The 94984-nt window shown below is 73.8% G+C and carries 85 protein-coding genes and 2 pseudogenes; 38 read left to right on the forward strand and 49 right to left on the reverse strand.

All coding sequences use genetic code 11. The features are described from left to right. The first annotated feature begins 531 nt into the window (after nucleotides 1-531). A complete protein-coding gene (locus ACGF07_RS20920) occupies nucleotides 532-753 on the forward strand; it encodes a hypothetical protein (RefSeq protein WP_350744161.1) in 222 nt (73 codons plus the stop codon). 117 nt (nucleotides 754-870) lie between these two features. On the opposite strand, the gene ACGF07_RS20925 is transcribed toward ACGF07_RS20920, so the two are convergent. Next, the gene (locus ACGF07_RS20925) at nucleotides 871-1134 is read right to left on the reverse strand and encodes a hypothetical protein (protein ID WP_350744160.1); all 264 of its coding nucleotides are present in this window, start codon (nucleotides 1132-1134) and stop codon (nucleotides 871-873) included. Between the two features lie 422 nt (nucleotides 1135-1556). On the opposite strand from ACGF07_RS20925, the gene ACGF07_RS20930 reads away from it, so the two are divergent. The 6 genes from ACGF07_RS20930 (at nucleotide 1557) to ACGF07_RS20955 (ending at nucleotide 6593) form a co-directional block, all read left to right on the forward strand. Continuing rightward, entirely contained in the window at nucleotides 1557-2672 is a 1116-nt protein-coding gene (locus ACGF07_RS20930; protein WP_392900981.1) for an ABC transporter substrate-binding protein, read from the forward strand. 585 nt (nucleotides 2673-3257) lie between these two features. After that, nucleotides 3258-3434 carry a hypothetical protein gene (locus ACGF07_RS20935; protein ID WP_392900983.1) on the forward strand — a complete coding sequence of 59 codons (177 nt, stop codon included), beginning with the start codon at nucleotides 3258-3260 and terminating at the stop codon, nucleotides 3432-3434. A 430-nt stretch (nucleotides 3435-3864) separates the two neighbouring features. After that, nucleotides 3865-4233, forward strand: a complete 369-nt coding sequence (locus ACGF07_RS20940; RefSeq protein ID WP_392900986.1) for a hypothetical protein — start codon at nucleotides 3865-3867, stop codon at nucleotides 4231-4233. Nucleotides 4234-4487: 254 nt separating this feature from the next. Beyond that, nucleotides 4488-5069: a hypothetical protein gene (locus tag ACGF07_RS20945; RefSeq protein ID WP_392900989.1), complete on the forward strand. Its 582-nt coding sequence runs from the start codon at nucleotides 4488-4490 to the stop codon at nucleotides 5067-5069. Nucleotides 5070-5292: 223 nt separating this feature from the next. Further along, entirely contained in the window at nucleotides 5293-6000 is a 708-nt protein-coding gene (locus ACGF07_RS20950) for a hypothetical protein (protein WP_392900992.1), read from the forward strand. A gap of 116 nt (nucleotides 6001-6116) precedes the next feature. Next, complete coding sequence (locus ACGF07_RS20955) at nucleotides 6117-6593, forward strand: hypothetical protein (RefSeq protein ID WP_392900994.1); 477 nt, start codon at nucleotides 6117-6119, stop codon at nucleotides 6591-6593. A 236-nt stretch (nucleotides 6594-6829) separates the two neighbouring features. On the opposite strand, the gene ACGF07_RS20960 is transcribed toward ACGF07_RS20955, so the two are convergent. After that, a protein-coding gene (locus ACGF07_RS20960) for an IS5 family transposase (RefSeq protein WP_392901235.1) occupies nucleotides 6830-7641 on the reverse strand; the annotation gives its coding sequence in 2 pieces (ribosomal slippage) (nucleotides 6830-7290 and nucleotides 7290-7641; 813 coding nt in all). A 385-nt stretch (nucleotides 7642-8026) separates the two neighbouring features. Here ACGF07_RS20960 and ACGF07_RS20965 point away from each other — a divergent pair. Continuing rightward, nucleotides 8027-8425, forward strand: a complete 399-nt coding sequence (locus ACGF07_RS20965; protein WP_392900996.1) for a hypothetical protein — start codon at nucleotides 8027-8029, stop codon at nucleotides 8423-8425. A gap of 266 nt (nucleotides 8426-8691) precedes the next feature. Here the strand turns inward: ACGF07_RS20965 and ACGF07_RS20970 are convergent, their stop codons facing one another. Next, entirely contained in the window at nucleotides 8692-9054 is a 363-nt protein-coding gene (locus tag ACGF07_RS20970; protein WP_392900998.1) for a hypothetical protein, read from the reverse strand. 267 nt (nucleotides 9055-9321) lie between these two features. On the opposite strand from ACGF07_RS20970, the gene ACGF07_RS20975 reads away from it, so the two are divergent. Next, a complete protein-coding gene (locus ACGF07_RS20975) occupies nucleotides 9322-10317 on the forward strand; it encodes an ArsR/SmtB family transcription factor (RefSeq protein WP_392901000.1) in 996 nt (331 codons plus the stop codon). Between the two features lie 520 nt (nucleotides 10318-10837). Beyond that, the gene (locus ACGF07_RS20980) at nucleotides 10838-11827 is read left to right on the forward strand and encodes an aldo/keto reductase (RefSeq protein WP_350739755.1); all 990 of its coding nucleotides are present in this window, start codon (nucleotides 10838-10840) and stop codon (nucleotides 11825-11827) included. 476 nt (nucleotides 11828-12303) lie between these two features. Here the strand turns inward: ACGF07_RS20980 and ACGF07_RS20985 are convergent, their stop codons facing one another. The 3 genes from ACGF07_RS20985 to ACGF07_RS20995 all read right to left on the reverse strand — a co-directional run bounded on the left by ACGF07_RS20985 (nucleotide 12304) and on the right by ACGF07_RS20995 (nucleotide 18656). After that, complete coding sequence (locus ACGF07_RS20985; RefSeq protein ID WP_392901002.1) at nucleotides 12304-14334, reverse strand: HelD family protein; 2031 nt, start codon at nucleotides 14332-14334, stop codon at nucleotides 12304-12306. Between the two features lie 503 nt (nucleotides 14335-14837). Next, complete coding sequence (locus ACGF07_RS20990) at nucleotides 14838-17237, reverse strand: ricin-type beta-trefoil lectin domain protein (protein WP_392901004.1); 2400 nt, start codon at nucleotides 17235-17237, stop codon at nucleotides 14838-14840. A gap of 585 nt (nucleotides 17238-17822) precedes the next feature. Then, nucleotides 17823-18656 carry a ketose-bisphosphate aldolase gene (locus ACGF07_RS20995; RefSeq protein ID WP_392901237.1) on the reverse strand — a complete coding sequence of 278 codons (834 nt, stop codon included), beginning with the start codon at nucleotides 18654-18656 and terminating at the stop codon, nucleotides 17823-17825. 17 nt (nucleotides 18657-18673) lie between these two features. Here ACGF07_RS20995 and ACGF07_RS21000 point away from each other — a divergent pair, with 17 nt between their 5' ends. Continuing rightward, nucleotides 18674-18823 carry a substrate-binding domain-containing protein gene (locus ACGF07_RS21000; protein WP_392901006.1) on the forward strand — a complete coding sequence of 50 codons (150 nt, stop codon included), beginning with the start codon at nucleotides 18674-18676 and terminating at the stop codon, nucleotides 18821-18823. 96 nt (nucleotides 18824-18919) lie between these two features. Here ACGF07_RS21000 and ACGF07_RS21005 read toward each other — a convergent pair whose 3' ends face one another. From ACGF07_RS21005 to ACGF07_RS21015, 3 genes are all read right to left on the reverse strand, one after another. Further along, entirely contained in the window at nucleotides 18920-20263 is a 1344-nt protein-coding gene (locus tag ACGF07_RS21005; RefSeq protein ID WP_392901008.1) for a GH1 family beta-glucosidase, read from the reverse strand. A 206-nt stretch (nucleotides 20264-20469) separates the two neighbouring features. Then, on the reverse strand, nucleotides 20470-21576 hold the full coding sequence (locus tag ACGF07_RS21010) for a serine hydrolase domain-containing protein (RefSeq protein ID WP_392901010.1): 1107 nt from the start codon (nucleotides 21574-21576) through the stop codon (nucleotides 20470-20472). Between the two features lie 242 nt (nucleotides 21577-21818). Then, complete coding sequence (locus ACGF07_RS21015) at nucleotides 21819-22736, reverse strand: alpha/beta hydrolase (RefSeq protein WP_392901012.1); 918 nt, start codon at nucleotides 22734-22736, stop codon at nucleotides 21819-21821. Nucleotides 22737-23121: 385 nt separating this feature from the next. On the opposite strand from ACGF07_RS21015, the gene ACGF07_RS21020 reads away from it, so the two are divergent. Beyond that, nucleotides 23122-23964, forward strand: a complete 843-nt coding sequence (locus ACGF07_RS21020) for an alpha/beta fold hydrolase (protein ID WP_392901014.1) — start codon at nucleotides 23122-23124, stop codon at nucleotides 23962-23964. A gap of 435 nt (nucleotides 23965-24399) precedes the next feature. After that, a complete protein-coding gene (locus ACGF07_RS21025; protein ID WP_392901016.1) occupies nucleotides 24400-24831 on the forward strand; it encodes an Ohr family peroxiredoxin in 432 nt (143 codons plus the stop codon). Nucleotides 24832-24931: 100 nt separating this feature from the next. Here ACGF07_RS21025 and ACGF07_RS21030 read toward each other — a convergent pair whose 3' ends face one another. After that, nucleotides 24932-25483 carry a CGNR zinc finger domain-containing protein gene (locus tag ACGF07_RS21030; RefSeq protein ID WP_392901018.1) on the reverse strand — a complete coding sequence of 184 codons (552 nt, stop codon included), beginning with the start codon at nucleotides 25481-25483 and terminating at the stop codon, nucleotides 24932-24934. A gap of 481 nt (nucleotides 25484-25964) precedes the next feature. On the opposite strand from ACGF07_RS21030, the gene ACGF07_RS21035 reads away from it, so the two are divergent. Next, nucleotides 25965-27026 (forward strand): alpha/beta fold hydrolase, encoded by a 1062-nt coding sequence (locus ACGF07_RS21035; RefSeq protein WP_392901020.1) that lies wholly within the window; start codon nucleotides 25965-25967, stop codon nucleotides 27024-27026. Between the two features lie 279 nt (nucleotides 27027-27305). Here the strand turns inward: ACGF07_RS21035 and ACGF07_RS21040 are convergent, their stop codons facing one another. Beyond that, nucleotides 27306-28943 carry a DUF6351 family protein gene (locus tag ACGF07_RS21040; RefSeq protein ID WP_392901022.1) on the reverse strand — a complete coding sequence of 546 codons (1638 nt, stop codon included), beginning with the start codon at nucleotides 28941-28943 and terminating at the stop codon, nucleotides 27306-27308. A gap of 686 nt (nucleotides 28944-29629) precedes the next feature. Between ACGF07_RS21040 and ACGF07_RS21045 the strand changes: the two genes are divergently transcribed. After that, the gene (locus ACGF07_RS21045) at nucleotides 29630-29821 is read left to right on the forward strand and encodes a hypothetical protein (RefSeq protein WP_392901024.1); all 192 of its coding nucleotides are present in this window, start codon (nucleotides 29630-29632) and stop codon (nucleotides 29819-29821) included. A 174-nt stretch (nucleotides 29822-29995) separates the two neighbouring features. On the opposite strand, the gene ACGF07_RS21050 is transcribed toward ACGF07_RS21045, so the two are convergent. Next, nucleotides 29996-30553 (reverse strand): TetR/AcrR family transcriptional regulator, encoded by a 558-nt coding sequence (locus ACGF07_RS21050; RefSeq protein WP_392901026.1) that lies wholly within the window; start codon nucleotides 30551-30553, stop codon nucleotides 29996-29998. Between the two features lie 121 nt (nucleotides 30554-30674). On the opposite strand from ACGF07_RS21050, the gene ACGF07_RS21055 reads away from it, so the two are divergent. Further along, a complete protein-coding gene (locus tag ACGF07_RS21055) occupies nucleotides 30675-33641 on the forward strand; it encodes an AAA family ATPase (RefSeq protein WP_392901028.1) in 2967 nt (988 codons plus the stop codon). Nucleotides 33642-33775: 134 nt separating this feature from the next. Here the strand turns inward: ACGF07_RS21055 and ACGF07_RS21060 are convergent, their stop codons facing one another. Next, nucleotides 33776-34249, reverse strand: coding sequence for a nuclear transport factor 2 family protein (locus ACGF07_RS21060; RefSeq protein WP_392901030.1), 474 nt, complete (start codon nucleotides 34247-34249; stop codon nucleotides 33776-33778). Nucleotides 34250-34465: 216 nt separating this feature from the next. Beyond that, nucleotides 34466-35164 carry a TetR family transcriptional regulator gene (locus tag ACGF07_RS21065; RefSeq protein ID WP_392901032.1) on the reverse strand — a complete coding sequence of 233 codons (699 nt, stop codon included), beginning with the start codon at nucleotides 35162-35164 and terminating at the stop codon, nucleotides 34466-34468. Between the two features lie 59 nt (nucleotides 35165-35223). On the opposite strand from ACGF07_RS21065, the gene ACGF07_RS21070 reads away from it, so the two are divergent. Beyond that, on the forward strand, nucleotides 35224-36117 hold the full coding sequence (locus ACGF07_RS21070; RefSeq protein ID WP_392901034.1) for an SDR family NAD(P)-dependent oxidoreductase: 894 nt from the start codon (nucleotides 35224-35226) through the stop codon (nucleotides 36115-36117). A 108-nt stretch (nucleotides 36118-36225) separates the two neighbouring features. Here the strand turns inward: ACGF07_RS21070 and ACGF07_RS21075 are convergent, their stop codons facing one another. After that, complete coding sequence (locus ACGF07_RS21075; protein ID WP_392901036.1) at nucleotides 36226-36975, reverse strand: DUF4118 domain-containing protein; 750 nt, start codon at nucleotides 36973-36975, stop codon at nucleotides 36226-36228. Between the two features lie 356 nt (nucleotides 36976-37331). On the opposite strand from ACGF07_RS21075, the gene ACGF07_RS21080 reads away from it, so the two are divergent. Continuing rightward, complete coding sequence (locus ACGF07_RS21080) at nucleotides 37332-38858, forward strand: ArnT family glycosyltransferase (protein ID WP_392901038.1); 1527 nt, start codon at nucleotides 37332-37334, stop codon at nucleotides 38856-38858. A 99-nt stretch (nucleotides 38859-38957) separates the two neighbouring features. On the opposite strand, the gene ACGF07_RS21085 is transcribed toward ACGF07_RS21080, so the two are convergent. After that, nucleotides 38958-39653: an alpha/beta hydrolase gene (locus ACGF07_RS21085; RefSeq protein WP_392901040.1), complete on the reverse strand. Its 696-nt coding sequence runs from the start codon at nucleotides 39651-39653 to the stop codon at nucleotides 38958-38960. 311 nt (nucleotides 39654-39964) lie between these two features. On the opposite strand from ACGF07_RS21085, the gene ACGF07_RS21090 reads away from it, so the two are divergent. Continuing rightward, nucleotides 39965-41140 (forward strand): NAD(P)/FAD-dependent oxidoreductase, encoded by a 1176-nt coding sequence (locus ACGF07_RS21090; protein WP_392901042.1) that lies wholly within the window; start codon nucleotides 39965-39967, stop codon nucleotides 41138-41140. Here the strand turns inward: ACGF07_RS21090 and ACGF07_RS21095 are convergent. The 5 genes from ACGF07_RS21095 to ACGF07_RS21115 all read right to left on the reverse strand — a co-directional run bounded on the left by ACGF07_RS21095 (nucleotide 41076) and on the right by ACGF07_RS21115 (nucleotide 46150). Further along, nucleotides 41076-41534: a VOC family protein gene (locus ACGF07_RS21095; protein WP_392901044.1), complete on the reverse strand. Its 459-nt coding sequence runs from the start codon at nucleotides 41532-41534 to the stop codon at nucleotides 41076-41078. The genes ACGF07_RS21090 and ACGF07_RS21095 overlap by 65 nt on opposite strands. A 97-nt stretch (nucleotides 41535-41631) precedes the next feature. Further along, nucleotides 41632-42090 (reverse strand): hypothetical protein, encoded by a 459-nt coding sequence (locus ACGF07_RS21100; protein ID WP_392901046.1) that lies wholly within the window; start codon nucleotides 42088-42090, stop codon nucleotides 41632-41634. 77 nt (nucleotides 42091-42167) lie between these two features. Continuing rightward, a complete protein-coding gene (locus tag ACGF07_RS21105) occupies nucleotides 42168-42926 on the reverse strand; it encodes a hypothetical protein (RefSeq protein ID WP_392901048.1) in 759 nt (252 codons plus the stop codon). Between the two features lie 2292 nt (nucleotides 42927-45218). Next, entirely contained in the window at nucleotides 45219-45674 is a 456-nt protein-coding gene (locus tag ACGF07_RS21110; RefSeq protein WP_392901050.1) for a hypothetical protein, read from the reverse strand. Continuing rightward, nucleotides 45671-46150: a hypothetical protein gene (locus ACGF07_RS21115; RefSeq protein ID WP_392901052.1), complete on the reverse strand. Its 480-nt coding sequence runs from the start codon at nucleotides 46148-46150 to the stop codon at nucleotides 45671-45673. The genes ACGF07_RS21110 and ACGF07_RS21115 overlap by 4 nt, the downstream gene beginning before the upstream one ends. 63 nt (nucleotides 46151-46213) lie before the next feature. Here ACGF07_RS21115 and ACGF07_RS21120 point away from each other — a divergent pair, with 63 nt between their 5' ends. Continuing rightward, on the forward strand, nucleotides 46214-47167 hold the full coding sequence (locus ACGF07_RS21120) for a helix-turn-helix transcriptional regulator (RefSeq protein ID WP_392901054.1): 954 nt from the start codon (nucleotides 46214-46216) through the stop codon (nucleotides 47165-47167). A gap of 8 nt (nucleotides 47168-47175) precedes the next feature. Here ACGF07_RS21120 and ACGF07_RS21125 read toward each other — a convergent pair whose 3' ends face one another. The 4 genes from ACGF07_RS21125 to ACGF07_RS21140 all read right to left on the reverse strand — a co-directional run bounded on the left by ACGF07_RS21125 (nucleotide 47176) and on the right by ACGF07_RS21140 (nucleotide 51690). Then, nucleotides 47176-48372: an IS110 family transposase gene (locus ACGF07_RS21125; RefSeq protein WP_392901056.1), complete on the reverse strand. Its 1197-nt coding sequence runs from the start codon at nucleotides 48370-48372 to the stop codon at nucleotides 47176-47178. A 336-nt stretch (nucleotides 48373-48708) separates the two neighbouring features. Beyond that, the gene (locus ACGF07_RS21130) at nucleotides 48709-49806 is read right to left on the reverse strand and encodes a hypothetical protein (protein WP_392901058.1); all 1098 of its coding nucleotides are present in this window, start codon (nucleotides 49804-49806) and stop codon (nucleotides 48709-48711) included. A gap of 255 nt (nucleotides 49807-50061) precedes the next feature. Then, nucleotides 50062-50637 (reverse strand): TetR/AcrR family transcriptional regulator, encoded by a 576-nt coding sequence (locus tag ACGF07_RS21135; RefSeq protein ID WP_392901060.1) that lies wholly within the window; start codon nucleotides 50635-50637, stop codon nucleotides 50062-50064. Nucleotides 50638-50787: 150 nt separating this feature from the next. Continuing rightward, entirely contained in the window at nucleotides 50788-51690 is a 903-nt protein-coding gene (locus ACGF07_RS21140; protein ID WP_392901062.1) for an SDR family NAD(P)-dependent oxidoreductase, read from the reverse strand. A gap of 156 nt (nucleotides 51691-51846) precedes the next feature. Here ACGF07_RS21140 and ACGF07_RS21145 point away from each other — a divergent pair, with 156 nt between their 5' ends. Beyond that, complete coding sequence (locus tag ACGF07_RS21145) at nucleotides 51847-52902, forward strand: NAD-dependent epimerase/dehydratase family protein (protein ID WP_392901064.1); 1056 nt, start codon at nucleotides 51847-51849, stop codon at nucleotides 52900-52902. A gap of 30 nt (nucleotides 52903-52932) precedes the next feature. Here ACGF07_RS21145 and ACGF07_RS21150 read toward each other — a convergent pair whose 3' ends face one another. Next, entirely contained in the window at nucleotides 52933-54069 is a 1137-nt protein-coding gene (locus ACGF07_RS21150) for a sensor histidine kinase (RefSeq protein WP_392901066.1), read from the reverse strand. Then, on the reverse strand, nucleotides 54066-54821 hold the full coding sequence (locus ACGF07_RS21155; protein WP_392901068.1) for a response regulator transcription factor: 756 nt from the start codon (nucleotides 54819-54821) through the stop codon (nucleotides 54066-54068). The genes ACGF07_RS21150 and ACGF07_RS21155 overlap by 4 nt, the downstream gene beginning before the upstream one ends. A gap of 205 nt (nucleotides 54822-55026) precedes the next feature. Between ACGF07_RS21155 and ACGF07_RS21160 the strand changes: the two are divergent. From ACGF07_RS21160 to ACGF07_RS21170, 3 genes and pseudogenes are all read left to right on the forward strand, one after another. Next, nucleotides 55027-55705 (forward strand): annotated as a pseudogene (locus ACGF07_RS21160) (glycosyltransferase family 2 protein); the annotation flags it as partial. Further along, nucleotides 55678-56367, forward strand: coding sequence for a DUF2064 domain-containing protein (locus ACGF07_RS21165; RefSeq protein ID WP_392901239.1), 690 nt, complete (start codon nucleotides 55678-55680; stop codon nucleotides 56365-56367). The pseudogene ACGF07_RS21160 and the gene ACGF07_RS21165, both read left to right, overlap by 28 nt. Next, nucleotides 56364-57032, forward strand: coding sequence for an SAM-dependent methyltransferase (locus ACGF07_RS21170; protein WP_392901070.1), 669 nt, complete (start codon nucleotides 56364-56366; stop codon nucleotides 57030-57032). The genes ACGF07_RS21165 and ACGF07_RS21170 overlap by 4 nt, the downstream gene beginning before the upstream one ends. A gap of 24 nt (nucleotides 57033-57056) precedes the next feature. Here ACGF07_RS21170 and ACGF07_RS21175 read toward each other — a convergent pair whose 3' ends face one another. From ACGF07_RS21175 to ACGF07_RS21185, 3 genes are all read right to left on the reverse strand, one after another. Continuing rightward, nucleotides 57057-57683 carry a cytochrome b/b6 domain-containing protein gene (locus ACGF07_RS21175; protein WP_392901072.1) on the reverse strand — a complete coding sequence of 209 codons (627 nt, stop codon included), beginning with the start codon at nucleotides 57681-57683 and terminating at the stop codon, nucleotides 57057-57059. Further along, nucleotides 57667-58380 (reverse strand): molybdopterin-dependent oxidoreductase, encoded by a 714-nt coding sequence (locus tag ACGF07_RS21180; RefSeq protein ID WP_392901074.1) that lies wholly within the window; start codon nucleotides 58378-58380, stop codon nucleotides 57667-57669. Before ACGF07_RS21180 ends, ACGF07_RS21175 begins: the two co-directional genes overlap by 17 nt. A 64-nt stretch (nucleotides 58381-58444) precedes the next feature. After that, nucleotides 58445-59812 (reverse strand): glycosyltransferase 87 family protein, encoded by a 1368-nt coding sequence (locus ACGF07_RS21185; protein WP_392901076.1) that lies wholly within the window; start codon nucleotides 59810-59812, stop codon nucleotides 58445-58447. A 114-nt stretch (nucleotides 59813-59926) separates the two neighbouring features. Here ACGF07_RS21185 and ACGF07_RS21190 point away from each other — a divergent pair, with 114 nt between their 5' ends. From ACGF07_RS21190 to ACGF07_RS21215, 6 genes are all read left to right on the forward strand, one after another. Then, a complete protein-coding gene (locus tag ACGF07_RS21190) occupies nucleotides 59927-61123 on the forward strand; it encodes a molybdopterin-dependent oxidoreductase (protein ID WP_392901078.1) in 1197 nt (398 codons plus the stop codon). Beyond that, complete coding sequence (locus tag ACGF07_RS21195; protein WP_392901080.1) at nucleotides 61120-61563, forward strand: hypothetical protein; 444 nt, start codon at nucleotides 61120-61122, stop codon at nucleotides 61561-61563. Before ACGF07_RS21190 ends, ACGF07_RS21195 begins: the two co-directional genes overlap by 4 nt. Before the next feature lie 127 nt (nucleotides 61564-61690). Beyond that, nucleotides 61691-62476 (forward strand): DUF6585 family protein, encoded by a 786-nt coding sequence (locus ACGF07_RS21200; RefSeq protein ID WP_392901082.1) that lies wholly within the window; start codon nucleotides 61691-61693, stop codon nucleotides 62474-62476. 285 nt (nucleotides 62477-62761) lie between these two features. Continuing rightward, the gene (locus ACGF07_RS21205) at nucleotides 62762-63430 is read left to right on the forward strand and encodes a TetR family transcriptional regulator (RefSeq protein ID WP_392901084.1); all 669 of its coding nucleotides are present in this window, start codon (nucleotides 62762-62764) and stop codon (nucleotides 63428-63430) included. A 123-nt stretch (nucleotides 63431-63553) separates the two neighbouring features. Further along, on the forward strand, nucleotides 63554-63748 hold the full coding sequence (locus ACGF07_RS21210; protein ID WP_350743759.1) for a DUF1918 domain-containing protein: 195 nt from the start codon (nucleotides 63554-63556) through the stop codon (nucleotides 63746-63748). Nucleotides 63749-63777: 29 nt separating this feature from the next. Then, nucleotides 63778-64596, forward strand: a complete 819-nt coding sequence (locus ACGF07_RS21215) for a DedA family protein (RefSeq protein ID WP_392901086.1) — start codon at nucleotides 63778-63780, stop codon at nucleotides 64594-64596. Nucleotide 64597: 1 nt separating this feature from the next. On the opposite strand, the gene ACGF07_RS21220 is transcribed toward ACGF07_RS21215, so the two are convergent. The 6 genes from ACGF07_RS21220 to ACGF07_RS21245 form a co-directional block, all read right to left on the reverse strand. Further along, entirely contained in the window at nucleotides 64598-65338 is a 741-nt protein-coding gene (locus ACGF07_RS21220) for a PIG-L deacetylase family protein (protein WP_392901088.1), read from the reverse strand. Between the two features lie 225 nt (nucleotides 65339-65563). Next, on the reverse strand, nucleotides 65564-66814 hold the full coding sequence (locus tag ACGF07_RS21225) for an MFS transporter (RefSeq protein WP_392901090.1): 1251 nt from the start codon (nucleotides 66812-66814) through the stop codon (nucleotides 65564-65566). 5 nt (nucleotides 66815-66819) lie between these two features. Continuing rightward, the gene (locus ACGF07_RS21230; protein ID WP_392901092.1) at nucleotides 66820-67482 is read right to left on the reverse strand and encodes a GNAT family N-acetyltransferase; all 663 of its coding nucleotides are present in this window, start codon (nucleotides 67480-67482) and stop codon (nucleotides 66820-66822) included. After that, nucleotides 67479-68711 carry a type III PLP-dependent enzyme gene (locus tag ACGF07_RS21235; RefSeq protein ID WP_392901241.1) on the reverse strand — a complete coding sequence of 411 codons (1233 nt, stop codon included), beginning with the start codon at nucleotides 68709-68711 and terminating at the stop codon, nucleotides 67479-67481. Before ACGF07_RS21235 ends, ACGF07_RS21230 begins: the two co-directional genes overlap by 4 nt. Nucleotides 68712-68973: 262 nt before the next feature. Further along, nucleotides 68974-70287, reverse strand: a complete 1314-nt coding sequence (locus ACGF07_RS21240) for a DUF6271 family protein (RefSeq protein WP_392901093.1) — start codon at nucleotides 70285-70287, stop codon at nucleotides 68974-68976. After that, entirely contained in the window at nucleotides 70269-71357 is a 1089-nt protein-coding gene (locus ACGF07_RS21245) for a phytanoyl-CoA dioxygenase family protein (protein WP_392901095.1), read from the reverse strand. Before ACGF07_RS21245 ends, ACGF07_RS21240 begins: the two co-directional genes overlap by 19 nt. A gap of 433 nt (nucleotides 71358-71790) precedes the next feature. On the opposite strand from ACGF07_RS21245, the gene ACGF07_RS21250 reads away from it, so the two are divergent. Next, the gene (locus tag ACGF07_RS21250; RefSeq protein ID WP_392901097.1) at nucleotides 71791-73803 is read left to right on the forward strand and encodes an FUSC family protein; all 2013 of its coding nucleotides are present in this window, start codon (nucleotides 71791-71793) and stop codon (nucleotides 73801-73803) included. 45 nt (nucleotides 73804-73848) lie between these two features. Here ACGF07_RS21250 and ACGF07_RS21255 read toward each other — a convergent pair whose 3' ends face one another. Beyond that, nucleotides 73849-75252, reverse strand: a complete 1404-nt coding sequence (locus tag ACGF07_RS21255; protein ID WP_392901099.1) for an amidase — start codon at nucleotides 75250-75252, stop codon at nucleotides 73849-73851. A gap of 289 nt (nucleotides 75253-75541) precedes the next feature. Here ACGF07_RS21255 and ACGF07_RS21260 point away from each other — a divergent pair, with 289 nt between their 5' ends. Both ACGF07_RS21260 and ACGF07_RS21265 read left to right on the forward strand, forming a co-directional pair. Further along, entirely contained in the window at nucleotides 75542-76948 is a 1407-nt protein-coding gene (locus tag ACGF07_RS21260; RefSeq protein ID WP_392901100.1) for a cytochrome P450, read from the forward strand. 287 nt (nucleotides 76949-77235) lie between these two features. After that, nucleotides 77236-77958, forward strand: a complete 723-nt coding sequence (locus tag ACGF07_RS21265) for a rhomboid-like protein (RefSeq protein WP_392901102.1) — start codon at nucleotides 77236-77238, stop codon at nucleotides 77956-77958. Nucleotides 77959-78057: 99 nt separating this feature from the next. On the opposite strand, the gene ACGF07_RS21270 is transcribed toward ACGF07_RS21265, so the two are convergent. After that, nucleotides 78058-78639 (reverse strand): DUF421 domain-containing protein, encoded by a 582-nt coding sequence (locus ACGF07_RS21270; protein ID WP_392901104.1) that lies wholly within the window; start codon nucleotides 78637-78639, stop codon nucleotides 78058-78060. Between the two features lie 58 nt (nucleotides 78640-78697). After that, a complete protein-coding gene (locus ACGF07_RS21275) occupies nucleotides 78698-79543 on the reverse strand; it encodes a LysR family substrate-binding domain-containing protein (protein ID WP_392901105.1) in 846 nt (281 codons plus the stop codon). 58 nt (nucleotides 79544-79601) lie between these two features. On the opposite strand from ACGF07_RS21275, the gene ACGF07_RS21280 reads away from it, so the two are divergent. The 3 genes from ACGF07_RS21280 to ACGF07_RS21290 all read left to right on the forward strand — a co-directional run bounded on the left by ACGF07_RS21280 (nucleotide 79602) and on the right by ACGF07_RS21290 (nucleotide 82241). Continuing rightward, nucleotides 79602-80021 (forward strand): DUF5997 family protein, encoded by a 420-nt coding sequence (locus ACGF07_RS21280; protein ID WP_392901107.1) that lies wholly within the window; start codon nucleotides 79602-79604, stop codon nucleotides 80019-80021. A 244-nt stretch (nucleotides 80022-80265) separates the two neighbouring features. Then, nucleotides 80266-81216, forward strand: a complete 951-nt coding sequence (locus tag ACGF07_RS21285) for an SDR family oxidoreductase (protein WP_392901109.1) — start codon at nucleotides 80266-80268, stop codon at nucleotides 81214-81216. 290 nt (nucleotides 81217-81506) lie between these two features. Further along, nucleotides 81507-82241, forward strand: a complete 735-nt coding sequence (locus ACGF07_RS21290; protein ID WP_392901111.1) for a hypothetical protein — start codon at nucleotides 81507-81509, stop codon at nucleotides 82239-82241. Between the two features lie 133 nt (nucleotides 82242-82374). Here ACGF07_RS21290 and nadE read toward each other — a convergent pair whose 3' ends face one another. Then, on the reverse strand, nucleotides 82375-83214 hold the full coding sequence (gene nadE / locus ACGF07_RS21295; RefSeq protein WP_350747901.1) for an ammonia-dependent NAD(+) synthetase: 840 nt from the start codon (nucleotides 83212-83214) through the stop codon (nucleotides 82375-82377). A gap of 371 nt (nucleotides 83215-83585) precedes the next feature. Here nadE and ACGF07_RS21300 point away from each other — a divergent pair, with 371 nt between their 5' ends. Then, complete coding sequence (locus ACGF07_RS21300) at nucleotides 83586-84026, forward strand: Lrp/AsnC family transcriptional regulator (RefSeq protein ID WP_392901113.1); 441 nt, start codon at nucleotides 83586-83588, stop codon at nucleotides 84024-84026. 6 nt (nucleotides 84027-84032) lie between these two features. Here ACGF07_RS21300 and ftsH read toward each other — a convergent pair whose 3' ends face one another. The 6 genes from ftsH to ACGF07_RS21330 form a co-directional block, all read right to left on the reverse strand. Beyond that, complete coding sequence (gene ftsH / locus ACGF07_RS21305) at nucleotides 84033-86012, reverse strand: ATP-dependent zinc metalloprotease FtsH (protein ID WP_392901115.1); 1980 nt, start codon at nucleotides 86010-86012, stop codon at nucleotides 84033-84035. 200 nt (nucleotides 86013-86212) lie between these two features. Further along, nucleotides 86213-86839 (reverse strand): disulfide bond formation protein DsbA, encoded by a 627-nt coding sequence (locus ACGF07_RS21310; RefSeq protein ID WP_392901116.1) that lies wholly within the window; start codon nucleotides 86837-86839, stop codon nucleotides 86213-86215. 140 nt (nucleotides 86840-86979) lie between these two features. Then, a complete protein-coding gene (locus tag ACGF07_RS21315) occupies nucleotides 86980-88548 on the reverse strand; it encodes an alpha/beta hydrolase (protein WP_392901118.1) in 1569 nt (522 codons plus the stop codon). A 243-nt stretch (nucleotides 88549-88791) separates the two neighbouring features. Then, nucleotides 88792-89472, reverse strand: a complete 681-nt coding sequence (locus tag ACGF07_RS21320) for a DUF6461 domain-containing protein (RefSeq protein ID WP_392901120.1) — start codon at nucleotides 89470-89472, stop codon at nucleotides 88792-88794. Between the two features lie 355 nt (nucleotides 89473-89827). Then, the gene (locus ACGF07_RS21325) at nucleotides 89828-90652 is read right to left on the reverse strand and encodes a MerR family transcriptional regulator (protein WP_350747887.1); all 825 of its coding nucleotides are present in this window, start codon (nucleotides 90650-90652) and stop codon (nucleotides 89828-89830) included. Between the two features lie 288 nt (nucleotides 90653-90940). Continuing rightward, the gene (locus tag ACGF07_RS21330) at nucleotides 90941-91519 is read right to left on the reverse strand and encodes a winged helix-turn-helix domain-containing protein (RefSeq protein WP_392901122.1); all 579 of its coding nucleotides are present in this window, start codon (nucleotides 91517-91519) and stop codon (nucleotides 90941-90943) included. Nucleotides 91520-91624: 105 nt separating this feature from the next. Between ACGF07_RS21330 and def the strand changes: the two genes are divergently transcribed. Further along, nucleotides 91625-92287, forward strand: coding sequence for a peptide deformylase (gene def, locus ACGF07_RS21335; RefSeq protein WP_392901124.1), 663 nt, complete (start codon nucleotides 91625-91627; stop codon nucleotides 92285-92287). Nucleotides 92288-92507: 220 nt separating this feature from the next. On the opposite strand, the pseudogene ACGF07_RS21340 reads toward def, so the two are convergent. The 3 genes and pseudogenes from ACGF07_RS21340 to ACGF07_RS21350 form a co-directional block, all read right to left on the reverse strand. Next, nucleotides 92508-92669 (reverse strand): annotated as a pseudogene (locus tag ACGF07_RS21340) (oxidoreductase); the annotation flags it as partial. 323 nt (nucleotides 92670-92992) lie between these two features. Continuing rightward, complete coding sequence (locus ACGF07_RS21345; protein ID WP_392901126.1) at nucleotides 92993-93226, reverse strand: hypothetical protein; 234 nt, start codon at nucleotides 93224-93226, stop codon at nucleotides 92993-92995. A 549-nt stretch (nucleotides 93227-93775) separates the two neighbouring features. Next, the gene (locus tag ACGF07_RS21350) at nucleotides 93776-94699 is read right to left on the reverse strand and encodes a pentapeptide repeat-containing protein (RefSeq protein WP_392901128.1); all 924 of its coding nucleotides are present in this window, start codon (nucleotides 94697-94699) and stop codon (nucleotides 93776-93778) included. Nucleotides 94700-94984: the final 285 nt, after the last annotated feature.

Consider the following 94984-nt stretch of genomic DNA (forward strand, 5'->3'; position numbering starts at 1 on the left):
CGGGTGAGCGTCCTGTGGGCGCTCCTGCGCGACAACAGGGTCTTCACCCCCGCTCCGGTCGCGCAGGCGGGTTGACTTCGTCATTGAGACTCCGGTTGCAGGTGGTGACAGCCCGAACGGTGAGTGCACGAGTACGGGCGATGCGTGCCTTGAGCACGCACCTACGGTAACAGAAAAAGCGTGCTCAACGCACGCTAATTCTGACGGTCGCAACGTGACTCACCGCCATGCCACCCTCGGGCTGCCGCCGGCTGGCCCGTACCGCCCGGTCGCCCGCGCACGCCGGAACAGCGCCCGGCTCGATGGCCGGCGGGCCGACCGTGACTTTCCGCGACCCGACGGCCTGTGGAGGGACGGGCAGCGACCCGCGGTCAGGACTTCCGAGGGCGGTAGGCGGAATCGCGACAACACCAAGTGCCCGGCCGGTCCCGTGCAGGACCCTCAGCCGGGCGCCATGCCCGGGGTGCGCACCGCCGAGGGAGCGGGTTTCCTGGCGGGAGAACGCTTCCGACCAGGAAAGGGCGACATGCCATGACGGTGACTGCGGACCTCGACAAGATCCTCGACAAGGCGTACGAGAACCTCACCCTGGAGGAGGTGCTGAAGGCGCCGGTGGCGGCCCTGGCCGGACTGACCGACGCCCACGGCACCGCTCTCGAAGGGTTGAAGATCAAGAGCATCGGCGACCTCGGGCGGAACAAGTACATCCGTGCCGCCGTCGCCATGGCGGACCTCCAGGACCGCGCCCACTGAGCCGACCTGCCCGGCGGACGGTCGCACCCGGGAACGGGCTGTTCGGCGGCGCGCGGGTAACCCCCGGACCCTGCGCGCCGCCTCGTTCAACCCGTCAGCTGTGCTGCTCCTCGAGGCTCAGGGGGCCGTGGCCAGTCTGGGGTCGTTCGCGTAGACCGGGTTCCCCTCGCGTTCGTACTGGGCCAGGGCCAGCCCCATGCAGAAGAACGTCGGCGCCCATTCGCCCACGAAGATCCCCCACCGGTCGGCGCGGTCCAGGCCGGCCGCCTCGGCCTTCACGGAGACCATCCACGAGGCGAACGACAACCCGATCGACGCCACGCCCGCCAGGTAGGCGTGCTCGGACTTCACACCGGCGTCATGCAGCTTCTTGATGATCATCACAACCTCCAACGATTGATGCGGCACTCCGGCCCACGCGGCTGCCCAGCCACCCGCGTCCCACACCAGGGTCCGGCCGCCGGTATCCCACACGAGGACCCGACGGCCGCAGACGAGCACTGCGGCTGCTCACTCTCCGCAGCCCGATCCGACGAACCGATCCGACCAGCGGGGGACACTCACCGCCAGGTCAGCCGCCCACGACGTCGCCGACGACTGACCCTTGCCCTGCACCTGCACCTGCGGCTCCGCGTCCGTCTGCTCGTAGGCGCCCAGGATCCGTTGGGCGCTCCCCCGCCCGAGGAAGGCCCCGTGGCGATTCTCCCGAGACAGGTCCGCACCACCCAGGGCACCCGGGGCCCGCTCGTAGAAGCTGGAAAGATCGCTTGCGCGGCTCCGGGCCCGCGGGGAGACTCCCCCGCATGACTACGCCGCCATCGCCACCCGCCGTCCCTGCGCGCCCTGACGGGTCGTCCGTCCGGATCGGCGCCCTCGCCCCGCTGACGCGGCCCGGCTGGGTCGAGGCGGGCCGGCACCTGCTCGCCGGAATGGACCTGGCCGCCCGCGAGGTCAACGACGCCGGCGGGATCGGTGGGCGGCCGCTCCAACTGCTGGTACGGGACACCGCGGCCGATCCGCAGCGGGCCGAGGCGGCGGTGGACGAGCTGGCGGGTCTGGGCGTGGTGGCACTGGCCGGTGAGTACCACAGCGTCGTCGCCCGGGCCGTCGCCACGAGAGCCGACGCCCTCGGGCTGCCGTACCTGTGCTCCTCGGCCGTCCTCGACGCCCTCACGCAGGCGCCGACGAAGTGGGTCGCGCGGATCTGCCCGGCGCAGTCGCACAGTTGGCGCATCTACGCGGACTTCCTCCTCGGCGCGGGCCACCGGCGGATCGCCCTCGCCACCCAGCCGAGCGTCTACTGGGCCTCCGGGGCCCGTATCCTCCGCGAGCACCTCGCTCCGCACGGCGGCACGGTCGTCGGACTCGACCTGACCGAGCTGTCCCCCGAGGCGGTGTGCGACCGGCTGGCCCGCCACGGCGCGACGGTGCTCCTGCTGCTGGCCGGTGTCCCGGAGCCGGCGGTGTCGGTGGTCAAGGCCGTGCGCGACGACGAGCGCCTCGCCGAGGTGCTGATCGGCGCTCCGGCGGGGCAGCCGGAGTTCGCAGAGTGGGCGGAACTGCTGGGCGGAGCCGGTACGGCCGTCCCGTTCCTGCGCTACCTGCCGGAGCGCCTCGGCCCGCTCGGCACGCGGGTCGGGACGGCGCTGCGCGAACAGCTCGGCCAGGAGCCCTCCTTCGTCGCGTTCGAGGGCTACGACACGGTCACCGTCCTCGCCGACGTCCTGCGATCGCACGGCACGGAGCGGGCGCGCATCGCCGAAGCCTGGACGAGCGTCGACGTGGAGGGCACCCGCGGGCGGATCGGCTTCTCCCGGGTGTCCGGCGTCAGCGTCGCGCAGTGGGCCTGGCCGCCGGTCCAGGTCGTCGACCAGGACCCGGCGAACGCCGGCCGCTTCCGGACCCTCCACTCCGGCTGACCGAGGCGCACCGGCCTCCACCTCTGCGCCGGCCCCGCGACGACCTCCTCCCCCGACGGCTTCCTCCCGTCTGATCGGCAGCGGTCAGGGCGAGGTCGTCGAAGCTGGCCGTGGCCGAGGCGGACGGCAGGTAGCAGTAGGCCGGGGCTCTGGGCGGCGGCGTCGGCCGTGCCCCGACCGCCAGGCGGTCGTCCCGGCGGGGGTGGGCGCGGCCGCAGTCGCAGCCGGCGGGCTGATGACCACGGTCGCGGCGAGGACCAGGCCCGCGGTCGATGCCCGAAGCACGTGCGTTCCCGAGGCTGCCATGTTCCCCTCCAGGCGGGCACGGGGTGCCGGCGTACCGTGACGTACCGGCGTCCACCCGATCTGCTTGATCTGCGTGGTCGCCACCCGCTCTGTCCGTCGGCCTTTGGAACTTCCCGCCAGGCCCGTGAGGCCGGGGACTGCGGCTGCCCGGGCGGCGACCGAGAGCGACGCAGGGACAGCCAGGACCGCTGTGGACGCGCATGCCGGATGGCTGTCCGAGAATGCCGCCGGCCCGGCACACCGTCAACGGCCTGACCAGCACATTCATGCGCGATTCATGTGCCCGCGAGGCCGCTGCGGCGGGTCATCGCCGCGAACGACCGGCATCCACGGCCGCCGTTCCACCCACCACCCCGGCTGCGCAAGCAGGGCACCGGCTGCCCCGGCAGGGAGCTGACCCACCAGATCGCGCACTTGGACGCACTCTCCCGGCACGACGAGATCGTCACCGATTGACCGGCTCCGCAAGCGGTTCGGCGGGAACGACTTCCTGGTTGGCACGTTCAGGCACAGCGGTTCCTGGTACGGCGGCGAGAGCCTCGCCGACCAGGGTCGCATCATCGTCGGGGTACCGGCCGACTACGGTTCCCAAGGAGCGCGACAGCCCGCCGCCTCCCCCGTGACCGCTGGAGCCGGGCCGACCAGGCCGGGCTGGCTGTTCCGGGTTGCTCACCCTGCCCCGGCCGCAAGGAATCCCACTGTGCCGTTCCCCCTTCCACGACCCGCCGCACGCCGTGTCGGAGCCCGACGGCTGGGCGTTGCCGCGATAGCGCTCTGCCTGCCACTGATCCTCGGAGGATGCGTGTCCACGCCCGGTCCCGACGATCCTCTCCCCGTCAAGTCCCGCCAGGACGCCCAGGACTGGGCGAAGCACATGACCGAGTCCATGGCACAGACAGCTGGAGTCACCCTCGACACCGGCAGCGTCGAACCGATCTTCAGCGACTGTGTCGGCAACCGCGATGAGGTCCGACAGGACGGCCGGTACAAGCTGTCGTACGCGGCTTACAGCTCCACCCCGCTCGAACAGCACCCCGAGGCCGTCCGTAAGGTCCGCACGATGCTCGAACAGCAGGGCTTCGCAATCGACGGCTACCGGGAGAGCGCCAACGGCAAGGTGGACGCAGCCCTCGACGCGTCCCAGGCATCGAGCCGGTACCTGGTCACCGTGCAGACCACGAAGGGCGGCCTCCTGGCCTTCAGCGTCAACACCCCTTGCCTGATGCCCCCCACAACGACAGAGACTCCTCACTGAACCACCGCCGGTGCTCAGCGACCGATCAGCGGAATCGGCTGTCGGCTGCCGGCTGCCGGCTGTCGGCCGCGCTGCAAACGAGCACTTCTGAAACGGCGGTGAGGATATGTCATCTCTTTGATCACCGTGCAGTTAGATGACTGATGTCCGCAGTGTGCCGGGTCGGCGAGAGTCGAGGTCGCCGGGTGCTTCCCGGTGGCGGGCGCGGGTGCGTGCCCGCGTGATCGTCGGCATATGGGACGAGGAGTACCGGAATGGCAGTCAGTCAGCGGCCTGCTGGGAAGTGGAGGGCGGCTGCGGTCGCCGGAGCTGCGGCCCTCGCCGTCACGTGCGGCATCGCCGCACCGGCGAGTGCGGCGCCCGCTTCGGCGGACCGCCTGAGCATCGGCGACGTGCAGCTGGGGGAGCCGGCGCACCCTCGGGACCACCCGGGCGGCCGCCCGCTGATCAAGCACTACTGGGTCGCCAAACTCGGGTACTCCGCCGTGGCCGCGCTGAACCAGCGGACCAACTACGCCTGGCAGCGCAACTACAAGGACTGGACGGTTGCCATCGTCGGCAACAACATCCAGGGGAGGGAGGTCACCCTCTACACCAAGATCACCAACCTGATCTACGGTGAAGGCGGCGTCATCGGCGCCCAGACCGCTCCGACGTCTCAGGTGGCGATCGCCCGCAACACCATCGTGGCCCAGGGGAACGTCAACATCATCACCGAGATCGTGAACGTCCACGTCGTCAGCCCCAAGTGGGAGGACGTCTTCAGCGCCGACTGCCGCGCCCAGGAGGACCTCCGCAACGCGGTGAAGGCCCAGCTCGCCTGCACGATGGGCTGAGCCGCGGCGGGCGGCGAACGGCAGTGCCCGCAGCGATGGCGACACCTTCCCCTCAGGGTGCCCGCGCCGCCATCGCTGCCGGCCTGCCCCGCGGCCGCCGGTGCGCCGTCCTGGTCGCCGCTGCACAGCGGCGACCAGAACGGCTCTGGGACTGGGCGCCCCGGCCGTCCTTGACCCTCTCATCGACGCTTGATCGGCGCCGCAGGTCAGGTACCGTGCGGGCATGATCGAGGGTCTTTCTGCCGAGGTTCACGTCCCGGACGAGCTGCTGCTCGCCGGCTACTTCGTCACAGCGCCTGAGCGGCTTGCGGGCTCGGGCATGCCCCGGTCGGAACGGCTGCTCACCGCGTCCGAGTGCTTGAGTGACCGGCTCCCGCAGAGTGACTGCTGGTTCGGTACCGCGCACGAGGCACTGGCGGCCTGCCTCCTGTTCCAAGTGACCGCGGAGGCGCGCCTGTACGCCCTGCTCGTGCCCTCCGAGCACGTCGGCGGCTTCGTCGCCGACATCCGTGCGGCCGGGCTGGACGAGCCGGTGCTGCTCGCCCACCTCGACGGTGGGGGCGTTGGCGAGGCCGCTCGGGAGGTGGCGGAGGACGGCCACGAACGCGGCTGGGAAGTACTCGGATACGACCACGGATTGCTCCACAGCTGGCTCTGCAACGACCTGTACGACGATGCTGTGCTCAGTCTCGGCGTGGGTGTCAACGAACACGGCCTACTGCCGGACCGGGACACCGCTCAACGCGTCGCGGCCTGGGCCAACGCGCGTGACGACACCAAACCGGTCACCTGGTTCCCCGGCGCCCTGATCGAGTGGGGCGCCCCGATCGAGAGCCGCCCCGGCCCCGCCACCACCGAGAACACACCTTCCGCTTCGGAGCCCTGGTGGCGCCGAGTCCTCCAGCTCTGGCCTCCTACCAAGCGGCCCTGAATGCCTGCCACGTGATCCCTACCGGCGGCGAGCTTCCGGGCAGTTGGTCTCGACCGGTGATGGGAAGGCAGGGTCCGCCGGACTGTCCCATCCCAGGCCGTGCAAGGATCCCGACTGTGAAAGGCGAAGGCGCATGGAACACCGGACCGGCGGGCGAGGCGATGATGGCGGGAGACGGTGACTTGCTGTCGCTGCTGCGCCGGGCTGCTGTTCCCGAGCAGCACGGGCGCATGGTGATCACACCCCTCGTCTGCCGGTCGTGCGACTGGGACCGGTTCGAGCTGACAACGGACGAGTACTTCTGCGAGGGCTGCTGCCTGCCGCTCGGCATCGCGGACGGAAACGTCTACGCCGGCGGATCCAGCTGGGAACTCGCGGGCGGCGCTCCTTCACGGTCCTGGCTGACAAGGGCCTTCCGCAAGCCGGCCGACATCACCTGTCCAACCGGGCACGACGTGTTCCAGGCGGCGGCCGCCTTCGCCCTCGCCGAGGACGGCCAGGTCCGCCGCCTGTCGGTCGGCCTGCGCTGCCCGGTCGACGGCGCGCTGCGTCTCCACCTCGACAACGTGCGCGTGGTGCCGAGCGGGACCTGACACCGACCTCGCCTCGGTACGCCTCGGCCGGAGGGGGCACATCGGGCGGTCAAGGTTGCTTGTCAGAGGCCTGGCCGCCGGTGCGCCGCTTCTGGAAGCCGCTGATGCCGCCGGCCAGCCTGTGGGGACGCCAGGCCGTGGTTCGGGGTCTCGGTCGCCGCCATCCGCTCCCCGGCCGGGCAGGCGGTTCCGGCGGCCTCCCCGGGGCCTGCCGCGTGAGCCCCGTCTTAGAGGAGCTAACACAAAGCGCGGACGCGTCGGTAGGTGATCACGCAGCAGGCCAGCTTGAGGAATGCTTCGTGGATGTCGTCGCGTATGTCCCATCGGATGCGGAGGCGTCGGAAGCCGTGGATCCAGGCGTTCGTGCGCTCGACCACCCAGCGGACGGTGCCCAGGCCGGAGCCGTGTGGAACTCCGCGGCGGGCGATGACCGGCTTGATGCCGCGCTTCCACAGCAGGCGGCGGTACTTGTCGTAGTCGTAGCCGCGGTCGGCGAACAGCTGGCGCGGGCGATGACGCGGGCGACCGGTGGCTCCGCGGATGCGCGGGATCGCGTCGAGCAGGGGCAGCAGTTGGGTGACGTCGTGGCGGTTGCCGCCGGTCAGGGTGATGGCGAGCGGGGTGCCGTGGGCGTCGGTGATGACGTGGTGCTTCGAGCCGGGCCGGGCGCGGTCGACCGGGCTCGGGCCCGTTTTGGGCCGCCCCGACGAGCCTGATGGTGGGAGCCGTCGATCACCGCCCGGGACCAGTCCAGCTTCCCGGCGCGGTGCAGCTCGGTCAGCAGGACCTGGTGGAGCCGGTCCCAGACGCCGGCCTCGTGCCAGTCCCGCAGTCGGCGCCAGCACGTCATCCCGGAGCCGAAGCCCAGCTCCTGCGGCAGCCACTCCCACTGGATCCCGGTGTGCAGCACGAACAGGATCCCCTGCAGACATCCGCGATCATCCAGCGGCAACCGGCCCGGATTGCGAGACCGCCGCCGCCTCACCGGCAGCAACGGCTCGATCCGCGCCCAGAGGTCGTCCGACACCACCCACGGTGGACCCTTCAACTTCCCCACGGATGGGACAACGAGCAGACCGACGAGGAGACATGGCCGAACCGCGGCTTTGTGTTAGCTCCTCTTATAGCTTGCCGTCCGTCCATCCTTGCGTGGGTCCGGAGCCCTCGCCGAGGACTCGCTGAAGCGCGCTGCGGCGCGCTACGGGTCAGCGAGGGCGGTGGGCCTCAATCTTCCCTGGAACTCCGGAGCCGTCGTACGCCGTGGCAACCGGATCATTGGCCTGTCGGGCCGCGGGTCGGAAGACTTGGTTGCTGTGAACATGGGGATCTCTGGTTTCAAGCCCTCCTTCCTGGTGGGGATGGAGGTGGTTCGGCAGACTCACGGACCACGTCTGGCAACGCTCGTGGGTAGGCGGTTGACGAGGTTCGCCCTGGTGCGCTTCGTCGAGGACGGAGACTGGTTCGCCGACTGCCCGGTGGTGATGGAATTCGACGGCCTCCAGGTGGAGGTTTGCCATTCGAAGCTCGACGAGCTCTCGATCGGCTGGAACACGATCGACACCGCGGCGACCATCACCGGATGGGAGTGGTTCGAGCTCACGCCTCAGTGGTCTCATAGCGACGAGCGCCTCGAACCCTTTGTCGGCCAGGAACTGCGCGAGGTCGCGCTGCTCGAGTGGCGGCCGGCAGGCCATGACCTGGCGGCCGGAACGGTGGCGGTGGAGTTCGCCTTCACCGGGGGATGTCTGCGGATCGTCAACGGCCTCGACGAGAACCGCATCGAGACCGGTGCGGCCCAGCCGGACTACGTTCGGCACCAGCTGGGCCGTTGAGCGCTACTGCGCGGTCGGCTCTGATCGATCTCGATGACAGGTAGCAGGGTGGATTGCCCTGGGATGCCGATCTGCGGTGGAGTCGGCCCGGCAGGGAGGGTAGCGGCGGACGTTCTCCGTCTTCGTGTGCCTCGACTTCGCCATCAGCAAGCCAGCGCCGCCGAGCTCGGCGGTGATGCCCGGGGTGGTCGGGTTCCGTCGAGCGGTGCCGATCCCGTCGTGGTCCCGTCCCCCGAGCGGGGCCAGGACGGGACCGGCGGTGTCCGTCAGTAGGCGGCGCTGGTGGCGCACCGGCCGAGGTCCTCGTTGCACACGACGACGTAGGAGGTAATCCCGGCATCCAGGTACTCCGGGGTCCAGACCGTGCCGCCGGTCGTCCTTTCGAGCGGGGAGTAGTTGCCGTTCGATTGCGAGAGGACCACGCTGCAGTGGTCGCCGGTGGTGGAGGTCACGTAGCCCCGCACGTGGTCGTGGCCGCTGTAGAACGAGACCACCATGCCCCCGGCACAACCGGGGACGTTCGCGGTGTAGGTCGTGCTGGCCGACGCCATGCCGGTGCCGAGTCCGACGCCGATGGCGGCGGTGGCGACGACGGCGCCGAGGCGGACGGCGGTGCGCTTCCTGATCATGGGTGTCTCCTGGTGTTCGGTGGCTGCTGTCCTCGACCCACCCGCGCGCACGCCGGAACCGTCCGAGTGCCCGGACCAGGGCGCGGCCAGGGGAAGCGGTTGCTGACGGCTGGTGGGACGGACGGGGCGGTAGGCGCGATCGGCGTCGTGCCGCCCGGTCCGACTCAAGGGAACCGGATGACGGGGCCGCCCTCGAGTGATTCGATCAGGTTCGAACACACATGACGTCGGCCGCTCGGACGGCCGAGAGCTGATCTCGGGGGTGTCGTGCTCGACCTCGACATGGACCGCGCCGTCCTGGCGAACACCCGGTTCGCGATCTCGCCGCTGAGCACCGCGGTCGGCGCGCTGCGCCTCCTGCGCGACAACGAGCGGCCGTGCGGCGGCGGCTGGCGGAGCAGGGTCCAGGAAACCGTCCGTGACCGCAAGCTCGTGCTGCTGGGTTCGCTGTTCGGCGGTTCGTGGGACTACGTGCCGGACTTCCTGACACCGCAGCCGCAGGCCCCGGAGACCGGAGTGGAGGAGGAGCTGCACGCGGTCGCCACCGCGGACCGCGTCCGCCTGCACTGGGAGTTGCGCGTCATGGCCGAGGGGGTCGACGAGGAGCGCCTGACGGGGCGGGTGGTCCCCGCCGCTCTGCGCGACGCGCTGGAGCGGGGCGAGCAGGACTTCTCCGAGCGGGTGGCGGCGGAGTTGCAGCGGCTGTGGGAAGGGGCCGTCGCCCCGCAATGGACGGCCCTGCGCGCCCGCATGGAGGAGGACATCACCCACCGGGCGCGAACCAGCGCCCGCCACGGCCTGTCCGGCATGCTGGCCACCCTGCATCCCAAGGTGCTGTGGAGCGACGACCGACTGAGTCTGGTCAGCCGCTTCCAGAGCCGGATCGGCGGCAGTACGGGCCTGATCCTGACTCCCTCGGTGTTCACCACGGACCTACGGGTGGTCATCGACTCGATACCGGGGCCCGCCACGCGCGAGCCCATGTTCGCCTACCCCTGTGGACCCGGACCGCAGACCCGCCCCGGGCCGCCGGCCCACGCCCTGCTCGGGGTGACCCGAGCGCGCCTGCTCTCCGACCTGCACACCGCCCGCACCACAGGGGAGTTGAGCGAGCGGCACTTCCTCGCCAGCAGCACCGTCTCCTACCACCTGGGCATCCTGCACCGCAGCGGACTGGTCACCCGCACCCGCACCGGACAACACGTCCTCTACCAGCAGACCCCCCGCGCCGCCGACCTCCTGGCCACCCCCCGCCCCCACTGACACCGCGGCGGCCGCGTGCCCGGAGACCCTCTCTGTCCACGCCCGGCAGGCACTGTCCGTCACGGCGCCGGGCACGCGACTTCGACACCGTGCTCAAGGGGCGGCGCGCAGCTACGAGATCCGTCTTGCGGCTGATCCGCGGAGCCGCGCTTGCGGGGCTCCCTCTTTGCGAGATCGACGCCCTGGCCCTCGAGATCGGTCCGCTGACCACCGAGGGCGGGATCCCGCTGTTCTCCCGCAGGGGCCGCCTTCGGCCCTCGCACCTGGACGCACACCGACCGCACCGTCATCAGGAGCGGCGCGCTCTTCCCACCCCCACGCGCGCCGGCAGCTGCCCGCTCGGGCCGACCGTGCCCGGGGAGCCCGGTGCGGGGAGGCCGGTGCGGGGCGTCCGGCGGGCACGGCCGATGGGCGAGCGGATCGGGCCCCGGCTCGCGGCCGTGCCGGTCCTCCCGTGGAAGGCGCCGGCACCGTAAGGTCCTCTGCGAAGAGATCCGAGAGCGAAGGGTTGGCACGTCGCATGCACCAGCGCAGTCTGCGGGACCTCCAGGTGTCGGCCATCGGCCTCGGCTGCATGGGGATGTCCGCCTTCTACGGCACGGCCGACCAGGAGGAGGGCATCGCGACCATCCGGCGTGCCCTGGAACTCGGCATCAACTTCCTCGACACGGCGCAGGTCTACGGCCCGCTCACCAACGAGTCCCTGGTCGGCGAGGCCGTCCGGGGGCATCGCGACGAGTACGTGATCGCCACGAAGTTCAACTACCGGATGGACGGCGCGGTGCCGGGCGACATGTCGACGGTGGGGCGCCAGGACGGCTCCGCCGAGCACGTGCGCAGTTCCGTGCACGGCTCGCTCGCACGCCTCGGTACCGACCGCATCGACCTGTACTACCAGCACCGGGTCGACCCGACCGTGCCCATCGAGGAGACCGTCGGCGCGCTCGGCGAGCTGGTCGCCGAGGGCAAGGTGCTGCACATCGGGCTCAGCGAGGCGAGCGCGGAGACCATCCGCCGCGCCCACGCCGTCCACCCGGTCACCGCGGTCCAGAGCGAGTACTCGCTCTGGACCCGGGACGTGGAGGCCGAGGTGCTGCCCACCTGCCGGGAGCTCGGGATCGGGTTCGTTCCGTACTCGCCCCTAGGCCGCGGCTTTCTCGCGGGCCGCTTCAGCTCTCCGGACGAGCTGGACCGGGACGACTTCCGTCGCGGCAACCCGCGCTTCACCGAGGCCAACCTGGCGGCCAACCTCCGGCTCGCGGAGAAGGTGAAGGAGATCGCCGCGGAGAAGGGCGTCACCCCGGCCCAGCTGGCGATCGCCTGGGTCCTGGCCCGCGGCGAGGACCTCGTGCCGATCCCGGGCACCAAACGACGCACCTACCTGGAGCAGAACGCGGGCGCGGTCGACGTCGAGCTGACCGACGAGGACCTGGCCCGCATCGAGGCTGAGGTGCCGAAGGCGGCGGGCGAGCGCTACGACGAGGACGGGATGCGGGCGGTGAACCGCTGAGCTGCTGCCGCGGCCGCGCAAGTAGGTGAGGTGAGGAAGACGGTCACGGTGTTTCACGGCACGAGCCCCGGTGTGCGGCGGCCGACCGCGGCCGGGGGCGGCTGCGGTGAGGTTCCAGGACGACATGGGTGGCGCTGCGCGGGGCGCGCGCCGACGTGCGCGACGTCGCCGGGCCGGCGCTGGGGCTCCGTGATCGGGTGAGGTGCCTGTCCAGGGTCTGCTGGTCGGTGTCACGTGGGCGAGGTCGGAGCCCGCGCCACCGGGACGGACCGCGGCGCAGCGCTGGAGCCGGGTGCAGGGCGCAACGGCGCCCCGCCCCCCTGGAGCGGGGGGCGGGGCGCCGGCGGAGGAGATGGCGCTGACCACCCGGCCGGTGTTCTCGGAGTTCCAGGAGCCCGACCAGCCAGCCACCGGTCGCGAAGTCCCCCGTCAGGGAGATCTGGTGGGACCTGCGACATAGCGAGGGCGCCGGGTCGTCAGGCGGGCTGGACGGTGACGGTGCACAGGCGCTTGGTGGCCCGGGTCAGGGCCACGTACAGGTCCCGTTCCCCGCCGGGGCGGGCCGCGATGATCTCCTCGGGGTCCACGACGACGACCCCGTCGAACTCCAGGCCGCGCGCTTCGGACGCCGGCACGACGCGGGCGTGGTGAGCGACGCCCCGGGCCGTCAGTTCGCTCACCCTGGTGTCCGCGCAGACCACGCCCAGCAGCTCGCCCGGGTGTGCGGTGCTCTGGGCGTGGAGTTCGCGGAGGACGGCGGCGACCGCCCCGTCCGCGGACGGTGTGGTCACGGTGCGCGGGTGCTCACCGCTTCGCAGCGACCGGGTGGGCTTCTGGTCCGGGGCGATCCGGGTGAGCAGGTCTCGGACGCTCTCCAGGATCTCCTGTGTGGTGCGGTAGCTGACGGTCAGGTGGTGCAGCTGGAACCGCGGCCCGAGGTGGGGGCTCAGCGCCTCCTTCCAGTCGCGCGCCGTGGCGACCGGGCCCGCTTGGGCGAAGTCGCCCACCAGCGTCATCGACCTCGCCGGGCAGCGGCGGGCGATCATCCGCCACTGCATGGCGGTCAGTTCCTGCGCCTCGTCGACCACGACGTGCCCGTACGTCCGCTCCGGGGGGCCGTCGACCAGGCTCGCCGCCTCGTCCAGCAACGCCACATCGGCGTCCGTCCACGGGTCGTGCGGACCGCGCAGCAGGAGGGAGCGCTCCGGCGCGCTCAGGTGGGGCAGGAACTCGGCGAGCGCGTCGGCGTCCGTCAGGAGCGCCTGCACGAGGTCGCCGGGTGCCAGCCGCGGCCACAGCGCCTCGACCGCTCGGTCGACGTCGGCGTCGGCGAGGAGGTCGGCGCGGATGGCGTCCAGGTCCAGCTCGTGGACCGGACCGGCGTCGGGCGCGCCTTCGGTGCGGCGCTGGGCGGCTCCCGTGAACCGGTCGAGGTCCAGGCCCGTCATGCGGGCGGCATCGGCGTCGATCTGCTCCAGGAGGTCGCCCATGTCCCGTCGCATCGCGTCGGCGACGGCGTCGGCCAGGAGCTCCTTGAACGCCTGCCGGGCGGGGTTGTGGCCAACTGCGGCCGCCAGGGCGGCGTCGCGCGCCGTGGCGACGGCCTCGCCGGACAGGTGGACCAGTTCCTGTCCGACCCGCGCGGTGAAGTCACCGGCGGGGGCCTGGTGGGCGCGCAGCAGGCCGGCCAGGGCGTCGGCGAGGTCGGCGCCGCCCTTGAGGCGTGCCGTGTCGAAGGGGTCGGCCGCGTGGGTGGGCACTTCGGCCAGTTCCGGGCAGGTCGCCAGGACGACGTCGTTCTCGCCGAGCGAGGGAAGGACCTGGGAGATGTAGTCGAGGAAACGGGCGTTCGGGCCGACGACCAGGACGCCCTCCTGGGCGGCGCGCGGGAACGCGTACAGGACGTAGGCCGCCCGGTGCAGGGCGACCACCGTCTTGCCGGTGCCGGGGCCGCCCTGGACCACGGTCACGCCGCGGTGGGCGGAGCGGACGATCGCGTCCTGCTCCGCCTGCAGGGTCGCGACGGCCGCGTGCATCCGGCCGGTGCGCCGTGCCGACAGAGCCTCCGTCAACGGGCCGTCGCCGACGACGTCCTCCTCGGTCGGGGCGCTCCCGTCCAGCAGTTCGTCGGTCACCGAGACGACCGTGCGCTCCTCGACGCGCAGGTGCCGGCGCCGCCGCAGGCCCATCGGGTGGACCGGTGTCGCCTCGTAGAAGGGCCGCGCCGCGTTGGCGCGCCAGTCCACGAGCAGGGGCAGGTCGTCCTCGTCCGTGTGCAGTCCGATCCGCCCGATGCGCAGGGCCGTGCCGTCCGTCCAGTCGATGCGCCCGAAGACCAGTCCCTTGTCGGCGCCCTCGAGCCGGCCGATCTCCTTGGCCAGGCGCTCGGCGGTGATGTCCCGCTCGTATGCCGCGTCGGGGCTGTCCGCCTGGGACTTCAGCACCCTCGCGCGGTTTGCCCGCGCCTCGGCGAGCCGCTCGGTGAGCACGGCATACAGGGAGGACACATATTCCTGCTCGGATTCAAGTGCACGCGCGGCGGAATCAACCGCACGCGCAGCGGAATCAACCGCACGTGCGGCGGAATCGACCGCATGCGCGGCGGAATCGTTCGTTCTCGACAAGAGGGGGCTCCTTCGATCGAAGCCACACCCTACGATCGATCATTCCCGAAGGTAAGTCTTGACTTACCTGGTGAGGTCATGTCCTCGCGCCCGCACCGACGATGAGCCGCCGCACGGCTTCGGGTATTCAGAAATTCCGCCGTTCAGGCATGTTCCCCATTGCACTGTCGATGCTTTCCTGCCTCACCGGGAAAGGCCGGCCCTGGATTCCGGCGGCGAGAGTTCGAGTGGCGCCTGGAAGACGGACGGCGGAAAGGGCGCCGGCCATGGGCGGCGAACGGCCGCGGTGGACGAGCGCCGACACAGCGGACCGGTCGGGGGCCCGCGATCTCGCAGGCGCCCGACCGGTCGCGTGGGGGCCGTCGCGGGCCCCGCAGGGTCAGCCGCTACGGCAGGGTCCAGCGCTGGTTGGCGCCGCCGTTGCAGTCCCAGATCTCCAGGGGGGTGCCGTCGGCGGTGGCCGAGGCGGGGTCGTCCAGGCAACGGCCGGACTGGGTGCCCTTGAGGGTGCCGTCCGGCTGGGGCGTCCACTGCTGGTTGGCGCCGCCGTTGCAGTCCCACAGTTCCACCGGGCTGCCGTTGGCGGTGGCGGCGCCGGTCACGTCGAGGCACTTCCCGTTGTGGGTGAGGGTGCCGTTGGTCCAGTTCCACGTCTGCCCGGCGCTGCCGTCGCAGGTCCGGAGCTGGACGGCGGAACCGCTGGTGTCGCCGGCGGGGCCGGCGCACTTGCCCGGCAGGCCGGAGGCGACCGGGCCGGTGTGGGTGGTGGGCGTGCCGGGGGTGACGGCAAAGTTGTCGAACTGGTCGGTCTGGTAGCCGGTCACACCGAGGCCGGCCCGGCCGTTGGTGAAGCTTCCGTCGGTCGCGCCGCCCACGGTGGTGCCGTCGACGACCGCGCTGAGGGTGGTGCCCTGGAGCGAGAGCGCGACGGTGTGCCAGTGGCCGGTGCCGAGGGCGGTGGTGGTGCCGCTCGCCAGGGTGGTGAAGTTCCAGCTGGTGTCGCTCTTGTCGATGGACCAGGCGCCGGTGTCGCTGACCCGCAGGTGGTAGGCGTTCAGGCCGTTGTTGTTGCGGCCCTGCTGGTTGACCCGGCCGAGGAGTTCGACGGTGCCCGCCTGCTCGAACATGGTGTCGGCGGTCACGGTGTAGTTGGACCAGCTGCTGTCGCCCGCCATCGTGTACGGGGCGTTGTAGCGCTCGTCCGTCCAGCGGATCGGTGAGGTCGGAGCCATCTGGCGCAGGCAGGTGCCGGCTCGGCCGCCACCGCAGGCGACGGTCCGGAAGGCTCCGTTCATGTCCGTGAAGTACTTCGGCGAGGTGGTGGTGGCCGGGGTGTCGAAGCCGTCCGCGTAGGGCAGCTTCATCGGCGCGGCGGGCGGCGGGGTGGCCGTGCCCTTGCCCTGGCCGGTGGTGGTGGTCACGGTGTAGACCCGGCCGGGCTGGAGGGTGAGGGTGTAGCCGCCGTGGACCGGGGTGACGTCCTGCTCGTGGACGAACCAGCTCGCCGGGTCGTCGGACGTGAGGTCGGTGGACCAGACGTGGACCGTTCCGGTGGACAGACCGCCGGTGACGGTGAAGCTCGCGGTCTGGGCGGCGCCGGCGTCCACGGTCTCGATGACGGTGCTGTAGTCGGTCTTGTTCGGGCTCCTCAGCGTGGCGTAGCTGCCGTTGGCGCGCGCGCCGCCGAGGTAGCCGCCGGCGGCGTCGATGTAGCGCCAGCCGGGCTTGGCGAACTGCGTCGTCTGCGCGGTGACCCAGGTGGTCCTGCCGATGCCGTAGTGGCCGGACCACGGCTGGTTGGCGATCGACATGCCGTCGGTGGAGAAGAACAGGTCGGGGTAGAGCGCGGCGATGACCGGCCAGTTGATGAACGAGGTCATCTTCCCGTCGAGGTAGCCGCGGTTGATGCCGCGTGCCACCGCCGGGGCGCCGGCGTCGGCGTCCAGGGAGCCGTTCTCGCTCGCCCACAGCGGCTTGCCGAGCGCCCGGGCGGTCGGCGTGCTCGGACAGGTGGTGAAGGAACTCATGTAGCCGCAGGGGTAGTGCACCCCGACGACGTCGACGGCCTTGGCGAACGCCGGGTCGGCGGCCATCGCGTCGGCGACGGCCCAGCTGTCGTCGGCGGCGACGACCTTGGTGGCGCCGTAGCCCCGCGCGACGAGCGTGCTCTTCAGCTTCTCGTACCAGGCCTTGTCGAAGCCGCGCTCGTTCCACCCGCCGAGGTAGGAGACGTTCAGGTGGTGCTGGGCGGCGCAGCCCATCCAGGACATCAGGTAGTCGACGGTGTCCTGGGACCAGAAGTCGCCGTTCCCGATCCAGCCGGGGGCTCCCCAGGCCAGACCGGAGAACATGATGTCCGGGTTGCGGGCCTTGGCCTGCTCGGCGAGCCACCACTGGTAGCCCTGGTTGCAGTCGACGGTGCCGCGGGTGTGCTCGATGCTCGGTTCGGCGCCGTCGGTGGAGTTGGTGTCACCGCCGATCTCCAGCTTCAGGATCTGCAGCGAAGCGCCGTAGCCGGGCTTGAAGAGGTAGTCCAGCAGCTGGCTGCGCTGGGGTTCCGGGTAGTCGACCAGCAGGCGGGAGTTGCCGCCGCCGCCGGAGATCGCGCCGACTCCGTCGAAGGTGAGGCCCGGCTTGGTGCCGTCGATCGTGACGGCGGTGGTGGTGGCGTGCGGCTCGGCGGCCTGTGCGGCCACCGGTGCGGTGAGGCCGCCCAGCGCGCCGGCGAGCGCGAGCGTCGCGCTCAGGGCGGTGCGCCAGGTGGGGAAGGGGCGTTGACGGCCCATGGGCGTCTCCGAGGTGGGGAGGAGGTGCGGAGGGGTGGGTGTGGTGCGTGGTGGCGCTCCGTGCCGGACACCCTGGCGGGCGGCCGGCACGGCGGGGGGTGGGCGGGGCCCCCACCTGGGGGTGGGCAGGGGCCCCACCCGGGGTGGGCGGAGGCCCCACCCGGGGTGGGCGGAGGCCCCACCCGGGGTGGGCGGAGGCCCCGCCTGGGCGGGCAGGGGCCCCACTTGGGGGTGGGCAGGGGCTCCACTGGACCGCTACGAGACCGTCCCATGGGCGAGCGCCGCCAGGGCCGCGAGGCTCCGGCGGAAGGGATGGGGGGATCTGCTCATCGACTGCTTCTGCTCCTTGAGCTGGGCCGGCAGTGGGGTGGGGGGCCGTCAGGACTCGGGCGCGAGCGCACGCCGGACGGGGGAGCTGGCGAGTACATGCCGACATGCTGCCGAGGACAGTAGCCCCGACTTCCAACAACAATCAACAACTCTGAAGGAAATAGAACGCAGATTTCCGCGTCCGGCGTTCGGTTGCGGTGCTTTGTGAGCGGGTCCGTTGCCGCCGGTCGGGAACGGCGGGCGGTACCTGCGAGATCAGGAGGCGGCGGCAGTTCCCCGGGGCACCGTCAGGATCCCGAGCAGGCGCGCCACCTCGCGGGCCACCGCCTCTCGGCCCGCGCCCAGGTAGACCCGGGTGTCGGCCAGGGCGGCGTCGGCCGCGAGGCGGGCGCGGACCGCTGCGGTGAACGCCTTGTTGAGGTGCGTCGCGATGTTGATCTTCGTCATGCCGTGCGCGCCCGCCTCCGCCAGGACGTCGTCTGGTGCACCCGACGAGCCGTGCAGCACCAGCGGCACCGGTACGGCGGCCCGCAGGGCGGCGATCAGCTCCAGATCGAGGCTCGCCGTACGCGTGAGCATCGCGTGCGAGGTGCCGACCGCGACGGCCAACGCGTCGACGCCGGTGCGCGCGGTGAACTCGGCCCCCTCCCCCGGATCGGTCCTGGCCCCCGGTGCGTGCACCCCGTCCTTGCCCCCGATCTCCCCGAGCTCGGCCTCCACCCAGACACCGGAGGCGTGGCACTGCCGCACCACCTCCGCCGTGGCCCGGACGTTCTCCTCGTACGGCAGCACCGAGGCGTCGAACATCACCGACCCGAAGCCCAGCCGGACGGCCTCCGCCACCGCGGTCCGCTCGGTGGCGTGGTCGAGGTGGACGGCCACCGGAACGGCGGCCGCCCGGGCCACCGCGAGCGCCGCGCCGCCGACGGCCGCCAGGCCGCCGTGGTAGCGCACCGCGTTCTCGCTGATCTGGAGGATCACCGGTGCACCGGCGGATTCGGCCCCGGCCACGACGGCTTCGGCGTGTTCCAGTTGGATGAGGTTGAACGCGCCGACGCCGCGCCCCGCCTGAGCGGCGGACAGGACGATCTCCGGCGCTCACCACCGTGGCCATCCCCAAGCGGGAGATGGCCCGGGAGGCGATCGAGCTGCTGCTGCGCGCCCTCACCCGGGCGGGCACCCCGGCCAACTCGATCCAGCTGCTGCGCCCCGAGCTGGTCGTCCGGGACAGCACCGGCCCGGTCGGCACCCGCTGACCGGCCGGCCCGCCACCGCCCCGCCGGACCCGCGGTCGGCCCGACCGGTGGCCGGCCCGGCCGACGCGCCGTCCGACCCGGGGCCGACGGCCCCGGCTACTCCCCCGACCTCGCCCGGTGGGCGGCGATCAGGTCGCGGTACCAGGCGTACGAGGCCCTGGGGGTGCGCACCTGCGTGGCGAAGTCGACGTGGACCAGACCGAAGCGCTGACCGAACAGCCCCTCCGCCCATTCGAAGTTGTCGAGCAGGGACCAGGTGTAGTAGCCGCGGACGTCGACGCCCTCGGCGACGGCACGCCCGAGGGCGTCGAGGTGGGCGGCCAGAAAGTCGATGCGGGGCTGGTCGGGGTCGGTGAACTCCTCGACGGAACAGCCGTTCTCGGTGATGGTGACGGGCGGGAGGGCCTTGCCGTACGTGTCGCGGAGACCGAGGAGGAGGCCGGTGAGGGCGCCGGGGACCACGGGCCAGCCGAAGGCGGTGTGGGGGACGTCGGGGATGTCGACGAGGTCGAAGGGCAGGCCCGGGTCGGTGGGGGCGGCGACGCGGGTGGGGTTGTAGAAGTTGAGGCCGAGGCCGTCGAGGCCCGGGCTGTGGATGAGACCGAGGTCGCCGGGGCGGACGGCACCGAAGACGTCGTCGGGCACGCCGAGGACGGAGAGGTCGGGGTAGCGGCCGAGCAGCACCGGGTCGGTGAACAACCGGTTGTGCAGGACGTCGTACGCCTCGGCGGCGGCCGCGTCGGCGGCAGAGTCCGAGGCCGGCTCCACCAGTGTCAGGTTGTTGGAGAGCATCACCTCCAGGCCGCGCTCGTGCAGGACCGAGGCGGCCAGGCCGTGACCGAGGAGCTGGTGGTGGGCCGCCGGCAGGGCCTCGAACATCAGGGTGCGGCCGGGGGCGTGGACGCCCAGGGCGTAGCCGAAGACGGTGTGGACGAAGGGCTCGTTGAGGGTGATCCAGGCGGGGATCCGGTCGCCGAGGCGGTCCGCGACGATCGCGGCGTACTCGGCGAAGCGGTACGCGGTGTCGCGGTTGAGCCAGCCGCCGTGGTCTTCGAGGCCCTGCGGGAGGTCCCAGTGGAAGAGGGTGGGGAGGGGTGTGATGCCGGCTTCGAGGAGCGCGTCGACGAGGCGGTCGTAGAAGGCGAGCCCGGCGGGGTTCACCGGGCCGCTGCCGGTGGGCACCACGCGGGGCCAGGAGATGGAGAAGCGGTAGCCGTCCAGCCCCAGGCCCCTCATCAGGGCGATGTCCTCGGGGTAGCGGTGGTAGTGGTCGCAGGCGACCGCACCCGTGTGCCCGTCCCGGACGGCGCCGGGGCGGGTGACGAAGGTGTCCCAGACGGAGGGGCCGCGGCCGTCCTCGTCGACCGCGCCCTCGATCTGGTACGCGGCGGTGGCGGCACCCCAGCGGAACCCCGCCGGCAGGTCGTAGCGGTCCGGCATGGCAGCCTCCTGACGAAAACATGAGGAGTCCTCATGTTACTGGCGCCACGCCGGAACGCCAGAGGAGGTCGAGGTGCGGAGTCCGATGAAACCCGAGGGCAGTGAAGCCATATGCCCCCCGGCGCTCGACTCCCCCACTCGAAGGCCGAAAGGGCGCCGGGCAGCGCCCGGGCCGCCCAGTACTCCCCCGGACGGTTCGTCGGCCGTCAGTCGGCGAGTCCGGCGTTGACGAGCGCCTTGATGTACGGGAGGTCGTTGCCCGCCCCCGTCGGGTTCAGGGAGTACTCCAGCCGGTGACGGAGATCGCGGGTGGCGAAGAACCCGTTGTCCCAGCCGGGACGGGAACCGGTCTTGCCCCAGACGTACTCGCCGTTCGGAAGCTGGTAGCGCATGAGCCCGCCGACGCTGTAGCAGGGGTCCTTGACGCAGTTGGTGTTGTCGACGCCGTTCGACACGTCGGGCACCTCGAACACCAGCTCCTGCTGGGCGGGCGGGAGCAGACGCCCCCGGAACAGCGCGGTCAGGAAGCGGTCCAGGTCGGCGGCGGTGGAGATCATGCCGCCTTCGGCCCACGGGTACGGGCTCTGCTCGGTCACGTCCTGTCCGTCGAGGTACACCTCCGCGTGGGGCGAGGGCAGCGCCGGGTCGTCGGCGGCGGGCAGGCTGGTGTGGCTCAGGTGCAGCGGCCGGATGATCCGGCGCTCCAGTTCGGCGGTGAAGGAGCGGCCGGTGACCTTCTCGACGATCAGGCCGAGGACCAGGGAGTTGAGCCCGTTGTACTGCTGCGCGGCGGGCGTTGCCGGCGGCACCTCGTCGGCCGCGGCAGCGAAGGACTCGCGCAGGAAGTCCCCGGGCGCCACGGACTTGAGCTGCCATCCGGGTCCGTCGGCCGGACCGGGGGTCCCGGCGGGCTTGGGCAGGCCGCTGGTGTGGTCGAGCAGCTGGCGCACCGTGACGCCGGCGTACGCCTCGGGCAGGACCTCGGGGACGTACCGCCGTGCCGGTGTGTCCAGTCCGATCCGGTGCTCGGCGAGGAGTTGGAGCACCACCGTGTTGGTGAACACCTTGGTGACACTGCCGATCCGTAGGTACGCATCGGCGGTGACCGGGCCGGCGGTGGCGCCCACACCGTCCCTCCTGATCAGTGCGCCCGCGACGACGTCGTCGGGCAGGCGGCCGAGGATGTCCTGGACGGTGGGCGTCGCGGACATCGGGGCGCCGGAAGCAGGCCTCGCGGCGATGGCGGGTGCAGCCGCCCCCGCCGCGAGAGCAGTGGCCAGGGCGACGGTGGTGACGGCGAGACGGATGCGCATCGAGCTTCTCCTGAACGGCGCTCGTGGGACGGGTTGACCGCGCCAACTCTGCTGCGCGCAGCCGGCGCCGCCATCAGTGATCACCCTGATAACGACCCTGGACTGTCCCGTGGGTGATGCGACGCGGTACCCCCACCACATCGGTGCGGCCGCCGCGACCACCGCCCGGGAGCCCTGCCGGGGCGGACGGGGGCGGAGCGGCAGGTGGCCGTTCCTGAGTGCGGTGGTGGCGGGCGGCGCGCTCAGAGGTTCGCCGTGAAGAACGCGGTGAGCTTGTCGACGGCCGGGTCGACGTACTCCTTCCGGTCGTAGAGGTCGACGTGGCTGGCCCCCTCGATCCGGTACAGCTCCTTGGGGCCGGTGGCGCGCTGGTGGACTTCGACGGCCATCCAGTCGGTGACGGCCCTGATGCCCACGATCTGGAGCAGCGGCCGGGGGCCGATCAGCGGGACGGCGTGGAAGGCGTCGAAGGCGGCCAGCTTGTCGATGCTGGGCCAGGCGAGGGTCCTGGCGGAACGCTCGTGCCGGCCACGGGCGGTGCAGTAGTACTCGAACCCCTCCACCGCGTGCTCGCCACCGAGTGCACGGGCCTGTTCGGCGCTCTCCGGGAAGACCGGCAGGGCGCCGGGGTCCTCTCCGCGGGCCGCCAGGGTACGGGCGCGGGCGGCCGCGTCGAGCAGGCTCAGGAAGACGGCCGGGTCCTGGGTGCCGGCCGCGCCGAGCCGGAACTGCCGGGCCACGTCGACGCCGCTGACGGTGGCGACGGCCCTGACCCGGCGGTCCCCGCCCGCCGCGGCGAGCGAGTAGCCGCCGGAGGCGCAGATGCCGAGGAGCCCGATGCGGGCGGCGTCGACGTCCTCGCGAAGGCTCAGGTAGGAGACGGCCGCCTTGAAGTCCTCGACCCGCTGGCCGGGGTCCTCCAGGCCCCGGGGCAGGCCGCCGGACTCGCCCTGGTGCGCGGCGTCGAAGGCGAGGGTGGCGAAGCCGCGTTCGGCCAGCCGCCGCGCGTACAGGCCGGAGGACTGCTCCTTGACGCTGGTGCCGGGGTGGCCGACCACGAGGGCGGGCCACGGGCCGGCCGCCGCCGGGGCGTCGGGCGTGTGGAGGTGGGCGGCGATGTCGATGCCGGCGCTGTCGAAGGTCACGCTCATGCGGGCCATGGAAGGTCTCCTGGTGGGGCGGAAGGCTGTGGCGGGAGGCGGTGCCGGACGGGTGGGGCGGGAGGGGGGTACCGGACGGGTGGGCCGCCGGTGTGCGTGCCCGTGCGAAGGCGCTCCGGGTCGTACTCACCCTGGTGCGGACCGCGGGATCGCCGCATCAGTCAGTTGACCGTCGAACGCGACCTGGTCCGCCCGTGCTGGCCCCCCGGGCGGACTTGGGTGCGTGCGGCGCCCGTCCGGATCGACCGTCATCTGACGGATCTCCCCTGGCCGCCGTGGCGGCAGGGTGAAGGCGCCGAAACCCCTGCCGCCCGAGAGGGCCGGTCCGGGGGGCGCACATCGCGCGTCGGCCGGGCTGATCACACTTCCGCGGAAGGACTCCCCCATGGCAGGCAGCAACATCAGCAGGCGTCGGTTCTCCACCGTGGCGATCCGGGCCGCCGCCGTCCTCGCGGTGGGCGCCGCGGTGGTCGGCGGCACCGCGAGCGCGCCCGCGCCGGCCGCCGGCACGGCCGGCGCCAAGCCGACGATCGTCCTGGAGCACGGCGCGTTCGCCGACGCGTCCAGCTGGAACGCGGTGATCAAGCGGCTGCAGGCGGACGGGTACCCGGTCGTGGCCCCCGCCGACCCGCTTCGCGGCCCCGCCTACGACGCGGCCTCGCTGCGCGGCCTGACCGGCCACCTCCCGGGGCCGAAGATCCTGGTGGGCCACTCCTACGGGGGCTCGGTCATCAGCACGGCCGGCGCGGACGACCCCGAGGTCAAGGCCCTGGTGTACGTGGCCGCCTTCCTGCCGGCGCCCGGGGAGACGGCGCTGGAGCTGACGGGCAGGTACCCCGGGTCGACGCTGGCGGGCACCCTGGACCCGGTGACCTACCCGGGCCCGGACGGCACGAGCACCACGGACCTGTACATCCGGACGGACGCGTTCCGTCACCAGTTCGCCGCCGATGTGCCGGCCGGCCAGGCGGCGCTGATGGCCGCCATCCAGCGCCCGATCGCCCGGCGCGCCCTGGAGGAGCCGGCGACGGTCGCCGCCTGGCAGCAGAAGCCGAGCTGGGACGTCGTCACGACCGAGGACCTCAACATCCCCGCGGCGGCCCAGCTCTTCATGGCCCGGCGGGCCAACGCCCACGTCACCGAGGTGGCGGCCTCCCACTCGGTCGCCGTGGCTCGTCCGGAGGTCGTGGTCCGGGTGATCGAGGAGGCCGCGCGGGCGACCCGTTGACGCTGCCGGGGCGCGTCGGTCCGGGGTGGGCGCACCTTGACGCCGGGTCAACTCGCGACCGCGCTCATAACTGCTCTAACCGGTTACTCAGATCCGACGGATCACCAGAGTGCGGCCCCGATCGACGCACACCGCCACCTCGCCAGACCCGGCAAGGCATACCGGCCGCGCCGACGTGCGCCCCTCCGAGCCACTCGAGGCGAGCGCCGCCAGGCAGCGCACATCGGCTCTGCTTCAAGCAAGTTGGCGAGAGATCAAGGGGCCCGCGGCGGTCATCCGAGGCAGCGACAGCAGACACTCGCGAACGTCTCGCCCGCCGGTCGCGCGCCGAACGCAGGGTTGACGCCCCACGAGAGGCCCAACCATAATCGTCACCGGTTCAACCGGTTATTCCTCAGGGCCGCCTCACGGTCCCGGACACAGGGAGACAGACCAATGGGAGTCAGCTACACCGGAGTGGTCACCGTCATGGGAGAGGGTCGCAACGGAGGCCAGGTCGCCGCGAGTGACGGACTCCTCGCCACCCCGCTCGCCATCCCGAAGGAACTCGGCGGCGCCGGCGGGGCCACGAACCCGGAGCAGTTGTTCGCCGCCGGCTGGGGGGCATGCTTCCTGGGGGCCGTGCGCCGGGCCGCCGCCGCACGGAAGATCCGGCTCACGAGCACCGCCATCACCGTCGAGGTGACACTGACCCACGGCGACGACGGCGAGTTCGGCCTGGGCGCGGTCCTCAACCTCGAACTCGGCGGTGTGGAGCAGGAGATGGCCGTGGAGCTGGGCGACGCGGCACACCAGCTGTGCCCGTACTCCAAGGCGACGCGCGGAAACATCCCGGTCACCGTCAACGCCACCGCGCTGGCCGGCTGACCCGCTCACGAGCCCCAGCCCGGGCCACCCGGGTCCTCGCGCCACCCAGGCCGCGCCTGGGTCGGCCGGCCTCAGCGGCGGGCCGGCCTCGGCGAGGCGCTCACGACGCGGCCCCGCTGTGCTGGCGGGCGCGGTAGGTGGCGGCCTTGACCCGGTTCCCGCAGGTCCTCATCGCGCACCACTCGCGCCGGTGGCCGCGCGAGCGGTCGAGGTAGACCTGGGTGCACTCGGGTCGGGCGCACTCCCGCAGGAGGGCCGCCTCGTCTCCGCCGATGATCTCGACGGTCTCCCGGGCCAGGGCCGCGAGCCCTTGGGCCACGCTCCCGGTCCTGGTGGCGCCGTCGGTGTGCAGGCGCAGCGTCACCGGCAGCCCGGCGGCGTGCTTGTTCACCTCGGCGACGGCCCGCGGCGGCAGCGGCTCGCCGTCGAGGCGGGCGACGACGAGCGAGTAGATCGACTCGCGCAGGTCCATGGCGATGGCGAGGTCGGTCTCGTCGGCACCGGGCGCGGCGTCGAGCATGCCCGCCTCGACGAACCACGCGTCGAGCTGGTCCGGGGTCGCCAGCTTCTCCGTCGGGGCGGCCCTGCGCCGTGCGCGCAGGGTCCCGACGAAGTCGAGGGGCAGGGTCCCGCAGGGAAAGGCGTGGATCACATCACCAGTTTGACAAGTTATGGGTGAGCACGCAATGCCCGCCCCTCGGACGCACCTTCCCGCCGGCGCTTCGGGCGACGGGCCCCCACTCACAGACCCCGTACGGCCTCGCCATCACCTCGCCGACCCGTCGTCAGCGCATCGTCACCCTCCAATCCGGTCACGGGCCAGCCGCTGGGCCCCACCAGCACCCCACACTGCCCCGGGGTGCTGACCGTCATGTGACTGATGTCCCGGCCCGCCGGTGGGCGGAAGAGTGCGGCGCGGCGAGCCGTGTGCACCGGCCCGCCACCGGCTCCGCCCGGCGCCCTGACGCTCTGCGCCCTGGTGCTCACAGCCCTTGTGCTCAGAGCCCTTGTGCTCTGTGCCCTTGTGCTCCGGGTGGAGCCACCCGGCGACAGCCGCCCCGTGCACCTGGGTACGTCCCGACCGGCCCCTGTCCCGCGCAGGGGACGCATCCGCTTCTCTCGGAAGGCATCACATGATCGACAGGCGCAATTTCAACAAGGCTCTGGGGCTGGGTGCCGGGGCCACCGCACTCTCGCTGACCGGCCTGCAGGGCGTTTCGGACGCCGCGCCCGTCCCGCGCCGCTCCGGAAAGGCCCCGGCCGTGCCCGCCGTCACCCCGGGCAGCCACACGACCTTCCCGCCCCTGAAGCAGGTGGAGGCCGGGCTGCTGAACGTCGGGTACGCCGAACTCGGCCCCGCGCACGGGCCGGTGGTCCTGTGCCTGCACGGCTGGCCGTACGACATCCACAGCTACGTCGACGTCGCCCCGCTCCTCGCCGATCTCGGGTACCGGGTGATCGTCCCCTATCTGCGCGGCCACGGCACCACCCGGTTCCTGTCGCCCCGGACGGTCCGCAACGGCCAGCAGGCCGCCATCGCCCTGGACGTCATCGCCCTGCTGGACGCCCTGCGGATCGACCGGGCGGTCGTGGCCGGCTTCGACTGGGGCTCCCGGACCGGCGACATCCTCGCGGCCCTCTGGCCGGAGCGGGTGAAGGCCCTGGTCTCGGTGAGCGGCTACCTCATCACCAACCGCGAGGCGCAGCTGGAGCCGATCTCGGCAGCCGCCGAGCACACCTGGTGGTACCAGTACTACTTCGCCACCGAGCGCGGCCGGAAGGCCATGGAGGACCGGAAGCTCCGGCGCGATCTGACCCGCCTGGTCTGGCAGTTGGTCTCCCCCACCTGGAAGTTCGACGACGCGACCTTCGAGCGCACGGCGGCCGCCTTCGACAACCCGGACTACGCCGCGATCGTCATCCACAACTACCGCTGGCGGCTCAGCCTCGCCGAGGGGGAACGCCGCTACGACCGCTACGAGGAGCGGCTGGCCCGCAAGCCCGTCATCGCCGTGCCGACCATCACCCTGGACCCGGCACTGGACCCGTTCACCGCTCCCGGCGACGGCTCCTCCTACCGGGCCATGTTCACCGGGGCGTACGAGCACCGGACGCTCGCCGGCGTCGGCCACAACCTGCCGCAGGAAGCGCCGACAGCGTTCGCCCAGGCGGTCGTGGACGTGGACCACTTCTGAGCGGGACAGCGGGACAGCGGAACCGTCGAGGGGGTCCGGCCACGGCCGGCCCCCTCGCCCTTTCTCCGCCGAGAGCCGCGGGGGGGGGCCCCCCCGCGAAGGGGGGGGGGGGGGGGGGGGGGGGGGGGGGGGGGGGGGGGGGGGGGGGGGGGGGGGGGGGGGGGGGGGGGGCGGTCGGGGGGGCCCTCCCGGGGCGGGCCCCCGCGGCCTGCCGCGGCGGCGCGGCCCGCCCCCCCCCCCCCGCCCGGGGGCGGGCAGCCCGCGGCGGGTTCGGGCGGGTCAGTTCCGGGTGGCGGTGGCGGGGCCGCAGCGGACGCCGGCGGCGTCGCCGGTGCCGCCGCCCTGGCCCTCGCCCTGGCCCTGGCCCTGGAACCGGGCGACGGAGGGGTACGGGCAGACGTTCCGGCTGACCGCCTGGCCGTAGGCGTTGGTCACGGTGGCGGGCAGCGTCCGTGGGGCCTTGCCCTGCTCGACCCAGGCCGTCAGCGCGGCGAGGTCGTCGGTCCCGCTCAGACCGCAGTGCACGGCGCCGGGCACGAGGAAGAGGCGGTAGAAGTCGTCGACCTTCTGGGCCCCGCCCATCCGTCGCTCGACCTGCTGCCGGTACCGGACGGTGCCCTCGGCGGGGATGAACTGGTCGGCGAGGCCGTGCCAGGTGAGGAGCTTGCCACCGGCCCTGCGGAACCCGGAGAGGTCGGGGTCGTCAGTGCCGATGATCCGGTCGTACTCGGCCTGGGACTGCCTGAACAGCTGGGCGAACCGCTCGTAGGTGATGGCCGGGACGTCCGCGACGGGCTGCTTCTGCACCCACGACGTCACCCACGCGGCCGGCACCGGGAAGGGCGCGCCCACCCGCCGGCCGCTGTCGTCGACGGTGGTGCCCGCGAGGGCGCTCAGGTCGGCGCCGACCGGGACGCCGGACCACAGCTTCCTCCCCGCCGGGGTGCGCGGCCCGTCCCAGATCCGGCGCACCACCTCCGCGTCGGCCGCGGTGATGGTCAGCTGCCGGCCCTCGCACTCGACGGTGCTGCCGACCAGTCGGCGCGGGTCGTAGCCGCACGCGCCCGGATCGGCCAACAGGCCGTCCGCGGAACCGTCCTGCGCGTCGCAGGCGCGGACGGCGGCGTCGGTGAAGGCCTTGAACTCGCACCCGGTCGGGTAGGTCCCCTCCTCGTTCATCACCACCTGCGGCCACAGGGTGGCGACCTCGAACTCGTCCCAGTTGACGGCGGGCGCGTTGGCGAGGATGCCGTCGTAGTCGTCCGGGTACTGCTGGGCCTCCGCGTAGCCCTGGCGTCCGCCGGTCGAGCAGCCGTTGAAGTAGGAGTAGGAGGCGGCGCGGGCGTAGTGGCCGACGATGACCTCCTTGGCGACGACCGCCGCCTCGTGTTCGGACCGGGACGCGAAGTTCTCCAGCAGCGCGGTGTCGACCCGGCCGTCGCCCTTCAACGCCCACCGGGTGTCGAGGTACGAGCTGACGCCCGCGTCGGTGGTCGCGGCGGCGTAGCCGCTCTTGACCGCCGCCGCGAGGCCCGTGCCGTAGTCGCCGGCCGCGTAGGCGCTGCCGCCGACCGTCTGCAACCGGCCGTTCCACTTCTGCGCCGGCAGCCAGACCCGCACCTTGGCGTGCTCGCCCTGGCCGGGGTGGGTGAGGGTCACCGTGATGTCGCAGAACGCCGGTACGTCGGGGACGTGGTTCTCGCCCAGCGGGAACACCGCGGGGACGTCCACCGTGCCCGCGGCGTGCGCGACCGCGGTGACGCTCTCCACCTGGGTGCCGGACGGGGCCTTCAGCGCGGGGGCGGTGCAGCTGTACGGGGCGGCGGCGGAGCCGCCCGCTGCCGCCGAGGCGCTCGGCGCGGACAGCGCGGCGGCCAGGGGCACCGCGGCCGTGAGTACTGTCACCAGTCGTTTCATCAAGTTCCGTTCCTGGATGTGAGGTTGGATCGCTCCGCAGGGGCGCGCTACGGCGTACGCGGGGTGTTCCGCTTCGGGGAGGGCGGCAGGCCCACGGACCGGCGGACCGGCGGACCGGCGGACCGGCGGTGGTCGGCCGTCATCCGTGGCCGGGTGCGCCCGTCCGGGAAGGCACCCGCCCTCCCGGGGCCGGGACCAACAGTGCCCGGGCCTGGCGTCCCGGCACATCAGTCAGTTGACGGCAAATCACCACCTTCCTGGGCTGCTCTCCGCGCCCGGACGGCGGGACGGGAGTGGCGGTGGCGGAACCTGACGGTCGGCGCGGCTGCGCCGCAGGCCGCGGCCGTCGGCCGGGCGAAGGTCGCCGACGTGCGCGCCCGGCCCGCGTTGCTTAGGTCATTCGACGGTCCACCATGCACAGCGCATAACCGATCTGGACGGTTATCCATGGCGACGCCAGACCGCCTCACCCTGGCCAAGCACCAGCAATCAGCCCACGCATCAACCGAAGCAGCGCCGCCCCACAAGACGACGACGCCCAAGACGCGCTTTCAATAACCGTTCCAACAGGTTATTCTCATGCCGTAGGCGACACAGCCCCGCTCCCGACGCGAAGCTCGCCGGGAGCACGCCGTACTGCGCCTTCGCACCCCGTCCACAGCACGACCACGTGCGGGAGGTACCCGATGAAACCTCGCAAGGACACGTCCGCCCCGGCTCCCGAGCCCGGACGGGACCGCTTCCGCGAGCTGCCCGAGCGGATCCGACCGGAGAGCACGTTCGTCTCCGTGCCGACATCGACGGTCGATCCCGGGCTGGACGGGTTCAGCCACGACGACTGGCTGACCCGGAACACCTGGTGCGGCAGCCTGATCTGAGGAGCCCACGGCAGCCCGCGCCAGCCCACGGCGCCGCGACCGGCGACGCCGCGCCACTCCCGGCCCGGCCCGGCCACCCCCGGCCCGACCGGCCACGGCAGGCCCGACCGCCCACGGCCGCCGCCATGGGGCGACGCCTCCGCGACCGGGCTCACTGCCCGGCGCGGTGCGAGCTCATTCCACCAGGGCGGCGGCGATGCGGCGGACCGTCTCGCGACGCCGCTCCCGGTCGGCGAGGCCCACCACCGCCAGCACCTCCGGGTTGGCCGCGGCCCACAGCATCGCGAGGTGGACGAGCAGGGCGAACAGGACCTCGGGCTCGAAGCGGTCGGAGACCAGTCCCCTGGCCTGCGCCGCGGCGATCGCGGCACTCCTGGAACGCACCTCGGCGACCCCGAGCTCGTTGAGCGCGTCGCCGCGCTCCAGGCGCTGCCAGGTGATGATCCGGGGGATGTCCGGGTACTCGGCGTAGAGGTCGCTCAGGCCGGCCGCGAACCCGGGCAGGTCGTCCACGTCGACCTGCACGCCCGTGACGATCTGTTCGACCAGCTCGTTCCAGACCGCGTCGAACAGTCCGGCCTTGTTCCCGAAGTAGTGGTAGATCTGCGCCTTGTTGCTCCGGGCGGCGGCGGCGATGCGGTCGACGCGGGAGCCGTTCAGGCCGTGCGCGGCGAACTCGGCGCGCCCGGCCGCGATGAGTCTGCGCCTCGTTGCTTCGGCGTCACGCTCCATGCGTCCAGCTCCTAACTAACCGTTTACTTGACAGGTCCACTTTCACACAGTGTAATCAACTAACCATCCAGTTGAACCGGCTGGGTCAGCGGTACCTCGGGGTAGGGGGAGGAAACCGGGCATGGAACCGGGCATGGTGATGGTCGGTCGGGACGACGAGCGGGCGCGGCTGTCCGCGTTCGTCCGGGTCCCCGACGGACAGGCCCTGGTGCTCAGGGGGGAGGCTGGAGTCGGCAAGAGCGCCCTGCTCGACCTGGCGGCCCGGCTCGCGGCCGCGGACGGTCACCTGGTGATCCGCGCCACCGGGGTCGAGGCGGAGACGGAGCTTCCCTACGCCGGGCTGCACCAGCTCCTCTACCCGCTGCTCGCGGACGGCGGCCAGCCCGGCCGGAGGCAGCCGAACGCCGTCGTCCGCACGGCGTTCGACGCCGTGACCAGCCGGGTGGACGCCCCGCCGCCGTCCGTCATGGCCCTCGGCATCGCCGTGCTCGACCTGCTGTCCTCGACGGCGTCCAAGCGGCCCTTGCTGCTCGTCCTCGACGACGGCCAGTGGCTGGACGACGCGAGCGCCGACGTCTGCGGGTTCATCGGCCGCCGACTGGCCGGCAGCCCCGGCGTCAAACTCCTGGTCGCCGTGCGCAGCGACATCGCCTCGCGGTTCGACACCGCGGCGCTGCCGGAGGTGCCGGTCGGCGCGCTGGCGGACGCGGACGCCACCTGCCTGCTGGACCGTCACCACCCCCACCTGGGCAAGCAGGTGCGCGCGCTCGTGCTGGACACGGCCCGCGGAAACCCCCTGGCCCTGCTGGAACTGCCCACCCACCTCGCCTCCCGCCCCGGCGACCGCGCGCCGGAGGACCTCCTCGGCCCGAACGCCGTACCCCTGCCCCGGCGGATCCAGGAGATCTACGCCACCCGTCTCGCCCGCCTCGACCACACCGTCCGGGCGCAGCTGCTCACGGGTGCCCTCGACGGCGCGACGGCCAGGTCGGGCGACGGCCCGGCCCCGGCCGTGCGGTACCGCATGCGCGGCGTCGACGAAGCGGTCGCGTGCGGTCTGCTGGTCGTCGAGCCGGCCACCGGCGAACTCGCCTTCCGGCACCCGCTCGTGCGCTCGAGCGTCGTCCAGCTGTCCACGCCCGACCAACGCCGCGCCGCGCACCGGGTGTTGGCGCAGGTCCACCAGGAGCACCCGGAGCGGCGCGCCATCCACCTGGCGGCCGCCACCCTCGACCCCGACGAGGACGTCGCCGCCGTCCTGGAAGCCGCCGCCCGGTCCGCGACCCGGCGCGGCGGGGCGCACGTGGCCGTGTCCTGGCTGACCCGCGCCGCCGAGCTGAGCGAGAACCGCGCCGAGCGCTCCAGGCGGCTCGCTGACGCGGCGTACGTCGCCGGGCAGGCCGACCGGCTCGACCAGGCCCACAGCCTCGCGCTCGCCGCCGCGCCCGGAGAGGACGACAACCCCGCTGCGGTCCTCGCCAACGCCTACCTCGCGCTCTACCAGAACGGCGACGTGCGGGCCACGCACCGCCAGATCGCGGCGGCGGTGGAGCGGCTGCGCGACGGCGGGACGGACCGGAACGGCCCGACCGGGGCCGGAAGCGGCCCGGACCAGCACGACGCGAACCACCACGCCCCGGACCGGAGCGACAAGGACCAGCACGACGCGAACCACCACGCCCCGGACCGGAGCGACAAGGACCAGCACGACGCGAACCACCACGCCCCGGACCGGAGCGACGAGGCCCAGCACGCCCCGGGCCGGAACGACGAGGTGCTCGACCGGCTGGTGAGCCTCCTGCTCGCCGTCAGCCAGTTCGCCGGGAGCCGTGCCGCGTGGCAGCGCACCCACGAGATCCTCGCCTCCCTCGGCGGCCTCGCCACCGAACGGGCGTGGATGTACGCCCACACGTGGAGCGACGTGGTCCGGCACGGCGCCGGCTGGTCCGAGAAGGTGGAGCGGGCCTCGGCGGACCTGGAGAACCAGGATCCGTGGGACGTCGCGCGCCTGGCCGTGTCCGCCTACCACCTCGACGTCCTGAGCCCGCTGCGGCCGTACCTGGAGCGCGTCGTGGACCGTGAACTGGACACCGGCGCGACGTCCAGCGGCATCGTCATGCTGCACCTGATCATGCTCGACCAGCTGGCGCTCGGCCAGTGGGACGCCGCGGAACGCACCGGGCAGCGTGCCCTGACCCTGGCGGTGGAGCCCGGCAACCACTTGTTCGCGTACCAGACACGGGCCTACCTGGCCCAGCTCGCGGCCGTGCGCGGTCGGGTGGAGGAGGCACGCGACCTCCAGGCCGCCGTCGACGCGTGGGCCCGTCCGCGCGGTGTCGGGTTCCTGACCCAGCTCGCGGAGGCCGTCGGCGCGACCACCGCCCTCAGCGCGGGCGACTACGAGACCGCCTTCCTCTACGCCATCGGCATCACCGCACCGGGAGCGTTCCGGCTCTACACCCACCAGGCGTCGCGGACCCTCCTCGACCTCGTCGAGGCGGCCCTGCACACCGGACGTGCCGAGCAGGCCCGGGTCCACGCGCTCGCCGCACGGGACGCCGGCCTGCCCGAGATCTCCCCGCGCCTGGCCCTGATCACCCACGGGGCCCTGGCGGTCACGGCCGACGACGAGGAGGAGGCCGCGCGCGTGTACGCACGCGCCGAGTCCCACCCGGCCGCCGAACGGTTCCCGTTCGAACTGGCCCGGATCCGGCTGGCGTACGGGATCCGCGTGCGCCGCACCCGCGGCGGCGCGGCGGCCCGCACCTCCCTCGCCCTGGCGGCCGAGGCGCTCACCAGGCTCGGCGCCACCGCGTGGGCCGAGCGGGCGCAGGCCGAGCTGAGGGCCGCCGGGGTCGCACCCCAGTCCCCGGCCCCCACCGGGGTGCCGCTGACCTGGCAGGAGCGGCGGGTCGCCGAACTGGCCGCCGGCGGCCTGACCAACAAGGAGATCGGCGAACAGATCCGCCTCTCCCCCCGCACGGTCAGCGCCCACCTCTACCGCGCCTTCCCCAAGCTCGGCATCACCACCCGCGCCGCGCTCCGCGACGCCCTGACCCGGATCGACCACCACTCCCCCGCGCCCTGACCCGGGCCCGGTGGACCTCTCCCCGCCCGGGCCCTCGACGACCGGTGCCGGTGCGCCGCGCCCGGAACGGCACGGTCGGCAGCCGCCCGATCCACCCGGACGGCGCGGCGCGGGCGACCGGCGCCGAGGGCGGGTCACCTGGGTCCGTCGGTCCGGCGCAGGTGGTGGCTCACGTCGCCGACCAGGGTGATGCGGACCCGGCGTTCCGCGAACTGCCACCGGCCGTCCCGGCGTTCGAAGCGGTCGTGGTAGCGGCCGGCGGCGACGGGCTGCAGGGGGAAGCCGGGCAGCGCCTGAAGGACGGTCACGTACGAGCGTGCGGCCGCCGTGCCCGCCCGCTCGTCGACCTCGACGGCGATGTTGGTGGTGACGTGATGCGTGCGCGGTGTGCCGTCGGCATGGACGACCAGGGTGTCCCGGAACATCCGCTCGATCGCCCCGGCCCCGCGCACGGGCTCGCCCCCCCCGGTGAAGGTGGCGTCGGCGAGGAGGGCGCCGAGGCCTGCGAAGCCGCCGTCGTCGACGAGTTCGGCGTAGCGGGCGATCAGGTTCTCGATGGCGCGGTGGCTCGCCGCCGGATCGGTGGACGGTTCGGTGGATGCGGGCACGGGCTCTCCCGGGTGGGACGGATGTGGTGCGGAGCGGGTCAGACGACGGACCCGCTCCGGACCGGGCCCGGGCGGGCGCGGAGCCGCTCGACCGACAAGGTTGTCAGCCGGTCCGGCCGGCGTGCATCGGTCATCTGACTCATGGACCCGGCGCTCGGTGGTACCCCCGGCAGGCGGGCGCCCCGGCCGAGGACGGGCTGCGGGGCGGCCCCCGACTCAGCGCGGTGGCGCCTCACCTCGGCGCGCCGCGACGATCCCCTCGAGCATCGCCGTCAGGATCCGCGCCAGCCGCGGCTCCACCTCCACGATCGCGTGCGCCAACCGCGGATCGGCGCAATACAGCGCGGCGACCTCCGGCCCCGGTGTCGCGATCTGCCAGAACGAGCCGGCCATCGACGTCGCGGCGGCCATCAGGTCCACGCCGTCGGCCTCGGTCAGCTCCGGCAGCCGCGCGCGGACCGCGGTGACGATCGCGTCGACCGCGGCCAGGGTCACCAGCTTGAACTCCCGCACCCGCTCGACCGAGACGTTGCGTTCGAGGTTCATCGGCGCCTGGGCGAGCAGGTCGCAGAACGTTCCGCGGGCGGCGAGGGTGCGGGCGAAGGCCGCGGCCACGCCGGCCGCGTCGCCGGCGTCGACGAGTTCGATCTCGGCGCACAGGACGGGCGCCCACTCCTGCCAGTCGGCCGCGGTCAGGCGCAGGAAGATCTCCTCCCGCGTCTCGAAGTAGCGCAGCAGCGCGGACTTGTGCATCCCCACGGCCGCGGCGATGTCGGTCAGCGTGACCTGCCGGATGCCGTGCTCGGCGCCCAGGGCCCGGGCGGCGTCCAGGATGGCGGCCTCCCGCTGCTGCTTGGCCCGCGGGGACCGGGCGCGCTGGAACCCGGTCGGGTCGGTGGTGTCGGCGGTGTGCACCTGGCCCATGTTAGCGCAACAGGGTTGCACTATTTACGCAACAGTGTTTTGCTAAGTGCATGACCGAGAACAACGCCCAGAGCACGCAACAGACCTGGTTCGTCACCGGCTCCTCCCGGGGCATCGGCCGCGCCCTCGTCCGCGCCGCCCTGGAGGCCGGCGACACCGTGGCCGCGACCGCCCGCCGGCCCGAGCAGCTCGACGACCTGGCCGCCGAGTTCGGCGACCGGATCGCCCCGATCGCCCTCGACGTGACCGACCCGCGGGCCGCGCGGGCGGCGCTCGAGGAGGCCCGGAAGCGCTTCGGACGGATCGACGTGCTGGTCAACAACGCCGGCTACGCCAACGTCTCCCCGATCGAGACCACCGAGGACGAGGACTTCCGCGCCCAGTTCGAGACGAACTTCTGGGGCGTCTACAACGTCACCAAGGCGGCGATCCCCCTGCTGCGCGAGCAGGGCGGCGGCCTGGTCGTCCAGTTCTCCTCCATGGGCGGCCGCGTCGGCGGCTCGCCCGGCATCGCCTCCTACCAGGCGGCGAAGTTCGCGATCGACGGCTTCAGCCGGGTGCTGCGCGCGGAGACGGAGCCGTTCGGAGTGCGCGTCCTGGTCGTCGAGCCGAGCGGATTCCGCACCGACTGGGCCGGCTCCTCGATGACCGTGCACGACGTGCCCGAGGGCTACGAAGGCACCGTCGGCGCGGTCAACCGCCGGGTCCGGCAGAACACCGGGGGCGCGGCCGGCGACCCGGTGCGCGCCGCGGAGATCCTGGTGCGGATGGCGAAGCGCCGCGACATCCCGACCAACCTGGCGCTCGGCGTGACGGCGTCGGAGGGGTCCATCGCCCAGGACCGGCGGCTGCTGGCGCAGGACGAGAGGTGGAGCGCCGTCGGGCGGTCCGCGGACTTCGCCGAGCCCTACCCGGTGGCGTTCCCGGAGGACTCCGCGGCCTAGCCGGCCGCCCGTCGCGTCCCTTCTCCGGCCGGGCCCGCGGCGGCAGAAGCCCCACGCTGCCGACCGGCCGCCCGACGGGAGGTCAGGCCGCCCGCCGGGCGGGCCGGGTCACGCGGCGTGCACCGGACGGGTCGACGTCTCCAGTGCGGCGCCGGCCTGGTCGGCCAGGGTCACCGCGACGAGCAGGGCCTGCCGGTCGGGCCTGCTGCCGGGAACGGCGTCGAGCATGAACCGGCCGACGTACCTGCCGTTGCCGAACACCCTCAGTTCCACTTCCTTGCCGGGCATGCCCAGCTCGTCGGTCGCCCAGGTCCTGCGGCCGACGACGATGGAACCGTCGGGCTCCAGCCGCGGCGGCCGGCCGAGCAGGGAACCGGGTTCGAAGCGGCAGCCCCGCAGCCCGAGCAGGTCGACCAGTTCGGCCCGTACGTGGTCCACCACGGCGGGCGCCGGCCTCGAGCGCGCCATGTCCGCGGCCTCGCGGATCCGGTCGAGGTGGCCGGCATCGGTGACCGCGATGACCTCGAACCGCCGGGCGCGGGCGGCCAGCTGGGACACCGCCAGCCCGACCGCCAGCAGCAGCACCGCGGTGGTGATGTCGGAGGAGCCGCTGATGGCGAACCGCTCGTACGGGCTGGTGAAGAAGAAGTCGAACCACGCCGCGGCGCTCAGCGCGGCGACCGCGCCCGCCATCCGGTGCCCCACGGCCGCCACCGCCACCACGGAGACGACCAGCAGCAGGGCCACGTTGGTGTTGGCCAGGTGGCCGCGCAACGGCAGCAGCACCGCACTCACCGCGAGCGGGATCACGGCGGCGGCCACCAGTGAGAGCGGCCCCCGCATCTCGAATCGGCGCATCTCGCACACCTCCGGATTCCGGTGTACCAGGACGCGGGCCGGGGGCAAGCCGCCGGACGACTCCTTGACGCGATCCTTGCGGGTGCGCTCCCCCGGGCCGCACCCCGACCGCGGGCAGGCTCGGCGCGGTCGTGAGGCCGGCGATGCCGCCGCCCACGATGACGGCCCTTCCCGAGGACGATCCCGCCGCCGCACTGCATCGTGTCGCAGAACGGCGGCGGGGGCGGGGAACGGGCCGGGCGGCGGGGGCGGGGAACGGGCCGGGCGGCGGAACCTCGACCCGGTCCACCCCCGCAGTGCCGTGTGCCGCGCCCCTTGGCCGCGCCCCGGCGGACTGCCATGCTGCTGCGGTGGGCATGCGGGGGGATGGTCGGGTCGGTCTGCCGCCGTTCGCGGTGCGGCCGGTCCTGGTCGTCGCGACCGCGGTCGCCGGCGTGTTGATCGCGCTCTCCGGGCGGTACGGCTTCCACCGCGACGAGCTGTACTTCCTGCTCGCCGGCCGGCACCCGGCCTGGGGCTACGTCGACCAGCCTCCGCTGACCCCCTTGCTCGCCCGGTTCGGTTCGGCCCTCTTCGGCGCCGATCCGACGGGGCTGCGGGTCGTCCCCGCACTGCTCTCCGGTTGCTCCGTGGTGCTGACCGCCCTGCTGGCCAGGGAACTGGGAGCCGGCCGGGACGGACAGGTCCTCGCGGCCGGGTGCTGCGCCTGCTCGGGGTACCTGCTCGCGATCGGCCACCTGTTGTCCACCAGCACCTTCGACCTGACCGCCGAGCTGGGCGTCCTGCTGCTGACGGCCCGGCTGCTGCGGACCCGGGACGGCCGCTGGTGGCCGGCCCTCGGCGCGGCGGTCGGGACGACGCTGCTGAACAAGCAGCTCGTCCTGCCCCTGCTCCTCGCGCTCCTCCTCGCCCTGCTGGTGGACCTGCCGGCAGCCGTCGAACGCCGCCGGCCCGGCCCGCCGCTCCCCCGGCCCGGCGGCGTTCGACGGCTGCCGGGACCGCTGCTCGCGCTGCTCCTCGCGCTCCTCATCGGTGCCCCCACGCTCGTCTGGCAGGCCACCCACGGCTGGCCGGAGCTGAAGGTGGCCCGGGTGCTCAGCCACGTCGACGGCCTGTCGGGTCGGCTGCTGTTCCTGCCGCTCCACCTGCTCCAGTTCTCCCCGGTCCTGGTCCCCGTCGCGGTGGTGGGCCTGCGCCGGCTGCTCCGCGCGGACGAGCTGCGCTGGGCCCGGCCGCTCGGGCTCGGCTACCCGCTGCTCTGCGCGCTGGCGCTGCTCGGCGGCGGCAAGCCGTACTACCCGCTCCCCCTGCTGCTCGCGGTGACGGCGGCCGGCTGCGAACCCGTCGTCCGCCGCGCCCGCCACTCCTGGCGGTCCCTCACCGGCTTCCTCCTCCTGGCGGCGGCCACCAGCGCCCTGGCCGCCCTGCCGGTGCTGCCGGTCCGGGCGGTCGCCGTGACCAACGCCGTCGACATCGACCAGGGCGAGCAGATCGGCTGGCCCCGGCTCGCCCGTACCACCGCAGCCGCCTGGGCCGGGATCCCCACCGCGCAGCGCGCCCGCGCCGTCCTGCTCACCTCGAACTACGGCGAGGCGGGCGCCCTCGCCCGGTACGGGCCCGCCTACGGGCTCCCCACCGCCTACTCCGGCCACATGAGCCTGTACGACTGGGGGCCGCCCCCGGACGGCGACGACGGCCCGGTCCTGCTCGTCGAGCAGGCCGACGGCCACCGGCTGGCAGGGCACTTCACCGGCTGCCGCTCCGTGGACCGGATCGACAACGGCCTCGGTGTCGCCAACCAGGAGCAGGACGCGGAGGTCGTGCTGTGCGAGGGCGCCCACCAGCGGTGGTCCGCCCTCTGGCCGTCACTGCGCGAGTACTGACGCCCGGTCGATCGAACGGGGGCGGCCGACCGCGCGGACCGAGCCGCCGGGCGGCGCCCGGCGACGGCACGCACGCTCCACGCCCCACGGGCGTCCCCGTCACAGGGTCAGCAGCAGGTCCCGCACCTCGGCGGGCCGCGACAGGAACGGGTGGTGGCCCGCGTCGATCTCGACGGCGCGGCCGGCCCGGCGGGCGAACTCGCGCTGGAGGCGCGCCGGGGTGCCCCGGTCCTGGGCGCAGACCAGGTACGTCGAGGGCACCTGCTGCCATGCGGCCGCCCCGACCGGCTGCCCGGTGACCCGCAGGCTCTGGCGGGCGAGGTGGTCCGCCGCCTGCGCCTGGATCCGCGGGTCGCAGTCCGGCAGGAAGGTGTCCACGAGCAGCTCGGGGCGGACGCCGAACGTGCCGGCCTCCGGGTCGACGTCCAGGAACGGTGCGGGGCCGCCGCGCCCGAAGTCCGAGAGGCTCTGCCCGGGCTCGGGCAGGTAACTGGAGATCAGCAGCAGGTGGCGCACCGACCCGATCCTCGCGGCCGCCTCCGCGGTGACGATTCCCCCGTAGCTGTGGGCGACCACGACGGTGGGTTCCTCGCTGCCCAGCAGGACCCGCCGCACCGCCGCGACGTCCTCGGGCAGGCCCGGTCCGCCGGTGCCGCCCGGCCGGCCCGCCTCACCGCAGCTGGGCAGCGCCGGCGCCACGCTCGGCACCCCCCGCTCCCGCAGCCGCTCGGCGGTGCGGTGCCACCACCACGCCCCGTCCCGGACGCACGCCCCGTGCACGAACACGACCCTCATCGCTGCCTCCACGCCGCCCGTGGCCACGTCGACCCAACCGTAGACGCAGCCGCCGTCGCGGGAACGGCACGACCGTGCGGTGGACGCACTGCCCGCCGACCTGCGGCCTCCGGGCGGAGCGGCCGACGGGGCGTGAGCCGTCCGGGCACACCCTCGACGCGCGCCCCCGTTCACGCCCGCGCGCGCTCAACTGCCCGTCGTCGCCCACCGAACATTGCAGAGGGGGCGCATCGGGAGTTCGGCCGTCGACCATCCGTTCCCCGCCGTCGACGGTGCGCCCGGAGAGCACGACACGGAGAGGAGTGCGGCTCGTGGCACCGGACTACGACGTCACCGTGGTGGGCGGCGGACCGGCAGGTACGGCCGCCGCCCTCGCCCTCGCCACCCGGGGGCGCAGCGTCCTGCTCGTCCACGCCCCCGGCGGCCCACCTCCGGTCGGGGAGGCGCTGCCGGCGGCCGCCCGGATGCTGCTGCGCGACCTGGGGGTGGCCGACACCGTCCCCGGTGACGGGCACCTGCCCTGCTACGGCAACCGCTCCACCTGGGGCTCCGCCCGGCCGGCCTCCGTCGACAGCATCCACGACCCGTACGGACCGGGCTGGCACCTGGACCGCGCGCTCTTCGACCACCGGATGCGCCAGGCCGCGGCGGCGGCCGGCGTGGACGTCCGGGAGGCCCTCGTCCGCCCCCACGCATGCCGACTGGACGGTACCTGGAGCCTCGCCCTGGAGGGGCGGACGGTACGCTGCCGCCGGCTCGTGGACGCCACCGGCCGCCGCGCCGCGATCGCCACCACCCACGGCGCCCGCCGCCTGGTCGGCGACCGCCTCCTCGCGCTCCACCTCACTCTCGACCCGGCGGACGCCGCGGACCGGACCACCCTCGTCGAGGCCGTGCCGGACGGCTGGTGGTACAGCGCCCTGCTGCCGGACGACCGGCTCCTCGTCGCGTTCTTCACCGACGCGGACCTGCCCGCCGCCCGCGGCGCCGACCGGGTGCGGCTGCGCGCCGCGCTGGCCCGCACCCGCCACACCGCCGCCCGCGCGGCCGGGCGCCGGTGGCCACCGGGCGCCGCGCCGCGCCGCGCGCCCGCCCACGTCTCCCGCCTGGACACCGTCCACGGCCCCGGTTGGATCGCCGCCGGCGACGCCGCCGCCGCCTTCGACCCGCTCTCCTCCCAGGGCATCCTCACCGCCCTGTACACGGGCATGCGAGCCGGCCGGGCCGTCCACGCGAGCCTTGACGGAGACACCGGCGCGCTGTCCCGCTACGCCGCCGACGTCGACGCCGTCGTGGCCGCCCACCTGCGCAACCGCCACGCCTACTACGGCCTCGAACGACGCTGGCCGCACGCCGAGTTCTGGCGGCGGCGCCATGCGGACGCGGCCTCGGCCCCGTTCGGCCCGGCGCCGGCCGGCGGGTTCAGCGCAGGAGCTCCCGGGCTCGGCGGGCCACCTCCTGCGGTGTCAGGTCCTCCAGGTGCGTGAGGAAGACCCAGACGTGGCCGTAGGGGTCCTTCAGGATGGCCGTGCGATCGCCGTGGAACTGGTCGGCCGGTGGCTGGAGGAGCTCCGCCCCGGCCGCGGTGGCCCGCCGTACGAGCGCGTCGACGTCGTCGACGAAGACGTGCAGGCCCACGGTGGTGCCGCCGACAGCCGTCGGCGCGCTGAAGTGCGGCCCCTCGGCGTCGCCCAGCATGACCGTGGAGCCCTGGATCCCGATCTCGGCGTGCAGGACGCGCCCGTCCGGGCCGGCGAGCCGGAACAGCTCGTCGGCACCGAACGCGCGGGTGTAGAACTCGATCGCGTTCGCGGCGCCGTCGAGCATGATGTGGGCGACGACGGCGTTGCGGTACGTCTCGGGAATAGCGGTCGCGGTCATGGGGACTGCCTCCTCTGGTGGCTGTTTCCGATGACCCTGAACCTAGGAGTTCAAGCGGGCTTGAGGTCAAGCGCGGTGATCCAGCCGGCAACCCGGATCACGGCGTGCCCGGCTCGTCGTCCCGCTCGGCGGTGGTTGCGGCCGCGGGCGTTGCGCCGGTGGCGTTTGCGGTGGCGGCGGTGGCTGCCGCGGCGGTCCGCTCGCCCATCGCGGTGCGCAGATCGGCCACGACCTGCGGCGCCCGGTCCACGTGGACGGCGATGCGGGCGAACGGCACCGGCGGGCGCAGGTCGACGCCCACCGCGGTGTCGCCGAACGGGCGCAGGGCGACGAGGTCCCGGCCGACGGGGTGGCGCCAGACGCCGAGGCACAGCCGTCCGGGGAGCAGCAGCCCCCGCTCCCGGGTGCCGCGCAGCAGACGCCAGGGCTCCGGCGTCCGGGTGACCTGCCGGACCGCCTCCACGGGCACCCGCACCGTCCGGGTGCCCGTCACGAGGTGCTCCCACCAGGACAGGCGGACCACCAGCCGGCCGTCCTCGACCGTCAACCTCGCCATCGCCTCACATTTCCTCGCCGGTCCGCCGTCGTACCGGTGCCCCCGGCTGAACCCCGTCGCGCTCCACGGCCGGTGCCTCAGCCGCCGAGGCCGACGGCGGCGAAGGGCGCGGCGCTCAGGCCGAGCGGGCCTCCGAAGGGGGAGTTCAGGGCGTAGATGAGGACGACCACGAAGGCGATGAGGCTGGTGAAGCCCGTGGCCAGCACCAGATGGGTGCGGGTGCGCTCGATCCCGAAGAGGAACATCAGGCCCAGGGTGAGCGCGCCGCCGGCGATCAGGCCGAACCACATGACCCCCGACATGCCCCCGCCCGCGGCGGCCTCACGGCCGTGGCGGCCCTGGTACGCGGCGGAGATCTGGGCGAACGCCAGCTGGTCCACCTGCTGTTGCGCGTTGGTGGTGGGCTCGAAGTCGGTCCACGCGGTCTGCACGTCGTGCAGGAGCGTCCAGCCGTGCGGGCCCAGCGGCTTCCGCTGCTCCATCATCGGCCACTCGTCGTGGCGGACGTAGGCGGCGTAGGTGTCCACCGCCGAGCGGGCCCGCTGGGCGGCGGCGGGGGGCAGCCCGTCGGCGAGCAGATACGTCTGGTGCAGCGCCCCCGCCTCGGCGCTGACGTTGGTGTCGGCGCTGTCCTTGGTCTCCCACACCGAGACCAGCGCGAGGCCGAGCACCAACGCGTACAGGACACCGACCATCATCGTCAGGTACTCGGCGGTGTCGTCGCGCACCTCCTCGTCCGACGCCGACCTGGCCTTGCGGCTGTTGAGCAGGGCAGCGCCCCCGGCGACCACGACGACGCCGGCCACGATACCGATCACTGCGATCACGTGTTCCATGGCGCCCCTGAGCTTCGGTCGGATCGGCGGTCCCTGCGGCGGCGCCACGCGATGGCACCGGCGATGATCGCGGGAACGAACAACATCAGGAAGAACAGGAGAAGCTTGTGCGGCAGCGGGGCGGAGCCCTGGCCGAACCGGCCGGGGCGCAGGAGGGGTGCCGTCACGTGGTTCCCGCCGGCCCCCGGTCCGGCGGAGCCCGAGGGCTTCGGGGACGTGGTGGCCGACGCACTCGCCGAGGGCTTGACGGGCTTGCGGCCGTTGCCCGACGCACCGGCACCGGGTGTCCCCGGCCCGGGCGAGTTGGCTGCGGGCGACTTGGCTGCGGGTGAAGGCGCCCCGGGCGCCCCTGCTCCGGGTGCTCCTGCGCCGGGCGCCCCTGCTGCGGGGGCTCCGGGGGCGGGCACCCCGGGCGCGGGGGCTCCGGGGGCGGGGACTGCGGGGGCAGGTGCACCGGCCGCCGCTGCTCCACCCCCGGGTGCGCCGGCTGCAGCCGCTCCGGGAGCGGGAGCTCCGGCCGCGGGCGCTGCGGCTGCAGGCCCGGCGGCTGCGGCCGCTCCGGCTGCCGGGGCTCCGGCCGCGGGTGCTCCGGCCGCCGCTGCTCCACCCCCAGCCGCCCCAGCTGCAGGCCCCCCGGCCGCGGCCGCTCCGGGTGCCGCCACTCCGGGTGCCGCCGCTCCGGGTGCCGCCGCTCCGCCCCCGGGCGCTCCGGCTCCGGCCCCACCGGCGGCGGGTGCACCAGGGGCACGGGCTCCCGCTCCGGGTGCAGGAGCCCCGGGCCCTCCGGGCACCGGAGCCCCAGGCGCGGGAGCCGCAGGTGCGGGACCTCCAGGCGCGGGACCCCCGGGAGGAGCCCCGGGGGCAGGTGCGGGCGCACCGGGTGCGGGTGCTCCGGGAGCGGGCACGCCCGGAGCGGGATTCCCCGGCGCACCAGGTCCAGGAGCAACAGGCGCAGGAGCAGCCGGCCCGGGCCCGCCGGGCGCTGCCGGCCCGGGCACCCCAGGCGCAGGACTTCCAGGCGCCCCGGGCGCGGGTGCTCCCGGCCCGGGCACCCCAGGTGCAGGCGCTCCAGGTGCAGGAGCCCCAGGGGGAGGGCCTCCCGGCACACCAGGCGCGGGAACGCCCGGCGCGGGAACGCCCGGCGCGGGAGCCCCCGGAGTGGGAACCCCAACTCCGCACACGGGTCCTGCGAGCACTCCCGCAGCAGCCGCAGCAGGGACCCGGGCTGCCGGGGCCCCGGCTCCAGCCGCGGGTGCGCCCGTACCCGGGGCTCCCCCACCGGGGGTGGATGCCGGGCTCGCCGCCACGCCGGTGTAACCCGAGTGCGCCGTGCGGGTGAGGGTGCCGTGGCCGTGGCCCGTTGCCGCCCGGGCGGTGACCGTGCCGGTGTGTTCACCGGGCAAGGCGCGCAGGGTCGCCGTGCAGACGACGGTGGTGGCCGGGCGGAGTTGACGGATGTCTCCGGTGCCGCTTTCCGGGCAGCGGGGCTCGGCTCCGGGAGCGAGGGTGTCAGTGATCCGCACGTCCGACACCGGGGCCGCACCGTCGTTGCGCAGTCGGTAGCTCACCCGTACCTCGTCGCCGGTGCCGACCACCGGGGCGCCCGAGCGGCCGTCGGTCGTCACCGAGAGCGCCAACTCACCGGTCCCCGGCCCGCCGTAGGAGAGGCCGGCGGCCGACCCGGCCAGGACCAGGCCGGCGACAGCCGCACAGAAGGACAGTTTCCAGCCAGGCATATGATCTAGTTACGGTCCGGAAGCGAGCCGCCGCCTCCCGACACGCCTTCCGGTCGGCATTGTTCCGCACCGATCACACGACAGGGGTAACAGGCAGCCGGACCTCTGCGTGAACGCGCCGGGCCGCGCCGCAGCCGGGCCGTGTGCCCGCGCGTTCCGCTCACGGCTGCCGCGAGGCCGTCGCGGACAGCTCTCCGTCGGCCGGTTCGCAGACCTTCCAGACACCGGCCTCCCTGCGCAGGTGGATCGTGGTGTCCACGCTCGGCCTGGTCACCCGCGCACTGGCGGTGTCGCCCTGGATCCGGACGTCGGAGACGTCCAGCGCCGGTGCGGATGTCCCTCCCCGCGGTGGCAGTCGCGCGGTCCCGTCCACCGGTCAGTAGACCGCCGGCGGGGCGCTCTCGGGGCGGCTGACGACGGACCGCTGACGACGACCGGCGGGACGGCACCATTGTCGTGGGCATCAACAACCGCAGCGCCCCCGACGCTGCGAATCCCTTCTCCGACGGGTGGGTTCCGGCCACCCCGGCACCTCGGACCGGGCGGGTGTCGCGCCTCAGTCCCTGCGGGTGAAGTCCATGGTCCAGTTGGTCGCCCACGTGCGGTCGCCGTCCACGGAGAAGGCCTGCTCCCAACGAGCGGTCCGGTCGGTGATGTCCGACCACAGGTACCGCACGCGCACCGCCGTGTCCGCGTACGTGTCGTCGCCGTGGAACTCACCGACGCCGTCCTCCCGGAACCGGCCTCGCACGGGCGGGTCCAGTCGGCCGGACCTGCTGTTGGACCAGTTGAGCGACCACTCCCTGGTCCCCTGGTCGAACAGACGCAGTGTCAGGCCCGTGAAGCCCCGTTCCGGGCACTCCATCTCGTCGACGTTCGCCGCCCCGCCGAACAGGCTCCAGCAGCGGCTCGTCCCGCCGAACCGCTCCCACCCGCTGTCCGGGTCCAGGAAGTCGCGCAGCCGGCGGTTGGCGACGTCCCACTCCCCGACGAGGAAGTCGAAGTCGTTCATGCGCGTCCTCCCGTGGTGCCCTCGGCCGCCGAATCCGCGAGGTAGGCGTCCAGGTCCGGCTGCTCCGGAAGCAGCATGTGCCGGACCCAGGCGTCGCGCTCGTGGGTGATCGGCGGCAGTTCCCAGACGCAGCCGATCCACGGCCGGGTCTGCACGACGAAGTTCGTCGGGTCCAGGTCGGGGCAGTCCAGCGCCGGCTGGCCCGCTGCCGCACCGCGGAAGTGCAGGACGTTGTCCCAGACCCAGGTGTACACGTTCAGGTAGGCGCCGGTGTCGCCGCCCCGGTGCAGCACCAGGAAGCCGGCCGGCGGAGTGCCGTCCGGCTCGGGCAGCAGCTCGGGCAGGACGGCGTGGGCCGCCTCCTCGACCTCGGCGGCGATGCCCGCCGGATCGGCGCTGACGTGGTAGCGCTTCAAGCGCCGCCCGGCCACCTCGATCGGTGCCGGGGTCCAAAGGAACTTCTCCTCGAAAGCCATGTCCGCACGCTAGGACCGGTCCCCTGACACCTGCTGTCAGTGGACTGCCGCAGAATCTCCTCCATGCGCGCCAGTCGACTCGTCTCGATCCTGCTCCTGCTCCAGAGCCGGGGCCGGATGACCGCGGCCGAGCTCGCCGCCGAGCTGGAGGTCTCGGTGCGGACCGTCTACCGGGACGTGGGCGCCCTGCACGCGGCCGGCGTCCCGCTGTACGGGGACGCGGGGCACCGGGGCGGCTACCGGCTGCTGGAGGGCTACCGCACCCGCCTCACCGGCCTCAGCCCGCAGGAGGCCGGCGCGCTGTTCCTGTCGGGTGTCCCGGGCCCGGCGGCCGAGCTCGGCCTCGGCTCGGTGCTGGCCGCGGCTCAACTGAAGGTGCACGCCGGGCTGCCGCCCGTGCTGCGGGAGCAGGCCGGGCGGATACAGTCGCGGTTCCACCTCGACGCGCCCGGCTGGTACGCGGAGGCGGATCCGGTTCCGTTCCTGCCCGCGGTCGCCGACGCCGTCTGGAACGGCCGCCTGCTGCAGCTGCGCTACCGGCGTTGGCGGGAGCCCACGGAGGTGGACCGGCGGCTGGAGCCGTACGGTCTGGTGCTCAAGGCGGGGCGCTGGTACCTGGTCGCCGGGCCCGGCCCGCGCACGTACCGGGTGGACCAGATCATCGAACTGCACCTCCTCGAGGAGGAGTTCACCGTCCCCGAGGACTTCGACCTGGCCGCGTTCTGGCAGCAGCACCAGGCGCGGTTCCACGCCTGGCTGCACACCGCGGACGCCGTCGTCCGGGTGTCGCCCGCCGGCGCGGCCCGGCTCCGGGGCGCGGCCGCCCGGGCACTGCAGGCCTCCGGCGAGGTCCAGCCCGACGGGTGGACACGCGCGGTCCTCCCGATCGAGTCCCTGGACCACACCTGCCGTGAATTCCTGGCCCTGGGCTCGGAGATCGAGGTCCTCGAACCTGCGGCGCTGCGCGAGCGGATGGCGGCGACCGCTCGCGCGATCGCCGCCCTCAACGCTTCCTAATGTCGTTGTCAAGCCGTCGCGATCACTGGAGGCGTGACGTGGTAACACCGTCTGTCACGGATCAAGGCCCACACGACGTTGACGCGACGGCGGGCCAGGGCGAGCACCGCCTGGACGTGCTTCTTCCCCTCCGCGCGCTTGCGGTCGCAGAACGCCCGCGAGTTCGGATCGCAGCGGATGCTCACCAACGCCGAGGTGTAGAAGACGCGTTGGATCCTGCGGTGGTAGGCGGTCGGCCGGTGGAGGTTGCCGTGGACCTTGCCGGAGTCCTTCGGCGCGGGGGCGACGCCGGCGAATGCTCCCAGGGCGTCCGGGGAGGCGAAGCCGTCCAGGCTGCCGCCCACGCCGGCGAGGAACTCGGCGCCGAGCACTGTGCCGATGCCGGGGACGCTCTCGACTATCGCGGCGAGCTCGTGCTCGCGAAACCGGCCCTCGATGAGCTTGTCGATCTCGGCGATCTGCTCGTTGAGGGCCATCACCTCCTTGGCCAGGGCGTGAACCGGCCTCGCAATGGTCTTCTCGCCCGGGACGCTGGTGTGCTGGCGCTCGGCGGCCTCAACTGCCGCCTCGGCGAGGGCTCTTGCGTTGCGGACCTTGCGGTTGGCCAGCCACTTCGCCAGCCGGGCGGTACCGGTGCGGCGGATCGCCGCCGGGGTCTGGTAGCCGGTCAGGAGGACCAGCGGGCCGACGTTGGTCATCTCCAGGGCTTGTTCCAGGGCCGGGAACATGCTCAGCAGGGTGCCGCGGAGGCGGTTGACGGACCGGGTGCGGTCCTCGACCAGGTCGGCGCGTCGGCTGGTCAGCAGCCGCAGTTCGATCGCGGCCTCGTCGCCGGGGCGGATCGGCTGCAGGTCGCGGCGCATCCGGGCCTGGTCGGCGATCACGAAGGCGTCGCGGGCGTCGGTCTTGCCCTCGCCACGGTAGCCATCGGACGCCCGGTTCACCAGGCGTCCGGGGATGTACAGGACCTCCTGGCCGTTCGCGACCAGCAGGCTCAGCAGCAGCGCCGGCTCCCCGCCGGTCATGTCGATCGCCCACGTCACCGGCTCGCCGTCGGCGAGGGCGAGGACATCGCCGATCAGATTCAGCAGCTCGGGTTCGTCGTTGGCGACCCGCCTCGACAGCCGGGTTCTCCCGTCCGCGTCGAGGGCCAGTCCGCGGTGGTGGCCCTTGCCGCTGTCGATCCCCGCCCATATCCGGCTCATCGTGCTCCTGACGTGCGTGTTCGTGCTGTTCGTACCACGGACGACCTCGCCGGCATTGCTCTACTCAGCGACTTGTTCGCACTTCCTAATCGGCGGCCGAGTCGTCGTGGGGCGCTGGGCGGCGAAGCGTTGGAAGCCACGAAACGGCAGCCGACTGATAGCCACACCCAGCACCCCTGGGCGACCCAACCTTACGAATGGCCCGATCAACCCAGCTCAGAAGGTAGAGCCGACTGACGAACGGGGCGTGGCCCGGCGAGGGCGCCGGGCCGGTGCGGCGGGCCCGGGGCAGCCGGATCCCGGGGCGGCGAGCCGTGGAGGCGGGTCGGTCACCGCCTAGAAGAGGTCCGCGCGCGGGTGCGTCGCGAGGGCCTCGAGGATCTCCCGCAGCCGAGGACTACGCACGGCCGGCAGTCGGACCAGGGTCCGCCGGAACACGTAGGGGTCGGGTCGGAACAGGCGGTGGGCACGCGGAGCGGGAGGGTCGTCGCGGAGGACACCGTCGGGCATGCCGCCCGACCTGGGGACGGGCAGGTGCGGTTCGGGGAAGGCCAACCGCAGCCACACTCCGACCGGCAACGGGACCAGGCGCTCATGGTGGGCCGGGGCCCAGGTTTCGCCCGTCCGGGGGTGGGTCGGGACGAGGAGGATGTCGGCTCGGCTGTCGGGAGCGGGCAGCCCCGGTCCGGCCAGGACTGCGCGCCGCACGGCCGGGCCGGCCGGCAGCAGAGCGTCGAGCGCGCGTTGGAACACTTCTGCCGTCAGTCCGGAGGGCACGGTCACCGGATGGCCGTCCGAGGCCACCAGCAGATGAGCGAGTGCCTGGCCGACCGCAGCCTCCCACCGCGGGCTCCACGACCAGTAGTGGTGCGATCCCAGCCGTCCGCCCCAGGTGGCGATCGGTTCGAAGGGAGGAATGCCCTCACCCGCCTCGACCAGCTCCGCCCAGGACGGTGGTGCGGCGTCGACGCCGCCGACGGGAACGGAACGCACCGCGTCCGGCGCGAGCCACACCGCCTGCCAGAGCGAGCAGTCGTCGATCCGGCTCGCCACTGGCAGGCCGCACACGCCGCAGGCCGTGTTGGGCCCGTCCGCTCCGTCCGGGCCGCAACAGGAGCCGCCACACCGCTCCGGGATCAGCACGGTGTTGCGGGTGTCTCCGGGGGCGAGGACGATCGCGCCGGGCGCGCCGTCGGGCGGGGCGTGGACCGGCGCGTGGATGCCGCGGGCGGCCGCCTCGTCCGGACGGAACTCCGCCCACCTCCGCCACGGAGGTCCCCACGGGTCGGGCTCCACGGCGAAGGTGCCGGATTCCATCAACACGGGGAGCTGGACCCCGTTTCCGTACGTCTGGTGGGCGTGGGCCGGCAGGGCGACCCGGGAGAGCGGGACGGTCAGGTCGGCGCCGCACCCTGCGCACACGAACACGAACAAACGTCCTCCGCTCGGGGAGTGGATGCGCGCGGACGGAGGCATCATCGCAGTGCGGCGGCGGCCGGCCAACCGGGTTTCCGGGCGGCCCGATGGGCGTTCAGCCGTCACCAGGCGTCGGCAGCCCGCGCTGGTCGGGCCGGGCGTTCCGTTGCGTGGAGGAGCACGGGCACAGGCCGACCGGACGGGCGCTCAGGTCCGATGGGTGCGAGGGGCGGACGGGCGCTCAGGTCCGACGGCCGGTCAGGCCGGTCGGCCTCACGCCGAGGTGACGCGCAGGCCTCCGAGCAGGGTGGCCAGGTAACGGCGGGCGGCGGCGAGGCGGGCGGCGCGGGAGCCGCTGTGGACCTGGGCGGCGTGGGCGACGCCGCACATCAGCGGGACGAGGTCGGCGGAGGCGAAGTCGGGGCGGACCGCCCCGGCCTCGCGGGCCCGGGAGAGCAGCCGGTCGCCGACCGCGGCCAGCGACCGCTTGAGTTCGGCGGTGTCCGGCAGGGCGTCCGAGGGCGCGCCGGCGACCGCGGACAGGGACGCGTCGGTGATCTGCGCCTCCACGGTGCGCATCAGGAATCCCTCCAGCGCGCGCCACGGGTCGGCGTCGGTCAGCGCCTGCTCGCCGTGGGCGACGAGGGCTTCGAGGGAGGGGGTGGCGACCGTCTCGAGCAGCGCCTCGGCTGTGGGGAAGTGCCGGTAGACGGTGCCGACCCCGACTCCGACGCGGCGGGCAACATCGTTGAGCTGCAACGGCGTTCCCTCGTCGACCAGGTCACGGGCGACGGCGACGATCCGGTGCCGGTTCTGGGCAGCGTCTTTGCGCAGCGGCACGGTCGTCATGTCGACAGTGTAACGAGGCGGCGCGCCCGATCCTCCGGCGCTGCCGTGGACCGCGGGCTCCGGTGGGCCCTTCGCCGGGGCTGCCGACGGCCGAAGGGCGTCGAAGGGCGCGACGGGCGAGGGGCGTTGGGACCGGGCGGCTGCCGTCCGCTACTTCGGGCCCGCCGCGGAGCCCAGGGGCGCGTGCCGTTCGCTGAGCCGGCGGACGGCCTCGGCGACGCGGGGGTCGGTCGCGGCGCGGAACGGCGCCATCGGGTGGGCCTCGGCGCCGATGACGACGCCGGTCCGGCCGGTCAGGGCGTCGTCGGTGGCGGCGACGATCGAGGGCCTGGCCGCCACGGACGCCGGGCCGGAGGTCGAGCGTTGGAACCTGCGGCGCACCAGCGGCCACATCAGCCGCAGGGCGGGCGAGACGATCTTCGGGTCCGTCAGGGTGCCGTCGGTCATGTCGGTCGCGGCACCGCCGGGGTCGGCGGCGAAGACCGACACGCCGGTGCCGTCCAGCCGCGCGGCCAGGTCGAGCGTGTACGCGAGGTTGGCGAGCTTGGCGCGGCCGTACCAGTGGAAGCCGTAGTAGCCGCCGGGTGGCTCGACGGCGTCGAACGACCGCTTCGCGACGGTGACGGCCCCCGAGGTCACGTTCACGATCCTGCTCGGCGAGCCCGCCGTGAGGGTGGGCAGCAGCAGTTCGGTGAGCAGGTACGGCGAGAGGTGGTTGACGACGAACGACGCCTCGACGCCGTCCAGGTCCTGCCGGTCCGCGAACATCGCGCCGACGTTGTTGACGAGCACCGTCAGCGGTTCGCCGGAGGCGGCGCGGTCGGAGGCGATCCGGTCGGCGAGTGCGCGGACCTCGTCGAGGGAGGCGAGGTCGGCGGCCAGGAACCGCGCCGGGTGCGCCGGGTTCGTCGCGTTGATCCGCTCGACCGCCCGGGCGCCCCGGTCGGGGTTGCGCCCGACCACGGTGACCTCGAACCCGGCGGCGGCCAGTCCCAGGGCCGTCTCGTACCCGATCCCGGCCGTCCCGGCCGTGACGACGGCTGTCTTCTTCATGGCTCTTCCACTCCCGAGGCAATACGGATAGATCATCCGCTTGACGCGACGTTAGCACATTCGGATGGACTATCCGGTTAGTCGTTCGCCTTACGGATTGCTGACGACCCTGGTTGCGGCGCTCCGTCCTGCGGCGCGGCCGGTAGCGTCCCCGGCATGAGGATCCTCGTCACCGGCGGCGCCGGGTTCATCGGTTCGGCGGTCGTGCGCGCTCTGGTCGCGGCGGGCCACGAGGTGCGGGTGCTGGACGCCCTGCTGCCCGCCGTCCACCCTTCGGGGGCGGTGCCCGACCTGCCGGACGGCGTCGAGTTCCGGCACGGCGACGTCCGGGACGCGGCGACGCTGGCACGCTCCCTGGCCGGGGTGGACGCGGTCTGCCACCAGGCGGCGATGGTCGGGCTCGGCCTGGACCTCGACGACGCGCCCGAGTACGTCGGCTGCAACGACCTCGGCACGGCGGTGCTGCTCGCCGCGATGGCACGCGCACAGGTGCGGAGGCTGGTGCTGGCCGGATCGATGGTGGTCTACGGCGAGGGCCGGTACGCGTGTCCGGAGCACGGGGGCGTGGCGCCCGGCCCCCGGCGCCCGGAGGATCTCGACGCGGGCCGGTTCGAACCGCCCTGCCCGGAGTGCGCGGCCCCGCTCCGGCCGGGCCTGGTGGCGGAGGACGCGCCGGGCGATCCGCGCAACGTGTACGCCGCGACGAAGCTCGCTCAGGAGCACCTGGCCGCCGCCTGGGCCCGCGCGTGCGGAGGGTCCGTCCTGACGCTGCGCTACCACAACGTCTACGGCCCCGGCATGCCGCGCGACACCCCGTACGCCGGGGTGGCCTCGCTGTTCCGTTCGGCGCTCGCCCGCGGCGAGGCCCCCCGGGTGTTCGAGGACGGCGGCCAGCGCCGGGACTTCGTCCACGTCGACGACGTGGCGGCGGCGAACCTGGCCGCGCTGGAGGCCGTCCGCCACCGGGCACCGGGCCGTGCCCGGGCGTACAACGTCGGCAGCGGGGAGGTGCGCACGGTCGGCGAGATGGCCCGGGCGCTGGCCGACTCCTGCGGCGGGCCGGCCCCGGTGGTGACCGGGCAGTACCGGCTCGGGGACGTCCGGCACATCACGGCCGACTCCTCGCGGCTGCGCGCCGAGTTGGGCTGGCGGCCCCGGGTGCCGTTCCTGGCGGGGATGGCCGAGTTCGCCGCCGCGCCCCTGCGGGCCTGAGGGCCCGGCTGCGGCGGCGCGGCCCCACGGTCAGCCGCGCGCGGCGGGGAGCGCGATCTCGAAGCAGCAGCCCCCGGCGACGTTGCGCACCCGGGCACGGCCGGAGTGGGCCTCCACGATGCCGCGGACGATGGCCAGCCCGAGCCCGGCTCCGCTGTCCCCGTCCCCGCCCTCCCCGGGGTCGCGCCGCGGCGTGCGCGCGGCGCTGCCGCGCCAGCCGGTCTCGAAGACGCGGGAGAGGTCCTGCTCCGGGATGCCGCCGCAGCCGTCGGTGACCGAGAGCACGACCTCGTCCACCTCCCGGCGGGCCGACACCGCCACGACGCCGTCCTCGGGCGTCGAGCGGATCGCGTTGACCAGGAGGTTGCCGAGCACCCGGGTGATCTCCCGGCTGTCCACCTCGACCGGCTCGGCCGCGACCTGACGGCCCTCCAGGCGGACGCCGCGCTGGCGGGCCAGCGGGTGGGCGCCGGCCAGCGCGTCGTCGACCAGGTCGTAGACGGACACCCGGGACACCGAGAGGGACAGTGCGCCGGCCTGGATGCGGGAGAGCTCGAAGAGGTCGTCGACCATGCCGGTGAGCCGCTCCACCTCGGTGCGGATCCGCTTCAGGTAGTGCTCCGGCTCGTCGACCACTCCGTCCTCCAGGGCCTCGGCCATGGCGCGCAGCCCGGCGAGCGGGGTGCGCAGGTCGTGGGAGATCCAGGCGATCAGCTCGCGCCGCGAGGCGTCCAGCACCTGCTCCCGCGCTCGCGACTCGGCGAGCCGGGCACTGGTGGCGGCGAGTTCCTCGCTGAGCTGGGCCAGTTCGAGCCCCAGGGGATGCCTCGGCGCGGCGGCGTCGCTGCCGACGGTACGGGCGGCCGCGGTCAGCGCGCGGCTGCCGGCCACCACCTGGCGCCCGAGCAGTGCGGCCGTGAGCAGCGACACCACGGACGCCATGCCGAGCACCGTTATCACCACGCCGAGGTCGTGGCCGGACAGGAACATCGCCTGGGCGACGGCGAGCGTCCCGGAGGTGACGGCGAGCACGGTGACGACGGCGACGCAGAAGAGCGAGAGCGCCATCGAACGGCGGCGCAGCAGCCGGACGGCCAGCCAGCCGAGCAGGCCGGCGCCCGCCGCGCCGAGGCCCGCGAACAGCGCGATCAGCGACAGGTCTTTCACTTCGGGCCGTCCTGCTCGTCCGCGACGGGGTCGTAGCGGTACCCGACGCCCCAGACGGTGGTGATCAGTCTCGGTGCGGCGGGGTCGTCCTCGATCTTCTCGCGCAGGCGGCGCACGTGGACGGTGACGGTGGACAGGTCGCCGAAGTCCCAGCCCCAGACCCGCTGCATCAGCTCCTGGCGGGGGAAGACCGTCCCGGGGTGCCGGAGGAGGAATGCGAGCAGGTCGAACTCCCTCAGGGTCAGGGCGAGTTCACGGCCTGCGCGGCAGGCCCGGCGGGCCTGCGGGTCGAGTGTGATGTCGCCGGACGCCAGCGGCCCGGGGGCCGGTGCCGTGGGCGCCGTGCCGCGGGAGCGGCGCAGCACCGACTGGACGCGCAGGACGAGTTCCCGCGGGCTGAAGGGCTTGGTGACGTAGTCGTCGGCGCCCAGTTCCAGGCCGAGGATGCGGTCCGCCTCGTCGCCCTTGGCGGTCAGCATGACCACCGGGAGGTGGGCGCCGTCGGCTGTGGCACGCAACCTGCGGAGGATCTCCAGACCGTCGATCCCGGGAAGCATGAGGTCCAGGATCAGGAGGTCGGGGCGGTGGGCCCGGGCCAGCTCGAGGCCGTGGTCGCCGTCGCAGGCCCGGTCGACCCGGTGGCCGGCCCGGGTGAGGTAGCCGGCGACGACCTCGCCCACGGTGAGGTCGTCGTCGATCACCAGGATGCGGGCGGGGTCCGGTGGTGCGGCGGGGCCGAGGCTGTCGTTCACCTCGCCGAGGATACGAGGCGCGGCCGCCGTGGGTGCCGCGTCGGCGCGGACGTTCGCGTTCCGTAAGATCGCGGCTCGCCGGCACGCGACCCGGGCCGCCGCCGCACCCGCCGGAACGCGCCCCCGCCGCCGTCGGATCGACGTAGGACTTCCGTAAGGGCGCGGTTCGGCCGCGACGGACCCGCCCGCCCTTAGCGTGGCCGACGTGATCCCTCCGACTCCCCCCTCATCGTCCGTCGACCTTGTCCTGCCGTGCCTCGACGAGGCCGGGGCCCTGCCCTGGGTGCTGGCTCGGGTGCCCGCGGGCTGGCGCGCGATCGTCGTCGACAACGGTTCCCGTGACGGCTCGGCCGAGGTGGCCCGTTCGCTGGGCGCGACGGTCGTCGAGGAGCCGCGGCGCGGCTTCGGCGCCGCGTGCCACGCCGGGCTGCTCGCCGCGACCGCCGAGCTGGTCTGCTTCATGGACTGCGACGGCTCGCTGGATCCCGCCCAGCTGCCGCGGGTCGCCGCGCCGGTCCTCGCCGGCTCGGCGGACCTGGTGCTCGGTCGGCGCCGCCCCGCGACCGCCGGGGCGTGGCCGCTGCACGCCCGGCTGGCCAACGCGGCCCTGGCCGGCCGGCTGCGGGCGAGGACGGGGGCGCCGCTGCACGACCTCGGGCCGATGCGGGCCGCCCGTCGTGACCGGCTGCTGGCGCTGGGCCTGGGCGACCGCCGCTCCGGCTACCCGCTGGAGATGGTGCTCGCCGCGTCGGCGGCCGGGATGCGGATCGCCGAGACGCCCGTCGACTACCTGCCGCGCACGGGCCGCTCCAAGGTCACCGGCACCCTGCGGGGCACCCGGCAGGCCGTCCGCGACATGCGGGCCGTCCTGGCCGCGCCGCCGCCGACCCTGCTGGTGATCGCCAAGTCGCCGGTCCCGGGGCGGGTCAAGACCCGCCTCACCCCGCCCTGCACGCCCGAAGAGGCGGCGGCGCTGGCCGAGGCCGCCCTCGCCGACACGCTCGCCACCCTCGCCCGGGTGCCGGCCGGGCGGCGGCTGCTCGTCCTGGAGGGCGCCACCGGCCCGTGGCTGCCGCCCGGCTGGCAGGTCGTGCCGCAGGTGGACGGCGGGCTGGACGCCCGGCTCGCGGCCGCCTTCGCGCACGCCGGCCGGCTCGCTCCGGACGCGCCCGCCCTGCTGGTCGGCATGGACACCCCGCAGCTGGACGCCGCGCTCCTCGCCGGGGCCCTGTCGCCCGCGCGGCGCACGGGCGTCGACGCCTGGTACGGGGCGGCCGCCGACGGCGGGTTCTGGGCGCTCGGGCTGGCCCGGCCCACCGAGCGGCTGGCCCGGCGGCTGCTGCTGGGCCTGCCGATGTCCACGCCGGACACCGGGCGGGCCCTGCTCGGCCGGCTCGTGGCGGAGGGGCTGACGGTCGGCCACCTCCCGGTGGTCACCGACGTGGACACCGTCCGGGACGCCCGCCAGGTCGCCGCCGAGGCTCCGGGCAGCAGGTTCGCGGAATGCTTCCGGACGATCGGGGCCGCCCGGGAGGTGACGGGATGAGCGTCGCCGCCGAGGCGTGGGTGGACGACCCGTTCGCCGAGGCCGTGCGGGCCGGCCGGGGCCCGCTCTGGCTGCGGCGCGAGGACGGCCGGCGGATCCCGCTCGACGTGGAGCGCTGGTGCGCACCCCCCACCGGGGCCGACCACGGGCTGCTGCTGCGCTGCACCCGGCTGGCCGCGCCGGTGGTGGACCTCGGGTGCGGGCCCGGCCGGCTCGTCGCGGCCCTGCTCGGCCTCGGCGTGCCGGCGCTGGGGGTCGACGTCACCGGCGCGGCGGTGGCGCGCACCAGGAGCCTCGGCGGGCCGGCCCTGCGGCGGTCGGTCTTCGACCGCCTCCCGGCGGAGGGCCGCTGGGGCGGTGCGCTGCTCGCCGACGGCAACCTCGGCATCGGCGGCGACCCGGGGCTCCTGCTCGGCCGGAGCGCCGAGATCCTGGCCCCGGGTGGTGTGCTGCTGGTCGAGGTGGAGCCGGGGGAGGTCGACGAACGGATCACCGTCCGGGTCGAGGGCGCGGACGGCCGGCTCGGGCCGGCGTTCGCCTGGGCCCGCTGCGGCGCGGCGGCCACCGTGCGTCGCGCCGACCGGGCCGGGCTGGTCGAGACCGAGCGGTGGTCCTCCCACGGCCGCCACTTCCTCGCGTTGCGGAAGGCGGTCGGTCGCCGCTGACGCGGCGGTGCCAGCGGACCGGGCCTACTCCGGTACCTCCGCCTTCGCTCGGCTCACGGCCGGCCACTGCGGGTGCTCGCGCTCGGCCCAACCGCGGTCGACCAGTCCGGTCCGCATCCCGCGCCGGGCCTCCGGGTCCCGCAGGGCCATCCGGACGTGCCCGGCGGTCACCACCGCGATGGCCGCCGCGAGCCAGTCGTGGACGAAGGTCGCGCCGGTCCGCCAGGCCGCCGGCGCCAGGTGGGTGAGCCACATCAGCAGGCCGGTGCCGAGGATCGTCAGCATGGCGCCCAGCGTCCACTGGGCGTAGAGCTTCTGCCCGGCGTTGAACTTCCCCGCCGGGCGGTGCGACGCGCGCGCCCGGGTCGCCCGCAGCCACTGCCGGTCCACCGGGTGGAAGCGGCTCAGCCTCGCCACGTCCGCCCGCACCGCCCGGAAGGCCAGCCCGAGCAGCAGCGGCACCGGCAGCGCCAGGCCGCACCACACGTGCACGGTGACGACGAGCCGCCGCCGTCCGACCAGTTCGGCCAGCGGCGCGACGTACAGGCAGGCGGCGGTGGCCAGGCAGGTCAGGACCAGGGCGGCGGTGGCACGGTGCACCCAGCGTTCGGCGCGGGTGAAGCGGAGCAGCCGGTCAGGCGGTCGGTGCATCGTCGCGTCCGTTCGAGCGGCCGACCCAGGCGTCGACGTCATAGCCGTTCTGCTCCCAGTAGCCCGGCTCCACCGAGCCGGTGACGGTGATCCCGGACAGCCACTTGGCCGACTTGTAGAAGTACATCGGTGCCACGTAGAGGCGCACCGGGCCGCCGTGGGCGTGCGGGATCGGGGCGTCCTGCAGCTTGAGCGCGACCAGCACGTCGTCGCGCCGGGCCTGCTCCAGGGTGAGGCTCTCGGTGTACTCGCCGTCGAAGCAGCTGAACCGCACGGCCCGGGCGTCCGCCCGGACTCCGGCGGCGTCCAGCAGGTGGGCCAGCGGCACGCCCTCGAACGGGGTGGCCGGCACCCGCCAGCCCGTCACGCACTGCACGTCCCGCACGATCCGGTGCTGCGGCATCGCCTGGAGGTCGGCCAGGCGGTAGGTGCCGGGGCGTTCCACCAGCCCGTCCACCGTCAGGGTGTAGGTGTCCGGGCCCCGGGTCGGCACCGAGGCCACCACGGAGTAGTACCGGAAGCCGCTTCCGCCGGGCAGCAGGCCGGTGAGACCGGTCGGGTCCTTGCCGACCACCGCCTCCTGCGCCCGCTGGAGGGAGGGGCCGAGCGCGACGCCCGCCGCGCCGAGCCCGAGCAGGCCCAGCACCACCCTGCGGCCGACCGGCGTGCCGCGGCCCTCTTCGATCTGTTCGCTCACGCCGCCGATTGGACCAGTCGGGAGCCGGAACGGCCAGGGGCTGCACCGGCCCGTCAGACTTCCGTCACCTTTCGCCGCCCACCGCCAGGGCCGGCCCGGCCGCCCGGCGCCGCCGCAGCAGGGGGACGGCGAGGACGACGCACAGGGCCGTGCCGTAGGCGAGCTGCTGGGCCGCCTGCCCTCCCGTCAGGTAGAGCGCCTGCGCGGCGGCCGGGACGGCCAGCCACTCCCAGCGGCCGTCGAGCGCGACCAGGGCGACCACCAGGAGCCCGTACCACGGGTACGAGGGGGCGACGAGCAGCAGCGCCGTGCCCGTCACCAGCAGCGCCCCGGCCCACGGCCGGTGCCGGTCGCCCCGGCGCAGGACCCGGAGCACCACCGCCCCGAGGACCAGCCCCGTCGCCCACGGGAGCAGGCGGTCGGGCAGCACCAGCCGCAGCAGCCCGAACCGGTCGATGTGCCCCTGCTCGTAGCCCTCCTCCCGCAGGTAGCCCGGCAGGTAGCCCAGGACGGAACTGCCCGAGGCGATCACGTACGGGAGGTAGGACAGCGCGAAGGCGCCGAGCGCGGAGGCGGCGAGCAGGACGTCCCGACGGGTGGGACGCCAGGCGGGCCGGCCCGAGGGGGCGGACAGGCCGGACAGGCCGGACAGCGCCCCCGGGAGGACGAGGGCCGGCAGCAGCTTGGCCGCGACCGCGCCGCCCAGCAGCAGCCCTCCGCGCACGGCCCGCCCCCGTGCCGCGCAGCCGAGCCCGGCGACCGTGAGCAGGACGCCGAGGGTGTCCACGTGCGCGTCGTTGACCGCCCACACCGTCACCCCGGGGAACCACCCCCACAGCGCGGCCCGCCACTTCTCCCGCCCCACCGTCCGCAGCAGCAGCCCGGTGGTCGCCACCGCCAGCACCGCCCCGCCGGCCTGCACCCCGCGGACCCCGCCGCCGAACGGGTGCACCGCGAGGAACCACGCCTGCGCGACCGGCGGGTAGACGGTGTGCACGGCCGGCCGGTTGATCCGGGTGCAGTCGCCGGCCGCGGTGCGCCGCTCGTCCCAGCCCGTGCATCCGTCGCCCTGCGGGAAGAGCCCGGGATCGCGCAGCCGCGCCAGCGCCGGATCGTCCGGGGTGTGGGCGTAGGGCGAGATCCAGGCCGCCTGGACCCGGCCGTCCCAGACGTAGCGGTAGGCGTCGTCGCTGGTGCGCGGCGGCGCCAGCAGCCCGACCGCGGCCGCCGCGACGCCGCCGGCCAGGACCAGCGGCACGACCCGGCCGCCGGGCACCCTGCGCAGCAGCAGCACCGCGACGGCGAAGAGCGCGACGTCGAGCAGGTACCAGCCGGGGAGCGGGAGGGCGCCGGCCCGCAGGACGGTCAGCGCGAGGGCGGCGACCAGGGCGGCGAGGGCGAGGAGGCAGGCCGGGACGGTACGGGAGATCACGGGGCCCACCCTCCCACCGGCAGGCGCTCCCACCGCCGGTGGCGGGGCCGCCGTTCGGAATCCGTAAGCACGCCGCTGCACCGCCGGACGGGGCCGGGGCGCTTCGATGGACGGGTGGAAACCGAACCCGCCGACTCCGGCCGTCCTGCCGCCCGCCGCCGCTACGACCCACGGCTCCCCGCTCCCCCGGCCTTCCTGCGGCGCGGGCCCTGGCGCGAGGGGGCGTTCACCTCACCGCTGCACGAGCCCCGGACGGTGGTCGTGGTCGGCCGGTGGCTGGGCGGGGCCCTCCTGGTCTGCTTCCTGACCGGTCTGACCAGCCATCTGCTCCAGGATCCGCCCGGGTGGCTGGCGCCTCACCTGCCCGCGCGGCCGGTGAACGGCTACCGGGTCACCCAGGGGCTGCACGTGATCAGCGGGCTGGCCGCGATCCCGCTGGTCGGCGCGAAGCTGTGGGCGGTCTACCCCCGGCTGTTCGAGTGGCCGCCGGCGCGCAGCGTGCTGCACGCCCTGGAGCGGCTCGGCATCGCGCTCCTCGTGGCGGCCGTCCTGATGGAGTTGTTCACCGGTCTGCTGAACACCCTGCAGTGGTACCCGTGGCCGTTCCCCTTCCGGCAGACCCACTACTGGCTGGGCTGGACGGCGGTCGGCGGGCTGCTGGTCCACCTGTCCGTCAAGGCGCCGCTGATCGCCGGGCACTGGTGGCGCCGCGCCGCTCCGGCCCTGGCGCAGCGCCGTGCGTTCCTCACCGCGACCACCGCCGCGGTCGGCGCCGTCACCCTCGTCACGGCGGGGCAGAGCGTGCCCTGGCTGCGCCCGCTGGACCTGCTGGCCCCGCGCCGCCCCGACATCGGCCCCCAGGGCCTGCCGGTGAACCGCACGGCGGCCCAGGCCGGGACGGTCACGGTGCCGGCGGACTGGCGGCTGTCAGTGGACGGGCCGGTACCGTACCGGCTCACCCTCGCCGAGCTCGGCGAACTCCCCCAGGTCTCCGCGGAGTTGCCGATCTCCTGCGTGGAGGGCTGGAGCGCCACGGCCCGGTGGACGGGCGTCCGGATGGCCGAGTTGGTGCGCCGGGCCGGAGCACCGCCCGGCTCGGCGGTGCGGGTGACCTCGCTGGAGGCCGAAGGACCGTACCGGGTCATGGAGATGCCCGCGACGTACGTGGACGATCCGCTCACCCTGCTCGCACTGCGGGTCGACGGCGGCGTCCTGGACGCGGACCACGGCTTCCCGGCACGCGTGATCGCGCCGAACCGCCCCGGCGTGCTGCAGACCAAGTGGGTCGCCCGCATCGAGGTGATCGCATGACCGCCGGTGTCCGCGCGCTGCTGCTGGCCGCCGGCCTCGCCGTGATCGGCTACGGCCTGTCCGGGCTGCTCGGCGACCCGTACATCACCGACCCGCTGGGCGTCCTGGTCTGGGCGGTCGGCGCCCTGGTGGTCAACGACGGACTGTGGGTGCCGCTGGTGTGCCTGGCGGGCGCGTCCCTGGCGCGCGGGCCGGTGCTGCGCGGCTGGCTGGTCGTCGCGGCGGCCGTCACCGCCGTCGGCCTGCCCGCCGTGCTGCGCGCCGACGACGACCACGGCAACCCGACGGTGCTGCCCCTGCCGTACCTGCGCAACTGGCTGCTGGTGCTGGCCGCCACCGCCGGCCTCGCGCTGCTGGTCGGGTTCGTCCGGCGGTGGCGGCGCCGGGACCGGACCGTCCGCCGCCGGGCACCGCGGGCGCCCGGGGCGGACCGGCCGTGAGAGCCGGGGCCGGTTGCGCGCCTGTCATCCGGTTGTCATCCGCCGCCGCTACGCTCCCCGGCGACTCGGGAGGTCCGGCGACTCCGGGTCCGGAGGTCCGAAGGGCGCGTCGAACGGGGGCTGGGCAGTGGCGGAGCGGACACCACCGGCGGGGGTCGCCGAAGCGGCGGCACGATACGGGCTCGGGGCCCACCGGGCGACCCACCTCGGCGCCCAGCCCCCGGACAACTCGGGCTGCTGCCTCGGCGTGGTGGCCGTCTCGGCCGTGATCGCGGTGGTGCTGTTCGCCGTGGGCAGCGCGGGCGTGGCGCTGGTGCCGCTCGCGCTGCTGCTGCTCGCGCTGCTGAGCCTGGCGATCGACAGGTCGACGGGCAGGAGGAACACCGGGCTGCGGATGGACCGTTTCGAGCACGGCCTCACCGTCACCCGCGCGGACGGCCCGGTCCGGGTCGTGCGCTACGCCGACACCGAGCTGCGGCAGGTGATCATCCGGCACACCGGCGTCGGCGGGTACACCGACTACCACTACACCCTGGTCGACGTCGACGGCGCGGAGCTCGAACTCCGGGCCCGCTCCGACGGTGTCGCCGCCAGGGGCCGGTTCACCGAGCCGAAGGTCTGGGGACCGGAGCTCCAACAGGACGTCACCGCAGCGCAGTTCCCGAAGGCCCTGGCGGCGGTGCGGTCCGGCCGGCGGGTCGCCTTCGGGTCGGTGTGGGTCACCGCCGACGCGGTCGGGATCCGGGACAGGAGCGTCCCGTGGTCGCAGGTCGGCGAGGTCAGGGTCGCCAACGGGCAGGTCCGGCTGACGGGCGGCGGGTCGGGCCGGGCGCTCCTGGCCTTCGGGGCGTCGCTGCCGAACCTCTACGTCTTCCTGGACCTCGCCGACGAGTTGCGTCCCCGGCGGGGATGACCACCGCACGGGCGGTCGGACGCCGAGGGCGCGCGGTCACCCGGGTCCGCGGCCGCCACGACGGGGCAGGATCCGGTCACGCCGGGTGACGTATCTCGGGAGCGCGAACCGGTCATCGGGTCCGCGAGACGGCCGATGCCGACCGGTGGACCCGCCCCGGGGACGCCTTCCCGCCACCGTGCCGTTCGGCCCCGGCCGCCACTCGATTCCCTCCCGCCGGAAACTCCGGGCCCTTTCCATCCCGGTGATTCGCCGTCGGAACAGTGGATGCGGCAAAGTGGCGACATGAGCGCGGACACCCGGAGTCACCACACGCCCGGACCGACCCGCCGTCGGCCGGTCCAGCAGCGCAGCCAGGAGCGGTACGGCCGCATCCTCGACGCCTGCGCCGGGCTGCTGGACGAGATCGGGGCGACGGCGCTCACCACCAAGGAGGTCGCCCAGCGCGCGCAGGTGCCGATCGGCACGCTGTACCAGTTCTTCGCGGGCAAGGAGGACCTGCTCGCCGCGCTCGCCACCCGCAACCTGGACCAGTACCTCCAGCGTCTGGGCGCCCGGCTGGCCGACTCGGCCCCGGTCGGGCCGGCCGGCTTCACCGATCTCGCGGTGGAGGAGTTCGTCGCGATGAAGCGCACCGTGCCGGGCTTCGGCCAGGTCGACTTCGGGCTGGCAGGCCCGGTGGTGCCCTCCGGTGTCCGGGACGGGACCCACCTGCTGGACGCGGGCGTCGACAACAACACCGCCGTGGCCCTGCGCCTCCAGGCCCTCGGCGGCGAACTGTTCGCCACGGACGACCCGTCGGCCACCACGCTCACCCTGCGGGTGGCCCTGGAGGCGGCCGACGCCGTACTCAAGCTCGCCTTCCGGGGGGATCCCGACGGCGATCCTGCGCTGATCGCCGAGTGCAAGCGGCTGGTGCGCGGCTACCTCGCGCAACAGCCGTCCACCCTGTGACGCCCGGCCCACCGGGCCCGGGCGCCCCGCCCGCCCCGCGCCGTTGCGAGCCCGCCGTGCCCGCAGGAGAGTGGATAGCGGAACAGCCGCGGAGGCGGCCACCGCGACCGGAGGAGCACGACCATGCACGCAGTTGTAGGCGACCAGCTCCACATCCACAGCAGGTCGGTGGGCATGGTGGACCAGAAGGGCGAGATCATCGAGGTGCGCGGCGCGAACGGCGAGCCCCCGTACGTGGTCCGCTTCGGCGACGGCCACGAGAGCCTGATCTTCCCCGGCCCCGACTGCAACGTCGAACCGCGCTCGGCGGAACACTGACCGACCTCCCCACCGCGCCCTGAGGAGCGGTGTCCGCCTCTTCGCCCCCGCTGCCCGGGGCGCTTGCCGGGCTCGCGCCACTGCTGGACCACTACGGGTACCTCGCGGTGGCGCTGCTCGTGCTGCTGGACAACTGCGGCGTCCCGGTGCCGGGGCAGACCATCCTCGTGCTCGCGTCGGTGTACGCCGGCACCGGGCACCTGACCTTCGCCGTCGTGCTGCTGATCGCGGTCGTCGCCGCCACGCTCGGCAACAGCCTCGGCTACCTGATCGGCCACACCGGTGGGCGCGCCTTCGTCCACCGCTGGGGCCGCTACGTGCTGCTCACCCCGGAGCGGATGGAACGCGCGGACGGCTTCTTCGCCCGGCACGGCGGGAAGGTCGTCGTGGTGGCCCGCTTCGTCGACGGGCTGCGCCAGTACAACGGCATCATCGCCGGGACGACCGAGATGCCCTGGCGCCGCTTCGCCGTGTTCAACCTGATCGGCGCGGTGCTGTGGACGGCGGTGTGGGGCACCTTCGGGTACCTCGCCGGGGCCAACATCGGTGCGGTGTACCGGACGGCGATCCGCTACCAGGTCTGGTTCGCGATCGGCCTCGGGGTGCTGGTCGCGGCGTTCCTGCTCCGGCAGGTGCTGCGGTACCGGCGCCGACGCCGCGAGGACGCCGACGCCGACGCCGACACGACCTCGGAGACCGAGTCCGGCAACGGTTCCGACTCGGGCTCCGGCTCGGGCTCCGGGTCCAGCACCGGCTCCGGCGCCGACTCGGGCTCCGACGCGGCCTCCGGGCCCAGCACCGACTCCGACGCCGACTCGGGCTCCGGTTCGGACGGGGCGTCTCCCTGAGTCAGCTCAGCGGGAACACCTCGAAGGGAACCGCGAAGCGCGTGCCCAGCCGGGTGCCCGCACCCCGGCCGAAGCCCTCCAGGAACTCCCTGGGGTCCGCCATCGCCCCGCCCAGCCCCGCCAGGTACGCCTTGTGCTCCTCCAGCGAGGCGACGCCCCGGTCGAAGTGCTCGGTGGTGTCCACCGCGTGCCGTGCCTCCGGCGAGGCCGCCGCCCAGATCTGCCGCACCCCGTTCCACGGCTCGTGGCCCTCGTCCAGCAGTTCGCGGAACACCCAGCGGTTCCCGGCGTCCCGGACGCCGTCCAGGGTGGCCCGGCCGACGGCGATGTGGTCGGCCTGGTTGAGGAGGACCCCGCCGTAGGTCTCGCGGAAGTTGCTGGTGATCACGATGTCCGGACGGTGCCGGCGCACCACCCGGGCGATGTCCCGGCGCAGCGGCAGCCCGTACTCCAGCACCCCGTCGGGGTGGCGGAGGAACTCGACGGTCTCCACCCCGACCACCCGTGCCGAGGCGATCTGCTCGGCCTCCCGCAGCGGTCCGCACTCCTCGGGGCTCATCGAGTCGATGCCGGCTTCGCCGCTGGTGACCATCACGTAGATCACCTTCTTGCCCTGCGAGGTCCACCGGGCGACGGCCGCGGCGCCGCCGTACTCCATGTCGTCGGGGTGGGCGACGATCGCCACCGCGGTCTGCCAGTCCTCGTCGACGTGCTCGAAGGGTGCGGGGGCCTGCTCGGTCATGCTCTTCCTCCCTCTCGTGCGGTTCATATGGTCCGTGCGGCTCATCCCGTTCACGGTTCTCGCAGCGCTCACGATTCTCGCAGCGCTCGTGGTTCTCACGGCGCTCACGATTCTCACAGTGCTCCGGCCGCTCACCGTGCGTACGGACATCCGTCCTACCGTCGTAGCGCAGCTGACTCCGGAAGGCCCACGGCGCGACTCGACGTCGGACACCCGCACGAACTCTCAGCCGGCCTCGGTGGCGAGCCTCGGTTCCGGCGTGGCCGCGGGCCGGGGCCACCGGATGCGGGTGGCACAGAGCGAGACGACGGCGGCGGAGGCGGCGACGGCGGCCATGCCCCAGACCAGGCTGGTGGCGCCGGCGATGAAGCCGATGACGGCGGGGCCGGCGAGCAGGCCGGTGGTGCCCATGGCGGCGACCAGGGACAGGGCGTCGGAGCCCTGGCGGGCGGCGGCGACGTAGACGCAGGGGGTGACGGCGGCGACGCCCAGGCCGACGCAGGCGAAGCCGAGCAGGGTCGGGGTGGTGCCGCCGACCAGCAGTGCGAGGGCGAGACCGAGGCCGGCCAGCAGGCTGCCGGTACGGACGACGGTGCCGTCGCCGAAGCGCGTGCGCCAGCCGTCGGCGAAGATCCGGGCGCAGACCATCATCACCGAGACCACGGCGATGCCCATCGGGGCGAGTCCGGCCCCGGCGTGCACCACGTCCTTGAGGTAGAGCGCGGACCAGTCGTTCATGGCGCCCTCGGTGACGGTGCCGAAGACCATCGCCAGGCCCATCCAGAGCGTCGCCGCGGCGGGCAGGGCGAGGCGGCGGCGCTTCCCCTCCGCAGCGACCGCGTCCTGCGACGACGGCTGCGACGGCTCCGGCGACGCCTCCTGCCGTGCGTCCTGCGGTGCGTCCTGCGGGTCGTCGGCCAGCAGTCCGGGGCGGGCGGCGAGGACCAGCAGGACCAGCAGCACGGCGGCCAGCCCGAAGTGGACGGCGAGGGTGCCGGTGAAGGCGTTGACGCCGGAGGCCAGCAGGGCGGCCAGCAGCGAGCCGGCGCTGAAGGTGGCGTGCAGCCTGGACATCGTGGTCCGCTCGAAGCGGGCTTCCAGCGCCGCGCCCTGGGCGTTCATCGCGACGTTCAGGCAGCCGACCGCGACGCCGTCGCAGAACATCACCAGCAGGGTGACCGGGTAGTCGGGCACCACCGGCAGCGCGAGCAGGACGGCGCCGAGGGCGAACGCGGACAGCATCGAGAGCATGCGGGAGCCGAGCCGCCGCATCAGCACCGCCACCAGCGGGAAGGACACCGCGGCGCCGATCCCGCAGGTCATCAGCAGCAGGCCGATCTGGGCCTCGCCCAGGTCGAGCCGGGCCTTGAGCGCCGGCACCCGGGAGACCCAGGTCGCGTACTGGAACCCGAGGGCGAAGAACAGGGCGCCGGTGGCCAGTTGGGAACGGCGGAACTCGTCGGGTACGGAAGGCATGCGCATCAGCCCACTTCGGCTCTGGGTGGGGACCCGGGGGCCGGGTCGGCGGGGTTCGGTGACGGGCGGGCTGCGGCGGCGCCGGAGGCGGCACCGGCACCGGCGGCACGGCCGGTGCCGGCCGCGGTGGCGGTGCCGGCCATGGTGGCGGTGCCGGCCACGGTGGCGGGGGCTTCGATCGGTTTGGCCATGTAGACCGCCTCGGCACCGTAACTGGCGGGCAGCCCGACCTCGGGCCGGGCGCGGTAGCCGAGCGGGGTCCACAGCACGTGCGAACCGCGGACGGCGACCAGCGACAGGCTCCGGTAGCCGGCTGCCCGCCCGGTCTCCTCGAGGTGCCGCAGCATCCGGTGGGCCAGGCCCCGGCCGCGCGCCCGTTCGGCGATCACCAGGTCGTGGGCGTGCAGGTTGCCGGTCCGTTCCGCACCGCCGGACTCGGCCAGGCTGAGGTCGGGGCAGCGGAACAGCGGGTACGGCAGTGCCAGCAGGTAGCCGCCGAAGGCGCCGGCATGCTCCAGGACGAAGCAGGTGGCGGGTGAGGCGCGGTGCCGGGAGCGCAGCGCCGGTCCTCCCTCGGACAGGCCGCTGGACGCGTAGGCGCGCTCCTCGGCCGCGATCACGTCCGGCCAGTCCTCCTCGCGGAGCAGCCGGATCCGGGTCCCGGTCATGCGCCGGACTCCTCGGACTCGCCGCCGACCGGCCCGGCGACACCGCCGGTCAGCCCGTCGCCGTCGCCGGCCTGTTCCGCGTCGCCGCCCACGCAGGTGACCGGCAGCGGCGCGAAGCCGTTGAACCCCCGGGTGGCGTAGGCGGTGGCGTAGGCGCCGCAGGAGTGGATCCACACCGGGTCACCGGAGGCGACCGCGGGCGGGACCGGCACCGGGCCGCCGTCCTGGGCGTACGCGTCGTCGCTGTCACAGGTCGGACCGGCCACCACGGCGCCGACGGACGGGCCGTCCGGGTGGGTCGGGAACTCCAGCCGGTACTGCAACTCGTCCATCTCGTACAGGCCGTTGAACTTGCCGCAGCTGAGGTAGAGCCAGTCCTCGCGGGTGCCGTCGAGCCGGTGGCGCGTGGTGAGCCGGGCGACGTGGGCGCGGATCGCGCCGTGGTCGGCGACCAGGTGGCGGCCGGGCTCCAGCAGGAAGTCCAGCGGTCCGGCGTTGACGGCGCGCAGCCGCTCCATGCCCTCGCGGATCACCGCGAACATCTTGTCCAGCGGCGGTTCGAGCGGGCGGCCCCGGCGATCCAGCACGCCGAGGGCGGGCAGTCCGCCGCCGAGGTTGATCCGGTCGGGGGTGATGCCGCGCCGGTTGAGCGCCTCCAGCACGTCGGCCAGCGAGTCGACGGCGGCGCTCCAGGCCTCGGCGGTCATCTGCTGGGAGCCGACATGCACCGAGAGGCCGGAGGGCACCAGTCCGGAGGCGCGGGCGAGGTCGAGGACCTCCAGGGCGTCCTCGGATGAGCAGCCGAACTTGTGGCTCAGGCCCCACAGCGCGCCCTCGCCGGTGGTGGCGAGGCGGCAGAACACCCGTGAGCCGGGCGCGTGTTCGGCGATCGCGGCGACGTCCTGCGGGCTGTCGGTGGCGAAGTCGCGCACCCCCAGCCGGTAGGCCCCGGCGATGTTGCGGTCGGACTTGACGGTGTTGCCGTAGTGGATCAGTTCGGGGGCGACCCCGGTGCGCAGCGCCTGGGTGATCTCCTGCGGGCCGGCCGCGTCGAAGCCGGAGCCGAGCCGGGCGAGGTGGCCGAGCACCTCGTCCACGGGGCAGGCCTTCATCGCGAAGCGGACGGCGGCTCCGGGCAGTTCGGCGCGCAGCGCGGCGTACTGGCGGCCGATGCCGTCCAGGTCGTAGACGATGGTGTCCTCGGTGGCGGCGGCGAGGGCCGCGCGCAGGGCGGTGTGGCCGTGCTGGTCCTGAAGGTCGAGGGTGCCGTGCTGGTCGGGGCTGCCGTGCTGGTCGGGGCGCCCTTGCCGGCCCGGGCGGGGCGGGCGGGGCGCGGTGCCGGTCTGGACGGCCGTCGGGGCGGTGGGGGCCGGGTGGCCCGCCGGTGGGGCGGGGGTGCGGTGGCCCGCCTGCCGGGTGCCGGTGCGGCAGCCGTCGGCCTGGCGGCGGTGGTCGGTGGTCTGAGGTGTCACGGATGAACTCCCGGTCCGGCTAGTGCGGCAGCCGTTCGGTGGGGGTGGCCTTGCTCGCCCGCACCAGCGGGCCCCAAGCGTCGATCAGCAGCGCGAAGTCCTCGATGTCCGCCTGGGCCTCGTCGAGCAGCCGGGCCCGGCGGGGCAGCAGGTGGTCGGCGAAGTCGGCGTACTTCCCGCCCAGCCGCCGGTAGCAGCGGTCGAGTTCGGCGAGCCGCCGGTGGTTCTCGGTGCGGTCCGTCGCGGCGCTGCGGCGGGCGGAGTCGGCGATCGGCGCGGGGCGGACGTGGTGCTGCTCGTCGAGCAGTGCGGCGCCGGCCCGCTCCAGGTCGGCGTAGACCGGGTGGAGGTAGAGCATGGAGAGCAGGAACTTGGTGTAGCGCTCCTGGTAGGCGGTGAAGCCGGAGCCGGTGCGGCGTTCGGCCGTGTAGTAGTTGACGATGTGCCGGTTGTGGGTGACCCCGGGCAGGGTGGCGTCGTGCACGAGGTGGTGCAGGAAGTAGTCGCTGCCGATGGTGTCGGTGGCGGGCGGAAGCGGCACGCGCTCGTACACCTCGTGGTCGAGGGCGATGTTGCACATGTCGATCCGCCAGATGTCGGGGCGGCCGAGTACGGCGCGGTCGGTGGTGAAGGGTTCGGTGCCGGCGCCGACGAAGGATTCGGCGACAAGTTCGCGCTTCTGCTCGTCGGTAGCGCCGGTGGGTGCCCAGAGCGCGACCACGTCGTGGTAGACCTCGGGGTCGAGCTCGCGGATCTCGCCGAGGTCGACGGAGAGTTCGCCGATGAAGGAGGCGCCGACCAGGGCGACCGGCTTGTCGGCGTGTGCCGGGTCGAGGGCGTGCTCGGTGACGGCGGCGACCGCGTCGGCGGCCTTCACCCCGATCACGGCGAGCTCGTGGTCGATGGGGAAGACCGGTCGGCCGTCGAGCAGTTGGTAGCGGCTGTCGGAGTCCCGGCGGTGCACGGAGGTGCAGCCGAGCGCGGCGGCGAGCAGGAAGGCGCGGTTGGTGCAGGCGCCGTAGGAGACGGCGTCGGGCAGCATCAGGTCGAGCAGCTCGTCCGGCCCGGGCAGGCCGGAGCGTTGGATCACGTCGCGCAGGAAGGCGCGCTGGGACCGCTCGTCCAGGTGGTGGACGACCACGCCCTCGGCCACCGGCAGTGCCGAGACGGCTTCGGCGTGGCGCCGGCGCGCCTGCGGGTCGGCGGAGTCCAGGATCAGCAGGTGCACCCGGACGCCGAACCGCGCTGCGGCGTGGGCGGCTTCGGCTCCGATGGCGGCGATGGTGCCGGCGCACTCGCGGTTGGTGGGCAGGGTCAGGCAGACGGCGCGCATTCCCGCTCCCCGCTGGGCTCCTCGAAGGGAGCGCCGGTCCAGGACCGCAGGCCGAGCAACTTCTCGCCCAGTTCGGTCAGTTCGGCGGGGCCGTAGCGGAGGGCCTCGGGCTTGTCGGCGTCCCCGACGAGGGTGCGGTTCCAGTCCGGGGTGCTCAGCGTGCGCCACGACTCCACCCGGGAGCGGCGCAGCGGCTCGGCCTCCTCCAGGGCAGGCATCATCGACAGGTACTGCACGGCGCGCACGCCGTCGGCGGAGGTGTTGCGGGCGACGCCGTGGGCCAGCAGGCCGTTCCAGATCAGCAGGTCACCGGCCTTCAACTCGGGCCGGACGACGGGGAACTCGTCGCGGTCGACGGCCGGGCGGATCGGGTCGCGATCGGCGGGCTGGGCGGCCTGCCACTCGTTGAAGCGGCGGAACAGCTCCGGGTTGCACTGGAAGCCGCCGTGGTCGGGCGCGGTGTCGTTGAGCGCGATGATGCCCTGGACGCGCTGCGGCAGCATGCCCCGGGTGGTGTCGACGTCCCAGTGCAGTTCGATGTCGAAGCCCTCGTCGGTGGGTTCGATCAGCGCGCGGTCGCGGTTGCGGACGTTCGGCGGGTTGAGGTTGAGCCGGTCGAGGGTGACCCACAGCTCCTCGCAGTCCCACACGTCCACGAAGGCGTCGTAGACGCGCTGCGACTGGCGGCTGTCCCAGAGGAGTTGGTGGTGGTAGGCCTCGACGAAGCCGTAGATGTGCAGGTGCCGGTCGAGTTCGTCCCGGTACTCGCGCTCGCGGTACCACTCCTCGGGGCAGTCGGGGGACAGGCCCTGGAAGTCCCAGGTGAAGTCGAGCAGGCGCCGGGCGGCCTCGGCGGGGATCGCCTGCTTCACCACCACGTAGCCGTAGGTCTGCCAGTGGGCGAAGTCCTCCTCGGAGAGCACCCGCAGCGGGCGCTCCTTGCGCAGTTCGCGCAGGGCGGTGCGGGCCAGGTAGCTCTCGGTGTCGGCGCTGAAGTAGGGGCGCCGGGAGGCGGCCCGGTACAGGTACTCTCCGGCGGCCCGGTCAGGGCGTTCGTCAGGGCTCGGCATGGGCGGTCACTCCGTGGTTCGTAGTCGATGCGGCGCTTCCCGGGGCGCCCGGCGCGGGATCGGCGAGCCGACGGCCGGTCATCGGCCGGATGGGGAATCGGGCCCGCGGACCGGATGCCCGTCCGCACACGCCCCTTCTCGCCTCGGCCCGCGAGCGCGGGGACAGCGCCGCGCCAGGAGGCCAACTCACCGGTCCGACAAGGCCACTCACCCCGCATCAGCACCTGTCGAACCGCGCTCCCCATACGTTGGACTAGACCAACTAATGGTGTCAACCCTTTCCAGGGGTTACCGGCGGGGAAATCGGCGCAGCTCACGGCGCCTCCCGGAGATCGCGTTATGTTTCGCGGGCGGACATAAGGACGCCGATTGTTTCCGGCATTGCCATAACCGCGGAACGGTGAACCGAACCGGCCCGCCGTACGTTGGGCCTATGGCACGCGCGCTGAAGCCCCCCGGATGGCTGACCGAGGGCCTGCGGCCCCGGGACGCCCCGGTCCCGTGGGCCGCGGTGGCGCGCGCCTCGGTCGCGCTCGCCGCCCCGCTCGCCGTGGGCACCGCCACCGGGCAGCCGGGCTACGGCGCGCTGGTCTCGATGGGCGCCCTGTCCGGCGTCATCGGCGACACCGCCGACGCCTACCGGATGCGCGTCTACAACATCGCCGTGCCGCAGTTGTTCGGCGCGCTCGGCGTGCTGCTCGGCACCCAGGTCTACGGCACCGGATGGACGGCCGTCGCGGTGCTGACCCTGGTGGCGCTGCTCTCCGGCATGATCTCCTCGATCGGCGCGGTCGCCTCCGTCTCCGGTCTGCTCCTGCTGCTCAACGCCGTGGTCGGGGCCGGCCTGCCGCTGCCCTCCCCGTGGTGGCTGCCGCCCGCCCTGCTGCTGCTCGGCGGCCTGCTGGTGCTCGCCCTCACCCTGCTGGCCTGGCCGCTGCGCGGCGGCACGCCCGAGCGCGGGGTCGTCGCCGACACCTACCGGGCGGTCGCCGCGCTGCTGGAGGCCACCGGATCACCGGGGTACGACGCCAAGCGGCACGAGCTCACCCGGTCGCTCAACCAGTCCTACGACCTGCTGCTGGCCCGCCGCGCCCGCCGACACGGCCGCTCCCCGACACTGGTGCGGCTGCTCGCCCAGCTCAACGCGCTGGTCCCGGTGGTCGAGGCCGTCGCGGCGGTGCAGCTGCGCCCGCCCGGGTCCGGCCCGCCGCCGTCCGGGTACCCGGCGGCCGTCCGCGCGCTGGCCGACGTCGTCGAACGGGGCCGCACCGCCCCCGCGGACGGCCGGCCCGCACCGCCCGACCTGCCCGAACCGCGCGGGCCGTCCACCCGTGCGCTCGCCGAGGCGATCCGGCACGCCGAGGCGGTGGTGCACGAGGCCGCACCCGACCCGTACGCCGCCGGCGACCGGCTCGGCCGCCCCGCCGCCCTCGAGGTCCGGGCCCGCCTGGCGGCCCGGACGCTGCTGCTGTCCGGCGGGTCCTGGCGGTACGGGCTGCGGCTGGCGGTGTGCATCGGGCTGGCCCAGGTGCTGGTATCGGTGATCGCGGTGCCCCGCTCGTACTGGGTGACGCTGACCGTCACCTTCGTGATGAAGCCGGACTTCGGCTCGGTCTTCTCCCGCGCCGTCCTGCGTGCGCTCGGCACGGCCGCCGGGCTGCTGATCGCCGTGCCGGTGCTGGCCGAGGTGCCGCACGGCTGGTGGGACGTACCGGTGATGGCCGCACTGGCCATGCTGATCCCGGCGCTGTCGGTCAAGGGCTACGCCTTCCAGACCGCGGCGATCACCCCGGTGATCCTGCTGCTGTCCGACCTGCTGAACCACCAGGGCTTCCACCTGGTGCTGCCCCGGCTCTACGACTCCCTCATCGGCTGCGGCATCGCGCTGCTGGTCGGCTACCTGCTGTGGCCGGAGTCCTGGCACACCCGGATCGGCGAGCGGCTGGCCGACGCCGTCCAGGACACCGCCTCGTACGTGGGCCTCGCCTTCACCACCGGGCCCGGCCGCGACGAACCGGCCCGGGCCCGCTACCGGCGGCGGCTCTACCGGGACCTGTCGGCCGTGCGCAGCGAGTTCCAGCGGGCGCTCACCGAGCCGCCGCCGGTCGGCACCCGGGCGGAGGCCTGGTGGCCGCTGGTGATCGCGGTCGAGCGGATCGTGGACACCACCACCGCGACCCGGGTGCGGGTCGAGCACGGCGCGGCCATGCCGACCCCGGCCGAGGTCGGCGCCGTCACCCGGCAGCTGACCGACCTCGCCGACGCGCTGCGCACCGGCGCCCCACTGCGGCCGGCGGACGGCCCGGGCGCACCTGAGGGGCCGGAGGGGCCGGACGGACCGGCCGCACCGGAAGGGCCGGACGGGCCGGCGGGACCGGCGCAGGACGGCGCGCTGGCCCGGTTGCGCCACGAGGTGCACGCGGCGCGCTCGGTCGCGGCCCCGTGACAAGCGCCCCCTCACGGGCGCGACGTCGTCGGCGGGCCCCTCCCGTCAGTCCTGGATGCGCCGCCAGGGCCGGTCCGCCTCCAGCGCGAAGGCCAGCTCCAGCAGCAGTCGCTCCTGCCCGTGCGCGGCCGACAGGTGCACCCCGATCGGCAGTCCGCTCGGTGCCGCCCCGGTGGGCAGGGCGATGCCGGGGCCGCCGGTCACGTTGTTGACCGGGGTGAACGCGACGTAGCGCAGCAGCCGGTCGACCAGTTCGTCGAAGGCCACGTTCGGGCTCAGGTGGCCGATCGGCGGGGCGGTGTGGGCGAGCACCGGGGAGAGGATCGCGTCGTGGTGCCGGAAGATCCCCGCGTACACCGCCTCGGCCCGGCGCAGCCGCCGCAGCACGCCCGGGGTGCGCGGGAACTCGGTCTGGAAGCGGCGGCGCAGGCCGGTGGTCAGGCCGTCCAGCCGCCCGCTGCGGAAGCTGGGGTCGAGCACCAGTCGGCCGGTGACGGCGATCACCCAGGCGATGTAGCCCCAGTACGAGAGGAAGTCGCGGGAGAATTCCTCGCCGAAGGGCAGGGTGGTGGGTTCGACCCGGTGGCCCATCGCCTCCAGCCGGGCCGCGGTCTCCTCGACCACCCGGCGGGTCGGCTCGTCGGTCTTGGCGATCGGCGAGTCGACCACCAGCCCGATCCGCAGCCGGCGCCCGCCGGGGCCCTCGACCAGGCCGAGCGGGGGCAGCTTCGGGTTGCGGCGGTGGCGCTCGGCGGCGGCGAAGAACGCGGCGGTGTCGCGCACCGAGCGGGTCACCACCCCGTCGGTGACCAGGTCGATCGGCAGTTTGCCGCCCTGCGCGTTGGTCACCAGCCGGCCGCGGGTGGGCTTGAGCCCGACCAGCCCGCAGCAGGCCGCCGGGATGCGGATCGACCCGCCGCCGTCGTTGGCGTGGGCGATCGGCACCACCCCGGCGGCCACCAGTGCCGCCGAGCCGCCCGAGGAGGCACCGGCCGAGTGCGAGGGCTTCCACGGGTTGCGCACCGGCTGGGCGGTGGCGAACTCGGTGGAGGCGTTCAGGCCGAACTCGGGCAGCCGGGTCTTGCCGAGCACGGCCAGGCCGGTGGCCAGGAACTGGTCGGTGAAGCGCGCGTTGCGGCGGGCCGGGCGGGCCCGGAAGGCCTCGCTGCCCATGGCGGTCGGCAGGCCGCGCAGGTCCACGTTGTCCTTGAGGAAGGTCGGCACGCCCCAGAGCGGGCCGGCGACGCCCTCCCGGCTGATCCGCGGCCGCTCGTACGAGGCGTGGGCGACCGGCAGCAGCGCACCGTCGATCCGCTCGGCGCGGGCGGCGGCCGCGGCGACCAGTTCCCGGGGGTTGACCTCGCCGGACCGCACCAGGGCGGCCAGCGCCACCGCGTCGTGCGCGCCGAGGGCGTCGTCGGTGAACGCGTGGGCCCGCTCGTCGGTCATCCCAACTCCCCATTCCCCGCCGGGCGGTCTACTGCCCGGTAGTACTGGCCGGTAGTCTCGCAAGAGCTTCGCAGTCTAGGCAGTTGGCGCCACCGCCCGGTACCCCCACGCCGGTGCCCTCCCGTCGACGATCTTCCGGCGGATAGTCAAGACCCAAACGGCGCACGGGCGTTCGGCATGCGCCCCCGCGTTCACCCCACCCGCCGGTCACGAACCGTTTGGTCGACGGGCCCCGGGAAAGATCCAGTTCGCCCGTCGATCCGGTCACTCCCCACCCGAGGTGACGCCCTTGACCACCCAGTACCACCCGACCACCCGGTACACCTCGACCACCGCGCCCGGCGCCCTCCCCCTCCTCGGCCACGCGCCCGCGTTCCTCCGCCGCCCCTTCGCCTTCGTCGCCGGTCTGGCCGCCCACGGCGACCTGGTCAGGCTGCGGCTCGGCCCGCTCGACGCCTACGTCGCCTGCCACCCCGAACTGGTCCGCCGGGTGCTCGCCGACGACCGCACCTTCGAGGCGGGCGGCGACGCCGACCAGGGCCGCCGGGCCTTCGGCACCGGCCCCGCCGGCTGCCCCGCCGCCGGCAAGAGACGCCAACACCAGCTGCTGCGGCCCGCGTTCCACCGCGACCGGCTGCCCGGCTACGCCGCCATGATGGCCGAGGAGATCGCCGGCGCCACCGCCTCCTGGCGCGACGGCGACGTGGTCGACGTCCCCTCCGCGATGCACCGGCTCACCACCGCCGTGACCGCCCGCTGCCTGTTCGCCGCCCACGAACGGGCCGACTCGGCGCGCTTCCGGGCGTGCGTGGACGCGGTCGCCGGGAACGCCGCCCGCCGGAGCCCGCTCCTGCCGCCGCTCCCCCTCCGCTTCCCGGCCCCGTTCCGGGTTCCGTCCCCGTTCCGCTTCCCCTTCCGGGCCGCCGAGCGGATCCCCACCCCGGTCGGCCGCCGCCTCGGCCGAGCCGAACGGGACCTGCGGGAGATCACCCAGCGGCACCTGGCCGCCTACCGCACCGCCGGCACCGACCGGAACGACCTGCTGTCCGCCCTGCTCAGCGCCCGCGACGAGCACGGTCAGGGCCTGTCCGACGCCGAGGTCCGCGACCAGGTGGCCACCGTGCTGCTCAACGGGGTGGAGATCACCGCCACCACCCTCTCCTGGGCCTGGACCCTGCTCGCCGCCAACCCGGCCGTCCGCGACCGCCTGCACACCGAACTCGACACCGTCCTCGACGGGCGCCCCGCCCGGTACGAAGACCTCCCCGCGCTGCCGCTCACCGCCCGGATCGTCAGCGAGACGCTGCGGCTGTACCCGTCCGCCTGGGTGCTCAGCCGCACCGCCGCCGCCGACGCCGAACTCGGCGGCCACCGCATCCCGGCCGGCGCCACCGTCCTGGTCAGCCCCTACCTGCTGCACCGCCGGGCCGACCTCTTCCCGTGCCCCGACCGCTTCGACCCCGACCGCTGGCTCACCACCGCCCACCCCGCGCCGGGCACCTACGTGCCCTTCGCCCTCGGCGCCCGCCGCTGCGTCGGAGAGGCCTTCGGGTCCGCCGAAGCCGCCCTCGCCATCGCCACCATCGCCGCTCACTGGACCGTCACCCCCACCCCGGGCCGCCCGGTGCGTCCCGCCCGCGGCTCCGCGCTCTCCCCCCGGCCCTTCACGGCGAGGCTGACCCGCCGGGCCAGGTGAGCAGCACCGGTTCCGGGTGAGGAGCGCCGGGCGAGGAGCGCGCCGGACGAGGAGCGCGCCGGACGAGGAGCGCGCCGGACGAGGAGCGCGCCGGACGAGGAGCGCGCCGGACGAGGAGCGCGCCGGGCGAGGCCGCGGGGGCGTCCCCGCCGGCGGTGCGGGGACCTGCCCGGCGAGGGGTGAGGGACGCGCCCGGCGAGGGGCGGCCGACGTTCGGTACTGTCCCGCCGGGGCCGGCCGCAGACGCGTCGGCCGGACCTGCCGTTCGACCGGGACACCATCAGACCATGAACGCACGAACCTTGTTGGGGCTCCTGACCGGGCTGCTGCGCGCCGTCCGCACGTACCCGCGCCGCTCGCCGATGACCTCCGGCTACGTCGGCCTGCTCCTGCTCGGGCACGCCTGGGTCGAGTACGGACTCTCCCCCGCAGAGGCCGACGACCTGCGCGGCTACATCAGCACCAATCTGGACAACCTGCACGACCACCCGGTCCGGGCCCTCGTCGGCAGCGCACTGCTCTACGACGGCACCCTGACCGACATCGCCTCGACCGGGTTCGGCGGCACCCTGATCACCCTCGGCCTCGGCATCGTCGTCGGCCTGGCCTGGGCCGAGCGCCGCTACGGGACGCTGCGCGCCGCCGCGGTGTTCCTCGCCGGGCACGTCGGCGCCACCCTGATCACCGCCGGGGTGATCCTGCTCGCCCTCCGGCAGGGCTGGTACCCGCCGAGCGTCCGGGCGGCCTCGGACTACGGCATCAGCTACGGTGCCCAGGCCGCCCTCGCGTTCGTGGTGCTCGCACTGCCGCGCTGGGCCCGACTGCCCTGGGCCGCCTTCGTCCTCGCCTGGCCGCTCGCCGGCGACGGCGACTGGAGCGGCCCGCTGCCGGAGTTCACCACCGTCGGCCACCTCCTCGCCGCCGCCCTCGGCTTCGTCGTCGCCGGCGTCACGGCGGCCACCGCGGGCGAGCGCGCCGGCGCACCGGCGGCGGTGCGCACGAAGGGCTGAGCCACCGGCGGCAGCCCGCGAGCGGTGTCGGCGGGGCGGACAGTCGCGAGCGGCTCAGCGGGGCGGACGGCCCCGAGCGGGCGCACCGCCCCGAGCGGCTCAGCGGGGCGGACGGCCGTCGGCGGCCAGGTTCGTCAGCAGCCGCTCGATCGCCGCCAGCCGCTCCCGCAACTCGTCGACGTCGCCCTTGGTGGCGCTCCGCTCGGCCGCCCGGAGGGTGACCAGCAGCTGCCCGTCCGGCTCCAACCGGGCACGGGCCACGTCGCCGACCGCGTCGCCGTTCTGCATCCGGATCGCGTGCTCCAGCTCGGACGGGCGCAGCGCCAGGTCGTGCAGCGCACCGGGCACGAGCTTTCCGTCGCGGACCACCGTGGTGGCGCGGCCCTCCAGGAGGCGGGCGGCGCGCGGGTCCCGGGCGAGCCACCGGGTGATGACGGCGTTGACGGCGATCAGCGTGACCGCGCCGACGGCGCCGCCGAGCAGGCTGTCGTCGTTGCCGATGATCGCGTTCTGCACCACGTTGGACAGCAGGAACACGACCACCATGTCGAAGGTGTTCAGCCCCGCCAGCCCGCGCTTCCCGGCGAGCCGGAACAGGACCAGGATCAGTACGTAGACGGCGACCGTTCGGAGGATCTTCTCCCCGATCGGAATCTGGACGACCACCAGGTCATGCCACACGGCCCGCTCCTCCCACCGCGACTGTCCGGAACGGGGCTGACGCTACGCCACGCGGCCGCTAACCACGCCGCTTCGGCTTGCCGCGCCTGGCGGCGGCCGCCCCGCCCCGGGCCCCGCCCTTCTGGGCGCCGGGCTTCTGTCCACCGGCCTTCTGGCCGCCCGTCTTCTGGGCGCCCTTCTGGCCGGCCCGCTGCTGTCCGGCGCCCGCCTTCTGGTGCTGCGGCTTGCGCTGGGGCGCCGCCTTCTTCGCCGGAGCGGCCGCGGCGTCGCCGGTGGCCTGCCCCGCCCCGCGCCCGCGCGAACTGTTGACCGTGCGGCCGCGGACGATCCCGATGAACTCCTCCACCAGGTCCGTGGTCCGCTCCTGCAGCCAGGACAGCGCGACCTGCGACTGCGGCGCCTCCACGACCGGCCGGAAGGTGAGGTCCCGCCGGTGGTGCAGCCGGGCCAGCGACTGGGGGACGAGCAGCACGCCGACGTTGGCCGCGACCAGCTCGACGGCGTCCGCCGTGGTCGCCGGGCGCTCGATGGCCGGACGGCCCGGCAGGGCGTCGGCGGCCCAGCCGAGGGTGTCGTCGAGCGGGTGGAAGACGACGTCGTCGGCGAGGTCGTCGAGGGTGACCTCCTCGGCGGCGGCGAGCCAGTGGTCCTTGGGGAAGACCACGACCGTGGTCTCGGTGTACAGCGGGATCGCGCTGAGCACGTCCTTGTCGACCGGCAGGCGGATCAGGCCGGCGTCCACCGAGCCCTCCCGCACGGTCCGCTCGCCGTCCCCGGAGGGGACCGCGACGAGGTCGAGCGGGACGTCCGGGAGCCGCTCGACCCAGACCCGGGCCCATTTGCCGGGGGTCACGCCCGGGACGTACGCGAGCCGGAAGGACGGGTTCACCTGCATGTCTGTCACAGGGCAAGGCTACCGACCGTGACCGGAGGCGCCCGCGCACTCCCTTACCCTTGTCCTCATGACACCGCTCAAGCAGAAGACCAGCCAGACCATGAAGCCGGCCACGGCGGCCAAGAAGCTGGGGATCTACCTCGCCGCGGCGCCGACCGACTTCCAGGAGGGCGTGGTCTCCCGCGAGGAGCTGAACGCGCTGCAGGCCGAGCCGCCGCAGTGGCTCCAGGAGCTGCGCAGGAACGGCCCGCACCCCCGCCCGGTGATCGCCGCCAAGCTGGGCATCTCGATCTCCGGCCTGGCCCGCGGCGGCGTGACGGAGGCGCTCACCACCGAGCAGATCGAGGCCATCAAGGCCGAGAACCCGCTCTGGCTCCAGCACGAGCGCGCCAACCAGGTGGACGTCCGCAAGGAGGCTGCCCGGATCAAGGCGAAGCACGAGAAGGAGGCCGCCGAGAAGGCCGCCAAGGAGTCCCGGGAGCGCTGATCCACCGCCCCGCGGCCTGCCTGCCGTCGCCCCGCTGTGCGGCCGCACCGCAGTCCGCCCGGCGTCCCTCCGCAGCCTGACCGGCGTCGCCCCGCTGACCGGTCACCTCGCTGACCTGCCGGTTCGCGGGCTCCGGGGCCGATTGTCAGTGCCCTGCGCTTTCATGGTGCCGGCGTTCGTCCACGGACGGGCGCCGGCACAGCCATGAGCACAGTCGGACGGACGACGGGCGGAGGACGAGCGGATGGCAGGGGCAGCGGCAGGGTCAGGGGCAGGAGCGCCGGCGGGGGCGCTGGACGGACGGGTCGCGCTGGTCGCGGGGGCGACCAGGGGCGCCGGCCGGGGCATCGCGGTGGAGCTCGGCGCTGCGGGCGCGACGGTCTACGTGACCGGCCGCACGACGCGGCAGCAGCGCTCGGAGTACGACCGGCCGGAGACGATCGAGGACACCGCCGAGCTGGTCACCGCGGCGGGCGGCCGCGGCATCGCCGTGCCGGCGGACCACCTGGTCCCGGAGCAGGTGGCCGCCCTGGTGGAGCGGATCGAGGCCGAGCAGGGCCGGCTGGACGTCCTGGTGAACGACATCTGGGGCGGCGAGAAGCTGTTCGGCTGGAACACCCCGCTCTGGGAGCACAGCCTGGACGACGGCCTGCGGCTGCTGCGCCTGGCGGTGGAGACCCACGCAATCACCAGCCACTACGCACTGCCGCTGCTGCTGAAGCACCCGGGCGGCCTGGTGGTCGAGATGACGGACGGTACGGAGGAGTACAACCGCACCACCTACCGCAACTCCTTCTTCTACGACCTGGCCAAGTCCTCCGTCCTGCGGATGGCCTTCTCGCTCGGCCACGAGCTCGGCCCGCGCGGGGCCACCGCAGTGGCGCTCACCCCGGGGTGGATGCGCTCCGAGATCATGCTGGACCACTTCGGTGTGACCGAGGAGAACTGGCGCTACGCGCTGGCCGGGGAGCCGCACTTCGGCATCTCGGAGAGCCCGTACTACGTCGGCCGGGCGGTCGCGGCGCTGGCCGCCGACCCCGAGGTGTCCCGGTGGAACGGCCGGTCCCTCTCCAGCGGAGAGCTGGCCCGGGTGTACGGCTTCACCGACCGGGACGGCAGCCGGCCGGACTGCTGGCGCTACCTGGTGGAGGTGCAGGAAGCGGGCCGGCCGGCCGCGCCCGAGTCGTACCGCTGAGCACCCGAGCCTCCGCCAGCCCGTTCGTCGGCGAACGGACAACGCCGCACCTGCTGTCACGTCGGCCGCGCCCCGGCCGGGCCCGATCGGTTCGCGCCCGGCCGGAGCGGGGCTTCCACCACCGTGCGCACGCCGAGGACGCGGAAACGATTCCGCGCGCCCGGCCCGGTCCTCCCGCGCCCGGACACAGCGTCACCCCTTCGGCCTCCGCGACACGGTAAGGTCCGCTGGCGCGGCCCCGGCACTCCCGCCGGTCGGCCGCGCCGCACCTGACGACCTGGAGGAACTCCGTGCCGGCTCCCGCCCGAGGCGCTCTCGCCATAGCCGCGGCCGTCCTGCTCGCCGCAGCCGCAGGCTGCTCGTCCGGCGGCGGCCACACCGCCAAGGACAGCGCCCACGGCAAGGGCGGCACCCACAGCGCCGCCCCGACGGCCGGCGGGGACGCCGCCCAGCCCGCTCCGGCCGCGATCGCCACCGGGCCCGGCCCCAAGAGCTCCTACACCGTCCAGCCGCAGCCCGCGGCGGGCAGCTGCCACTTCCGCTACACGGCGGACCAGCAGCCGCTGCCCGACCCGAACTGCACCCCGGGCGCGATCAGCCCTGCGGTCAACCAGGGCAACCTCAACGACACCATCTGCAAGCCGGGCGGCTACACCTCGACCATCCGCCCGCCGGCGAACATCACCGGCAAGGAGAAGGCCGAGAACGCCAAGTCCTACGGCTACACCGGCCCGATGGGCGACGCCGAGTACGACCACCTGATCAGCCTGCAGCTCGGCGGCGACCCCAACGACCCCCGCAACCTCTGGATCCAGCCGCCCTCCCCCGGCCACGTCCCGGGCAAGGGGCCGAACAACCCCAAGGACTCGGTGGAGACCCACCTGCACACCGCGATCTGCAAGGGCCAGATCACCCTGGCCGCGGCCCAGGCCGCGATCGCCGCCGACTGGACCACGGCCGAGGCCAAGGTGGGCCTCAAGCCGGCCGGCGCCCCCACCCCGGAGCCGGACGCGGACGGCGACTGACCGGCCGTCACCCGTCGGCCGGCCGCTCGGCCGCCCGGCACCCCTCCTCCCGGTACCGGGACCAGGACCGGTACCGGGACCGGTCAGCCGGTCCGCAGGCCGAGCCCGCCGCCCGAGCGGGTGGCCGGAGTGGTCACGCCTGGCCGGGGGTGATCGGCAGGCTGCGCTTGTGCTCGGTGCGGCGGTAGTGGCCGAGAACGGTCTGGAAGACCTCGTCGCTGACGGGCAGGCCCTCCAGGAAGTCGTCCAGGGCGTCGTACCCGACGCCGAGGGCGTCCTCGTCGGGGCGGCCGGGGGCGAGGTTCTCCAGGTCCGCGGTGGGGACCTTGCCGACGAGCTCGGCGGGGGCGCCCAGCACGGCGGCGATCGAGCGCACCTGGCGCTTGGTCAGGCCGGACAGGGGCATGACGTCCGCCGCGCCGTCGCCGTACTTGGTGAAGAACCCGACGGCGGCCTCGGCCGCGTGGTCGGTGCCGACGACCAGGCCGCCGGAGGCGCCGGCGGCCGCGTACTGGACGACCATCCGCTGGCGGGCCTTGACGTTGCCGCGCACGAAGTCCTCGTGGGCGTGGTCGGTGAAGGTGAGCCCGGCGGCGAGGAGGGCGTCGAAGGCGGCGTCGGTCGCGGGCTTGATGTCGACGGTCAGCACCTCGTCGGCGCGGATGAAGTCGAGCGCACGCTGGGCGTCCGCCTCGTCCGCCTGGACGCCGTAGGGCAGCCGCATCGCCGTGAAGCCGGCCCGGTAGCCCTCGGCGCGCAGCCGCTCGACGGCGAGCTGGCAGAGCCGGCCGGTGGTGGTGGAGTCGACGCCGCCGCTGATGCCGAGCACCAGGGTGCGGGCGCCGGCGGCCCGGAGCTGCTCGGCGAGGAAGTCCACTCGGCGGTCGGCCTCCTTGGCGGGGTCGGGGACGGGCGCCACGCCCAGGGCGAGGGCGATCTGCCGCTGGAGGTCCGCGGGCGGGGTCTCGGTCATGCCGGCTCCTTCGGGGTGGCCACTCGGTCGGTGCCCGTCACCGACGTCACCGGCGAGTACGGCGAGGTGGTGGCCGTGATGAACAGGCGGTTGTTCTGCGGGCTGCCGAAGGTGAGGTCGGAGACGGGCTCGGGGACGAGGATACGGCCGATGAGGTCGCCGTCGGGGCGTAGCAGGGGTCGCCGTCCTCGAAGGCGGCCGCCCGGAGCCGGCCGTCGAGGTCGAAGCGGATGTCGTCGAACCGGCGGCCGTCCCCGGTGGCGACGACGCGGTCACCGCCGAGGGAGCCGTCCGCGCCGATGTCGAAGGCGCGGATGTGGCCGGCCCTGCTGTCGTCGTCGTCGAGCGGGCGCCCGTCGTGGTCGGAGGTGATGCGAAGTCCGGGTCGGAGAACCGGGCCGTGCCGCCGGAGCCCCACCCCGGCGTCGTTCGGGGAGTACGCGGCCCTCGCCCGGGCCGTGGGGCTGTCGGCGGCGGCCACCCACGAGCGGGTGCGCAAGCTGCGGGAGCGCGGGGTGGTCCGCCGCACCACCGTGGAGGTGGACGCGCAGCCTCGGGCTGGGGTGCTCTCCGTCGTGCTGGTGGACTCCTCGGCGTGGGCGGGCGATTCGGCCGCCGCCTTCGCCGCGATACCGGAGATCGAGGAGGCCCACGTCATCGCGGGCAGCGCCCCGGTGCTGGTGAAGGTCCGTACGGCGTCCACCGAACAGCTCCAGGACGTCCTGCGGCGCCTCTACGCGGTCGTCGGGGTGAGCGGCACCCGGGCCACCGTGGTGCTGGAGACCTTCCTCGAGCGCCCGCCGGCGCCCTGAGGCCGGTCAGGGGCTGCCTTCGGGCTCCTTGGACAGCGGTACGGGGCGCCGCAGGATGTCGAGCACCACGCCGCCGTCCACGGTCTCCTGGGCGACGAGCAGGGCCGCCAGCTCGTCCAGGTGGTGCCGGTGCCGGCGCAGCAGTTCGACGGCCCGGCGTTCGGCGCGGCGCAGCAGCGCGGCCACCGCCTCGTCCACGGTGCGCTGGGTCTGCTCGGAGTACGGGCGGCGCAGCATGTCCTCGGGGTGTTCGCCGAGGTACTGCGGTGAGCCGCTGGAGTAGCCGACCGGGCCGAGGTCCGGGGAGAGGCCGAACTCGCGCACCATCCGGGTGGCCACCGAGGTGGCGTTGGCGAGGTCGTTGGCGGCGCCCGTCGAGCCCTCGCCGAAGACCACCAGTTCCGCCGCCCGGCCGCCGAGTTGCACGGTGAGCAGGTCGGTGAGGTAGCTCTCGCTGTACAGGTGCCGCTCCGCCTCGGGGAGTTGCTCGGTGGCGCCGAGCGCGACGCCCGCCGGGAGGATGGTCACCTTGGCGACCGGATCGGCGTGCTCGCACAGCGCGGCCACCAGGGCGTGGCCGGACTCGTGCACCGCGACGGCGTGGCGCTCCTCGGGCAGCAGGGCGTTGGAGGACTCCCGGCGCCCGAGCAGCACCCGGTCGCGGGCGTCGTCGAGGTCGGCCGCGGTGATGGTGGAGCGGTCGGCGCGGACGGCGTTGATCGCGGCCTCGTTGACCAGGTTGGCGAGATCGGCGCCGGAGAAGCCGGGGGTGCCGCGGGCGATCCGGTCGAGGTCGGCGTCCGGGGCGAGGGTCTTGCCCAGGGTGTGCACGGCGAGGATGGCGGCCCGCTCGGCCTGGTTCGGCAGCGGCACGGTGACCTGCCGGTCGAAGCGGCCGGGGCGCAGCAGGGCCGGGTCGAGGGCGTCCGGCCGGTTGGTGGCGGCGATGACGACGATTCCGGTGCTCTGGTCGAAGCCGTCCATCTCGGCGAGCAGTTGGTTGAGGGTCTGCTCGCGCTCGTCGTTTCCGCCGATCCGGGAGCCGCCCGCCCGGCGGCCGCCGACGGCGTCGATCTCGTCGATGAAGATGATGGACGGCGCGCGTTTGCGGGCCTCGTCGAAGAGGTCGCGGACCCGTGAGGCACCGACGCCGACGAACATCTCCACGAAGCCCGAGCCGGTCACCGAGAGGAACGGCACCGAGGCCTCTCCGGCCACCGCCCGGGCGAGCAGCGTCTTTCCGGTGCCCGGCGGACCGACCATGATCACACCGCGTGGCCCCTTGGCCCCGGCGGCGGCGTACCGCTCCGGGCTGCGCAGGAAGTCGACCACCTCGCTGACCTCCTGCTTCACCCCCTCGTACCCGGCCACGTCGGCGAATCCGGTGGCGGGCCGCTCGGCCTCGATGATCTTCGCCCGGGAGCGGCCGATCGCACTCAGTCCGCCGCCGAGCGACCGGGCGGCCAGCCGGCCCGACCAGAGGAACAGCCCGCCGAAGATCAGCAGCGGCAGGAAGAGCAGCAGGGTGGACCAGAGCGAGCTGCCGCCGGAGCGGCTGGCGGTGACGTTCACGTGCTGGTCGGAGAGCGCGCGGCTGAGCTGGGAGGTGTCCAGGGCGGTGGGGATCTGGCTGGTGAAGCGGGTGCCGTCCTTGAGGATGCCGTTCACGCCACCGGTGTCGCTGACGTTCACGGTCTGCACCTGACCGGCGTCGACCCGGTTGAGGAAGTCGGTGTAACCGTAGCGGGCGCCGGTCGGGGCGGTGCGGGAGAAGAGGACGAGCAGGAGCAGGGTGGCGAGGACGGCGACGGGCAGCAGCCAGCGGCGCCAGGAGGGGGCGGGGGGCTTGGGCGGGGGGCCGCCGGGACCGCCCGGCCCACCAGGACCGCCCGGGCCACCAGGGCCACCGGGGCCGCCGGAGGTGCGGCCGGGCCCGGGCGGGGTCGCGGCGTGGCGGGCAGCACGCAGACGCGTTCGTACGGTCATCCGCGCTCACCGCCTCCCGTGGGCGTCCGTCCCGCCCGGGGCCCTGCCCTGGGCAGGACCCGGAGCCCTACCCTCCATGGTCGGCCCCTTCGGCCCCGGATGGGAGGCCGAGCGAGGGGCCGGGGGCAGGGCGAGTGAACGGCCGAGCGGGTGGCCGAGCGGACGGTGTCGCACCACGGGCTGAGCGGCGGGCCCGCCGGTCAGGAGAAGTCCAGCGATCCCGTCCGCGTCCGCTTGAGCTCGAAGAACTTCGGGTACCCCGCCAGCAGCCGCACGCCGTCGAAGACCCGTACGGCGTCCTCCCCGCGCGGGATCGCGCTCAGCACCGGGCCGAAGAAGGCGACCCCGTCCACGTGGATGGTCGGGGTGCCGACCTCCTCGCCGACCGGGTCCATGCCCTCGTGGTGGCTCTTGCGCAGCGCGACGTCGTACGCGGTGCTGCCGGCCGCCTCGGCCAGTTCCTCGGGCAGCCCGGCCGCCACCAGCGCCTCGCGGATGACCGTGTCGTCGGCAGCGCGGTCCTGGTCGTGCAGCCGGGTGCCGAGCTGGGTGTAGAGGTCGCGCAGGACGTGCTCGCCGTGCTTCTCGGCGGCGGCGATGCAGACCCGGACGGGGCCCCAGCCCGTGGTCAGCAGGCGCTGGTAGCGCTCGGGCAGGTCGGTGCGGCCCTCGTTGAGGACGGAGAGGCTCATCACCCTGAACGTGAGGTCCAGCTCGCGTTGCTTCTCGACCTCGAGGATCCACCGGGAGGTGATCCAGGCGAAGGGGCAGACGGGATCGAAGTAGAAGTCGACCTTGGTGGTTTTCGTCGTCACGTCGACGATCATAGGAGCCGATTGGACCACGGCGAAGGGCCAATCACCGCTCTGCATTTTGGTCCACTTCGGGCTAGGGCCGTGGCCGGACGCTAGGGCCGTCGCCGGACGGCTGCGGACGGTCCTGCGCCCGGCCACCGGCGCGGCGGGCGTCAGCTGCAGGTCGTCCCGTCCGGTGGCACCGTGCCGTCCAACAGGTAGGCGTCGACGGTCTGCTTCAGGCAGGGGTTGCCGGTGTTGTAGCCGCCGTGGCCCTCGCCGTTCAGCGTCACGGTGACGCCGACGCCCGACCCGAGTTGCTGCGCCATCGTGCGGGCGCCCTCCACCGGGGTGGCCGGGTCGCCGGTGGTTCCGACCACCAGGATCGGCGCCGCCCCTGCGGCCGAGACCTCCGGATGGTCGGCCTTGCCGGGGACGGGCCAGCCGGTGCAGCCGGTCAGGCCCCAGGCGGTGAAGGTGCCGAACACCGGGGAGGCGTCGCGGAACTGCGGAAGCCGCTGTTCGACGTCCTGGTCGGAGTAGCGCTGCCGGGCGTCCAGGCAGGAGATCGCCCGGTTGGCCGCGCTCAGGTTGTTGTAGTGCCCCTGCGGGTCCCGCCCGAGCAGCGCGTCGGCCAGCTGGAGGAGGGTGTCGCCGCTGCCCTGCTGCGTGGCCTCGGTGAGTCCGGAGGCCAGCGCGGGCCAGGTCTGCCGGCTGTACAGCGCGCCGGCGATGCCGGTGACGGCCAGGGTCTCGGTGAGCTTGCGCCCGCTGCCGGTGGGCAGGGGCGACTGCGCCAGCTGCCGCAGCAGGTCGGTGATCCGGGTCGTGCCCTCCGCGCCGCCGGCGCCGGTCGGGCAGGCCTCGGCGGCCTGGGCGGCGCAGGCCTTCATGAAGTCGTCGAGCGCGAGTTGGAAGCCCTGGGCCTGGCCGAGCGCGCTCTGCTCCGGGTCCTTGGTCGGGTCGACCACCGAGTCCAGGACGAGCCGGCCGACCTCCTGGGGGAACAGGTGCGCGTAGACGCCGCCGAGCTGGGTGCCGTAGCTGATGCCGAAGTAGGACAGCTTGCCGTCGCCGAGCACCTGCCGCATCAGGTCGAGGTCGCGGGCGGCGCTCTCGGTGTCCACGTAGGGCAGCACCGCGCCGGAGTTGTGCTCGCAGGCGGCGGCGAACTGCGCGTTGCTGTCGTCCAGGGCCTTGATCTCGGCCGGCGTCTCGGGGGTGCCGTCGACCGCCGCGTTGGCGTCCATGGCCTGGTCGTCCAGGCACGTCACCCCGGCACTGGCGCCGACTCCCCGGGGGTCGAATCCGACCAGGTCGTAGCGGGTGTTAAGGGAGGAGTACGTGTCGGCCAGCGCGGGCAGGGTGGCCACGCCGGAGGCGCCCGGGCCGCCGAAGTTGAAGAGCAGCGAGCCGATCCGGTGCTGGTCGTCCTTGGCCTTGCTGCGGATCAGCGCGAGGTCGATGGTGCTGCCGTCCGGCTTGCCGTAGTCCAGCGGGGCCCTGAGGGTGGCGCACTGCCAGTCCGCCGAGGGCGCGGTGCCACCGCCCTGGGCGGTGTTCGGGGCCTGGCAGGCGTGCCAGGCGAGTTGCTGGGCGGCCAGGCCGCCGAGGGTGGCGGAGGCCGGGGAGGTCGGCGCGGGTTCGGCGGCGGAGCGGCTGCCGCTCTGGCAGCCCGCGGCGGGGGCGAGCAGAAGTGCGGCCAGGCCGAGGGCGGCGGCGCCGCGGACGACGGTGTGCATGGAGCGGTCCACCTCTCGGGTTCACCTCTCGGGGCTGCCGGGCGGCTCGCTCTCGGGCGCGCGGAGCACACCGGCGCACGGCCGGGCGGCGTACGCCCCGGCGCGTGGCGCCGTCGGCGCATCACAGACCCTAGGGGCCGTCGCGCGGCGATGCCCGCCGGAACCCCCGGACGGAGGGCGTGCGCCGAAGGGACCGCCACCGGCCGACCGGGTGAGGCTCCAACCGGCCCACCGGTGGCGGCCCTACCGCCGGCCGCCCGCGCCGGGCTCCAGCACCGGCGTGCCGCGCACCACGTAGGCCGGCAGCCGGAGCTCGCCCAGGACGGCGCGGGGCAGGCACAGCCCGAACCGCCGTCCGACCGCGTCGAGGGCACGGCGCCGGACGGCCCCGTACGGTCTGCCCCCGAACCCGCAGGGGGTGACGCCGTCGGCCTCCAGCACCTTCGCGGCGACCAGCTCCGGCAGCAGCAGGTCGGGCTCCCTGCCCCAGCGCCAGCGCTCCTCGCCGAGCCCGAAGCCGCACAGCACCGCGCCGTCCCGGGCGTAGTCGAGCAGGGCCGGCGGCTGCTCCGGCATCGGGCGGAAGTGCACCACCTCGGCACCGTGGCGGGCTATCTCGGTGAGCAGTTCGCCACCCGTGGAGTCGCCGTACTCGATCGCGAAGGCCCAGCCGGCCGCCTCGCCGACCCGGATCACCCCGTCGCCCTCGTCACCGGGGCGGTAGCCCTCGATGTCCAGGCCCCAGATCTCCGTCCCGCTGATCGGGCCGCTCACGGCCGCCGGGTCGGCCCCCATCCGGCGGGCCAACTCCGCCGGCGGGATCCCCCGGGCGAACACCACCCCGTCGACCTGTCCGCCGGCGTCCACCAGCCACTGGATGCCGACACCGCCCCGCTCCTCGCCCGCGCGCGCACCGCCGCCCATGCCGCCCTCCCCTCGCGCCGGCCCGCGAACGGACGGGCCCGGCCGGGTCGCACCCTAGCCGACGCCCCCGACATCCGGAGCCGCCCACGCCCGCGCCCGGGGCAGCACGGGGCACCCCCGAGTCACGGCGCCGGCGCGGACATCCGAGCTCAGCACCGCCCCGAGCCAGCCGCCTCCTCGTCCAGTCCTGAGGACCGCCACCCGCGGAAAGTCGGCCCCGCCGACTTCCTGCTCCTGCGTCGTGCGGGGACCCACCCCGTCGGGCCCCCGCGCCAACCGGCCGCCAGCGTTGCCGCGGTACGGAAGACCCGCGCCGGTGAGGTGCGGCGGATGGTCCTGGATCCGGCAGCCGGGTTCACGCGCGCGTGACGGGCTCCTGGAGTTCGGTCACCCACTGGTCGGGATCGTCCGGGCATTCGAGGTAGAGCTCTCGTGCGTAGCCGGCGGAGCGGTAGCCGTTCGCGTCGATCCACCGGGCCAGCGCCTGGACACTGGGCATGACCTCGTCCATCGAACCGCGGTGCACGAAGGTCGCGGCAGTCTCGACCTCCGGCAGGTCCACGACCGCGAAGTCGAAGTCGGGCCGGGGTTCCGCCGCGACGATGAAGCCCGCGTGGACGGTGACGGCCTCGCCTCCGTCCGGTGAGGCCTCGTAGTAGGCGATGCCAGGGCCCGCCGGGGCGACGCCCGCAGTCGCGAGCCGACGGCACAGCTCCTCGTAGAGCGGTCCGATGACCGGCCCGATTCCTTCCGGTCCGTCGGTCCTGGCGGTGCCGGTCAGCTCGGCCACCCGGACCGCGGGAATGCGTTTGACCACGACGTCGTCGGACGGCATGCGTCCCTCGCTCTCGATCGTCCGGAGCCTCGCCTCGACCTGGGCCAGCCGCCTCGCATCCGCTGCCATCGCTGCTGCGAGCTCCGCCCGCCGCAGCCGCAGCATCCCGCGCAGTTCCGCCGGGCTCACCTGCTCGTCCAGGATGCTCTGGACCTGGTGCAGGCTGAAGCCGAGGTCCTTCAGGGCGATGACGCGGTTGAGCCGGGCGAGCTGGCCGGCTTCGTAGAAGCGGTAGCCGCTGGCCTCGTCGACGCGGGCGGGCCGCAGCAGTCCGATCGCGTCGTAGTGGCGCAGCATGCGGACCGACACGCGGCCGTGCCGGGCGAAGTCTCCGATGGTGAACATGATGCCTCCCAGTGCAGGGCCTCACACGGTGTCATGGTCAAGACGCCGTCGACGGGGTGAGGCGACGGGAGTGCGGCGCCTGCCGGCGGCACAGCGCATCATCGCGGGCCGGCCGCCGGTGGCGTCGCCGGGCCGTCGTCCGAGCCGGGCGGCCACCGCCGCACCCGAGCACCGGCACGGGAAGTCGGCCGGCCCGACTTCCTGCGCCGGTGCTCGGTCATCGGTAACGGCCGAATGGCAGTTCCCGCCAGTCTTCGGTCAGACCGCGAGCTTGCTGCCCTCGGATTCTCAGCCCTGGCCCTCGTCGCCCGCCTCAGGGGGAAGCAAGGGGAACAGCCGGGTGATCAGGGCCACCGGTCGCGCGCCCTCGGGTCGGGCCAGGGGGCGTTGTTCGCGGTCTTGGTAGGTCGTGAGTACCCGTCGAATCACGTCTGCGACCCGGCTCATCTCGTCCGGAGTCAGGTAGGCGACGGCGCTGAAGGCTTCGTCATGGCGCCATTCGGAGGGCGCTTGGTCTCGTTGCGCCAACCATCGTTGCCAGCTCTCGTCCTCCAGCCCTCTGGTCAAGTCTCCGAACTGGTCCGCCGTGGGCGCATTGGCGTTCGGGACGTGCTGCTTGAGGCGCCAGGGGCGTGCGCGGCCCCCGGTGCGGGGGGCTTCTTCGATGTGTCCGTGGCGTGCGAGCTGCCGAAGGTGGAACGAGCAGAGTCCAGAGCTGAAGCCCAGTCGGGCGGCGGCTTCGGTCGCCGTCGCGCTGCCGACTTCGGCGAGCAGGTCCAACAGGGCTGTGCGGACCTCGTGCTCGCGCAGCCCGTCGCCGGTGTTGCTTGCCTGGTTGCGCAGAGGGTTGCGGTCTTCTTCAGTCACTTTGCAAAGTCTGTTACTTTGCAAAGTACTTCGCAAGGGGACCTTGCGAGGAGGACCAGGGCACGTCGGCGGCATGCGTGGCGTGCGCAGAAGGGGGAGGCAGCGATGTCCGTTCGCCATGACGGGTCCCGTCGTATCGACCGGCGAGTCCGTGTGCAGGGCCGTCCCGTCGATTCCTATCCGGCACTGGCTCCCGAGGCTGAACGGGGCTCGGTTCGCCGGGTCACGGTGGTCGGTGAGGAGATCCTGCACCGTCCGTGCAGGGAGGTGACCGAGTTCGGCACTCGCGAGTTGTCGGCGCTGATCGACGACATGTTCCTGACCATGCACGTGGCCGAAGGGGCCGGCCTGGCTGCCAATCAGGTTGGCGTGGATGTGCAGCTCTTCGTCTACGACTGCCCGGACGACGACGGAATCCGGCATGTCGGCCACATCATCAACCCGGTTCTGGAGTTGCCCGAGCCGGGCGACCGCCGACTTGTCGATGACCTGGAGGGCTGCCTGTCCGTGCCCGGTGCCGCCATGGCGGTTCCCCGCACTGATCACGCTGTGGTGCGCGGGTTCGACATGGACGGCAGGATTCTCGTCATCGAGGGGACCGGCTACTTCGCTCGCTGTCTGCAGCACGAGACCGATCACCTCATCGGCCACACCTACCTGGATCGGCTGTCCAAACGGGACCGCAAGGATGCGCTGCGCCAGATGGCGGACCGCCGCGAGGAGGTCTTCGCCCGACGTGCGATGAAGGCCGCCGGCCTGGGCCGGTGAGCCGCCGGTAGCCGGTCCCCCCTGGCCCTGCCGGTCCGGCAGGCGGAGCCCACCGGGGCCGCGCAGGTGGACATCGGGCAGTCGCTCGATTCCACGCGCTTGACGTCGTTGCTAACTCCCCCGGCGTGTTTCATGAGGGCGTTTCAGGCGTTCAGTCGTTTGCAACAACTCATGAAGCATGATGCCGTCCGCGCACAGCACCCGGCCCGCTTCGACGGCGGACTCGGGCCACGCGCAGGTGCCGCGCACGGTGGCGATCCTCGGTCGCCTGCCCGGCCGCGAGCCGGTGCAGCCGCAGCCGCTGGACGGAGTCCGGCACGGCGTTGACCACGGTGATCTCGGCGTCCGCCGGAGACAGCCGGCGGGCCAAGGTCCCGGCCACGGGTGGGCCGCTCCGGCGCGGTTGATGCCAGACCGCCGCCCGGCGCTGGTCGTTCCCGCCTCCCCCAGCCGCCTGCTGGTCACCGAGGAGGGCTGGTCCGGCCGCGACACCGCCATCCCCGCCCCGCCTGGTCCGCGGTCCTGGCCGACGACAACCGGCTGACCATCCACCGTCCCGGCGGTCGGACCTGGTTCGACGGCGCGATCACCGCAACCCGTGAATGGCGCCGCGCCATCCGCACCCACCGCACCCTGCGCGGATCATCGGCCCGTTCACCAGCGTCCTGGACTTCCAGCCTGCCGCCGCGGCCGGCCGGCTCCTCCTCACCACCCCGGCCCGCCACCGTGCAAGTCGTGCAGGGGTTTGACCGGGCGGTCGCCGGCCCGGCGGTCGATGGCGTCCTGCAGGCCGTGCAGGAGCGAGGAGAGCATCGGTAGTCTGCTCGACCGTTCCGGCCGGTCGGTGACGCCGACCAAGATGGGCCGGGCGGTCCTGCCGTACGCCCATGCCGCACTGGCCACGGCGGACGCGGTGCAGCAGGCGGTGGAGGCGGACACGGGGCTCCTGCACGGACGGGTCACGCTCGGGCTGGTCTCCGGCGCCACCGGCCACGCCTTCGCCATCGGCGCCTTCCTCGCCGACTTCCACGACGCCCGCCCCTCAGTGGAGGTGGCACTCACCGGGGACACCACGGAGCGGATGCAGGCCGCGGCCCTGGCCGGCGAGCTCGATATCGCCGTTCTCGGGCTCACAACGGAGGCACCCCACCCGGAGTGGCCAGACGGCGATCGATGTTCCGCTGGTCGCTGCTATCGCACCTGGCGATCCGCTTCTCGACCGCGCAGACCGCACGAGCGTGCCGCTGGCCGATCTGAGCAATCGGCCGGTGATCTGCCTGCCGTGCGGCACCGGGGCACGCGCGGCGCCAGAACGCGGCTGCGCGCAGGCAGGTCGTGGACCATCGACGACACCCGCCTGGAGCCCGGACTGCTGGCCCACACTCCACCCAACCCACTCACAGTCTGCGACGAGGCGCGCACCGCTCATCTGGCCAGGCGGACAAGATCTGGACCGGCGTCCACGACAACAACGCGAAGCCGAAGGTCTCATCCTCGAAGGATTTCGCACCCACATTCCCCCCGGCCACCTGGCCGCTTAGGATTACCGACCCTGTCAAGGTCTTTGATGTGCGTTTCCAAGCGTTGGTCGAGCCACTCTTCGGCAGGTTCTTTCGGAAGGACCGTCGTTCTGGAAGGGCGAGCCCTTAGCACTTGATCGACAGTAAGCGTGCCACGGCGAACGTCGCTCAAGTCTGCTCCGCTGATGTCTGCGTCAGTGAGGATGACGTTCGTCATGTCCGCGTGGTAGAACTTCGCATTAATCAAGTTAGCGCTCTCGAAGTTTGCACCTTTCAAGTGCGCATGGGCTAGCACCGCACCCATTAGATCTGCGTTCTTGAGATTGGCGTTAATATTGGCGATATCCATGCCACTGAGATTTGTCCCCCGGAGGTTCAGCTGCCTACCCTCGTCACGGAGCGGGCGCTGGACCAGAATCCTCAGCGCCGCATGGACTGGATCCTTGACCGGGATCTTGACTCGAAGTGGAGGATTGGAGCTAGCAGGGGAATGCTTCCGGATAAATGAAGCTAGAACTTCAGCAACGGCAGGCTGATCTGGTGGCGAATCTCGCATGATACGCTCCAGAGCAAAAATCCCCCCGAGCTGTTGCACCTGATTGTCCGACGCCAGGTGCTCGATGGCCGCTGTATAGCGGTCTGTCACCTGACCATCTCGGTGCACCGCCCATGTCTTCCGGGCGGCACGCGCAGTCGCTAGCGCCCCGAAGGCGGCTACAATTCCCGCTCCTACTGCAACGATGGCCGCGCGGTTTCCCGAAACGATGGTTGCCATCGCCTGTCCGGATTTATTGTGCACGCTATCAATTCCCCAGACGCCCCAAAACAAGACATACACAAAAAGTGAAATGAAAAGGGCTACCCCAATGGCTACGCCGGTTTCCTTCCTCACGTAGGCAGGTAAGCATGCAGCGAGCCGCGCATTGCGGCAACACGCCCTTGAGTTCCCCCCCGTGACACCGTTGGCGACCCTGTTGGGCGGTTTCAAGGGCGCGTTCGGCGACCTCGTGCCGGGGCGCGCACGGCGCAGCGGTGCTGGAGGGCGGTGTCGCAATCACTGCGTGATGCGCCGTCGGGGGGGCGCCCCCGGGGGGGGGGCCCCCCCCGCCCCCGGGGGGGGGGGGTGGGGGTGGTGCCCCGGGCGCCCCCACGGGGGGGAAAGGGCAGGGCCGACAAC

The sequence above is a fragment of the Kitasatospora sp. NPDC048194 genome (genome assembly GCF_043202455.1).
Classification (GTDB): Bacteria; Actinomycetota; Actinomycetes; order Streptomycetales; family Streptomycetaceae; genus Kitasatospora.

Excerpts from the sequence above, each read along its gene's own strand:
- ACGF07_RS20920 (WP_350744161.1), top strand. The coding sequence starts at position 532 with ATGACGGTGACTGCGGACCTCGACAAGATCCTCGACAAGGCGTACGAG.
- ACGF07_RS20925 (WP_350744160.1), bottom strand. The coding sequence starts at position 1,134 with ATGATCATCAAGAAGCTGCATGACGCCGGTGTGAAGTCCGAGCACGCC.
- ACGF07_RS20930 (WP_392900981.1), top strand. The coding sequence starts at position 1,557 with ATGACTACGCCGCCATCGCCACCCGCCGTCCCTGCGCGCCCTGACGGG.
- ACGF07_RS20940 (WP_392900986.1), top strand. The coding sequence starts at position 3,865 with ATGGCACAGACAGCTGGAGTCACCCTCGACACCGGCAGCGTCGAACCG.
- ACGF07_RS20945 (WP_392900989.1), top strand. The coding sequence starts at position 4,488 with ATGGCAGTCAGTCAGCGGCCTGCTGGGAAGTGGAGGGCGGCTGCGGTC.
- ACGF07_RS20950 (WP_392900992.1), top strand. The coding sequence starts at position 5,293 with ATGATCGAGGGTCTTTCTGCCGAGGTTCACGTCCCGGACGAGCTGCTG.
- ACGF07_RS20970 (WP_392900998.1), bottom strand. The coding sequence starts at position 9,054 with ATGATCAGGAAGCGCACCGCCGTCCGCCTCGGCGCCGTCGTCGCCACC.
- ACGF07_RS20980 (WP_350739755.1), top strand. The coding sequence starts at position 10,838 with ATGCACCAGCGCAGTCTGCGGGACCTCCAGGTGTCGGCCATCGGCCTC.
- ACGF07_RS20990 (WP_392901004.1), bottom strand. The coding sequence starts at position 17,237 with ATGGGCCGTCAACGCCCCTTCCCCACCTGGCGCACCGCCCTGAGCGCG.
- ACGF07_RS21005 (WP_392901008.1), bottom strand. The coding sequence starts at position 20,263 with ATGCCGGACCGCTACGACCTGCCGGCGGGGTTCCGCTGGGGTGCCGCC.
- ACGF07_RS21010 (WP_392901010.1), bottom strand. The coding sequence starts at position 21,576 with ATGCGCATCCGTCTCGCCGTCACCACCGTCGCCCTGGCCACTGCTCTC.
- ACGF07_RS21015 (WP_392901012.1), bottom strand. The coding sequence starts at position 22,736 with ATGGCCCGCATGAGCGTGACCTTCGACAGCGCCGGCATCGACATCGCC.
- ACGF07_RS21020 (WP_392901014.1), top strand. The coding sequence starts at position 23,122 with ATGGCAGGCAGCAACATCAGCAGGCGTCGGTTCTCCACCGTGGCGATC.
- ACGF07_RS21025 (WP_392901016.1), top strand. The coding sequence starts at position 24,400 with ATGGGAGTCAGCTACACCGGAGTGGTCACCGTCATGGGAGAGGGTCGC.
- ACGF07_RS21035 (WP_392901020.1), top strand. The coding sequence starts at position 25,965 with ATGATCGACAGGCGCAATTTCAACAAGGCTCTGGGGCTGGGTGCCGGG.
- ACGF07_RS21040 (WP_392901022.1), bottom strand. The coding sequence starts at position 28,943 with ATGAAACGACTGGTGACAGTACTCACGGCCGCGGTGCCCCTGGCCGCC.
- ACGF07_RS21045 (WP_392901024.1), top strand. The coding sequence starts at position 29,630 with ATGAAACCTCGCAAGGACACGTCCGCCCCGGCTCCCGAGCCCGGACGG.
- ACGF07_RS21050 (WP_392901026.1), bottom strand. The coding sequence starts at position 30,553 with ATGGAGCGTGACGCCGAAGCAACGAGGCGCAGACTCATCGCGGCCGGG.
- ACGF07_RS21055 (WP_392901028.1), top strand. The coding sequence starts at position 30,675 with ATGGAACCGGGCATGGTGATGGTCGGTCGGGACGACGAGCGGGCGCGG.
- ACGF07_RS21070 (WP_392901034.1), top strand. The coding sequence starts at position 35,224 with ATGACCGAGAACAACGCCCAGAGCACGCAACAGACCTGGTTCGTCACC.
- ACGF07_RS21075 (WP_392901036.1), bottom strand. The coding sequence starts at position 36,975 with ATGCGCCGATTCGAGATGCGGGGGCCGCTCTCACTGGTGGCCGCCGCC.
- ACGF07_RS21080 (WP_392901038.1), top strand. The coding sequence starts at position 37,332 with ATGCGGGGGGATGGTCGGGTCGGTCTGCCGCCGTTCGCGGTGCGGCCG.
- ACGF07_RS21085 (WP_392901040.1), bottom strand. The coding sequence starts at position 39,653 with ATGAGGGTCGTGTTCGTGCACGGGGCGTGCGTCCGGGACGGGGCGTGG.
- ACGF07_RS21095 (WP_392901044.1), bottom strand. The coding sequence starts at position 41,534 with ATGACCGCGACCGCTATTCCCGAGACGTACCGCAACGCCGTCGTCGCC.
- ACGF07_RS21100 (WP_392901046.1), bottom strand. The coding sequence starts at position 42,090 with ATGGCGAGGTTGACGGTCGAGGACGGCCGGCTGGTGGTCCGCCTGTCC.
- ACGF07_RS21105 (WP_392901048.1), bottom strand. The coding sequence starts at position 42,926 with ATGGAACACGTGATCGCAGTGATCGGTATCGTGGCCGGCGTCGTCGTG.
- ACGF07_RS21110 (WP_392901050.1), bottom strand. The coding sequence starts at position 45,674 with ATGAACGACTTCGACTTCCTCGTCGGGGAGTGGGACGTCGCCAACCGC.
- ACGF07_RS21115 (WP_392901052.1), bottom strand. The coding sequence starts at position 46,150 with ATGGCTTTCGAGGAGAAGTTCCTTTGGACCCCGGCACCGATCGAGGTG.
- ACGF07_RS21120 (WP_392901054.1), top strand. The coding sequence starts at position 46,214 with ATGCGCGCCAGTCGACTCGTCTCGATCCTGCTCCTGCTCCAGAGCCGG.
- ACGF07_RS21125 (WP_392901056.1), bottom strand. The coding sequence starts at position 48,372 with ATGAGCCGGATATGGGCGGGGATCGACAGCGGCAAGGGCCACCACCGC.
- ACGF07_RS21135 (WP_392901060.1), bottom strand. The coding sequence starts at position 50,637 with ATGACGACCGTGCCGCTGCGCAAAGACGCTGCCCAGAACCGGCACCGG.
- ACGF07_RS21140 (WP_392901062.1), bottom strand. The coding sequence starts at position 51,690 with ATGAAGAAGACAGCCGTCGTCACGGCCGGGACGGCCGGGATCGGGTAC.
- ACGF07_RS21145 (WP_392901064.1), top strand. The coding sequence starts at position 51,847 with ATGAGGATCCTCGTCACCGGCGGCGCCGGGTTCATCGGTTCGGCGGTC.
- ACGF07_RS21165 (WP_392901239.1), top strand. The coding sequence starts at position 55,678 with ATGCGGGCCGTCCTGGCCGCGCCGCCGCCGACCCTGCTGGTGATCGCC.
- ACGF07_RS21170 (WP_392901070.1), top strand. The coding sequence starts at position 56,364 with ATGAGCGTCGCCGCCGAGGCGTGGGTGGACGACCCGTTCGCCGAGGCC.
- ACGF07_RS21175 (WP_392901072.1), bottom strand. The coding sequence starts at position 57,683 with ATGCACCGACCGCCTGACCGGCTGCTCCGCTTCACCCGCGCCGAACGC.
- ACGF07_RS21195 (WP_392901080.1), top strand. The coding sequence starts at position 61,120 with ATGACCGCCGGTGTCCGCGCGCTGCTGCTGGCCGCCGGCCTCGCCGTG.
- ACGF07_RS21205 (WP_392901084.1), top strand. The coding sequence starts at position 62,762 with ATGAGCGCGGACACCCGGAGTCACCACACGCCCGGACCGACCCGCCGT.
- ACGF07_RS21210 (WP_350743759.1), top strand. The coding sequence starts at position 63,554 with ATGCACGCAGTTGTAGGCGACCAGCTCCACATCCACAGCAGGTCGGTG.
- ACGF07_RS21220 (WP_392901088.1), bottom strand. The coding sequence starts at position 65,338 with ATGACCGAGCAGGCCCCCGCACCCTTCGAGCACGTCGACGAGGACTGG.
- ACGF07_RS21225 (WP_392901090.1), bottom strand. The coding sequence starts at position 66,814 with ATGCCTTCCGTACCCGACGAGTTCCGCCGTTCCCAACTGGCCACCGGC.
- ACGF07_RS21230 (WP_392901092.1), bottom strand. The coding sequence starts at position 67,482 with ATGACCGGGACCCGGATCCGGCTGCTCCGCGAGGAGGACTGGCCGGAC.
- ACGF07_RS21240 (WP_392901093.1), bottom strand. The coding sequence starts at position 70,287 with ATGCGCGCCGTCTGCCTGACCCTGCCCACCAACCGCGAGTGCGCCGGC.
- ACGF07_RS21245 (WP_392901095.1), bottom strand. The coding sequence starts at position 71,357 with ATGCCGAGCCCTGACGAACGCCCTGACCGGGCCGCCGGAGAGTACCTG.
- ACGF07_RS21250 (WP_392901097.1), top strand. The coding sequence starts at position 71,791 with ATGGCACGCGCGCTGAAGCCCCCCGGATGGCTGACCGAGGGCCTGCGG.
- ACGF07_RS21255 (WP_392901099.1), bottom strand. The coding sequence starts at position 75,252 with ATGACCGACGAGCGGGCCCACGCGTTCACCGACGACGCCCTCGGCGCG.
- ACGF07_RS21265 (WP_392901102.1), top strand. The coding sequence starts at position 77,236 with ATGAACGCACGAACCTTGTTGGGGCTCCTGACCGGGCTGCTGCGCGCC.
- ACGF07_RS21280 (WP_392901107.1), top strand. The coding sequence starts at position 79,602 with ATGACACCGCTCAAGCAGAAGACCAGCCAGACCATGAAGCCGGCCACG.
- ACGF07_RS21285 (WP_392901109.1), top strand. The coding sequence starts at position 80,266 with ATGGCAGGGGCAGCGGCAGGGTCAGGGGCAGGAGCGCCGGCGGGGGCG.
- nadE (WP_350747901.1), bottom strand. The coding sequence starts at position 83,214 with ATGACCGAGACCCCGCCCGCGGACCTCCAGCGGCAGATCGCCCTCGCC.
- ACGF07_RS21300 (WP_392901113.1), top strand. The coding sequence starts at position 83,586 with ATGCGAAGTCCGGGTCGGAGAACCGGGCCGTGCCGCCGGAGCCCCACC.
- ftsH (WP_392901115.1), bottom strand. The coding sequence starts at position 86,012 with ATGACCGTACGAACGCGTCTGCGTGCTGCCCGCCACGCCGCGACCCCG.
- ACGF07_RS21310 (WP_392901116.1), bottom strand. The coding sequence starts at position 86,839 with ATGATCGTCGACGTGACGACGAAAACCACCAAGGTCGACTTCTACTTC.
- ACGF07_RS21315 (WP_392901118.1), bottom strand. The coding sequence starts at position 88,548 with ATGCACACCGTCGTCCGCGGCGCCGCCGCCCTCGGCCTGGCCGCACTT.
- ACGF07_RS21320 (WP_392901120.1), bottom strand. The coding sequence starts at position 89,472 with ATGGGCGGCGGTGCGCGCGCGGGCGAGGAGCGGGGCGGTGTCGGCATC.
- ACGF07_RS21325 (WP_350747887.1), bottom strand. The coding sequence starts at position 90,652 with ATGTTCACCATCGGAGACTTCGCCCGGCACGGCCGCGTGTCGGTCCGC.
- def (WP_392901124.1), top strand. The coding sequence starts at position 91,625 with ATGTCCGTTCGCCATGACGGGTCCCGTCGTATCGACCGGCGAGTCCGT.